Source organism: Xanthomonas sp. AM6 (assembly GCF_025665335.1).
Lineage (GTDB): Bacteria > Pseudomonadota > Gammaproteobacteria > Xanthomonadales > Xanthomonadaceae > Xanthomonas_A.
On record NZ_CP106869.1, the window covers coordinates 3,701,015 to 3,812,686 of the forward strand.

Consider the following 111,672-nt stretch of genomic DNA (forward strand, 5'->3'; position numbering starts at 1 on the left):
GTCCGGCCAGTCCTTGATCTTCTTCGGATTGCCCTTGCGCACCAGGAACACGATGGTGGAGGTGTACGGCGCGCTGTTGTCGGGCAGGCGCTTGGCCCAGCCCGGATCGATCAGCTTGCCCTTCTCGGCGATCGCGTCCACGTCGTAGGCCAGCGCCAGCGTCACCACGTCGGCCTCGACCCCGTCGATGACCGAGCGCGCCTGCTTGCCGGAGCCGCCGTGGGAGGTCTCCACGGTGACCTTGTCGCCGCCGTGGGTCTGCTCCCAGTGCTTGGCGAAGGCCGCGTTGTAGTCGCGGTACAGCTCGCGCGTGGGATCGTAGGACACGTTGAGCAACTGCACGTCGCGCGCGGCAGCGCTGCCGGCGAACGCGCACAGCGCGAGCGCGAGCAGCGGGCTGAATCGGCGCGGCAGGAGGCTGGGCATGGGCGGATCTCCGGAGTGAGGGGCGGGCGACGCAGGCGGTCCGGCCGCGCGCGTCGCGGCCAGTGCGCCATGCTGCGCAGCCGCATTGGCGCGGTGAAATGACTTCGCCGCCGATGCTTATGCCATTTGTGCATGACGCCCGCCGACCTTCGCACACGCCGCGTTAAAATCTTCGCTTCTTTCCCCTGCGCGTGCCCGTCATGACCGATTCCAGCCTTACCCAGCACTACGCCGACGAACTGGACGCGATCCGCGCGCAGGGCCTGTTCAAGTCCGAACGCATCATCGTCGGCCCGCAATCGGCCGAGATCGCCCTGGCCGGCGGCCGCACGGTGCTGAACTTCTGCGCCAACAACTACTTGGGCCTGGCCGACCACCCGGAGCTGATCCAGGCGGCCAAGGACGCGCTGGACAGCCACGGCTTCGGCATGGCCTCGGTGCGCTTCATCTGCGGCACCCAGGACCTGCACAAGCAGCTGGAAGCGCAGATCGCCGCGTTCTTCGGCACCGAGGACACCATCCTCTACGCCGCCTGCTTCGACGCCAACGGCGGGCTGTTCGAACCGCTGCTCGGCGAGGCCGACGCGATCATCTCCGACGCGCTCAACCACGCCTCGATCATCGACGGCGTGCGCCTGTGCAAGGCCAAGCGCTTCCGCTACGCCAACTGCGACATGGCCGACCTGGAGGCGCAGCTGCAGGCCGCCGACGCGGCCGGCTGCAAGACCAAGCTGATCACCAGCGACGGCGTGTTCTCGATGGACGGCTTCATCGCCCCGCTGGACCAGATCACCGCGCTGGCGAAGAAGTACAACGCGCTGGTGCACATCGACGAATGCCACGCCACCGGCTTCCTCGGCGCGACCGGCCGCGGCTCGGCCGAGGTCAAGGGAGTGATGGACCGGATCGACATCTTCACCGGCACCCTGGGCAAGGCCATGGGCGGCGCGCTGGGCGGCTTCACCACCGGCCGCCGCGAGGTGATCGAACTGCTGCGCCAGCGCTCGCGCCCGTACCTGTTCTCCAACTCGCTGCCGCCGCACGTGGTCGCCGCCGGGATCAAGGCGTTCGCGATGCTGGACGCGGCCGGCGAGCTGCGCGCGCAGCTGGCTGAGAACACCGCCTACTTCCGCGAGCGCATGGCCGCGGCCGGCTTCGACATCAAGCCCGGCACCCACCCGATCTGCCCGGTGATGCTGTACGACGCGCCGCTGGCGCAGCGCTTCGCCGAGCGGCTGCTGGAGGAAGGCATCTACGCGATCGGCTTCTTCTTCCCGGTGGTGCCCAAGGGGCAGGCGCGGATCCGCACCCAGATCAGCGCCGCGCACACCCGCGCGCAGCTGGACCGGGCGATCGACGCGTTCGTGCGCATCGGCCGCGAGTTGAACGTCATCCCCGCCTGAGCATGCGCGCGGCGCTGCGCCAACGGCTGTTGCTGGCGGCGCAGACCGACGCGCAGGCGCAGGCGGTGGACGGCGCCTGGGAGACGCGCTGCCTGCATTGCCGCCGGCGCCTGCGCCTGCGCGCCGACGGCGAACCGCTGGGCCACAGCACGCTGGAACACGTGGTGCCGCAGGCCTGGTTCGGCCGCCGCGCCGCGGCCGCGCTGTGCGAGCTGACCGGCGGCGAACCGAACGCGGCGCGCAACCTCGCCCTGGCCTGCGCCGGCTGCAACCACGCCAAGGGCCGCCGCCACGACGCGCGCGGCCCGCAGGATGCGCGCGCTGAGCGAGGTGGTCGCCACCCTGCTCAGCGCGCGGCTGGCGCGCTGGCGTCCGCCGCCGGCGCCAGCGCCCTGACTTCGTCGGCACTGAGTTCGCGCCAGCCGCCCTTGCCCAGTTCGCCCAATACCAGTGGACCGATCGCCACGCGCACCAGGCGCAGCACACCCAGGCCCAGCGCCTCGAGCAGGCGCCGGATCTGCCGGTTGCGGCCCTCGTCCAGTACCACTTCCAGCCAGGCGTGCCTGTCGCCCTGGCGCAGCAGCCGCGCCTGCCTGGCGCGCAGCGGCTCGCCGTCGACCACCACGCCGGCGCACATGCGCGCGAGCAGCGCCGCGTCCGGCACGGCATCGACCTGCACGTGGTAGGTCTTGTCCGGGCCGCTGGCCGGGTCGGTGACCCGCGCCGCCCACTGCGGATCGTTGCAGAACAGCAGCAGCCCTTCGCTGGCCTTGTCCAGGCGCCCGACCGGGGCCAGCCAGGGCAGCCCGGCGCCATCGAAACAGCGGTAGACGGTGTCGCGGCCGCGCTCGTCCTGCGCGGTGGTGACCAGGCCGCGCGGCTTGTTGAGCATCAGGTAGATGCGCCGGCTCGCGGCCAGCGGCACGCCGTCCAGCGCCAGCCGGTGGCGGCCGCGCAGGATCGGGAATTCGGGATCGGTGACGGTGCGCCCGTCGACCGCGACGCGGCCGGCGGCGATCCAGCGCGCGGCCTCGGTGCGCGAGCACAGGCCGAGCTTGGACAAGGTGCGCGCCAGGCCGTGGCGGGCCTCGCCGGCAGCGGCGCCGCGCGGTCTCGGCGCGGCACTGACCGCAGACGCCGCGGGACGCGGCGCCGGGCGGCGGGAACGCGGAGGCTTCACCGCTCGCGCTTCGTGCGCAGGCGCGGCCGGCGACCGCGCGCCGCGCTTACTGCTTGTCGGCCGGCTTGGCCGCGTCGGGCGCCGCCACGGCAGGCACCGCCGCTGCGGCCGGACGCGCCTTGACCACGCGCACGCCGCGCGCCTTCATCCAGGCGTCGAATTCCTCGGCGGTCATGCGCTTGCCGTTCTGGCTCATGTCGAACCGCCAGGGCGTGTTGTCGAACGCGGTGGTCGGCTTGTAGGCGGCCGGGTCGTTCGGCTTCACCGCGCCGCCGGCGGGGATCGCGTTGGCCAGGCTCTGGCAGCCCTCGGCACGCAGGCGCAGCAGCACGCGGTCCAGCGACTGGTCGCTGCTGTAGCCCTGCGCCAGCACGCCGCTGGGCATGCCCAGCTGCAGGTTGCGCGTGGACAGCTCGGAGGCGACCGGCGCACCGACCGTGGCGGGCAACGGCAGCGGCTTGGGCAGAACGTCGCCGGAACAATCCGGTGCGGCATGGGCGGCAGGAATCAGCGCCAGGCCAAGCAGGCCGGCCGTAACGATACGCAGCATCGGTTTTTTTCCATTCAGGCGAGACGACGCCGCGAGTGTAGGCAGGGCCCGGCGCAGTTTCAACCAATACCGGCACTGCATACGCTAAATAACTGGGGAGGCTGAAAAAGTTCAGCTTGGTGGGCGCTGTTCGGTGTTTCAGCCATGCGACCCTGCAGGAGCGGCTTCAGCCGCGACCGGGCTTTTCCCGGTCGCGGCTGAAGCCGCTCCTGCAGAGGCAGCGCGGCGTTCCCGCACCCCACAAAGGCAAAGCCCGGCGCGAGGCCGGGCTTTGCTTGAGACATGAAGCGTCCGATCAGTTCTGGACGTTCAGCTCGGTACGACGGTTCTTCGCACGGCCTTCCGGATTGTCCGAACCATCCGGGTTGGTGTTCGGCGCGATCGGGCGGCTCTCGCCGTAGCCGATCGGACCGACCAGACGCGAAGCGTCCACGCCGTTCTTGGTCAGGTAGTCGTACACCGCAGTCGCGCGACGCTCCGACAGCTTCTGGTTGTAGGCGTCGGTACCCTTCGAGTCGGTGTGACCGGCGACCTCGACCTTCAGGTCGGGGTAACGCTTCAGGATCTCGGTGGCCTCGCTCAGGATCGCGATCGCGTCCGGACGCAGGGTCGACTTGTTGAAGTCGAAGTTCACGCCCTTCAGGTCGATCGACACCGGCACCGGGCAACCGTCCGGACCGATGGTCTGGCCAGGCTGCGAAGCCGGGCACTTGTCGTCGCAGTTGTTGACGCCGTCGCCGTCGTCATCCATGTCCGCGCAGCTCGGGGCAGCGGTCGGAGCCGGAGCGGCAACCGGAGCCGACGGCGGCGGGCCGAGCGGGATCACGACGCCGACCGAGGCCAGCACGTCGCCGAACCAGTCCTTGTCTTCGCCGGCCAGGGCCGGGTTGATGCTCTGGTCGTCGAAGTCAGCGCGGTAGGCCACTTCGGCACGCACGGCAACGCGCTTGTCGAAGGTGGTCTGCAGGCCGACGCCGGCCTTGGCGGCGAAGTTGCCGTCCTTGCGCTGGCCCGGGGACACGGCGGCGCCGGTGTCGAACTCTTCTTCCGAGCGCTGGTAGCCCAGGCCGAACAGCAGGTACGGGTTCCAGCCGCGGCCTTCCTGGATGAAGTGGCGACGCAGGTCGAACGAGATGCCGTACTGGCTCCAGTTCAGGTCCTGGTTGTCGTCGAAGTTCGGGTTCTGATAGTTCAGCTCACCGTCGATCGACCAGTTGGGGCTGACGAACTTGCCCAGGCCCAGGGTGACGAACGGGGCATCGTTGGTGCCGCGATCATTGTTCTGGAAGTTGAAACCAGCCGAACCGGTCAGGTACCAGCGGTCGTCGAATTCCTGTGCGGACGCTGCCTGGGCGACGGCCAGACCGCCCAGCAACGCGGCGGTGAGAATTTTCTTGTTCATTAATACAGCTCCTTGTTTCGGGGATATAGAAACCGATAGGGCATGGTTCAGTTACAGATGTCTCGTCACATCCAGACGGCCGTTTCCGCACGCCATCGCCGCGCACATTATGCTCGGCATGGTGAAGACGGCGTTAACAGGCGCGTAACATGTGAAACCCATGACCAGACCCTCAGCGGCCGTGGATACACCGTATACAGCTTCATGAAATGATGCAATGCGGTGCTTCGGCGGCTGTCTGCGCCTGTAGACAGTACGCCGGCGTGTCGTTCCGGTATCTCAGCCCGGGCGCTCCCAGGGCGGCGGGTCGGCCAGCTGAACCTGCATGAACTCGACGAAGGCGCGCACCCGCGGCGGCACCAGCCGGCGCTGCGGCATCACCGCGTAGATGCCGGTCTCGGCGATCGCGTACTGCGGCAGCACCTGGCGCAGGCGCCCGCGGCGCAGGTCCTCGGCCACGTGCCACACCGAGTGCAGGGCGATGCCCTGGCCGTTCAGCGCCGCATCGCGCAGCACCTCGCCGAAGTTGGACTCCAGCGGACCGCGCACCCGGACCGCCACCTCGCCCTCGGCGCCGTGCAGGCGCCAGGTGTCCTGGCGGCCCTCGGCGCCGGTCAGCAGCAGGCAGGCGTGCGTGGCCAGGTCCGCCGCGGTCGCCGGTTCGCCGTGGCGGCGCAGGTAGTCGGGAGACGCGCACAGCAGGCGGCGGTTGCCGGCCAGGCGCCGCGCCACCAGGCTGGAATCGCGCAGCGCGCCGATCCGGATCGCCAGGTCGAAGCCTTCGCTGACTAGGTCGACCACGTTGTCGCTCAGGTGCACGCTCAGCCGCACCTGCGGGTGCAGGGCCATGAACTGCGGCAGCAGCGGCGACACGTACTGGCGCCCGAACGAGGCCGACATCGTCACCCGCAAGGTGCCGGCGGCGGCGTGGCCGGCGGCGCGCAGGCCGCCGGCCAGCGACTCCAGGTCCTCGACCAGCGCGCGCCCCTGCTCGGCCAGCTGCAGTCCTTCGGGCGTGGGATGCAGGCGCCGCGTGGTCCGGTGCAGCAGGCGCACGCCGAGGTCGCGCTCCAGCCGCTTCAGGCGCTGGCTGGCGACCGCCACCGACAGGTCCAGGCTGCGCGCGGCGGCGCTGATCGAGCCCAGGTCGAGCACGCGCAGGAACAGGGCGATGTCGCCGATCCGGTCCACTTTATCGATTCCGTTGAAAGTCACTCAACATATTGCCAGTTTCTGCTGATAAAGCGCGGACCTAGGCTGTGCTCCTCCCGCCTTCCGGTCTCCGCCATGTCCCCCTCCCCCGCGCTTTCGCCCGCCGCCGCGCCGCCGCCGCGGCGGCCGCTGGCCCTGTTCGCGCTGACCGCCGGCGCGTTCGGCATCGGCACCACCGAGTTCGTGATCATGGGCCTGCTGCTGCAGGTCGCGGCCGACCTGCAGGTCAGCGTGCCGGCCGCCGGGCTGCTGATTTCCGGCTACGCGCTGGGCGTGTTCGTCGGCGCGCCGCTGCTGACCGTGGCCAGCCGGCGCTGGCCGCGCAAGCGGGTGCTGGTGGCGCTGATGCTGGTGTTCACCGCCGGCAACCTGGCCTGCGCGCTGGCGCCGGACTACGCCACGCTGATGGCGGCGCGGGTGGTCACTTCGCTGGCGCACGGCACCTTCTTCGGCGTCGGCGCGGTGGTCGCCACCGGCCTGGTGGCACCGCAGCGCAAGGCCTCGGCGATCGCGACCATGTTCACCGGGCTGACCGTCGCCACCCTGCTCGGGGTGCCGGCCGGCGCCTGGCTGGGCCTGCAGTTCGGCTGGCGCGCGACGTTCTGGGCGGTGGCCGCGATCGGCCTGCTGGCCACCGTGGTGATCGCCGCGCTGGTGCCGGCCAGCGGCGACGCCGCGCCCGCCACGCCGCTGCGCGCGGAACTGCGCGCGGTCGGCCGCGCGCCGGTGCTGCTCGGGCTGGCGACGACGGTGCTCGGCTATGCCGGCGTGTTCACCGTCTACACCTACATCCAACCGATCCTGACCCGGGTCACCGGCCTGGGCGAGGGCGCGGTCTCGCCGCTGCTGCTGGTGTTCGGGGTCGGCATGATCGCCGGCAACCTGCTCGGCGGGCGCCTGGCCGACCGCCATCCGCGGCAGGCGCTGCCGCTGACCCTCGGGCTGCTGGCGATGGTGCTGGCGGCATTGGCCTTCGCGCTGCGCTCGGCGCCGGCGATGGTGCTGCTGGTCGGCCTGCTCGGGGTGGCCGCGTTCGCCACGGTGGCGCCGCTGCAGCTGTGGGTGCTGGGCAAGGCCGGCGATGCCGGCCGGCACCTGGCGTCGAGCCTGAACATCGGCGCGTTCAACCTGGGCAATGCGCTGGGCGCCGGCCTCGGCGGGCTGGTGATTGGCCACGGCGGCACCCTGGCGCAATTGCCGTGGGCGGCGGCGCTGGTCACCGCGGCCGGCCTGGCGGTGGCCTTGCTGGCGCTGCGCCTGTCGCCCGCGCCTGCGCCGGAACCTGCAGCGGTGGCGGCATGCGCCGCGGGCGGTGCGGCATGAACGGCCAGCTGCGCCGGGCCGCGCTGGCCACGACCCTGCTGGGCGCGCTCGCGTTGCCGGCGGGCGCCGCCGAGCGCGACTGGATCGCGACCTGGCAGGCCAGCCCGCAGCCGCTGTGGGCGGCGGACTTCCCGTTTCCGACCCAGACCCCGTTCAACCTGTGGCGGCAGACCGTGCGCCAGGTGGCGCGGATCAGCCTGGGCGGCGACGAAGTGCGCGTGGAGCTGTCCAACGCCTATGGACGCGAACCGCTGCACATCGGCGCCGCACGCCTGGCGCTGGCCGGCGACGGCGCGGCGACCGTGCCCGGCTCGGACCGCGAGCTGCGGTTCGGCGGGCAGCGCGCGGTGACCATTCCGGCCGGCGCGCCGGTGCTCAGCGATCCGGTCGCGCTGCGCGTGCCGGACCTGGCCCGGCTCAGCGTCAGCCTGTACCTGCCGCAGCCGACCGCACCGTCCACCTTCCATTGGGAAGGCCTGCAAAGCGCCTGGCTGGCGCCGGGCGAGCGCACCGCGGACGCCGCCCTGGGCGACGCCGCCGCGCTGCCGGTACGCCTGTTCGTCAGCGGCATCCAGGTGCGCCGCGCCGATGCCGCCGGCGCGGTGGTGGCGCTGGGCGATTCGATCACCGATGGCGCCGCCTCCACCGCGGGCCGCGACCAGCGCTGGCCGGACCACCTCGCCACGCGGCTGGCAGGCCAGCGCGTGGCGGTGCTCAACGCCGGCATCTCCGGCGGCCGCGTGCTGCGCGACCGCATGGGCAGCAACGCGCTGGCGCGGCTGGACCGCGACGTGCTGGCGCAACCGGGCGTACGCACATTGGTGCTGCTGATCGGCATCAACGACATCAGCTGGTACGCCACGCCGTTCGCGCCGGACGATGCGCCCGTCTCCGCGCAGGAGCTGATCGCCGGCTACCGCCAGTTGCTGCAGCGCGCGCAGGCGCGCGGCCTGCGCGTGATCGGCGCCACGCTGACCCCGTTCGAGGGCGCGTTGCCGGACACGCCGATCGCCGGCTACTACAGCGCCGACAAGGAACGCGTGCGCCAGCAGGTCAATGCGTGGATACGAAATGGCAACGGTTTCGATGCGATCATCGATTTCGACGCCCTGCTCCGCGACCCCGCACACCCCACCCGCATGCTGCCCGCGTTCGATTCCGGCGATCACCTGCACCCCGGCGACGCCGGCTACGCCGCCATGGCCGAAGCCGCCGCGCGCGTGCTCGGCGATCCGGCCGCCACGCCCGCCGCGTCCGCTTCGCCACGCTGATTCCGCATCCCCACCGTTTCCCCGCATCAAGGAGTCTCACCATGGAATACCGTCATCTCGGCGCCTCCGGCTTCAAGGTCCCCGTGCTCAGCTTCGGCACCGGCACCTTCGCCGGCTCGGACGATTTCTTCGCCTCCTGGGGCAACTCGGACGTGGACCAGGCGCGGCGCCTGATCGACATCTGTCTGGAAGCCGGCGTCAACCTGTTCGACAGCGCCGACATCTATTCCGGCGGCGCCGCCGAGTCGGTGCTGGGCGCGGCGATCAAGGGCCGCCGCGACCAGGTGCTGATCTCGACCAAGGCCACGTTCCGCTTCGACCGCGACGACCCGAACAGCGTCGGTTCCTCGCGCTTCCATCTGGTGCGCGCGGTCGAGGCGGCGCTCAAGCGCCTGGGCACCGACTACATCGACCTGTTCCAGCTGCACGGCTTCGACGCCAAGACGCCGGTGGAGGAAACCCTGTCCACGCTCGACGACCTGGTCCGCGCCGGCAAGCTCCGCTACCTGGGCGTATCCAACTTCTCCGGCTGGCACCTGATGAAGTCGCTGGCGGTGTCCGACCGCTATGGCTGGTCGCGCTACGTCGCCAATCAGGCCTACTACTCGCTGATCGGCCGCGACTACGAAGAGGAGCTGATGCCGCTGGGCCTGGACCAGGGCGTCGGCGCGGTGGTGTGGAGCCCGCTGGGCTGGGGCCGGCTGACCGGCAAGATCCGCCGCGGCCAGCCGCTGCCGGACAGCAGCCGCCTGCACAACAGCAAGGTCACCGAGGCCGGCCCGCCGGTCGAGGACGAGCGCCTGTACCGGGTGGTCGACGCGCTGGACGCGATCGCCGCCGAGACCGGCAAGAGCGTGCCGCAGATCGCGCTGAACTGGCTGCTGCAGCGGCCCACGGTGAGCAGCGTCATCATCGGCGCGCGCAACGAGGAGCAGCTGCGGCAGAACCTGGGCGCGGTCGGCTGGAACCTCGACGCCGCGCAGATGCAGCGGCTGGACGCGGCCAGCGCGGCGGTGCCGGCGTACCCGTACTGGCACCAGCGCGGCTTCGCCGAACGCAATCCGCGGCCGGTGTGAGCCGGCCGCGCAGCGCATGCCCATCACCGACTTCCCCACGCCTGGAGACACCATGAAAGCCGTCGCCCTCACCCGTTACCTGCCGATCGACGATCCGCAGTCGCTGTTCGATGCGGACCTGCCCAGGCCGCCCGCGCCCACCGGTTTCGACCTGCTGGTGCGGGTCGAGGCGGTGTCGGTCAATCCGGTCGACACCAAGGTGCGCGCGCCCAAGCCGCAGGTGGAAGCGCAGCCCAAGGTGCTGGGCTACGACGCCGCCGGCGTGGTCGAGGCGGTCGGCGCCGACGTCGAGGGCTTCGCGCCGGGCGACGAGGTGTACTACGCCGGCGACATCACCCGTGCCGGCAGCAACGCGCAATACCAGCTGGTGGATGCGCGCATCGTCGCGCGCAAGCCGGCGACGCTGGATTTCGCCCAGGCCGCGGCGCTGCCGCTGACCACGCTGACCGCATGGGAGCTGCTGTTCCAGCGCATGCCGTTCGACTTCGACGACGAGCGCAACCGCGGCCGCCGCCTGCTGGTGATCGGCGGCGCCGGCGGGGTCGGCTCGATCGCGATCCAGCTGGCGCGGCACGCCGGCTTCGAGGTCATCGCCACCGCCTCGCGCCAGCAGACCCGCGACTGGTGCCTGCAGCTGGGCGCGCGGCACGTGATCGACCACCGCCAGCCGCTGGCGCCGCAGCTGCAGGCATTGGGCATCGACCAGGTGGACGCGGCGTTGAACCTGGCCGACACCGACCGCTACTGGGAGGCGCTCGGCGAACTGGTGGCGCCGCAAGGCCATGTCGGGCTGATCGTGGAACCGGCCGGCGCGCTGCACATCGGCGATCCGTACAAGGCCAAGTGCATCGGCATCCACTGGGAAATGATGTTCGCGCGGGCGCGCTTCAAGACCGCCGACATGATCGAGCAGCACCGGATCCTGGCGCGCACCGCCAGCCTGGTCGATGCCGGCGAACTGCGCACCACGCTGACCGAGACGCTGGCGCCGATCGACGCGGCAAACCTGCGCGACGCGCACCGGCGGCTGGAATCGGGCAGCACCATCGGCAAGCTGGCACTGGTCGGCTGGGGCTGAGCGTCGCGGCGACGGCCGGCGGCGGCATGACTGCCACGCCGGCCGTACGGCAAGAAAATCGCGCAGGATCAATACCGGCCTCAGGGCGAAGCCGCAGCGACCGGCATCGCGGCATTGGTCCGCGCGCCGTCGCTGCCCGGAGGCGCGGCCGCGGACAGCGGCCGCGCCGGGTCGGCGCTTATTCGACCGACACGGTGCCCGAGCGCGGATACACGCGGTAGACGCGGTTGTTGGTGTTGGAGCGGATGCGGATTTCATCCCCGGCCACGCCGTCGAGATTGGCGTAGCCGACCAGCGTCCACGTGCTGCCGAAGCTGCCGGCGCCGTTGATGGTCTGCAAGGTGCCGACGGCCGGGCGCAGGATCAGCAGGTTGCCGCTGCCACCGCCCTGCGCCATCGCGACGTCGTTGCCGGCCAAGCCATCGAGGTCGCGTACGCCGTTGTCCAGGGTCGCGTACTGGCTGCCGATCCAGTAGCTGTTCAGCGCGCCCGACTTCAGCGAGTAGACCTTCACTTCGCTGGGTAGCGCGAGCAGCAGCTCGGCGCCGGCAACGCCATTCATGTCGCTGGCGCAGTTGGCGATGTCGGCGCAGATCTTCCAGTTGGTGCCGCTGGTGACCCAGTTCGTGCGCAACCCCGTATTGCGGCCGTAGACCACCAGGTTGCTGCCGGCCTCCAGCGGAATTTCGTTGCCGGGCAGGCCGTCCATGTCGGCGATGGCGCCGGCGGCGACGTGGGAGGCGGTGCCGATGTAGTGATCGGTGATGCTGCCGGTTCTCGGGTAGACGATGCGCAGCAGGGTCGGCGTGGTGATCGCGATCTCGTTGCCGGCAATGGCATCCACGTCGGTGAATGCGCCGATGTCCCAGGCGGTGGTGCCGATGTAGATGGCGGCCGTGGTACGCGCGTAATGCTTGACGAGCGTGAGCTGGTTGCCCTGCTTGAGCACCACCTCCGCCCCGGGCGATCCGTCCACGTCGACGACCGAGGCCAGCGTCCAGGGCGTGTTGCTCAGCGGATAGCGGGTGGCGGCGCTGCCGCTGACGACATTGATTTCGCTGTAGCCGTTGCAGACCGCGTCCAGGGTGCCGTTGCCGTCCAGGTCGGCGGTCTGCAGCAATTCGCCGTAATAGGCGGTCGCCGTGGTACACGACTGTGCGAAGGCCTGGGAAGGCACGACCGCGGCGGCGGCCATGAACAACGCAAAGACCATGTTTCGGATCGGATGGCGCATGGGAAACTCCTTTTAGGGGACGGGTTGGCGACGGTCCGGCCCGATGCGGGATGCCCGGGCCACCGACGATGACGAATGGCGGCGGGTTCCCCCTCCGGCGCGGCCGGGCAAAACCCGCTTTTGGGATCGCCGTCGTGCTGCGTGGCGCCCACCCTGCACGCGGCTGCACCGGCGCGCCGGCGCCGGGCCAGGCGCGCGCCTCTTGCCGTGGCCCGGGTTTCGCGGCACCCTGCGCGCTTCCGTACGCTAGCGTATCCAAGCCATGTCGCCCGCCTCCGGCCAGCCCGACCCGTCCTCCGCCGCCTATCCGCACCTGTTCGCCCCGCTCGACCTGGGCTTCACCCAACTGCGCAACCGGGTGCTGATGGGCTCGATGCATACCGGCCTGGAGGATCGCGCGCGCGACTTCCCCAAGCTGGCCGCGTATTTCGCCGAGCGCGCCGCCGGCGGCGCCGGGCTGATCGTCACCGGCGGCTTCGCGCCGAATGTGGTCGGCTGGCTGAAGCCGTTCGGCGGCAAGCTGTCCTGGCCATGGGAAGTGCGCCCGCACCGGCAGGTGACCCGCGCGGTGCATGCGCACGGCGCCAAGATCTGCCTGCAGCTGCTGCATGCCGGACGCTATGCCTACCACCCGTTGTCGGTGGCGCCGTCGAAGCTGAAGGCGCCGATCAATCCATTCACGCCGCGCGCGCTGTCCGCGCGCGGGGTCGAGCGCCAGATCGGCGCCTACGCGCGGGCCGCGCAGCTGGCGCGCGAGGCCGGCTACGACGGCGTGGAGGTGATGGGCTCGGAAGGCTATCTGATCAACGAGTTCGTGGCCCCGCGCAGCAACCGCCGCGACGACGCCTGGGGCGGCGACGCGCGCAGGCGCATGCGCTTCGCGGTGGAGATCGTGCGCCGCATCCGCGAGGCGTGCGGACCGGACTTCATCATCGTCTACCGGCTGTCGCTGGTGGACCTGGTCGAGGACGGCAGCGACTGGCAGGAGATCGTGGCGCAGGCGCAGGCGATCGAGGCCGCCGGCGCGACGCTGATCAACTCCGGCATCGGCTGGCACGAGGCGCGCGTGCCGACCATCGCCACCTCGGTGCCGCGCGCCGCCTTCGCCGGCGTCACCGCCAAGCTCAAGCCGCACGTGCGGGTGCCGCTGATCGCCACCAACCGCATCAACATGCCCGACGTGGCCGAACGCATCCTCGCCGATGGCGGCGCCGACATGGTGTCGCTGGCGCGGCCGCTGCTGGCCGATCCGCAATGGCCGAACAAGGCGCGGCGCGGCCAGGCGCAGGCGATCAACACCTGCATCGCCTGCAACCAGGCGTGCCTGGACCACGTGTTCGAGAACAAGACCGCAAGTTGCCTGGTCAATCCGCGCGCGGCGGCCGAGACCGAACTGAACTACCTGCCCACCGCCGCGCCCAAGCGCATCGCCGTGGTCGGCGCCGGCCCGGCCGGACTGGCCTGCGCGACGGTGGCCGCCGAGCGCGGCCACCGCGTGACCCTGTTCGACAGCGCCGCGGAGATCGGCGGCCAGTTCAACGTGGCCAAGCGCATTCCCGGCAAGGAGGAATTCCACGAGACGCTGCGCTATTTCCGTCACCAGCTCGACGCCACCGGCGTGGACGTACGCCTGCACACCACCGCCGACGCGGCGCTGCTGGCCGGCTTCGACGAGGTGGTGCTGGCCACCGGCATCGTGCCGCGCGCGGTCGATTTCCCGGGCGCCGACCATCCCAACGTGGTCAGCTATCTCGACGTGCTGCAGGGCCGGGTGCAGGCCGCGGACAAGGTCGCGATCATCGGCGCCGGCGGCATCGGTTTCGACGTGGGCGAATTCCTGGTGCATGCCGGCGCGTCCACCGCCCTGGACCCGGCGCGCTGGATGGCCGAATGGGGCGTGGATCCGCAGTTCGAGGCACGCGGCGCGCTACGCAAGCCGCGGCCGGAGCCGCCGGCGCGCACGGTGTGGCTGCTGCAGCGCAGCGCCGGCCGTCCCGGTGCACGCCTGGGCAAGACCACCGGCTGGATCCATCGCGCCACGCTCAAGGCCAAGGGCGTGACCATGCTCGGCGGGGTCGAGTACCTGGGCATGGACGATGCCGGCCTGCGCATTCGCGTGGACGGCGCCGAACAACTGTTGCCGGTCGGCACAGTGGTGGTCTGCGCCGGCCAGGAACCGCGCCGCGATCTGCACGATGCGTTGCAGGCGGCCGGCCGCACGGTGCACCTGATCGGCGGTGCCGACGTCGCCGCGGAACTGGACGCCAAGCGCGCGATTGCCCAGGGCAGCCGCCTGGCGGCGCAGCTCTAGGCGCGCGCGCCGCGCTACCGCGGCACGCGCTTACCTGGCGCAGGGGAAGGACGCGCGCAACGCCTGGATCACCAGCAGCGAAGCGCGCTGTTGCAGCTGTGCCGGCGGCAATGCGTCGAGCGCGGTGCACACGCGATCGGCCAGTTCGTGCCGCAACACGCGCGTGCCGCCGGCGCACCATTGCGTGCCCTCGGCGCCATCGGCGACGCCTGCGATGTAATGCTGCGCCGCTGCGCTGGCCTGCTGGCGACGGCGTTCGGCGCGCTGCGGTTCCAACCCGGCAACGGCCTGCGGATCTCCCTTCAGCAGTTGCAGCAGGCGCTCCCCGGAGAGGTCATAGACCGCGGCGTTCGGACTTTGCGCTGGCGCCGCCGTGACAGGCATGGCGTTCCCCGCCGCCAGCGGACAAAGCGCGATCAGTGCTGCAACGGCACGTGCACGCGCAGTGCGGCTTCGACACGCGACACCGCACACGACGCGATGCGCGCGCCGTGCAGCTTGGCGATACGGCTTGGATTCCTCCACGCGCAGTCGCTGCGCGCCGACGCAACGCCTTGTAGGAGCCGGACCATTCGCGTTCGCGCATCCGCATGCGGCGTTCGCCACGACAATGCGAGTACAACGCGGTCGCGATGGTCGATCCGCGCATCGCTGCCGCCTGCGCGATTCTTCGGTGCCGTCGTCATCGCGTACGCGTGGAAACCAATCGCGCGCGAGCGTATGCGGCGTGGCGCGATGCGGATGTGATGCGCGCCGTTCGCGCATCGACGAAGCAGATGCGCCCTCGGCGCGCGCTGCACCGCACCACGGCAAGCGTGAACGCTGTCAATGCCAGGGGTTCAGTTGCGATTGGGGAAGCGGCGCCTATTGTGCGCGCCACTTCCGATCTGCCCATCTTGGCGGATCCGCCGGCCTCCACATTGCGCCGGCACCCGGGCGGCCCGTGACAGGCCGCCTCCCCATGACGCCAAGCCGCATCGCCTTGCCGCGCCACCCGGCGCAGCCCCGATGACGGCCCATACGGAGCAAGGAGTTATATGAAACTGGCCTGGATTCTCTGGCTGTCGCAACTGTTGCCGCAACCTGCCGCCGATTCGCTGTGCTTGAGCACCACCGTGTACCTGGAAGCGCGCGACCAGACGTTGCGCGGCCAGCAGGCGGTCGCCGAAGTGGCGCTGCGGCGCCTGGACAGCGGCCTGTGGGGCAACTCGATGTGCCAGGTGGTCACCGCGCGCAAGCAGTTCGCGCCCGGGCTGGTGAAACCGGGCACCGAACTGAAGAACGACGACGCCTGGGCCGATGCGGTCAACGTCGCCTTCGCCGCCGAGCGCAACTGGGCGCTGCCGCAGGGCCAGCGCAAGGAGATCGTGCCCGGCGCCAGCCACTTCGCCGCGCATGCCATCGCCAGTCCGAGCTGGCGCAACGCCTACCAGGTGGCGACGATCGGCGACCACACGTTCTACCGCGTGCAGAAGCTGCGGCCGCGCAACGCGTCCTGAGCGGTCCGCCACCGCATCGCCAAAGCATGGCGCTGCGGGTACGCTCTTGCACCTCTCACGTGCGGAGCCTGCATGAAACTCTATTCCAAGCCCGGCGCCTGTTCGCTGGCCGACCACATCGCGTTGCGCTGGGCGGGATTGCCGTTCGAACTGGAACTGCTCGACGCCGCCGCGATGAAGGCGCCCGAGTATCTGGCCCTCAACCCGGCCGGCGCGGTGCCGGCGCTGCAGATGGACGACTGGGTACTGACCCAGAACTCGGCGATCCTCAACTACATCGCCGATCTCGCCCCCGACGCGCAGTTGGCCGGCGATGGCAGCGCGCGCGGCCGCGCCGAAGTGCAGCGCTGGCTGGCCTTCCTCAACGCCGACCTGCATCCCGCCTTCCATCCCTTGTTCGGCAGCACCCGCTACCTGGACGACGCGGTGGTGATCGCGCGCACCCAGGAGCATGCGCGCGAGCGCCTGCGCACGCTGTATGCGCGCGTGGACGCGCAGCTGGCAACGCAGCCGTGGCTCGCCGGCGCGCAGCGTTCGATCGCCGATGCCTATCTGTTCGTCACGCTGCGCTGGGCGCGCGCGCTGAAGATCGAACTCGGCGCTAACCTGCAGCGTTTCTTCGAACGCATGATGGCCGATCCGCAGGTGCAGGCGGCGCTGCATGCCGAAGGCCTGGGCTGAGCCCGGACAACGGCAGCATGCAGCGTCATGCGCTGCGTGCAAGAGCGGTTGCCAGAGAGTTTCCGCATCGGATGATGGCAAGGTGTGGGAGCGACTCCAGTCGCGACGGCGTTATCGGTAATGCCCGTCGCGACTGAAGTCGCTCCCACAAACATCCCGGCTGCCACGGCCTGGACTCCGCACTGCTTCCACGTGGCGTGATATCCGCGGGTACAGGCAGCGCCGCATGCCAAATGCCTGGCCGGGTCCGCGCAACCAGAACGATTTCTCTTGGCCGTCTGCATGCAGCGAAACCTGCAGGAGCGGCTTCAGCCGCGACAGGATGTTTCCGGCAGCGCCTGTCGCGGCTGAAGCCGCTCCTGCAACGGCAGCATGGCGACCGCGGCACGCTGACATCTGCCTGCGCGGCATTGGCGCTCGATCGCGGCTACTGCGGATCGTCGCCGAGCGTGTCCTGCAACCAGCGCGCAGCCAACGCCGGGCTCTTGGCCTTGCCGAGTGCGGCGGTCAGTTCCGGCAGCAGCGCCTCGAGCGCGGCGGCATCGCTGCAGCGCTCGATCTTCAGCTGCATGAAATAGCCCTTCAAGCCCAGGTACTGGCGCACCGCTTCGCTCATCGCGTCGTAGAGGCGCGAATAGCGCTGCGCCGCTTCGCGCGACACCGGTGCAGCGCTGGGATCGGCCAGTGCGTGGAGGGCACCGGCCACCGCCGCCGCCGATGCCGGTGGCGGCGCGTTCGATGCGGACGCGGATGCAGATGGCGCGACAGGTGCAGTTACGGGCGGCAACGGCGCATCGCCGCCACGGCGGATCAGGCCCATCTGCTGCAACTGCGCCAATGCATCGGCGGGCGCATGCACGCCGGCGACGATCTGCTGCAGCGTGTCGTCGTCCTTTTGCCCGTCCACCACCAGCAGGATCGAGCGCAGTTGCGCCGGCAGGCGGCGCGCGCGATCCGCGATCTCCTGCCGTCCCGCCTCGGTCTTGGCATACCATCCGCTCTCGCTCATCCCCCGCCTCCCCTGGTTGCGCGTCAGCGACAGCCGGCGCGGTTGCTGCGCGATGCAGGCGCGCAGCGCTGCCTCAATGCCCCAACACCCGGCGAATCTCGTCGAGCGCGCCCGGATCGTCCAGCGTCGACAGGTCGCCCGGATCGCGCTGCTCGGCCAGCGCCTGCAGCGAGCGCCGCAGCAGCTTGCCCGAGCGCGTCTTCGGCAGCGCCTGCACCAGGTACACCTGTGCCGGCCGCGCCACCGCGCCGAGCCGCTCGACCACGCAGTGCCGCAACTGCTCGGCGATGTCGTCGCTTGCGGAGGCTGCCTGCTTGAGCGTGGCGAACACCACCGGCACCTGCCCCTTCAGTTCGTCGTGCATGCCGATCACCGCGACCTCGGCCACGTCCGGATGCCCGGCGATGGCTTCTTCGATCTCGCGCGTGCCCAGGCGATGGCCGGCGACGTTGATCACGTCGTCGGTGCGGCCGAGGATGAAGGTGTAGCCGTCGTCGTCGCGGATCGCCCAGTCCAGCGAGCTGTACAGCAGTTCCTCGAAATGGCTGAAGTAGCTGCGCAGAAAGCGCGCGTCGTCGTTCCATACCGTGGTCATGCAGCCCGGCGGCAACGGCGGCTCGATCACCAGCACGCCCTTGCGCCCGGCCGGCACCTCGGCGCCCTGCGGATCGACGATCTTCATCCTGTAGCCGAGGTTGGGAAAGCCCGGCGACCCCGGTTTGACCGGCCGCATCTCCACGCCCGGCAGCAAGGTCAGCGCCGGCCAGCCGGTCTCGGTCTGCCAGTAGTTGTCGATGACCGGCTTGCCCAGCGCCTCGCCGATCCACAGCGCGGTCGGTTCGTCCAGCGGCTCGCCGGCCAGGAACAGGTACTGCAGCGCGCGCAGGTCGCGGTCGCGGATGTGGTGCAGCGGATGCTTCTTCAGCACGCGGATCGCGGTCGGCGAGGAGAACATCGTGCGCACCCGGTATTTCTCGCACAGCGCCCACCACACGCCCGGATCCGGATGCACCGGCAACCCTTCGTACAGCAGCGAAGTGCAGCCGGCGATCAGCGGGCCGTACACGTTGTACGAATGGCCGACCGCCCAGCCGACGTCGGAGGTGGAGAACATCGCCTGCCCGGGCGCGCAATCGAACACCGTGCGCATCGACAGCGCCAGCGCCACCGCGTAGCCGCCGACGTCGCGCTGCACGCCCTTGGGCTTGCCGGTGGTGCCGGAGGTGTACAGCAGGTAGCTGGGTTCGTTGGATTCCAGCCAGGCCACCGGCACCTGCGCGTCGCCGACCTGCGCACGCAGATCGGCGTAGTCGACGTCGCGCCCGGCGACGCGCGGCTGCGCCGGATCCAGCCCGCGCGAGACGATCAGCACCTTCGGCGGCGGCGCGCTGGCTTCCGCGCACGCGGCATCGACCAGCGGCTTGTAGGGAATGATCTTGCCGCCGCGGCTGCCGGCATCGGCGGCGATCAGCAGCTTCGGCGCCGCGTCGTCGATGCGCAGCGCCAGGTTGTGCGCGGCGAAGCCGCCGAACACGACCGAGTGCACCGCGCCGATGCGCGCGCAGGCCAGCATCGCGAACACCGCCTCGGCCATGTTCGGCATGTAGATGACCACGCGGTCGCCGCGCTGCACGTCCAGGCGCAGCAGCACCGCGGCGAAGGCGACGACCTCGGCGTGCAACTGCGCATAGGTGAATTCGCGGGTCTGCCCGGTCTCGCTGGACACCGCCACCAGCGCCAGTTGCGCGGCGCGCTCGGGCAGGTGCCGGTCGACCGCGTTGTGGCACAGGTTGGTCAGCCCGCCGCCGAACCAGCGCCGGAACGGCGGGCGGTCGTATTCCAGGATGGTCTGCGGCGGCCGCTGCCAGTGGATGGCCTTGGCCTGCTCCGCCCAGAACTCCTCCGGCTGCTCGATCGAGCGCCGGTACAGCGTCGCGTAGTCCATGCAGCCCCTCCCAAGGCGTGATGCACCCGCACCGAGCATAGTCCCTGCGCCGCGCAGGCGTGCTTCGACCTTGGTCGAAGTGGCGCTGGCCGGGGTTGCCGGCCCGCGCCCCTGTCGCGCGCTACCGCTGCTGCGGGCTCGCCGCCGCCGCGGCCGGCGCGGCGTTCTTCACGTAGCGGTCGAACCACTCCAGCATTTCCGCCACCACGTCCTCGTTGGACTCGCGCGCGCTGTACCAGTGCGGTTCGAACGGCAGCAGCACCAGCCGCGCGGTGCCGCCGTTGCCGCGGATCGCCTGGAACAGGCGCGGCGCCTGGGTGGTCTCGGTGCCGGGATTGGCGTCGTCCATGCCGTGCACGATCAGCAGCGGCTCGTTGATCTTGTCGGCATGGAAGAACGTCGAGGCCTGCGCGTAGACCTCCGGCGCGGCCCAGAACGAACGCCGCTCGTTCTGGAAGCCGAACGGGGTCAGGGTCTTGTTGTAGCTGCCGCTGGTGGCCACGCCGGCGCGGAACAGGTCGGTATGCGCCAGCAGGTTGGCCGCCATCAGCGCGCCGTGGCTGTGGCCGGTGACGCCGATCCGCTGGCGGTCGACCACGCCCAGCTCCACCGCCTTGTCCACCGCCGCGGTGGCGTTGTCCACCAGCTGCTGCAGGTAGGTGTCGTAGGCGGTCTTGGGATCGCCCACGATCGGGAACGCGGTGTCGTCGATGATCGCGTAGCCGGCCAGCAGCAGCAGCTGGTAGGAACTCAGGCGGGTGAAGTCGCGCTCGTTGGCGCCGCTGACCTGGCCGGCCTTGGACGGGTCGGCGTAGTCGAGCGGATACGCGTACAGGATCGCCGGCACCCGCGTGCCGTCCTTGTAGCCGGGCGGCGTGTACAGGGTGAACGACAGTTCCACCCCGTCCTTGCGCTTGTAGGTCACCAGCCGCTTCTTGATCTGCCGCACCAGCGGCGTCGGATCGGGGAAACGGGTGACCGGCGCGAGGCTGGACGCGTAGCCCGCCTCGCCCGCGGCCGCGCCGGGCTGCGCCTGGCCCAGCGTGCGCAGGTACACGTTCGGCGGGTCGACCGGCGACTGCCGCCAGGTCAGCAGCCGGGTCGTGTCGTCGCCGGCGAACCCGGCGAATACCTCGTCGACGCTGGCCTCGCTGCGGAACAGGCGTTCGCTCTTGCCGCTGGCCAGGTCGTAACGGTCGAGGAAGGCGCGGTCGCCGGCGGGCGTGGCGCCCTGCCCGCTCAGGAACAGCGCGCCGCGGTCCTCGTGCAGCACCGCTTCGCCGTTGGCCAGCACGCGCAGTTCCGGCGTGCCGGGATCGGCGTACAGGTCGTCGGTGGACAGGTCGAACAGCACCCGGGCCGTGCCGGGGCGGTCGGCGTCCAGCAACGAGGTGCGGCGCCAGTGGCGGTTCTCGTCGTATTCGTCCAGCAGCGTCCGGCCGCCCTCGGCGAACCAGGACAGCCCGGCGTAGCGCTGGGTCACCCGCGCCAGTTCGCGCGGCTTGGCGGTGAACGGCGCCGCCAGGGTCAGCAGCTTGTCACGCGCCGGCACGTTGGCCTTCCAGTCGCCGCCGTCCAGCGCCTCGGCCCAGACCAGCGTGGCCGGCTGGTTGGCGCGCCAGGAATAGGCGCGCGGGCCGGTCGGCACGCCGTGCACCGGCACCCGGTCGGCGACCGGCAGGTCGGCGAGCACGCGCTCGCGGCCGCTGGCCAGGTCCAGCACCGCGACGTCGTGGGCGAACCGCGCGTAGGTGGTGATGTAGGAATACGGCCGCTTGAGCCGCTCCACGCGCACGTGGCGGCCGTCGGGCGCGCCATCGACCGCGCTGTAGACCGCCGGCGCGCCGACCTTGCCCTGCGTGCCGGTGGCGGCATCGACCTTGAGCAGCTGCGAGGTGGCGTAGTACGTGAACAGGGCCTCGTCCTCGGGGCTTGAGAGCGTGTCGCGCGCCTCGTAGGTGCTGCTTTCGCCCTTGCCCTGGACGGTCTCCTTGACCTCCGGCCCCGGCGGCACCGCCGCCTTGCGCGGCGCGGCGCCCAGGTCCTGCGGCACGGCCTTGAGCAGCAGCGTGTCGCTGCCGCCCAGCCACTGGATCTCGCCGCCCAGCACCGGGTTGAGCTGCACACCGTCGATCCGGCGCACGCTGCCGGTGGCGACATCGCCCAGCCACAGCTCGACGCGGTCGGCGGCGGTGTTGTTGAAGGCGAAGCGGCGCCCGTCCGGCGACCACACCGGCAGCGCCGGGCAGGCGCCGGCCGGCAGGGTCACCGCGGTCTGCTTGCCGCTGGCCACGTCGACCAGGGCGAAGCCGTCCAGGCAGGTACGGATGCCGTAGCCGTTGGACATGTCGTGGCGGCTGTGGCTGCGCGGCTCCACCCGCACCCCGGCCAGCTTCAGATATGGCTCGGCCACCCGCGCGATCGGCGGGTACTGGTTGCGTTGCACCAGCAACAGCGTCTTGCCGGTGGGGTCCAGCCGCGGCGACGGATTGAGCGGCGCGCGCATCACCCCCAGCAACGGCTCCGGCGGCTGCCGGTAGCCGCCTTCGGCGGCCGTGGCGGCGAGCGGCGACAGGCTGGCGAGCGCCAGCATCCCGATCCATCGGTACGATTTGTCCACAGATGTTCCCCTGGCGAATGGCTGCAAAAACGTAGCACACCGCACCAGCCGCAGAAGCCGCAGAAGCCGCAGAAGCCGATCCTTCTTTTTCCGATTGGAACCCTGGCTTCCGGTCGGGGAGTCCAGCAGGGGCGGATGCGGGTACGGCGCGAAGCCCCTGCGCCCTGAATCCGCGAGACGCTTCGCGCCGGACCCTCACCCCAACCCCTCTCCCGGGGGCAGAGGGGCTAGAGCGCGCCGCGGCTGCCTTTCCTTCTCCCGTCGGAACATGGTCCCCTTGTCGGGGAAGGTGGCCCGCAGGTTCGGATCCCCGAAACGCAGAACGCCGGGCAGAGCCCGGCGTTCGGTGAAGCGACCGCGAGAACGATCAACCCAGCAGGTGCGCCACGCCGCTGCGCTCTTCTTCCAGCTCGGCCAGGGTCTTGTCGATGTACTTGCGGCTGAAGTCGTCGATCGGCAGGTCCTTGACCAGGGTGTACTCGCCGTTGGCGGTGGTCACCGGGAAGCCGAACATCACCCCTTCCGGGATGCCGTAGGAACCGTCGGACGGCACGCCCATGGTCACCCACTTGCCGTTGCTGCCCAGCACCCAGTCGCGCACGTGGTCGATCGCGGCATTGGCGGCCGAGGCGGCGGAGGACAGGCCGCGCGCTTCGATGATCGCCGCGCCGCGCTTGCCCACGGTCGGGATGAAACTGCCGGCGTTCCATTCCTGGTCGTTGATCGCATCGGCGACGGAGGCGCCGTCGGCGGTGGCGAAGCGGTAGTCCGGGTACATGGTCGGGCTGTGGTTGCCCCACACCACCAGCTTCTCGATGCCGCCGACCGGCTTGCCGAGCTTGAGCGCCAGCTGGCTCAGCGCGCGGTTGTGGTCCAGGCGCAGCATCGCGGTGAAGTTCTTCGGGTTCAGGTCCGGCGCCGACTTCATCGCGATGTAGGCGTTGGTGTTGGCCGGGTTGCCGACCACCAGCACCTTGACGTTGCGGCTGGCCACCTTGTTCAGCGCCGCGCCCTGCGCGGTGAAGATCTTGGCGTTCTCCAGCAGCAGGTCCTTGCGCTCCATGCCCGGGCCGCGCGGACGCGCGCCGACCAGCAGGGCGATGTCGGCGTCCTTGAACGCCACTTCGGCGTCGTCGGTGCCGACCATGCCGGCCAGCAGCGGGAACGCGCAGTCTTCCAGCTCCATCATCACGCCCTTCAGCGCGGCCTGGGCCTTCTCCATCGGCAGCTCGAGCAGCTGCAGGATCACCGGCTGGTCCTTGCCCAGCATCTCGCCGGAGGCGATACGGAACAGCAGGGCATAGCCGATCTGGCCGGCGGCGCCGGTCACAGCAACACGTACGGGTGTCTTCATGGGGGGTTCCTCTGCTAAAAAAGGGATAAAGGGGTCAGTAGACGCGGTAGCCGAGCGGCTGCAGGTGCGCGTCCAGGGCGGCGGTGTCGTAGCCGTCGATCACGTGCTGGCCGATCACGGTGACCGGCACGCCTTCGCGGCCCAGCGCGGCGGCGGCCAGGCGGCCGTCCTCCTGCTCCACGTCGAGCACGCGGTAGCGGACCTGGGCACGTTCGAAATCGGCCTGTTGCCGGCGGCAGTAGCCGCACCAGTCGGCGGCCAGCATGACGATGCCGTCCTCGCCGGTGAGCCGGCGCGGATCGCCGGCCGCCAGCGCGGGCGGTGCCGACGCCTGGCTGCTGCGCCACAACGCATGCACGCCGCCGCCGATCCCGAGCAGCAGCATGCACAACAGAAGGGAACGCATCGTCATCGAAATGGGCGCGCGGCAGTCAACCGGGAAATGTTAGCACGCAGGCCAGCGGCGACCGGCCTGCGCGGCCGGTCGCGGCGGCACTCAGGCGCTGAGCAGGCGGTTCCACTCGGCGACGCGGTCGGCCTTGGCGGCCAGCACCGCATCGGCGTCGCCTTCGATGGTGATCTTGTTGATCGCATCGCCCTGAGCGACGCTGTCGACCACGTCCAGGCCCTCGATCACCTTGCCGAACACGGTGTGCTTGCCGTCCAGCCACGGGGTGGCGGTGTGGGTGATGAAGAACTGGCTGCCGTTGGTGCTGGGGCCGGCGTTGGCCATCGACAGCACGCCGCGCTCGTGGCGCACGCCGTTGTCGGTCTCGTCCTCGAAACGGTAGCCCGGGCCGCCGCGGCCGGAGCCTTCCGGGCAGCCGCCCTGGATCATGAAGTCGGCGATCACGCGGTGGAAGTTCAGCCCGTCGTAGAAGCCGCGCTTGGCCAGGTTCACGAAGTTGGCCACGGTCAGCGGCGCCTTGTCGGGGTACAGCTCGATCTTGATCGGGCCGCGGGCGGTGTCGAAATGGGCGATCAGGGACATGGGATTCCTTGGAAACGGGGGCGTCATTTGGGGCGCATAGGATACACGGCGGCCTGTTTCGCCCGCTCCCGGCCCCGCGTACGGGACTGAACGGCCGCCGCCAGCGGCCGCGGAATCCTGAACCGGCAGCCGCCCCGGGATACAGGTATAATAGGGGGCTTACTCTCCTTCCTTTCTGGCGCCGGTTGGCCCCCTTTCGCATGTCCATCGAAAATCTTCGCAATATCGCCATCGTCGCCCACGTCGACCATGGCAAGACCACCCTCGTCGACTGCCTGCTGAAGCAGTCCGGCACCCTCTCCGAGCGCACGGTGCTGGCCGAGCGCGTGATGGACAGCAACGATCAGGAAAAGGAACGTGGCATCACGATCCTGGCCAAGAACACGGCCATCACCTGGCAGGGCAACCGCATCAACATCGTCGACACCCCCGGACACGCCGACTTCGGCGGCGAAGTGGAGCGCGTGCTGTCGATGGTGGACTCGGTGCTGATCCTGGTCGACGCGATGGACGGGCCGATGCCGCAGACCCGCTTCGTGACCCAGAAGGCCTTCGCGATGGGCTTCAAGCCGATCGTGGTGGTCAACAAGATCGACCGCCCCGGCGCGCGTCCTGACTGGGTGATCGACCAGGTGTTCGACCTGTTCGACAAGCTCGGCGCGACCAACGAGCAGCTCGACTTCCCGATCGTCTACGCCTCGGCGCTGCACGGCTACGCGAGCCTGGACGACAGCGCCCGGGAAGGCGACATGACCCCGCTGTACGAAGCGATCATGAAGCACGTGGCGCCGCCGCAGGTGGACCCGGACGGTCCGTTCCAGATGCGCATCAGCCAGCTGGACTACAACAACTTCGTCGGCCTGATCGGCATCGGCCGCATCCAGCGCGGCAAGATCCGCAAGAACATGCCGGTCAGCATCGTCGACCGCGAAGGCAAGAAGCGCCAGGGCAAGGTGCTGCAGGTGCTGGGCTTCATGGGCCTGGAGCGCGTGGAAGTCGAAGAGGCCGAGGCCGGCGACATCATCGCCATCTCCGGCGTCGCCGAGCTGAGCATCTCCGACACCGTCTGCGCGCTGGACGCCCCGGAAGCGCTGCCGGCGCTGACCGTGGACGAGCCGACCATCTCGATGACCTTCCAGGTCAACAACTCGCCGTTCGCCGGCCACAAGGAACACAGCGGCGGAAAGTTCATCACCAGCCGCCAGATCCGCGAGCGCCTGGAGCGCGAGACGTTGCACAACGTCGCGCTGAAGGTCGAGGAAGGCTCGGACCCGGACAAGTTCCTGGTCTCCGGCCGCGGCGAGCTGCACCTGTCGGTGCTGATCGAGAACATGCGCCGCGAAGGCTTCGAGCTGGCGGTGTCGCGCCCGGAAGTGATCATCAAGGAGATCGACGGGCAGCTGATGGAGCCGGTCGAGCAGCTGGTGGTGGACATCGAGGAACAGCACCAGGGCGGCGTGATGGAGAAGCTGGGCGTGCGCAAGGGCCAGCTGAAGAACATGGAGCCGGACGGCAAGGGCCGAGTGCGCCTGGACTACCTGATCCCGGCGCGTGGCCTGATCGGCTTCCAGAACGAGTTCCGCACCCTGACCCAGGGCTCGGGCCTGCTGTTCCACGTGTTCGACCACTACGGTCCGCGCGAGCAGGGCGCCATCGCCAAGCGCCAGAACGGCGTGATGATCGCCAACGCGCCGGGCGCCACCCCCGCCTACGCGCTGGGGCCGCTGGAAGAGCGCGGCCGCCTGTTCGCCGCCGAAGGCGACAACGTGTACGAAGGCCAGCTGATCGGCATCCACTCCAAGGACAACGATCTGACCGTCAACGCGATCAAGACCAAGCCGCTGACCAACATGCGCGCCTCGGGCAAGGACGATGCGATCAAGCTGACCCCGGCGATCAAGTACACGCTGGAGCAGGCGCTGGACTTCATCGAGGACGACGAGCTGGTCGAAGTCACCCCGAAGGAAATCCGCCTGCGCAAGAAGTTCCTGACCGAAAGCGATCGCAAGCGCGCCGGTCGCGGCGGCTGATCGCAGCCCTCCCGTGGCCCGCAAGAAGGCGTACAACCCGGATCCGCATGCGCATCCGGGCCTGCACCTGATCGCACTGCTGGAGGCCGGCAAGGGCCTGCTGGCGGTGCTGGCGGCCACGGGGCTGGAACTGATGGGCCCGCTGCCGCTGCGCGCGGCGGTGGGCCGGCTGATCGTCCGCTTCAGCCTGGACCCGGAGCACGGCGCGCTGCCGTCGCTGCTCACCATGATCAATCCCGGCGCGGTGCACCTGGCCGCCGCCGGCATGCTCGCCTACGGCGTGCTGCATATCGTCGAAGCCTGGGGCCTGTGGCGCGCCAAGGCCTGGGCGTCCATGCTGGGCTGCGTCTCGGCGGCCATCTACCTGCCGTTCGACATCTACGCGATCGTGCGCCATCCCGGCTGGGCCGCGTGGGCGGTGCTGGCGATCAACCTCGCCGTGGTTGGCATCCTGGCCCGCGACCTGATCCGGCGCCGGCGCCGTCCTGCCGCCTGAGCATCGCGCAGGCCGTGCATCCGCAGCGGTTTGCCAATCCCCGTAGCGCTGCGTAGCCTCCTGGAGAACATCTCTCCGGGACCGTGCCGATGCGTCTGCTGCCCGCCCTGCTGTTGTGCGGTGCCCTCGCCGGCTGCCGGCATGGCGCCCTGCCCGACCCTGCCGCGACCGCGCCAACGTCTGCGCCGGCCGCATTCGCCCACGCCGAAGCCGACATCGCCACGCTGCAGGCGCAGATGGCGCGCGGCACGCTCGACAGCGCCGGCCTGACCGCCGCCTACCTGCGGCGCATCGACGCGCTGGACCGGCGCGGACCGGCGCTGCACGCGATCATCGAGCGCAACCCGCAGGCCCTGGACGACGCGCGCCGGCTGGACGCCGAACGCAGCGCCGGCCACCTGCGCGGCCCGCTGCACGGCATCCCGATCGTGCTGAAGGACAACATCGATGCGCGGCCGATGGCCAACTCGGCCGGCTCGCTGGCGCTGGCCGGATTCCACCCGCAGCACGACGCGTTCCTGGTGCAGCGCCTGCGCCAGGCCGGCGCGGTGATCCTGGGCAAGAGCAACCTCAGCGAATGGGCCAACTTCCGCTCCAGCGCATCCAGCTCCGGCTGGAGCGCGCGCGGCGGGCAGACCCGCAACCCGTACGTGCTCGACCGCAATCCCTGCGGCTCCAGCGCCGGCACCGGCGTGGCGGTGTCGGCGAACCTGGCCGCGGCCGGCATCGGCACCGAGACCGACGGCAGCATCGTCTGCCCGGCCGCGGTGAACGGCCTGGTCGGGCTGAAGCCGACCGTGGGCCTGGTCAGCCGCGACGGCATCATCCCGATCTCCGCCAGCCAGGACACCGCCGGGCCGATGACCCGCAGCGTCGCCGACGCCGCGGCGCTGTTGACCGTGCTGGCCGCGGCCGACGCGGCCGATCCGGCCACCGCCGCGGCGCCACGCGCGCCCGGCTACGACTACAGCGCGCACCTGCGCCGCGACGCGCTGCGCGGCGCGCGCATCGGCCTGTTGCCCTCGCCACTGACCCAGACAGCGGACATCGCCGCGGCGCAGGCGCGCGCGGTGGCCACGCTGCGCGCGGCCGGTGCCGTCGTGGTCGACGCGCGCATCCCCAGCGCCGGGCAATGGGACGACGCCGAACTGACGGTGCTGCTGACCGAATTCAAGGCCGGGCTGGAGCGCTACCTCGACACGCGCCAGGCGCCGCTGCGCACCCTGGCGCAGCTGATCGCGTTCAACCGCGCGCATGCCGGGCGCGAACTGGCGCATTTCGACCAGGCCCTGTTCGAACGGGCGCAGGCCACCGGCGGACTCGACGACCCGGCCTACCTGGCGGCACGGGCCAAGGCCAGGCGCCTGGCCGGCCCGGACGGCATCGACGCGGCGCTGCGCGCGCAGCGGCTGGACGCGCTGATCGCGCCGACCACCGGCCGCGCCTGGAAAACCGATCCGCTCCATGGCGACGACTTCCCCGGCGCCAGCTACGGCGCGGCGGCAGTGGCCGGTTATCCGAGCCTGACCGTGCCGATGGGCGCCAGCGACGGCTTGCCGCTGGGATTGATCTTCATCGGCGGCGCCTGGAGCGAACCGCGCCTGATCGAGCTGGGCTACGCCTACGAGCAGCGCAGCCGCGCACGCACGCCGCCGACGTTCCTGCCGACGCTGCCATCCGCGCAGGCAACGGATGCGCCATGAGGCGGATGTTGCCGCCAGCGTGCCAAGGCGGCAACGCAGCAGCAGACAGCAGGCGAAGAACGTCTTTGCAGGAGCGGCTTCAGCCGCGACCAGGCGTTACCGGGAAAGCCACGGTCGCGGCTGAAGCCGCTCCTACAGGGTTGGTGGCCTGTTTCATTGCCTGCGGGCAGACGCGAGAAACATGCCTTTGGGGCCATCCGCTAGCGCATCGACCCAGGCCAACACGGCAACGCGAAGACAGCGCAGCACGACACCAGGCTACGCCGCCGGCTTCGGTTCGCCCACACCAGGCGCCGCTGTCGCCGCCGGTGCCCCATCCTCGGCGCCGGGCGAGCGCATCGCCGCCGAATCGCTGGTCGTGGACGGCGGGCGCGGCGCGCGCGCGCTGTCGGAGGAGATCTCGGCACGCAGCTTCGGCAAGGCATAGGGATGCTCGCGGGTCAGGAAGTCGATCATCCGCTCGCGCACGATGCAGCGCAGGTCGAACGCATCGCCGGAGTTGCGCGCGCTGACCAGCAGGCGCACCTGGATCGTGCTCTCGCTGGTCTCGGTGACCTGGGTCACGCAGACCTGCCCGTCCCACAGCGGTTCGCTCCTGCAGATCCGCTCCAGTTCGGCGCGCACCTGCGCCATCGGCGTGCGGTAGTCCAGCCACAGGAACGCGGTGCCGAGCAGATCGGCGCTGCTGCGCGTCCAGTTCTGGAAGGGGTTCTCGATGAACCAGGTCAACGGCACCACCATGCGCCGCTTGTCCCAGATGCGCACCACCACATAGGAACTGCCGATCTCCTCGATGCGGCCCCACTCGCCTTCGACGATGACCACGTCGTCGAGCCGGATCGGCTGGGTCAAGGCGATCTGCAGGCCGGCGATCAGGTTGCCGAACACCGGCTTGGCGGCGATGCCGGCAACCAGGCCGATGATGCCGGCCGAGGCCAGCAGCGTGGTGCCGATCTGCCGCACCGCCGGGAAGGTCAGCAGCACCACCGAGGTGCCGAGCAGGACGATCGTGCCCATCGCCACGCGCGCCAGCACCCGGGTCTGGGTCTGGACCCGGCGCGCGGTCAGGTTGTCGGCCACCTCGATCGGATAGCTGCGCAGGATCGCCCGCTCCAGCGCGGCGACGCCGCGTACCAGCAGCCAGGTCACGCAGCCGATCATGCCGATGTGCAGCAGGTGCTGCAGGTCGGTCAGCGCGCGCTCGTCCAGCGGCGTGGATTCCAGCGCGAAGCTGAGCATCAGCATCGGCAGCAGGAACGCCATCGGCACGCTGACCACGCCGATGATGCGCGCGCGCCGGTAGTCGCGCCCACGCATGCGCTGGGCAATGCGCAGCAACAGCCACCAGGCGAGGAAGCCGAGCACCAGCGCGGCGCCGATCGGCAGCGTGTAGTCACGCCACGGGATCCAGTCAAGGTCCAGGTTCAAGATGCGCTCCTTTGAAGGGGGGAGGAGTCGCGACAGTGTGGCAAAGCAAGCATAAGCGCGATGTCGAGCGGCACCGCGTGGCGCCGTCGAAGCGACGGCGACATGCGCGTGCAGCGGCGCGCGGCCGCCCTAGGCCGATGAGATCCCGCTGCGACAGCCCGGATAGAGGAAGGGCTTGGCCAGACGCGCATCCACTTCACGCATGACGCCACGCGACGCGAATGCAATCGCCATAAGGCACCACGAGCTGCGACGCGGCGCCCGGCAAAGCCCGCCGCGAAAGCTGCAGGTCAGCGCGATCGGCGCGCGGCGCAGCGGCAAGCGGGCGCTGCCGGTACGGGACCGCATCGCATGGTCTTGCTGGCAACGGGCAGCCCACCGAGCCCGCCAAAAATGCTGCGAAGGTTTCGCCAGTCGACCCGCGCCCCGACTAGGCAGGCTGTACGCGCATTGCGCGCCCTCGCTTGCCACGCACCTGGGAACTGGGACAAACGCCGCCGACTGGCATCCCTGCCCGTGCACGGGCTTTGCGACGCGCGCCAGCCCGCGCGCGCATGCTCGGCCGCGCGCGTCAGTCCGTCGTCAGCGGCACGCTGCGGCCGTTCTGCTTGCGCACGATCGCCAGCGCGATCTCCAGCGACTGCTCGTAGTTCAGGCGCGGGTCCACGCTGGAACGGTACGCCCGCTCCAGGTCGCGCTCGGTCAGCTCGCGCGCGCCGCCGGTGCATTCGGTGACGTCCTCGCCGGTCAACTCCAGGTGCACGCCGCCCAGGCGCGTGCCGGCCGCGGCGTGGATGTCGAACGACTGCTCCACCTCGCCCAGCACGTTGTCGTAGCGCCGCGTCTTGTAGCCGTTGCTGGTGCTCTCGGTGTTGCCGTGCATCGCATCGCACACCCACAGCACGCGGCGGCCGTCGCGCTTGACCGCGTCCAGCAGCGGCGGCAGCTTCTGCGCGATCTGCGCCGCGCCCATGCGGTGGATGAAGGTCAGCCGGCCCGGCTCGTCCTCGGGATTGAGCACGTCGATCAGGCGCAGCAACTGGTCCGGCTGCGCCGACGGCCCGACCTTGATCGCGATCGGGTTGCGGATGCCGCGGAAATATTCCACGTGCGCGCCGTCCAGCGCGGCGGTGCGCATGCCGATCCACGGATAGTGCGTGCTGAGGTTGAACCAGCCCCACTGCCGCGGCACCTCGCGGGTCAGCGCTTCCTCGTACGGCAGCAGCAGCGCTTCGTGCGAGGTATAGAAGTCGACCCGGTTGAGGTTGTACAGCTGCGCGCCGGACAGGGTCTCCATGAAGCGTACCGCGTCGCCGATCGAGGACACCATCTTCTGGTAGTCCTCGGCCAGCGGCGAATAGCCGACCCAGCTCAGGTTCCAGTACTCGGGATGGTGCAGGTCGGCGAAGCCGCCGTCGATCAGCGCGCGCACGAAGTTCATCGTCATCGCCGAACGCGAGTGCGCGGTGATCATCCGCTGCGGGTCGGGCACGCGCGCCTGCGCGGTGAATTCCGGGCCGTTGACCACGTCGCCGCGGTAGCTGGGCAGGGTCACGCCGTCGCGGGTCTCGGTATCGGCCGAGCGCGGCTTGGCGTACTGCCCGGCGTAGCGGCCGACCCGCACCACCGGCAGGCGCAGCCCGTGCACCAGCACCAGGCTCATCTGCAGCAGCACCTTGAGCCGGTTGGAGATGGTGCCCGATTCGCAGTCGCTGAAGTTCTCCGCGCAGTCGCCACCCTGCAGCAGGAAGCGCTTGCCTTCCTGCGCCTCGGCCAGCTGCTTCTTCAGGGCGAAGATCTCCCACGAGGTGACCAGCGGCGGCAGGTGGCGCAATTCGCCCAGCGTCGCCTCCAGGGCCTGCGCGTCCGGATACACCGGCATCTGCAGCGCGGGTTTGCCGCGCCAGCTGGCGGGCGTCCAGGACGGCTGGACGGATTCGGGCGCGATCGGGGGGACGGACAGGTTCATGAAAGGACTCCTCGGCAACCTGCGATGTTCGCAGAGCCTGGCCGCGACGCAAAGCACTTGCGTGTCGCGGACGCTGCCATCGCAGCGGCGACAGCCAAGTCATGAACGGCAAGCAACCCCGCCATGCCGGACGTGACTTCCGGCCTACGCCGGTGCCGCTGCGGAAGCAGAATGTTAGTCAATAACAAAACCCTCCTCCCCCTTTCTTCCCGGTCGCACTGCCATGACTCCTCGCCCCCTCTCCACCGCCATCGCCCTCGTCCTGCTCGCCGCGCCCGGCCTGGTCCTCGCCGCAGACGCGGCCACCGCCGACACCGGCCCCGAACGCACCACCGACCTGGACGCGGTCACCGTCACCGCCAAGCTCGAAGCGGCGCGCAACGCGCTGTCGCCGGACATCGGCAGCAGCCAGTACACCATCACCGCCGAGGACATCGCGCGGCTGCCGCTGGGCGCCTCCACCCCGCTCAACCAGGTGCTGCTGCAGGCGCCGGGCGTGGTCCAGGATTCGTACGGCGGCATCCACGTGCGCGGCGACCATGCCAACCTGCAGTACCGCATCAACGGCGTGCTGATCCCCGAGTCGATCTCCGGCTTCGGCCAGAGCCTGGACCCGCGCACCATCAAGAGCATCAAGTTGCTCGATGGCGCGTTGCCGGCGCAGTTCGGCGACCGCACCGCGGCGGTGGTCGACATCACCACCAAGAACGGCGTGGAACTGGGCGACGGCGGCAGCATCGGCCTCACCGGCGGCTCCTACGGCACGCTCAATCCGAACGCCTCCTGGTGGGGCAGCAGCGGCCGCTGGAGCTGGTTCGTCACCGGCGACTACGCGCAGAACAAGAACGGCCTGGAGAATCCGGTCGACAGCCGCCGTCCCACGCACGACACCTCGCACCAGGGCAAGGGCTTCGCCGACCTCAGCTATCTGATCGACGAGAACACCCGGCTCAGCCTGCTGGTCGGCTACGCCAACAACCGCTTCCAGATCCCGAACAATCCCGGGCAGACGCCCGCGTTCGACTACCTGGGCAGCACCGGCTTCGATTCGTCCAGGCTCGACGAGGACCAGCGCGAGAACACCCGCTTCGGCACCCTGGTGCTGCAGGGCGCGCTCGGCGCCACCAGCTACCAGCTGTCGGCCGGGCAGCGCTACAGCAGCGTCGCGTTCTCGCCCGACGTCGCCGGCGACCTGATCTTCAACGGCGTCGCCTCGCAGGTGGACCGCAGCAACCGCGCCAACACCGTGCAGGCCGACTTCTCCACCCCGCTCGGCGACGCGCACACCCTGCGCTACGGCCTGTACGGCAATTTCGAGCACGCCATCGCCAGCAACGATTCCTACGTGTTCCCCGCCGATGCCGACGGCAACCAGACCGGCAACGTGCCGCTGTTCATCGCCGACGCCAGCCGCTTCCACGCCAGCACCTACGCGCTGTACCTGCAGGACGAGTGGAAGCTCGGCGACGACTGGACCGTGAACTACGGCGTGCGCGGCGACCGCTACAAGGCCTTCGGCAGCACCGAAGGCCAGCTCAGCCCGCGCCTGGGCGTGGTCTGGCAAGCCGGCGCCGACACCACCGTGCACGCCGGCTACGCGCGCTACTTCACCCCGCCGGCCAGCGAACTGATCTCCACCAGCGACATCGCCCTGTACGACGGCACCACCAACCAACAGTCCACTGCCGGCGGCGCGACCACGCCGCTGAGCGAGCGCAGCGACTACTACGACCTGGGTATCTCGCAGGTGGTCAACGAGCACCTGACCCTGGGCCTGGACACCTACTACCGCAAGGCCGACCGCCTGCAGGACGAAGGCCAGTTCGGCGCCGCCTACGTCTACTCCACCTTCAACTACCGCAACGGCCGCATCCGCGGCGCGGAGTTCAGCGCCGACTACAGCAACGGGCCGGTCACCGCCTACTTCAACGCCGCCTACAGCAAGGCGATGGGCAAGCGGGTCATGACCAGCCTGTACAACTTCGACCCCGACGCGCTGGCCTACGCCTACGACAACTGGATCCACCTGGACCACGACCAGAAGTTCACCTCCTCCGGCGGCATCGACTACGCGCTTGCCGGCGACAGCCGGATCGGCGCCAACTACCTGTTCGGCAGCGGCCTGCGCACCGATACCGACACCGTGCCCAACGGCGCCGAGCTGCCGGCGTATTTCCAGTTGAACCTCAGCGCCGGCCACGACTTCGCGCTCGGCGCGCATCCGCTGCACACGCAACTGGCGGTGCTCAACGTGCTCGATCGCAGCTACCAGCTGCGCGACGGCGGCGGCATCGGCGTGTTCGCCCCGCAATGGGCGCCGCGCCGCGGCGTGTACCTGAGCCTGCAGCAGGATTTCTGAGGCGGGCCGCACCAGGCCGCTCCCGCGACGCGGGCCGGCCTGGATGCGCTGGCACGCACAGCGGCGCGGCGCCCAGCGCAATCCCTGTAGGAGCGACTTCAGTCGCGACGGGCCTTCCCGGTAACGCCTGTCGCGACTGAAGCCGCTCCTACAGGAAGGCGATACCGCAGGGCCCTAGCCAGGCACCTGGGGCACGGTACGCCGCGCAACCCTCAATGCAGCGACCGCCGCCTGGTCTTGAACCCGGCATACAGCGCGAACACCGCCAGCAGCACGAAGCAGATCAGGCACCACATCGGCATCGACAGGCCGAGGAAGCGCCAATCGATGTTGCCGCAGTCGCCGGTCCCGGTCAGCACCCGGCGCATCACCTCGAACGGCCCCAGCGTCTCGCGCAGGAAGCTCAGCGGCGGCCCGCAGGACGCCATCGGGTCGGGAAACAGCTGCACCGACACGTGCTTGGCGGAGATGCCGGCGCCGATGGCCGCGGCCAGGAACGCCAGCACGCCATAGACCTTGCGCCCGCCGCTGCGCGCCGGGCCGTGCAAGGCGCCGAGCAGGAACAGCAGCCCCAGCGCGGCGAACGCGATGCGCTGGAAGATGCACAGCGGACAGGGCTCGATGCCCAGCTGCAGCTGCACGTAGATCGCATAGCCCAGCAGCGCGGCGCAACTCAGGAAGCCGAGCAGGAACTGCGCGCGGAAACTCCAGCGGAACGGGTTCATCGGGTCGGGCTCACATGAACGATTCGGGCATTATCCGCCATCGCCCGCCTCGCCACCATGTGCCGCCCGTCGGCGGTCGGCCTGCGGCGGCGCCCGCCTGCATGCAGCGTATCCGCCGCACGGGCACAAAAAAGCCCGGACATGCCGGGCTTCTTGCTGACGCGGTGCGGGCCGGAATTACTCGGCCACTTCCTCGGCGATCGCGGTCGGGCGATCGACCAGCTCGACGTACGCCATCGGCGCGTTGTCGCCGGCGCGGAAGCCGCACTTGAGGATGCGCAGGTAGCCGCCCGGACGCGACTGGTAACGCGGGCCCAGCTCGACGAACAGCTTGCCCACCGCTTCCTTGTCGCGCAGGCGCGAGAAGGCCAGACGGCGATTGGCGACGCCATCGACCTTGGCGATGGTGATCAGCGGCTCGGCGACGCGACGCAGTTCCTTGGCCTTCGGCAAGGTGGTCTTGATCAGCTCGTGCTTGAACAGCGAGGCCGCCATGTTGGAGAACATCGCCTGGCGATGGGCGCTGGTGCGGTTGAACTTGCGGCCGGATTTCTGGTGACGCATGGTCTTGGTTCCTATGGAAGGTTGAAACTGCTGGAGATCGCTGTCGCCGTCCTGGCGTTGAACAATGGACTGCGGATGGTCCGAGCCGGCCGTCCCTGACCGGACAACGCCGCGGGCTTGAAGACCCGTCGACGTAGGTGTGCAACTGATGCTGCGCGAGCGTCGCTAGGAGCGACTGCGCGTCCATCCCTGGGGACTACCGGGCTCCGCAGAGCCCTGCCCGGCCATCCGTGGCCAGACATGCATCCCCGGCGGCCGATGCCGGTGCGGCATCGGCCAGGGGCGGATGCTCAGCCGAGCATGCCGTGCTGGGCGACGCCGGCCGGCGGCCAGTTCTCCAGCTTCATACCGAGCGACAGGCCACGCTGGGCCAGCACTTCCTTGATCTCGGTCAGCGACTTCTTGCCGAGGTTCGGGGTCTTGAGCAGCTCCACTTCGGTCTTCTGGATCAGATCGCCGATGTAGTAGATGCTCTCGGCCTTCAGGCAGTTGGCCGAACGCACGGTCAGTTCCAGGTCGTCGATCGGACGCAGCAGCACCGGATCCACGCCATTGCTGGCCGGCTTGGCCGCGCCACGGTCGCGATGGGTGAAGTCGCCGAACACCGACAGCTGGTCGCTGAGGATGTCGGCGGCGGTGCGCACGGCTTCCTCGGCGTCGATGGTGCCGTTGGTCTCGATGTCCAGGACCAGCTTGTCCAGGTCGGTGCGCTGCTCGACGCGGGCGGACTCGACCGCGTAGGCGACGCGGCGTACCGGCGAGAACGACGCATCCAGGACCAGGCGGCCGATGGTGCGGGTTTCCTCGTCCGGACGGCGGCGCGCGGCGGCCGGCTGGTAGCCGAAGCCACGCTCGATCTTCAGACGCATGTTGATCGCCGTGTCCTTGGTCAGGTGGCAGATCACGTGGTCGTTGTTGAGGATCTCGACGTTGTGGTCGGTCTTGATGTCGGCGGCAGTGACCACACCCGGGCCCTGCTTGGACAGCGACAGCGTGGCGCTGTCGCCGGTGTGCATGCGGATGGCCACGTCCTTGAGGTTGAGCAGGACTTCCAGCACATCTTCCTGCAGCCCTTCGACCGTGGTGTACTCGTGCAGCACGCCGTCGATCTCGACTTCCGTGATCGCGAAGCCGGGAATCGAGGACAGCAGCACGCGACGCAGGGCATTGCCCAGCGTATGCCCATAACCACGCTCCAAGGGCTCGATTACGACCTTGGCGCGGTTGTCGGTAAGGCGTTCGATCTGCGGCCCACGGGGGCGCAGAACCTGGTTGGCGGTAACCGTCATGTTGCGGGTTCTCCTGACGAGCCTCCGTTGCCGGAGGCTCTCCAATGTGATTACTTCGAATACAACTCGACGATCAGCGCTTCGTTGATGTCGGCAGGCAGGTCCGCACGATCCGGCACGGCCTTGAAGATGCCGCTGAACTTCTTCGAATCGACCTCGACCCAGGACGGGTTCAGGTCGTGCGTTTCGGCAACGGTCAGCGCTTCCTGCACGCGAAGCTGCTTCTGGGCCTTTTCCGACAGGGCGATCGCGTCGCCGGCCTTGACCTGGTACGAGGCCAGGTTCACCGACTTGCCGTTGACCAGCACGCCACGGTGCGACACCAGCTGGCGCGCGGCCGGGCGGGTGACGGCGAAGCCCATGCGGTAGACGACGTTGTCCAGGCGGGTTTCCAGCAGCTGCAGCAGGTTCTCGCCGGTGTTGCCCTTCTTGGTCGAGGCCTTCTTGTAGTAGTTGCGGAACTGACGCTCCAGCAGGCCGTAGATACGCTTGACCTTCTGCTTCTCGCGCAGCTGGGTGGCGTAGTCGGACAGCTTGCCCTTGCGGGCGGTCGCGCCGTGCTGGCCGGGCTTCTGCTCCAGCTTGCACTTGGAGTCCAGCGCACGCGCCGGGCTCTTGAGGGAAAGATCGGCGCCTTCGCGGCGCGCGAGCTTACAGGTAGGACCGATATAACGAGCCATTTCTTATCGCTCCTTTAGACGCGACGCTTCTTCGGCGGACGGCACCCGTTGTGCGGGATAGGCGTCACGTCGATGATGTTGGTGATCTTGTATCCGACGTTGTTCAACGAACGGACGGCGGACTCGCGACCCGGACCCGGGCCCTTGATGCGCACTTCCAGCGACTTCACGCCGTAGTCGAGCGCAGCGCGCCCGGCCTTCTCGGCGGCAACCTGCGCCGCGAACGGCGTGGACTTGCGCGAACCGCGGAAACCGGCGCCACCGGAGGTCGCCCAGGACAACGCATTGCCCTGACGGTCGGTGATGGTCACGATGGTGTTGTTGAACGAAGCGTGGACGTGGGCGACGCCGTCGGTGACGACGCGCTTGATCTTCTTCTTGGTCTTTGCTGCTGCGGGCTTAGCCATGTCTGTCCCTTACTTCCTGATCGCCTTGCGCGGGCCCTTGCGGGTGCGGGCGTTGGTGCGGGTGCGCTGACCACGCAGCGGCAGGCCACGACGATGACGCAGGCCGCGGTAGCAGCCCAGGTCCATCAGCCGCTTGATGGCGATGCCCACTTCGCGACGCAGGTCGCCTTCGACGATGTACTTGCCGACTTCGAGGCGCAGGCGCTCGATTTCCGGTTCGGACAGGTCACGGATCTTGGTGGTCGAGGTCACGCCTGCGGCTTCGCAGACCTTCTTCGAACGGGTACGGCCGATGCCGAAAATGCTTTGCAACCCGACCCAGACGTGCTTCTGGGCTGGCAGGTTGACGCCTGCAATACGCGCCATGACGCGGTTCTCCAACTGAGTGATGGCCCGACGGCGCACTGCGGCGCCATCCGGCAGGATGGATCAAAAAGTGAACTTGTAAGTCTAGCAAGGTCTCGGGTTACATGGAAGCCCGTGGAACCTTTCGGTTCCGCAGGCCCGGCATGGGGAGTGTGCCCATGCTCCGGCGCCGGACGTCGTTGGCCAGGGTGAGGATCCACCTCGGCCGCCCGCGCTACTCCAGCGCAGGACCACCACGTCTCACCCGCGCACGAGACCGCTGCACGGGCCGCCCTTCAAGTCGGAAGACTGCGCCCGGGAACCGGGGCGTCTTCGCGGAAGGAAGTCAAATTATAGCAATCAACCGCGGGCGAAACCGCCGCCGCGCGAGCCACCCTTGAGGTTGGCCTTCTTCAACAGGCTTTCGTACTGGTGCGACATCAGGTGCGCCTGGATCTGCGCGATGAAGTCCATCACCACCACGACCGCGATCAGCAGCGAGGTGCCGCCGAAATGGAACGAGGTGCCGAGCTGCGCGCGCATGATTTCCGGCAGCAGGCACACGATCACCAGGTACAGCGAGCCGGCCGCGGTCAGGCGGGTCAGCACGCCGTCGACGTAGTCGGCGGTGGCCTTGCCGGGGCGGATGCCCGGGATCAGCGCGCCGGACTTCTTCAGGTTGTCCGCGGTTTCCTGCGAGTTGAACACCAGCGCGGTATAGAAGAACGCGAAGCCGATGATCAGCGCGGCGAACACGATCATGTGCACCGGCTCGCCCGGGCCCAGCGCGTTGGCGATGCGCTGCAGCCAGCTGCCGAAGGTGCTGTTGGAGGCGGCCTGGCCCGACCACATCGACAGCGTCGCCGGGAAGGCGAGGATGCTCGAGGCGAAGATCGGCGGGATCACGCCGGCCATGTTCAGCTTCAGCGGCAGGAACGAGGTCTGGTTCATGTACGCGTTGCGGCCGCCCTGGCGGCGCGCGTAGTTCACCGTGATCCGCCGCTGCCCGCGCTCGACGAACACCACGAACAGGGTGAAGGCGAGGATGGTCAGCACGATCAGCAGCAGCGAGATGAAGCTCATGTTGCCGTCGCGGTAGGCTTCCACGGTCTGGATCGCCGCCGCCGGCAGGCCGGCGACGATGCCGGCGAAGATGATCAGCGACACGCCGTTGCCGATGCCGCGCTCGGTGACCTGCTCGCCGACCCACATCAGGAAGATGGTGCCGGCGGTCAGCGCGATCACGGCGGTGAGCACGAAGCCCATGCCCGGCGCGTACACGACCGGCGCGCCGCCCGGTGCGGTCTGGTTCTGCAGCGCCAGGGCGATACTGCCGCCCTGCACCACCGCCAGCAACACCGCGCCGATGCGCGAATACTGGGTGATCTTGCGTCGGCCGGACTCGCCTTCCTTCTGCATCGCCTTCAGCGACGGGAAGATGTGCGTGGCCAACTGGATCACGATCGATGCCGAGATGTACGGCATCACGTTCAGCGCGAAGATGCTGAAACGGTGCAGGGCGCCGCCCGAGAACATGTTGAACATGTCCACGATGCCGCCGCCCTGCGCCTGCATCAGCGCAAGCATGGCTTCGGGATTGACGCCCGGCACCGGCACGTAGCAGCCGATGCGGTAGACGATCAATGCGCCGAGAACGAACAACAGGCGCTGGCGAAGTTCCGTGAACTTGCCGAGCCCGCCGCCGAGGTTACCCATGCCAGCCTGCGCCATCTGCGTGTTACTCCTGCACGCTGCCGCCGGCAGCTTCGATTGCCGCCTTGGCACCGGCGGTCGCGGCGACGCCCTTGAGCACGAACTTCTTGGTCAGTTCGCCCTTGAGGACCACCTTGGCCTTCTTCGCGGTGCTCGGGACCAGCTTCGCGGCGCGCAGCGCGGCGAAATCGATCTCGCCTTCCGGCAGGTTGTCCAGCTGGTAGGACAGCACTTCGGCGGTGTCCTTGGCCATCTTGGAACGGAAGCCGATCTTCGGCAGACGACGCTGCATGGGGGTCTGGCCGCCTTCGAAGCCGGCCTTGATCTTGCCGCCGCCCTTGCGCGCGAACGAACCCTTGTGGCCGCGGCCGCAGGTCTTGCCCAGGCCCGAACCGATGCCGCGACCGACGCGGGTGCGCTCGGTGCGCGCGCCGTCGGCGGGCTTCAGATCATTCAGATGCAAAGTCATGGTCGCTTACTCCTCAACCTGGACGAGGTACTGAACCTTGTTGATCAGGCCGCGCACCTGCGGGCTGTCCTTCAGTTCACGCACATCGTTGAGCTTGTTCAGGCCCAGCGCACGCACCGACAGGCGGTGACGCGACTGGGTACCACGAAGGCCGCGCACCAGGCGCACCTTCACCGTCTTGTTGGACTCATTAGCCATGGTTGAGTTCCTCCACCTTCTTGCCGCGCTTGGCCGCGATGCGCGACGGCGACTGCATGTCTTCCAGGCCGCGCAGCGTGGCGCGCACCAGGTTGATCGGGTTGCGCGAACCGACCGCCTTGGCCAGCACGTTCTTGACGCCGACCGCTTCCAGCACGGCGCGCATCGCGCCGCCGGCGATGACGCCGGTACCTTCGGAGGCCGGCATCATGAACACGCGCGCCGCGCCGTGGCCGGACTTCACCGGGTGCCACAGGGTGCCGTTGTTCAGGTCGATGTTGAGCATGCCCTTGCGCGCATACTCCATCGACTTCTGGATCGCGACCGGCACTTCGCGCGCCTTGCCGTAACCGAAACCGATCTTGCCGTTGCCGTCGCCGACCACGGTCAGCGCGGTGAAGGTGAACTGGCGACCGCCCTTGACCGTCTTGCTGACGCGGTTGACCGCGACCAGCTTTTCGATCATGCCGTCGTCGACTTTCTCTTCGCGGTTGCGGTCGCGATCACGACCCCGCGGTGCACGCTGTTCTTCAGCCATTGTGTATTCCTTGGTAGTTGAAAGATTTACGGCTTGTATGCCGCTTGTAGTTGTTGACTGGAACCGTGCTCCCCGGGCGCGCGCAGAAGGCGCGCCAAGGTCCGATGCAGCCCGCATCGGCAGGTCGGGCGCGGCGTGGACGCCGCGCCCGCAAGGATCAGAACTGCAGGCCGCCTTCGCGCGCGGCGTCGGCCAGCGCCTTGATGCGGCCGTGGTAGCGGTAGCCCGAGCGGTCGAAGGCGACCTTCTCGATGCCCGCGGCCTTGGCGCGCTCGGCGATCAGCTTACCGACCTTGGCGGCCGCATCGCTGTTCTTGCCGTTCTTCAGGCCGTCCTTGACGTCGGCCTGCAGGGTGTTCGCCGCGGCGAGCACCTTGGAACCGTCGGCAGTGAAGACCTGCGCGTACAGGTGCTGGCCGGTGCGCAGCACCGACAGGCGGGCGACGCCGAGTTCGCGGATGTGCGCACGGGTCGACTTGGCGCGGCGCAGGCGGGCGATGTTCTTGTTGATGGTCATGTCTATGTCCTACGGAAGCTGAAGGAGAACAGGCCTTTGCATCGAGGGGCCCGGCCATACGGCCGGGCTCCCCGCAAAGGAGCTGCATTACGCCTTCTTGGCTTCCTTGCGAATGATGGCTTCACCGGCGTACTTCACACCCTTGCCCTTGTAGGGCTCCGGCGGACGGAAACCGCGGATCTTGGCGGCGACTTCGCCGACGCGCTGCTTGTCGGCGCCCTGCACCACGATCTCGGTCTGAGTCGGGGCGGCCAGGGTGATGCCTTCCGGCGCCTTGAACACGACCGGGTGCGAGAAACCGAGCGCCAGGCTCAGGTCCTTGCCCTGCATCGTGGCGCGGTAGCCGACGCCGACCAGCTCGAGCTTGCGCTCGAAGCCTTCGGACACGCCGTGCACCATGTTCGCCAGGATCGCGCGAACGGTGCCGGTGATGGCGATCTGCGACGGGTCGTTCGCCGACAGCGTGGCGACACCGTTTTCCTGCTTGATTTCGACGCCGGCCGGCTTCGGCAGCGACAGGGTGCCCTTCGGGCCCTTGACGCTCACCAGCTCGGGCTGGACATTCAGTTCGACGCCCTTCGGGAGGGAAATCGGCTTCTTGGCTACGCGGGACATTTGAGTACTCCTTCCCTTAGGCCACGAAGCACAGGACTTCGCCACCGACGCCGGCCTGACGGGCCTGCGCATCGGTCATGATGCCCTTGGACGTGGAAATGATGGCAACGCCCAGGCCGCCGAGAACCTTCGGCAGCTCGGCCTTGCCGCGATATTGGCGCAGGCCCGAACGCGACACGCGCTTGAGCGTATCGATGACCGGACGGCCCTCGAAATACTTCAGCACGATTTCCAGTTCGGACTTGTTGTTCTCGATCGCGTTGACGCGCAGGTCGCTGATGTAGCCTTCGGCCTTCAGCACTTCCGCGATCGCAACCTTGATCTTGGAGGACGGCATTTTCACCGTCGGCTTGCCAACCGCGGCCGCATTCTTGATGCGGACCAGCAGGTCGGCGATGGGATCAGTCATGCTCATGGTGTCTACCTTTGAGTGCACCGATATCCGCTTTCGCGAAAATCTTGTGATGTGAAGCTGTGGAATGACGCGGTGATGTGGAGCGTGGAACGTTCCTGGAGAAGGCCAGGGCCTGCAGCAACCCGCCCGGCCAGGCGCAGGCAAGGAGCGGGATTATACGACAAAAAGTCCGACTTGCGTCGGACTCGTTGTTTTACGCCACACGAGCGTGCGACCGCCCTGCCCCGGGCTCCGCAAGCGGAGCCGGGAACCGCCGGCTGTTTTACCAGCTGGCCTTGCGCAGGCCGGGCACGTCGCCGTTCATCGTTGCCTTGCGCAGCATGTTGCGGCCGAGGCCGAACTTGCGGTACACGGCGCGCGGACGGCCGGACAGCTCGCAACGGGTGCGCTGGCGGCTCGGCGACGAATCGCGCGGCAGCTTCTGCAGCTTGACCACGGCCTCGGCCTTCTCGTCGTAGGACGAGCTGTCGGCGGCGATGATCTTCTTCAGCGCGTCGCGCTTGTCGGCGAACTTCTTCGCCAGCTTCTTCCGCTTGATGTCGCGGTTGACCATGGAGGTCTTTGCCATCTGTAAATCCTCGGGATTCGGGATTGGGGATTGGAGATTTGCAGAACCCGGGATGTGGCGGGCGCAGCGCCCTTTCATCCCTGATCCCGAATCCCGAATCCCGGCTGTCGGTCAGTTACGGAACGGGAACTTGAACGCTTCGAGCAGCGCCTTGGCTTCGGCGTCGGTCTTGGCGGTGGTGGTGATGGCGATATCCATGCCGCGGATCGCATCGACGGCGTCGAAGTCGATTTCCGGGAAGATGATCTGCTCCTTCACGCCCATGTTGAAGTTGCCGCGGCCGTCGAACGAGCGACCCGAGACACCGCGGAAGTCGCGCACGCGCGGCAGCGAGATGTTGATCAGGCGGTCCAGGAACTCGTACATCTTGGCGCGACGCAGCGTGGTCTTGCAGCCGATCGGCCAGCCATCGCGGATCTTGAACGACGCCACCGAGATACGCGACTTGGTGACGACCGGCTTCTGGCCGGAGACCTTGGCCATGTCGGCCACGGCGTTTTCCAGGATCTTCTTGTTCGTCGCCGCCTCGCCCACGCCCATGTTCAGCGTGACCTTGACCAGCTTCGGCACTTGCATCGGATTGGTGTAACCGAACTTCTTCATCAGAGCCGGTACCACTTCTTCCTTGTAGATCTTTTCGAGACGGGAATTCATTGTGTCATTCCTCAGGCGTCGAGCGCCTCACCGCTGGAGCGGAACACACGCAGTTTGCGTCCATCCTCCAGCACCTTGAAGCCAACGCGCTCGCCCTTGCCCGTTGCCGGGTTGACGATCGCCACGTTGGAGATATGGATCGACGCTTCACGCTCGACCACGCCGCCGGCGACGCCCGCCTGCGGGTTCGGCTTGGTGTGGCGCTTGACGATGTTCGCGTTGGAGACGATCACGCGATCGCCGTCGACGCGGACGATTTCGCCCTGCTTGCCCTTGTCCTTGCCGGTAGTGACGACGACCTGGTCGCCCTTCTTGATACGGTTAGCCATGTGTATGTCCTCCGCTCACAGCACTTCAGGAGCGAGCGAGACGATCTTCATGAACTTCTCGGAACGCAGCTCGCGGGTAACAGGCCCGAAGATACGCGTGCCGATCGGCTCCTGCTTGTTGTTGAGCAACACCGCAGCGTTGCCGTCGAAGCGGATCAGCGAACCGTCGGGACGACGCACACCCTTGCGGGTACGCACCACGACGGCGTCGTAGACTTCGCCCTTCTTGACCTTGCCGCGCGGGATCGCGTCCTTGACGGTGACCTTGATGATGTCGCCAATGTGCGCGTAGCGGCGCTTGGAGCCGCCGAGCACCTTGATGCACATCACTTCCTTGGCACCGGAGTTGTCGGCGACGTCGAGGTAGCTCTGCATCTGGATCATGATTCAGATCTCCCTTATTCGGCCGAACGGGTGACGATTTCGACCACCCGCCAGTTCTTGGTCTTGGACATCGGCGCAATCTCGGTCACCCGCACCACATCGCCTTCGTTGCAGGCGTTGTCGGCGTCGTGGGCGTGGAGCTTGGTCGAGCGCTTGATGTACTTGCCGTACAGCGCATGCTTGACCTGACGCTCCACCAGCACGGTGACGGTCTTGTCCATCTTGTTGCTGACGACGCGGCCTTCGACCGTGCGCAGCGTCTTGCTTTCGTTAGTGTCGCTCATGGCGGCCATCCTTACTTCGTGCTGCCGATCAGGTGCTTCACGCGAGCAATCTCGCGGCGCACCCGGCGGGTTTCGTGGGTCTTCGGCAGCTGCCCGGTGACCTGCTGCATGCGCAGGGCGAACTGCTCCTTGCGCAGATCGGTCAGGTGGGCCTTCAGATCGTCAGCCGACTTCTCGCGGAGTTGTTTGATGTCCATCAGCGTACCGTCCGGGTCACGAAGGTGGTGGTCACCGAAAGCTTGGCAGCGGCCAGGCGGAACGCCTCGCGCGCGACATCTTCGCCGACGCCTTCGATTTCATAGATCATGCGACCGGGCTGGATCTGGGCGACCCAGTACTCGACGTTACCCTTACCGGAGCCCATTCGCACTTCGATCGGCTTCTTGGTGATCGGCTTGTCCGGGAACACGCGGATCCACATCTTGCCGCCGCGCTTGACGTAGCGGCTGATCGAGCGGCGCGCCGCTTCGATCTGGCGCGCGGTCAGCTGACCGTGCGCGGTGGCCTTCAGCCCGTACTCGCCGAAGCTGACGGCGTTGCCGCTCCATGCCAGGCCGTCGTTACGGCCCTTGTGCATCTTGCGGTATTTGGTTCGCTTGGGTTGCAACATTGCCGTTACCTCGCTTCACGAGCCGGACGCGACGGACGGTCACCACGGTCGCCGCGATCGTTACGATCGTTGCGCGGGGAATCGTCCTGCTTTTCCTGGCCAACCTGGGAGAAATCGAAGATCTCGCCCTTGTAGATCCAAACCTTGATGCCGATGATGCCGTAGGTCGTCTTGGCTTCGGCGAAGCCATAGTCGATGTCGGCACGCAGCGTATGCAGCGGCACGCGGCCTTCGCGGTACCACTCGGAACGGGCGATTTCCGCACCGTTCAAGCGGCCGGCGACGTTGACCTTGATGCCCAGGGCACCCAGGCGCATCGCGTTGCCGACCGAACGCTTCATCGCGCGGCGGAACATGATGCGACGCTCCAGCTGCTGCGCGATCGACTCGGCGACCAGCTGCGCATCCAGCTCCGGCTTGCGCACTTCGGTGACGTTGATGTGGGCGGGGACGCCCATCATCTCGCTCACTTCCTTGCGCAGCTTCTCGATGTCCTCACCGCGCTTGCCGATCACCACGCCCGGACGGGCGGTGTGGATCGTCACGCGCGCGGTCTTGGCCGGACGCTCGATCAGGATCTTGCTGATGCCCGCCTGCGCCAGCTTCTTGCGCAGCATTTCGCGAACCTTGAGGTCGGCTGCCAGGTAACCGGCGAACTCGCCCTTGTTGGCGTACCACTTGGAATTCCAGTCCTTGGAGACACCCAGGCGGATTCCAATCGGATGAACTTTATGACCCATCGTCTTTTCCTTTCCGCTTACTTGGCGGCGCCCACAACCACAGTGATGTGGCTGGTGCGCTTGAGGATGCGGGTACCGCGGCCTTTCGCCCGCGCCATGAAACGCTTCAGGGTCGGACCTTCATCAACCATGATGGTCTTGACCTTCAGCTCGTCGACATCCGCGCCCTGGTTGTTCTCGGCATTGGCGATCGCCGACTCCACCACCTTCTTGATCAGGTGGGCAGCCTTCTTGTCCGAGAACTTCAGCAGGTTGACCGCCCGCTCGGCGGAAAGACCGCGCACCTGGTCGGCGACCAGGCGGGCCTTCTGCGGGGAGATGCGCGCAGTGCGCAGGATTGCTTTCGCTTCCATCGTCATCTCTCCTTACCGGCTCGACTTCTTGTCGCCACCGTGACCCTTGAAGGTCCGGGTGACGGCAAATTCGCCGAGCTTGTGGCCGACCATGTTCTCGTTGACCAGCACCGGAACGTGGTTCTTGCCGTTATGCACGGCGATGGTGAAGCCCACCATCTCCGGCAGGATCATCGAACGACGCGACCAGGTCTTGATCGGACGCTTGCTGCCGGCCGCGGCCTCCACCTTCTTGACGAGGTGGTGATCGACGAACGGGCCTTTCTTGAGTGAACGTGCCATGGTCGATTAGCCCCTACGATCGCGGACGATGAATTGTTCGGTGCGCTTGTTATGGCGCGTCTTGTAACCCTTGGTCGGCACGCCCCACGGGGTGACCGGATGCGGATTACCCTGACCGGCCTTCGCCTCACCACCACCGTGCGGGTGGTCGACGGGGTTCATGGCCGCACCGCGAACGGTCGGACGCACGCCGCGCCAGCGCTTGGCGCCCGCCTTGCCCAGCTTCTCGAGGTTGTGCTCGTCGTTGCCGACTTCACCGATGGTGGCGCGGCACTCGGCCGGCACCTTGCGCATTTCGCCGGAGCGAAGACGCAGGGTGGCGTAGATGCCTTCGCGCGCGACCAGCTGCACCGCGGCGCCGGCGGCACGCGCGATCTGCGCGCCCTTGCCCGGCTTCAGCTCGATGCCGTGTACCGTCGTACCGACCGGGATGTTGCGCAGCGGCAGCGTGTTGCCGGTCTTGATCGGCGCATCGGAACCCGCGATCACCTGATCGCCGGCCTTCAGGCCCTTCGGCGCGATGATGTAGCGGCGCTCGCCGTCGGCGTAGCACAGCAGGGCGATATGGGCGGTGCGGTTCGGATCGTATTCGATCCGCTCCACGCGCGCCGGAATGCCTTCCTTGTTGCGCTTGAAGTCGATGACGCGGTAATGCTGCTTGTGGCCACCGCCGACGTGGCGGGTGGTGATGCGGCCGTGGTGGTTACGACCACCGGACTTGCTCTGCTTTTCCACCAGCGCAGCGTGCGGGGCGCCCTTGTGCAGCTCGGGCGTGACCACGCGCACGGCCGAACGACGGCCGGGAGAAGTGGGTTTGAATTTCATCAATGGCATGGGATGGACCTCAGGCCTTGGCCGTTACGTCGATGGACTGGCCTTCGGCCAGACGCACGTACGCCTTGCGCCAATCGCCGCGACGACCGCTGCGCGAACGGAAGGACTTGTTCTTGCCCTTGACGTTCAACACGTTGACCGACTCGACCTTGACGTCGAACAGCTGCTCGACCGCGGCCTTGACATCGGCCTTGGTGGCTTCGCTCGAGATCTCGAAGACGTACTGATTGGAGAGTTCCTGCAGGCGCGCGGTCTTTTCGGAGACACGCGGGGCACGCAGCACGCTGAAGATTTTTTCGTTGCTGCTCATGCCAGCCACTCCTCGACCTTCTTGACCGCATCGGCGGTGATCACGACCGTGTCGGCCCCGACCAGCGACACCGGATCCAGGCCCTGCACGTCACGCACTTCCACGTAGGGAAGGTTGCGCGCCGACAGGTACAGATGCTCGGACGCTTCTTCGGTCACGATCAGCGGACGCTTGCCCACTTCCAGACCCTTCAGCTTCTCGATCAGGCCCTTGGTCTTGCTGGCCTCGACGTCGAACGCGTCGACGACCATCAGGCGACCCTGGCGGTTGAGCTCCGAAAGGATCGCGCAGATCGCGGCGCGATACATCTTGCGGTTCACCTTCTGCTCGAAGCTGCGCGGCTTGGCCGCGAAGGTCACGCCGCCGCCGACGAAGATCGGAGCGGTCAGCGCGCCGTGGCGAGCGCCACCGCCCTTCTGCTTCTTCGACTTCTTGGTGGTGCCGTTGACTTCCGAACGCGTCTTCTGCGCCTTGGTGCCGGCGCGGCCGGCGTTGCGATAGGCGACGACGACCTGGTGGACCAGATCCTCGCTGAAATCGCGACCGAACACGGCGTCGGAGACCGAGACCTTGTTGTTGCTACCCGTGATAACGAGTTCCATCGTCATCTCTCCTTATGCCTTGCTAGCCGGACGCACGATCACGTCGCCACCGGCAGCGCCAGGCACAGCGCCGCGAATGGCGATGAGGCCACGCTCGACGTCGACCTTGACCACTTCCAGATTCTGCGTGCTCTGCTGCACCGCGCCCATGTGGCCGGACATCTTCTTGCCCGGGAAAACGCGACCCGGGGTCTGGCGCTGACCCAGCGAACCCGGCGCGCGATGCGACAGCGAGTTACCGTGGGTGGCATCGCCCATGCGGAAGTTGTACCGCTTGATGGTGCCCTGGAAGCCCTTGCCCTTGGTGACGCCCTGGACGTCGACCTTCTGGCCGACCTCGAAGATGTCCGCCTTGATCTCGCCGCCGATGGCGTAATCGCCCAGCTGCGCGTCTTCAACGCGGAACTCCCACAGGCCGCGGCCGGCTTCGACCTTCGCCTTGGCGAAGTGGCCGGAGGCAGGCTTGTTGACCAGCGCGGCGCGACGGGCGCCCACGGTGATCTGCACGGCGCTGTAGCCATCGCTTTCGACGGTCTTGAGCTGGGTGATGCGGTTCGGGGTCGCTTCGATCAGGGTCACCGGGATGGAGCGGCCGTCTTCGGTGAAGACGCGGCTCATGCCGGCCTTGCGGCCCACGAAGCCCAACGAATATTTCTTCGTCATGGTCGTAGTCCTCAGGTCAACTTGATCTGGACATCGACGCCCGCCGCGAGCTCGAGCTTCATCAGCGCGTCCACGGTCTTGTCGTTAGGGCCGATGATGTCGAGCACGCGCTTGTGCGTGCGGGTCTCGTACTGGTCGCGCGCGTCCTTGTCGACGTGCGGGGAAACCAGGATGGTGTAGCGCTCGATCTTGGTCGGCAGCGGGATCGGGCCGCGCACCTGCGCGCCGGTCCGCTTGGCCGTCTCGACGATCTCGCTGGCCGAACGGTCGATCAGACGATGATCGAACGCCTTGAGCCGAATCCGGATCTTCTGATCCGCTTTCTGAGCGGTCTTTTGCTCCGCCATGGCGGTGGGTTCCTTCGTTAAAAGAGCGACGGGCAAGGCCTCTGGGATACCTGCCCCGATTGTTTCCTGAAGTGTGATGCCGCCGAGCGTCCTGCTGGCGAGGGCCATTCCTCCGCCCAAAAACTGAGGCAGACCAGTCACCCGGCCTGCCCAGACGGAAAAGTATAATGCGCAGCTACAGCACCGTCAACAGCGCGAGGCCGTTGAGTGCTCCATGCAGCGCGACCTTCCCGGTCTGGCGAACACGAGGGGCGTCCTGCCTCTCTTTTCGCGGTATATCCGGCGCCCTACCCAGGAACGCCGAGCCGCGCATTATAGCGGCCGTTTCACCCGCCCGCAACAACTTCCAGCAACAAATTGCATGCGCACCGTCGCTGGAAACGACGAAGGCCGGCAGATGCCGACCCTTCGTCTGGACCAGCGGCCGAGCCGTGGTCACCGCAGGGCGGACGGCCGATAAAGGCCGCCACCCATGGCGGGCATTACTTGATGATCTTGGCCACCACGCCGGCGCCGACGGTACGGCCGCCTTCGCGGATCGCGAAACGCAGGCCTTCGTCCATCGCCACCGGGTTGATCAGCGTGACCACCATCTTCACGTTGTCGCCCGGCATCACCATCTCCACGCCTTCCGGCAGCTGGCACGCGCCAGTGATGTCGGTGGTGCGGAAGTAGAACTGCGGACGGTAGCCCTTGAAGAACGGCGTGTGGCGGCCGCCCTCGTCCTTCGACAGCACGTACACCTCGGCTTCGAACTCGGTGTGCGGCTTGATCGAACCCGGCTTGCACAGCACCTGGCCGCGCTCCACGTCGTCACGCTTGGTGCCGCGCAGCAGCAGACCGGCGTTGTCGCCCGCCTGGCCCTGGTCCAGCAGCTTGCGGAACATTTCCACGCCGGTCACCGTGGTCTTCTGCGTGGCGCGGATGCCGACGATTTCAATTTCGTCGCCCACCTTGATCACGCCGCGCTCGATACGGCCGGTCACCACGGTGCCGCGGCCCGAAATCGAGAACACGTCTTCCACCGGCATCAGGAACGGCTTGTCCACGTCGCGCTGCGGCTCCGGGATGAACGAATCCAGCGCCTCGACCAGCTTCAGGATCGACGGCACGCCGATCTCGCTCTGGTCGCCTTCCAGCGCCAGACGCGCCGAACCGTGGATGATCGGGGTGTCGTCGCCCGGGAAGTCGTACTTGCTCAGCAGCTCGCGCACTTCCATCTCGACCAGCTCGAGCAGCTCGGCGTCGTCGACCATGTCGGCCTTGTTCAGGAACACCACGATGTGCGGCACGCCGACCTGGCGCGACAGCAGGATGTGCTCGCGGGTCTGCGGCATCGGGCCGTCGGCGGCCGAGCACACCAGGATCGCGCCGTCCATCTGCGCCGCACCGGTGATCATGTTCTTCACGTAGTCCGCGTGGCCCGGGCAATCGACGTGCGCGTAGTGGCGCGTCGGCGATTCGTATTCCACGTGCGCGGTCGAGATCGTGATGCCGCGCGCCTTCTCTTCCGGCGCCGCATCGATCGCGTCGTACGCCTTGAACTCGCCGCCGAAGCGCTCTGCGCCGATCTTGGTCAGCGCCGCGGTCAGCGTGGTCTTGCCGTGGTCGACGTGACCGATGGTGCCGACGTTGACGTGCGGCTTGGTGCGCTCGAACTTACCCTTTGCCATGGTGTGTTTACCTTGTAATTCGTAATTGGGGGACAAGGGACCGGGATGCGGGACTGGCCATGCCACGTCCCGAATCCCGTCTCGCTAATCTCAGCTCTTCTTGATGACCGACTCGGCGATGTTGGCCGGCGCTTCCGCGTAGTGGTCGAACTCCATCGAGAACGTGGCGCGACCCTGCGACATCGAGCGCAGCGTGGTGGCGTAGCCGAACATCTCGCCCAGCGGCACCATCGCGTTGATCACCTTGCCGGACGGACTGTCGTCCTGGCCCTGCAGGATGCCGCGACGGCGGCTGACGTCGCCCATCACGTCGCCCAGGTAGTCTTCCGGGGTCACGACCTCGACCTTCATGATCGGCTCCAGCAGCACCGGGTTGGCCTTGTTGAAGCCTTCCTTGAAGCCCATCGAGCCGGCAATCTTGAACGCCATTTCCGAAGAGTCGACGTCGTGGTACGAACCGTCGATCAGGCGCACCTTGACGTCCACGATCGGGTAGCCGGCCATCACGCCGTTGGCTACCGCTTCCTGGATGCCCTTGTCCACCGCCGGGATGTATTCCTTCGGCACCACGCCGCCGACGATCGCGTTCTCGAAGGTGTAGCCCAGGCCGCGTTCCTGCGGCTCGATCTCGAGCACGACATGGCCGTACTGGCCCTTACCGCCGGACTGGCGCACGAACTTGCCTTCCTGCTTGACCGCCTTGCGGATGGTCTCGCGGTAGGCCACCTGCGGCTTGCCGACGTTGGCTTCGACGTTGAACTCGCGCTTCATGCGGTCGACCATGATTTCCAGGTGCAACTCGCCCATGCCGCGGATGATGGTCTGGCCGGATTCTTCGTCGGTGTTGACGCGGAACGAGGGATCTTCCTGGGCCAGACGGCTCAGCGCGATGCCCATCTTTTCCTGGTCCGACTTGGTCTTCGGCTCCACCGCCATCGAGATCACCGGCTCCGGGAACACCATGCGCTCCAGGATGATGATGTGGTCCTGCGCGCACAGCGTGTCGCCGGTGGTGACGTCCTTCAGGCCCACCGCCGCGGCGATGTCGCCCGCGCGCACTTCCTTGATCTCTTCGCGGTTGTTGGAGTGCATCTGCAGGATGCGGCCCACGCGCTCCTTCTTCGACTTGACCGGGTTGTACACCTGGTCGCCGGAGTTCAGCGTGCCGGAGTAGACGCGGAAGAAGGTCAGCGAACCCACGAACGGGTCGGTCATGATCTTGAACGCCAGCGCCGAGAACGGCGCGGTGTCGGTGGCCGGACGGCTGTCTTCCTTGTCGTCCTCGTCGATGCCCTTGACCGGCGGACGGTCGTTGGGCGACGGCAGCAGCTGGATCACGCCGTCGAGCATCGCCTGCACGCCCTTGTTCTTGAACGCGGTACCGCAGTACACCGGCACCACTTCCACCTTCAGGGTGCGCTCGCGCAGGCCGCTCAGGATCTCGGCCTCGGACAGGTCGCCCTCGTTGAGGTACTTGTCCATCAGCTCTTCGTTGGCTTCGGCCGCGGCCTCGACCATGAACGCACGCGCCGCGGTGGCCTTGTCGGCCAGGTTCGCGGGGATGTCGCGGTATTCGAACACGGTGCCCTGCGAGGCGGTATCCCAGTGGATCGCCTTCATCTTGATCAGGTCGACCACGCCCTCGAAGCCGTCCTCGGCGCCGATCGGCACCTGCATCGGCACCTGCATCGGCACCGGGTAGGCACCCAGGCGCGACTTCAGCTGCTCGACGACCTTGTCGAAGTTGGCGCCGGTGCGGTCCATCTTGTTGACGAACGCAAGACGCGGCACCGCGTACTTGTTGGCCTGGCGCCACACGGTCTCGGACTGCGGCTGCACGCCGCCGACCGCGCACAGCACGAACACCGCGCCGTCGAGCACGCGCAGCGAACGCTCGACTTCGATGGTGAAGTCGACGTGCCCGGGGGTGTCGATGATGTTGAAGCGGTGCTGCGGCAGCGACTTGTCCATGCCGCTCCAGAACGCGGTGGTCGCGGCGGAGGTGATGGTGATGCCACGCTCCTGCTCCTGCTCCATCCAGTCCATCGTCGCGGCACCGTCATGCACCTCGCCGATCTTGTGGCTGACGCCGGTGTAGAACAGGATGCGTTCGGAGGTGGTGGTCTTGCCGGCATCGATGTGGGCCATGATGCCGAAGTTGCGGTAACGCTCGATGGGAGTGTTGCGGGCCACAGGGAGCCTCTCAGAATTCTTGGATTGCGGATGGCCGAACGCCGCCTTGCGGCGGCCTTCGGATTTGTGCGGCGCTCGACGGCGCAGCTAGCAGCACGTATAGATAGTGCTGACGGGCCCTGTTTCCAAGGCCCGGAAGGTCACCAGCGGTAATGCGCGAACGCCTTGTTCGCTTCCGCCATGCGGTGGGTTTCTTCACGCTTCTTGATGGCGCCACCACGGTTTTCCGAGGCGTCGACCAGCTCGGCCGCGAGCTTGCGCGGCATCGAGTTCTCGCCGCGCTTGCGCGCCGAGTCGATCAGCCAGCGCATGGCCAGCGCCATGCGACGGGAGGAACGCACCTCGACCGGCACCTGGTACGTGGCACCGCCGACGCGGCGCGACTTGACCTCGACCGCCGGAGCGACGTTGTCCAGCGCCTTCTGCACCAGCTCGACCGCATTCGGGTTTTTCTCGCCGATGACGTCCATCGCGCCGTAGACGATCTTTTCGGCGACCGACTTCTTGCCGCTCAGCATCACCATGTTGATGAAACGGGCGATGGTTTCGCTGCCGTGCTTGGGATCCGGCAGGACGGTGCGCTGCGGAGTAGAACCTTTACGAGACATTGTGCTTTCCCTTAGCTCTTCGGACGCTTGGCGCCGTACTTGGAACGACCCTGGCGACGCTTGGCGACGCCGGCGGCATCGAGCGAACCGCGCACGGTGTGGTAGCGCACGCCCGGCAGATCCTTGACGCGGCCGCCGCGGATCAGGACCACGGAGTGCTCCTGCAGGTTGTGGCCTTCGCCGCCGATGTAGCTGATGACCTCTTCCTGGTTGGTCAGGCGCACCTTGGCGACCTTACGCAGGGCCGAGTTCGGCTTCTTCGGGGTGGTGGTGTACACGCGCGTGCAGACGCCACGGCGCTGCGGGCACTTGTCAAGCGCCGGGGAGGCGCTCTTGTAGGTGGTCGCCTGCCGCGGCTTGCGGACCAGCTGGTTGATCGTCGCCATCAGTGGATTCTTCTGATTGAGGCCGTGGGGCCTGGATGCGTGAAAACGAAGGCAGGCCGAAGGACGGCCTGCCGAGACAGGAAAGTATAGCGGGCAAGTAAAAGCTCCGTCAACTCAACGGAAACTTAACTTGCTGGCCCCTCCTGGGCCCGGAACACGGGGCGCTTCCGCTGCGCCCCCTTTCACCTGGAAGACCGGCCCCGCGCGCGGGGCCGATCCGGCTCACTCTTCGCTGCTGGCCGCCGCCGGCGCCGGGGTTTCGACCGCCGGCTCGGCGCTGCCGCCGGACAGGGTCTGCATTTCCGACTCGGTCAGGCCGCTGGCGTTGCGACGGCGCAGGCTGTGGTAGGCCAGGCCCGTGCCGGCCGGGATCAGGCGGCCGACGATCACGTTCTCCTTCAGGCCGCGCAGCGTGTCGCTGGTGCCGCGGACCGCCGCCTCGGTGAGGACGCGGGTGGTCTCCTGGAACGAGGCCGCCGAGATGAACGACTCGGTGGCCAGCGAGGCCTTGGTGATGCCCAGCAGCACCGGGTCGTACTTGGCCGGCAGCTCGTTGCGCGTGAGCAGGCGGGCATTCTCCTCGATGACGCGCTGGCGCTCGGCCTGCTCGCCGTTGAGGAACTTGCTGTTGCCCTGGTCGGTGATCTCGACCTTGCGCAGCATCTGCCGGGTGATGACCTCGATGTGCTTGTCGTTGATCTTCACGCCCTGCAGCCGGTACACGTCCTGGATTTCCTTGACCAGGTACGCGGCCAGCGGCTCCACGCCGAGCAGGCGCAGGATGTCCTGCGGGCTCGGCTCGCCGTCGACCACGGTCTCGCCCTTGGCCACGTGCTCGCCTTCGAACACGATGATCTGGCGGTACTTCGGGATCAGCTCTTCGTGTTCCGAACCATCGGTGTCCTTGATGATCAGGCGCTGCTTGCCCTTGGTGTCCTTGCCGAAGCTGATGATGCCCGAGCGCTCGGCCAGGATCGCCGGATCCTTCGGCTTGCGCGCCTCGAACAGGTCGGCCACGCGCGGCAGACCACCGGTGATGTCGCGGGTCTTGGACGCTTCCTGCGGGATCTTGGCGACCACGTCGCCCACGCCCACCGCCGCGCCGTCCTGCAGGTTGACGATCGAGCGCGGCGGCAGCAGGTACTGCGCCGGCAGATCGGTGCCCGGGATGGTCAGGTCGTTGCCCTTGGCGTCGACGATGCGCACGATCGGGCGCAGGTCCTTGGCCTGGGTGCCGCGGCGCTTCGGATCGGTGATCTCGCGCGAGGCCAGGCCGGTCAGGTCGTCGGTCTTCTCGATGACGGTGACGCCGTCGATGAAGTCGATGAAGCGGATGAAACCGGCCACTTCCGACACGATCGGGTGGTTATGCGGATCCCAGTTGGCGACCGACTGGCCGGCCTTGACCGCGTCACCGTCCTTGGCGGTGATCGTGGCGCCGTAGGCCAGCTTGTAGCGCTCGCGCTCGCGGCCATGGCCGTCGAGCACCGACAGCTCGCCCGAACGCGACACCGCCACCAGCGAACCGTTGGCGTGCTCGACCGACTTGAGGTTGTTGAACTTGATCGAACCGGTGGTCTTGACCGTGATGTTGTCCACCGCCGCCGCACGCGACGCCGCGCCGCCGATGTGGAACGTACGCATGGTCAGCTGGGTACCCGGCTCGCCGATCGACTGCGCGGCGATGACGCCGACCGCTTCGCCGATGTTGACCAGGTGGCCGCGCGCCAGGTCGCGGCCGTAGCAGCGCGCGCACACGCCGAACGAGGATTCGCAGGTGATCGTGGAGCGCACCTTCAGCGTCTGCACGCCGGCCTCTTCCAGCTTGGCCACCCACTGCTCGTCGAGCAGCGTGTTGCGGGTGACGATCGGATCCTCGTCGTTGCCCGGCAGGAACACGTCCTCGGCCACCACGCGGCCGAGCACGCGGTCGCGCAACGGCTCGACCACGTCGCCGCCTTCCACGATCGGGGTCATGGTCAGGCCTTCGGTGGTGCCGCAATCGGGTTCGGTGATCACCACGTCCTGCGCCACGTCGACCAGGCGCCGGGTCAGGTAACCCGAGTTCGCGGTCTTCAGCGCGGTATCGGCCAGGCCCTTGCGCGCGCCGTGGGTGGAGTTGAAGTACTCCTGCACGTTCAGGCCTTCGCGGAAGTTCGCCTTGATCGGGGTCTCGATGATCGAGCCGTCCGGACGCGCCATCAGGCCGCGCATGCCGGCCAGCTGACGGATCTGCGCCTGGCTACCACGCGCGCCGGAGTCGGCCATGATGTACAGCGAGTTCATCGACTTCTGGTCGATGGTCTCGCCCTTGGCGTTGACCACCTTCTCGGTGCCGATGGTGTCCATCATCGCCTTGGCGATGCGCTCGTTGGTGCGCGACCAGATGTCCACGACCTTGTTGTAGCGCTCGCCGGCGGTGACCAGGCCCGACTGGTACTGCTCCTGGATCTCCAGCACTTCCTGCTCGGCTTCGCCGAGGATGCCCTTCTTCTCCGACGGGATCAGCATGTCGTCGATGCCGATCGACACGCCGGCGCGCGTGGCGTACGCGAAGCCGGTGTACATCAGCTTGTCGGCGAACACGACGCTGTCCTTCAGGCCCAGCTGGCGGTAGCTGGAGTTGATCAGGCGGCTGATGTTCTTCTTGGTCAGCTCGGTGTTGGCCAGCGCGAACGGCAGGCCTTCCGGCAGGATTTCGGCCAGCAGCGCGCGCCCGATCGTGGTGTCCACGATCGAGGTCTTCTTGCTGCGGTTGCCGTCCTCGTCGATCACCGTCTCGGTGATGCGGACCTTGACCTTGGCGTGCAGTTCGACCGCACGGTTGTCGTAGGCGCGCTTCACTTCGGCGATGTTGGCGAACACCATGCCCTCGCCCTTCTTGTTCTCCAGGGCGCGGCTCATGTAGTACAGGCCCAGCACCACGTCCTGCGACGGCACGATGATCGGCTCGCCGTTGGCCGGCGACAGGATGTTGTTGGTGGACATCATCAGCGCGCGCGCTTCCAGCTGCGCTTCCAGCGACAGCGGCACGTGCACGGCCATCTGGTCGCCGTCGAAGTCGGCGTTGAACGCGGTGCAGACCAGCGGATGCAGCTGGATCGCCTTGCCTTCGATCAGCACCGGCTCGAACGCCTGGATGCCCAGGCGGTGCAGGGTCGGCGCGCGGTTCAGCAGCACCGGGTGCTCGCGGATCACCTCTTCCAGGATGTCCCAGACTTCGGCTTCTTCGCGCTCGACCAGCTTCTTGGCGGCCTTGATGGTGGTGGCCAGGCCGCGACGCTGCAGCTTGGCGAACACGAACGGCTTGAACAGCTCCAGCGCCATCTTCTTCGGCAGGCCGCACTCGTGCAGGCGCAGGGTCGGACCGACCACGATGACCGAACGGCCGGAGTAGTCCACGCGCTTGCCGAGCAGGTTCTGGCGGAACCGGCCCTGCTTGCCCTTGATCATGTCGGCCAGCGACTTCAGCGGACGCTTGTTGGTGCCGGTGATGGCACGGCCGCGGCGGCCGTTGTCCAGCAGCGCATCCACCGACTCCTGCAGCATGCGCTTCTCGTTGCGCACGATGATGTCAGGCGCATTGAGCTCGAGCAGGCGGCGCAGGCGGTTGTTGCGGTTGATGACGCGGCGGTACAGGTCGTTCAGGTCGGAGGTCGCGAAGCGGCCGCCGTCCAGCGGCACCAGCGGACGCAGGTCCGGCGGCAGCACCGGCAGCACGGTCATCACCATCCACTCCGGGCGGTTGCCCGACTCGAGGAAGGCTTCGACCAGCTTGATGCGCTTGGTCAGGCGCTTGAGCTTGGTTTCCGAGCCGGTGCCGGCGATCTCCTCGCGCAGGCGGGTCATTTCCGACTGCAGGTCGATCGTGCGCAGCAGCTCGTACACGGCCTCGGCGCCCATCGCGGCGTCGAAGTCGTCGCCGTGCTCCTGGCGCGCGGTCAGGAACTGCTCTTCGGTCAGCAGCTGGCGGCGCTCCAGGGCGGTCAGGCCCGGCTCGGTCACCACGTAGGCTTCGAAGTACAGCACGCGCTCGATGTCGCGCAGGGTCATGTCCAGCATCAGGCCGATGCGCGACGGCAGCGACTTCAGGAACCAGATGTGCGCGACCGGCGAGGCCAGGTCGATGTGGCCCATGCGCTCGCGGCGCACCTTGGCCAGGGTCACCTCGGTGCCGCACTTCTCGCAGACCACGCCGCGGTGCTTCATGCGCTTGTACTTGCCGCACAGGCACTCGTAGTCCTTGATCGGGCCGAAGATGGCGGCGCAGAACAGGCCGTCGCGCTCGGGCTTGAAGGTACGGTAGTTGATGGTTTCCGGCTTCTTCACTTCGCCGAAGGACCACGAGCGGATCAGGTCCGGCGAGGCCAACGCGATCTTGATCGCGTCGAAGTCCAGCGTCTGGCGCTGCTGGTTGAAGAGGTTGAGCAGGTCTTTCATGGTGTTTCTCCGAAAGGAGGAATACGTGTCGATGGGCTGTCAGAGCGCTGCGGCGGCGCGGATGCCATGCGGCATCCGCGCCTGCGCGATCAGTCTTCCAGTTCCATGTTGATGGCCAGCGAGCGGATTTCCTTCACCAGGACGTTGAAGGATTCCGGCATGCCCGCGACCATCTCGTGCTCGCCGTCGACGATGTTCTTGTACATCTGGTTGCGGCCCTGCACGTCGTCGGACTTCACCGTCAGCATTTCCTGCAGGGTGTAGGCCGCGCCATAGGCTTCCAGCGCCCAGACTTCCATTTCGCCGAAGCGCTGGCCGCCGAACTGCGCCTTGCCGCCCAGCGGCTGCTGGGTGACGAGCGAGTACGGACCGGTGGAGCGCGCGTGCATCTTGTCGTCGACCAAGTGGTTCAGCTTCAGCATGTGCATGTAGCCGACCGTGGTGTGGCGGTCGAACGCCTCGCCGGTGCGGCCGTCGTACAGCTGGGTCTGGCCGCTGATCGGCAGGTCGGCGAGTTCGAGCATGTGCTTGATCTCCGCTTCGGTCGCACCGTCGAACACCGGGGTGGCCATCGGCACGCCGTCGGTCAGGTTCTTCGACAGCGCCAGCAGCTCGGCGTCGCTGAACTGATCCAGGTCCACGCGGTCCTCGCCCAGCTTCTGGTCGTGGTTGTAGATCTGGGTCAGGAACTTGCGCAGGTCGGCGACCTTGGCCTGGGCCTCGAGCATGTTCTGGATCTTGCGACCCAGGCCCTTGGCCGCCCAGCCCAGATGCACTTCCAGCACCTGGCCGATGTTCATGCGCGACGGCACGCCCAGCGGGTTCAGCACGATGTCCACGGTCTCGCCGTTGGCCATGTACGGCATGTCCTCGATCGGCTGGATCATCGACACGACACCCTTGTTGCCGTGGCGACCGGCCATCTTGTCGCCGGGCTGGATGCGGCGCTTCACCGCCAGGAACACCTTGACCATCTTCAGCACGCCCGGGGCGAGGTCGTCGCCGGCGGTGATCTTGCCGCGCTTGTCGGCGAAGCGGCGCTCGAATTCCTTCTCGTGCGCCTGGATCTGCTTCTGCGCGCGCTCGATCGCGTCCGACGGCTCCTCGTCCTTCATCCGCAGCGCAAACCAGTCGGACTTCTTCAGCCCGTCCAGGTACGCGTCGGTGATGGTGTCGCCCTTCTTCAGGTTCGGACCGCCGTTGGCGACCTTGCCGATCAGCTGGGTGCGCAGGCGCGCGTAGATCGCGCTTTCCAGGATGCGGAACTGGTCGTCGAAGTCCTTCTTGACCCGCTTGATCTCGTTTTCCTCGATCTGGCGGGCGCGCTTGTCCTTCTCGATGCCGTCGCGGGTGAACACCTGCACGTCGATGACGGTGCCGTCCATGCCCGGCGGCACGCGCAGCGAGCTGTCCTTCACGTCCGAGGCCTTCTCGCCGAAGATCGCGCGCAGCAGCTTCTCTTCCGGGGTCAGCTGGCTCTCGCCCTTCGGCGTGACCTTGCCGACCATGATGTCGCCGGCGCGCACTTCGGCGCCGATGTACACCACGCCCGACTCGTCCAGGCGGTTCAGCGCCTGCTCGGACACGTTCGGGATGTCGGCGGAGATTTCCTCCGGCCCCAGCTTGGTGTCGCGCGCCACGCAGGTCAGCTCTTCGATGTGGATCGTGGTGTAGCGATCCTCCTCCACCACGCGCTCGGAGAGCAGGATGGAGTCTTCGAAGTTGTAGCCGTTCCACGGCATGAACGCGATCAGCATGTTCTGGCCCAGGGCCAGCTCGCCGATGTCGGTCGAGGGACCGTCGGCCAGCACGTCGCCGCGCGCGATCACGTCGCCCACGTTGACCAGCGGACGCTGGTTGATGCAGGTGTTCTGGTTGGAGCGCGTGTACTTGATCAGGTTGTAGATGTCCACGCCGGCATCGGTGCCGCCGCCGATCTCTTCCTCGTTGACCTTGACCACGATGCGGCCGGCGTCGATCTGCTCGATCACGCCGCCACGCCGCGCGTTCACGGTCACGCCCGAGTCGCGCGCCACGGCGCGCTCGATGCCGGTGCCGACCAGCGGCTTCTGCGCACGCAGCGTCGGCACGGCCTGACGCTGCATGTTGGCGCCCATCAGCGCGCGGTTGGCGTCGTCGTGCTCCAGGAACGGCACCAGCGCCGCCGCGATGGACACGGTCTGCATCGGCGACACGTCCATGAAGTGCACTTCGGCCGGCGGCTTGAGCAGCGACTCACCCTGGTAGCGGCACGGCACGAACTGCTCGGTCAGGCGGCTCTTGGAATCGTGCAGCGCGTTGGCCTGCGCGATCACGTACTCGTTTTCCTCGATCGCCGACAGGTATTCGACGTCGTCGGTGATCTGGCCGTCCACGACCTTGCGGTACGGCGTCTCCAGGAAGCCGTACTGGTTGGTGCGGGCATACACCGCCAGCGAGTTGATCAGGCCGATGTTCGGGCCTTCCGGCGTCTCGATGGTGCAGACGCGGCCGTAGTGGGTCGGATGCACGTCGCGCACTTCGAAGCCGGCGCGCTCGCGGGTCAGGCCGCCCGGGCCCAGCGCGGAGACGCGGCGCTTGTGCGTCACTTCCGACAGCGGGTTGTTCTGGTCCATGAACTGCGACAGCTGCGAGGAGCCGAAGAACTCCTTGATCGCCGCGGCCACCGGCTTGGCGTTGATCAGCTCCTGCGGGGTCAGGCCTTCGGACTCGGCCATCGACAGGCGCTCCTTGACCGCGCGCTCGACGCGGACCAGGCCCACGCGGAACACGTTCTCGGCCATTTCGCCGACCGAACGCACGCGACGGTTGCCCAGGTGGTCGATGTCGTCGACCACGCCGCGGCCGTTGCGGATCTCGGTCAGGACCTTGATCACTTCCAGGATGTCGGAGCTGTCGCCGTGCTCGGCGACCAGGCGCTTGGACTCTTCGTCGTTGCGCTCGCCGAAGTACTTCTTGTCGTACAGCACCGACTCGCCGGTGACTTCCTTGCGGCCGACGCGGCGGTTGAACTTCATGCGGCCGACCGTGGACAGGTCGTAGCGCTCGAAGGTGAAGAACAGGTTGTGGAACAGGTTCTGCGCGGCATCCTTGGTCGGCGGCTCGCCGGGACGCATCATGCGGTAGATCTCGACCAGCGCCTCGAGCTGGGTCTTGGTCGGATCGATGCGCAGGGTGTTGGACAGGTACGGGCCGCGATCCAGGTCGTTGACCCACAGCGTGCCCACGGCGTCGACGCCGGCCTTGCGGAACGCGGTCAGCTGGTCTTCGCTGATCTCGTCGTTGGCGCTGGCCAGCAGTTCGCCGGTGGAGGCATCGACCACGTCGTGCGACAGGATGCGGCCGACCAGGTACTCGTCGGGCACGGCCAGCGCGGCGACGCCGGCGGCTTCCAGCTGCTTGACGTGGCGCGCGGTGATGCGCTTGCCGGCCTCGACGATGACCTTGTCGCCATCGGCCAGGTCGAAGTTCAGCGTCTCGCCGCGCAGGCGCTCGGGCACCAGCTCCAGCTGCACGCCTTCCTTGGGGTCGATGTGGAAGGTGTTGATCTCGAAGAACTCGGCCAGCATCTCTTCGTTCGAGTAGCCGAGCGCGCGCAGCAGGATCGACACCGGCAACTTGCGGCGGCGGTCGATACGGGTGAACAGCGCGTCCTTCGGGTCGAACTCGAAGTCCAGCCAGGAACCGCGGTACGGGATGATGCGGGCGCTGTACAGCAGCTTGCCCGAGCTGTGGGTCTTGCCGCGGTCGTGGTCGAAGAACACGCCCGGCGAACGGTGCAGCTGCGAGACGATGACGCGCTCGGTGCCGTTGACGATGAAGGTGCCGTTGTCGGTCATCAGCGGGATCTCGCCGAGATAGACCTCCTGCTCTTTCACGTACTTGATGGCCTTGGTCGACGACTCGCGGTCGTAGATCACCAGGCGCACGGTCACGCGCAGCGGGGCGCCGTAGCTCATGCCGCGCTGGCGGCATTCACGCTCGTCGAACACCGGGTCGCCCAACTTGTAGCCGACGTACTCCAGGGCCGCGTTGCCGCTGTAGCTGGAGATCGGGAACACCGATTTCAGGGCCGCGTGCAGGCCGTGGTCCGAACGCTTGTTCGGGTCGGTGTTCTCCTGCAGGAACTCGCGGTAGGAATCCACCTGGATCGCCAGCAGGAACGGCACTTCGAGGATCGAGCGCTGCTTGCCGAAATCCTTGCGGATACGCTTCTTTTCGGTGAACGAATAAGACGTCATGAGGTATCACCTTGGCTGTGCGGGCCGCGCGTCCGCGGCCCTGAGTGAACATAAATTGTCAGTTGGAAGTCGCTGGTATTGCCGGCACCAGCACGCCTTCTCCCGCTACTTCCAACTACCAACTCGGTGAGGCCGAGATTGGGGATTACGGGATTCGGGATGGGTCCGACGACCGCCACCGAATCTCCAATGCCGAATCCAATTCCGGCCCTTGCAGCGTTGCAACAACGGCCAAAGGCCGGGGACTTGCGTCCCCAGCCTTCGATGCATCACCTGACACGCTGGCGATGCAAGATGCCGATTACTTGACTTCGACGGTCGCGCCGGCGGCCTCGAGGTCCTTCTTGAACTTCTCGGAATCTTCCTTCGACACGGCTTCCTTGACGGTCTGCGGAGCACCTTCGACCAGGTCCTTCGCTTCCTTCAGGCCCAGGCCGGTGATGGCGCGGACGGCCTTGATGACCTCGACCTTCTTCTCGCCGGCGGCCTTCAGGATGACGTTGAACTCGGTCTGCTCTTCGACCGGGGCGGCGGCAGCGGCCGGGCCGGCAGCGGCGACCGGGGCGGCGGCGGAGACGCCAAACTTCTCTTCGATGGCCTTGACCAGCTCCATCACTTCCATGAGGGTCTTTTCGGCGATTGCGTCGACGATCTGTTCGTTAGACAGGGACATTGTGATTACCTTTGGAATTTTTTTCTGGATGAGGTTCTAGTGAACCGTTTCAGGTGTCGCGAACTTAAGCCGTTTCGGCCGGGGCTTCCGCTTCGGCGGGGGCAACATCGCCACCACCCTGCTTGTCGCCCACTGCCTTGACCGCGCGGGCGAACATGCTCGCCGGCTCGGCGAGGACACGTGCCAGCATGGCCAGCGCCTGCTCGCGGGTCGGCAGCGACGCCAACACCTCGAGGTGAGCGGCCGGATACAGCTGGCCACCCATCGACACGACCTTGGCCTGCAGCTTGTCGTTACCCTTGGCGAATTCCTTGATCAGACGACCGGCAGCGCCGGGTTCTTCCGTCGAGAACGCATACAGCAGCGGACCGACCAGCGCGTCCTGGACGCACTCGTATTCGGTACCGGCAACGGCACGCGAGGCCAGGGTGTTCTTGACAACACGCAAGTACACACCGGTTTCGCGCGCCTTCTTGCGCATCGCGGTCAGCTGGGCGACCGTGATGCCGGCGTACTCGGCAGCAACCAAGGAGTGGGCCTTCGCGGCAACGTCTGCCAGTTCGGCGACGACTTCTTGCTTCTGGGACAGATTGAGAGCCATTGCACTCCTCCGTTAAAGCAGGGAGTCGGATTGGTGATTCGGGATTCGTCAGGAGCGATACCGCCGCCCTTGCCGATCCCCCATCTCAAATCGCGAATCCTCGCTTCAAACATACTCCGCTTGCGGCTCCTGCCGCGTGCGGTCCTGGGCGGCCTCCATCCTGGATGCCGGGGACGCCGAGTGGCATCCCAGTTGGTGGCCGTTCCAGACCTGGAGTGAGCGCGCCCGGGAAACCCGGACCGGCTTGAACCAGAAAAACTCCAGAAAGGCGGCACCATCTACGCCGGCGCGCCCCCGAGGGGACGGATTAAGCGATCCCGCTGTACCGACGGCGACTCCTTGCCATATCGAGCTTCCGTGCCCGTCGTCGGTATGCGCCGACCGCGCCTGCGGTCTTTGACGGCTTCGCCTCGGGTTGCCCCTCGGCGACGCCTTCAAAAGGGTGGAACCGGCGGCGCCCTCGCGGAGCGCCGCCGTGTTGCGGATTACTTCAGGGACAGCGAAGCCTGATCGACGGTGACGCCCGGACCCATGGTCGAGCTCACCGAGATCTTCTGCAGGTAGGTGCCCTTCGAGGTCGCCGGCTTGGCCTTGACCAGGTCCAGCAGCAGCGCCTGCAGGTTGTTCTTCAGCGCGTCGTCTTCGAAGCTGGCCTTGCCGATGGTGCAGTGGATGATGCCGGCCTTGTCGGTGCGGTAGCGCACCTGGCCCGACTTGGCGTTCTTCACCGCTTCGGCCGGGTTGGCCGAGACGGTGCCGACCTTCGGGTTCGGCATCAGGCCGCGCGGGCCCAGCAGCGTACCCAGCTTGCCGACGACGCGCATCGCGTCCGGGGTGGCGATGACCACGTCGTAGTTCAGGTCGCCGGCCTGCATCTTCTCGGCCAGGTCGTCCATGCCGACGGCTTCGGCGCCAGCGGCCAGGGCCTCGTCAGCCTTGGCGCCGGCCGGGGCGAACACCGCCACGCGCACGCTCTTGCCGGTACCGGCCGGCAGCACGGTGGAACCGCGCACCTGCTGGTCGGACTTCTTGGCATCCACGCCCAGGCGCACGGCCACGTCGACGGCTTCGACGAACTTGGCCTTGCTGGTGGACTTGATGATCTTCAGCGCTTCGTCGATCGAATACGCCTTGCCCGGCTGCACGGCAGCACGGATCGCTTTCTGTCGCTTGGTCTGTGCCATCGCTTAACCCTCCACCGTCAGGCCCATGCTGCGGGCGGAACCCGCAATCGTACGTACCGCCGCTTCCAGCTCGGCTGCAGTCAGGTCGGCTTCCTTCGCCTTGGCGATCTCTTCGAGCTGCTTGCGGGTGACCTTGCCCACCTTTTCGGTGTTCGGGCGCTTGGAGCCGGAGGTGACGCCGGCGGCCTTCTTCAGCAGCACGCTGGCGGGGGTGCTCTTGGTGATGAAGGTGAAGGTACGGTCCGAATAGGCCGTGATGATGACCGGAGTGGGCAGGCCCGGCTCCAGCTTCTGCGTGGCGGCGTTGAACGCCTTGCAGAATTCCATGATGTTCAGGCCGCGCTGACCCAGCGCAGGACCGACCGGCGGCGAGGGGTTGGCCTGACCGGCCTTCACCTGCAGCTTGATGTAACCGACTACTTTCTTTGCCATTTTAGTGTCTCCGGGTGCTAGCGCCCAAACCGCAGGCTCCCCATCGCGACGGGAAAATCACGTGTCCCGCCATCACGTTTGAAGTGCGCAGAAAGCCGCCTTGCGGCGGCTTCCGGTCCTGCCAGGCGACCAGCCTGGACAGCGAGCCGCGCAGTATAGCAGAGATTTTGGCGCCCGGCGCAGCCGCGCCGGGGCGGGCTCAGGCCTTCTCGACCTGGCCGAATTCCAGCTCCACCGGGGTGGAACGGCCAAAGATCAGCACCGCCACGCGCAGGCGGCTCTTCTCGTAGTTGACTTCCTCGACCACGCCGTTGAAGTCGTTGAACGGGCCGTCGGTGACGCGGACCATCTGGCCCGGCTCGAACAGCACCTTCGGACGCGGCTTCTCCACGCCATCCTGAACGCGCTGCAGGATCGCATCGGCCTCTTCGTCGCGGATCGGCAGCGGACGGTCGGCGGTGCCGCCGATGAAGCCCATCACCTTCGGGGTTTCCTTGACCAGGTGCCAGCTTTCGTTGTCGATGCGCGGGATGCCGCCTTCCTCGTGGGTCTCGATCTGCACCAGCACGTAGCCCGGGAAGAACTTGCGCTCGGAACGGCGCTTCTGGCCGGAGCGCATCTCGATCACTTCCTCGGTCGGCACCAGCACGTCGCCGAAGCGCTCCTGCATCTCGTCACGCACAATGCGGTCGCGCAGCGCTTGGGCCACGGACTTCTCGAAGCCTGAATAGGCGTGAACGACATACCAACGCTTCACTGCTGCACTCTCCTCAACGACTCACGAACCACTGCATCAGCTTCTGGATCAGGAAATCGAACCCGCCCAGCAGCAGACTCAGAATGATCACCACCACGATCACGACCCAGGTGGTGCGGATCGCTTCCTGACGGGTCGGCCAGACCACCTTGCGCAGTTCGAACCGGGACTCGGAAATGAACTCGCGGGATTCGCGGCCCTTGGCGGTCAGCAGGAACACCGCCGCCGCCGCGACCAGGCCAACGATGACCGCCAGGCCACGCAGCGGACCGGACCAGGCGCCCAGTTGCGTCGCACGACTCGGCTCGCCGAACCAGAACCAGACAAACAGGCCGGCGACCACCAACAAGGCAGCGATGACGTACTTGACGATATCGCCACCGGAGGAAGCGGTGGTGCCCTTGGAATGTTCGATCTTGCTGTTCATCCGACTCTTGCGGCTATGCGACCAAGGTCACTGGATAGGGAGCGACAGAATGGCACGCCAGGAGGGACTCGAACCCCCAACCTGCGGTTTTGGAGACCGCTGCTCTGCCAATTGAGCTACTGGCGTGTAGTAAGAACGACTGCACTTCCCTTAGACGGCGAAGGCGGACCGAAGGTTCCGGCCCGCCCTTCGCTGAACCCGGCGGCCGCAGCCGCCTGCACATCGTCAAACTCCGGCGACCGAAGTCGCCGGAGCGGGCATTACTTGATGATCTTGGCCACCACGCCGGCGCCGACGGTGCGGCCGCCTTCGCGGATCGCGAAACGCAGGCCTTCGTCCATCGCCACCGGGTTGATCAGCGTGACCACCATCTTCACGTTGTCGCCCGGCATCACCATCTCCACGCCTTCCGGCAGCTGGCACGCGCCAGTGATGTCGGTGGTGCGGAAGTAGAACTGCGGACGGTAGCCCTTGAAGAACGGCGTGTGACGGCCGCCCTCGTCCTTCGACAGCACGTACACCTCGGCTTCGAACTCGGTGTGCGGCTTGATCGAACCCGGCTTGCACAGCACCTGGCCGCGCTCCACGTCGTCACGCTTGGTGCCGCGCAGCAGCAGACCGGCATTGTCGCCCGCCTGGCCCTGGTCCAGCAGCTTGCGGAACATTTCCACGCCGGTCACCGTGGTCTTCTGCGTGGCGCGGATGCCGACGATTTCGATTTCGTCGCCCACCTTGATCACGCCGCGCTCGATACGGCCGGTCACCACGGTGCCGCGGCCCGAAATCGAGAACACGTCTTCCACCGGCATCAGGAACGGCTTGTCCACGTCGCGCTGCGGCTCCGGGATGAACGAATCCAGCGCCTCGACCAGCTTCAGGATCGACGGCACGCCGATCTCGCTCTGGTCGCCTTCCAGCGCCAGACGCGCCGAACCGTGGATGATCGGGGTGTCGTCGCCCGGGAAGTCGTACTTGCTCAGCAGCTCGCGCACTTCCATCTCGACCAGCTCGAGCAGCTCGGCGTCGTCGACCATGTCGGCCTTGTTCAGGAACACCACGATGTGCGGCACGCCGACCTGGCGCGACAGCAGGATGTGCTCGCGGGTCTGCGGCATCGGGCCGTCGGCGGCCGAGCACACCAGGATCGCGCCGTCCATCTGCGCCGCACCGGTGATCATGTTCTTCACGTAGTCCGCGTGACCCGGGCAATCGACGTGCGCGTAGTGGCGCGTCGGCGATTCGTATTCCACGTGCGCGGTCGAGATCGTGATGCCGCGCGCCTTCTCTTCCGGCGCCGCGTCGATCGCGTCGTACGCCTTGAACTCGCCGCCGAAGCGCTCTGCGCCGATCTTGGTCAGCGCCGCGGTCAGCGTGGTCTTGCCGTGGTCGACGTGACCGATGGTGCCGACGTTGACGTGCGGCTTGGTGCGCTCGAACTTACCCTTGGCCATGGCTGCTTCTTCTCGGTGATCGTAGAAAGATTTGAGGCTGAATATGGTGCTCACGAAAGGAATCGAACCTTCGACCTCCTCCTTACCAAGGAGGTGCTCTACCGACTGAGCTACGTGAGCGTTGTTCTATTGTGACACAAGCGCGTTCAATGGAGCGGGAGACGGGAATCGAACCCGCACCATCAGCTTGGAAGGCTGAGGTTCTACCGTTGAACTACTCCCGCTACGGGATGCCGCACTGCCACAACAAAAAAACTGGTGGAGGGAGGTGGATTCGAACCACCGAAGGCGTAAGCCAGCAGATTTACAGTCTGCCCCCGTTGGCCGCTTGGGTATCCCTCCAACTACCCGTCCCGACCAGGCCGCTAGGCCGAAATCAGACCGGGGTGAAACAGCCCGCTATTCTTCCCTGACATCCCTGCCTTGTCAACAGTATTTTGACGCGGATGTCGCAGGAAAACGCCGATGCCCCGCACAGCGCCCGTCGCCGGGCGCAAGCGCGCGAGGCTCAGACGTTGAAGCGGAAATGCAGCACGTCGCCTTCCTGCACGCGGTATTCCTTGCCTTCCAGGCGCAGCCGCCCGGCCTCGCGCGCGCCGGCCTCGCCCTTGTACTTGATGAAGTCGTCGTAAGCGATGGTTTCGGCGCGGATGAAGCCCTTCTCGAAGTCGGTGTGGATCACCGCGGCGGCCTGCGGCGCGGTCGAGCCGGCCTTCACCGTCCATGCGCGCACTTCCTTCACCCCGGCGGTGAAGTAGGTCTGCAGCCCGAGCAGCGAATACGCGGCGCGGATCACCCGGTTCAGGCCCGGCTCGGCCAGACCCAGGTCGGCCAGGAAGGTGTCGCGATCGGCGTCGTCCAGCTGCGAGAGCTCTTCCTCAATCGCCGCCGACACCGGCACCACTTCGGCGCCTTCGCTGGCGGCGCGCGCGCGCACCGCGTCCAGGTGCGGGTTGTTCTCGAACCCGTCCTCGAGCACGTTGGCGATGTACATCACCGGCTTGAGCGTGAGCAGGAACAGGTCGCGCACCAGCGCCTTCTCCTCCTCGTCCAGGCCCGCCGCGCGCCCGGCCTTGCCGTCGGCCAGCGCGGCCTGCAGCTTGGCCAGCACCGGCTTGCGCGCGGCCGCGTCCTTGTCGCCGCCCTTGGCGCTGCGCTCGGCGCGGTTCAGCGCCTTCTCCACGCTGTCCAGGTCGGCCAGGGCCAGTTCGGTGTCGATGGTCTCGATATCCGAGATCGGGTCGACCTTGTTGTTGACGTGGATGATGTCGCCATGCTCGAAGCAGCGCACCACGTGGGTGATCGCGTCGACCTCGCGGATGTGCGCCAGGAACTTGTTGCCCAGACCTTCGCCGCTGGCCGCGCCGGCGACCAGGCCGGCGATGTCGACGAACTCCACCGCGGTCGGCACGACCTTCTGCGGATTGATGATCGCCGCCAGCTCGCCCAGCCGCGGATCCGGCACCGGCACCACGCCGACGTTCGGCTCGATGGTGCAGAACGGGAAATTGGCCGCAGCGATACCCGCCTTGGTCAGCGCATTGAACAGGGTCGACTTGCCGACGTTGGGCAGGCCGACGATGCCGCATTTGATGCCCATGGTTCACATCCGGGATTTGGGATTCGGGATTGGAGATTCGCGGTGCCGTGCGGCTGCGAATCCCCAATCCCCAATCACGAATCCCTGCTCGTATGCAGCCGCTTCATCGCCTCGTTGAAATCGCCCTGCACCGCCAGCGGCAGCACCGCGATGGCCTCGTCGATGGCGCGGTCGATCAGGATCTGGTCGTCCTTGCCGGCACGGCCCAGCACCCAGGGGACGACCTTGTCCTTGTGGCCGGGATGGCCGATGCCGATGCGCAGCCGGTGGAAGCCGGCATGCCCGAGCAGGCGAATGGTGTCGCGCAAGCCGTTCTGCCCGCCGTGGCCGCCGTCGAACTTGAGCCGCGCCGTGCCCGGCGCCAGGTCCAGCTCGTCGTGCGCCAGCAGCGCCTGCGCCGGTTCGATCTTCCAGTAGCGCAACGCGGCGGTGACCGACTTGCCGCTGAGATTCATGAAGGTGGCCGGCTTCAGCAGCCACACCGCCTGCCCGGCCACGTCGACCTTGGCGGTCTCGCCGAACAGCTTGGCGTCCACGCTCCAGCGCGCGCCGGCCCGCTCGGCCAGGTGTTCGACAAAACGAAACCCGGCGTTGTGCCGGGTGTTCGCGTGTTCGGCTCCGGGATTGCCCAGACCGACGATCAGACGCAGACCAGTCATGCCGCAGCATCGCCGCAGCGCCCGGACCGGACGGCCCGGGCGCTGCGCAGGCGATTACTTGCCGTCCTTCTTCGCCGGCTCGGCGGCGGCCGGGGCGTCGGTCGCTTCCGGCTCGGCCTCGACGCGGCCGTGCTTGGCGATGACCACCGCCACGTCGTGCTCCTTGCCCAGCTTCAGTTCCGGCAGCTCGACGCCGGCCGGCAGCTTCAGGTCGGACAGATGGATCACGTCGCCGACCGACAGCGCGGACAGGTCGACTTCGACGAACTCCGGCAGGTCCTTCGGCAGGCACACGACCTGGATCTCGTTCAGCTCGTGGGTGACGACCACTTCGGCCGACTTGCCGGCCGGCGAGGTGTCCTCGTTGAGGAAGTGCAGCGGCACCGAGGCGTGCAGCGCCTCGTTGTCGTTCACGCGCTGGAAGTCGATGTGCATGATCAGCTGCTTGAACGGGTGACGCTGCATATCGCGCAGCAGCACCTTCTGCACGTCGCCGTTCAGGCTCAGGCTCAGGATCGACGAATAGAACCAGTCGTTCTGGCTGGCGAGCCAGACTTCGTTGTGGTTCAACTCGATGTTGACCGGCTTCAGGTCGCCACCGTAGACGATGGCGGGGATCAGGCCGTCGCGACGGAGGCGGCGGCTCGCACCCTTACCCTCGACCTCGCGGCGCTGAACCTTGATTTCATGTGTGGTTGCCATTTGCGTTTACTACCTTGGTTGAATGAACCGCCTCGCGGCGGTTTTGAGGACTCTTCCGCGACCAGAAGAGTCGTTGGAAAGCCGGGATTCGGCATTCGGGATTGGGGATTCGCAACAGCGCTGGCTCTGCGAATCCCCAATCCCGAATCCCCAATCCCGGCCTTTAATCAATCGACGTACAACGAACTCACCGACTCGCCGAAGGCGATGCGGCGGATGGTTTCGGCCAGCAGCTCGGCGACGCTGAGCTGGCGGATCTTGTTGCAGCCGCGGGCGGCGTCCGACAGCGGGATGGTGTCGGTGACGACCAGCTCGTCGAGCTGCGAATTGCTGATGTTGCTGACCGCCGGGCCGGACAGCACCGGGTGGGTGCAGTACGCGGCCACCTTCAGCGCGCCCTGCGCCTTCAGCGCGGCCGCGGCGGCGCACAGGGTGCCGGCGGTATCGACGATGTCGTCGACCAGCACGCAGGTCTTGCCTTCGACGTCGCCGATGATGTTCATCACCGTGGACACGTTGGCGCGCGGGCGGCGCTTGTCGATGATCGCAAGGTCGGCGTCGTCCAGGCGCTTGGCCACCGCGCGGGCGCGGACCACGCCGCCCACGTCCGGCGACACCACGATCAGGTTGTCGGTGCCGTAGGCGCGCCAGATGTCGGCCAGCAGCAGCGGCGAGGCGTAGACGTTGTCGACCGGGATGTCGAAGAAGCCCTGGATCTGGTCGGCGTGCAGGTCCACGGTCAGCACGCGGTCGGCGTTGACCGCCGAGAACATCTTGGCCGCGACCTTGGCGGTGATCGGCACGCGCGAGGAGCGCATGCGCCGGTCCTGCCGCGAGTAGCCGAAGTACGGCACCACCGCAGTGACGCTGGCGGCGCTGGCGCGCTTGAGCGCGTCGATCAGCACCAGCAGCTCCATCAGGTTCTCCGCGCTGGGCGCGCAGGTCGGCTGGATCACGAACACTTCCTGCCGGCGCACGTTCTCCTCGATCTCCACCTGCACTTCGCCATCGGAGAAGCGCGACACCATCGCTTTGCCCGGGCGCACGCCCAGCTCCCGGCAGATGCTCTTGGACAGCGGCTTGTTGGCATTGCCGGAGAACACCAGCAGGTTGCGTTGATCTTGCATGAGTGCGTCTCGGGCGGCGGCGGCAAAGAACGTGAAACGAAGAAACAGCGTGAAAGCGAAAAGCCCAGGCGAAGCGACGCTCCTACCTGTTGAATCCCCGCACATGGATGTGCGGGCTCTTGCAGAGGGATCTGCATACACATTGGCAGGGGCGGTAGGATTCGAACCTACGAATGCCAGGATCAAAACCTGGTGCCTTGGGCCTCTTGGCGACGCCCCTGCATGGAACTGTTGCTATGCCTCCAGCGCGTCGAGCAGCGGCGAGCGGGTCACGCCGCCAGCCACCCAGGCGCGCAACCCGTCCGGCAAGGCCGCCAGCGCGCGCACGGCGGCAGCGCGATCGGCGAACTCGACGAAACAACCGCTCCCCGACCCGGTAAGGCGCGGCGTGCCGATCTGCGCGAGCGCCTGGAACGCGGCCTGGATGGCCGGTTCGCGGCGGAGCAGCACCGGCTCGAACGCATTGCCGAGCAGGAAACCTGAAACGAAGTCCGCCATTTTCGCGGGCGCGGCATCCCGCGTCAAATCCGGGGCCTGGAACAGCGCCGCGGTGGGCACGTGGACCGCCGGATCGGCCAGCACGTACCACGCCGGCGGCAGGTCCAACGGGGTCAGCCGCTCGCCCACCCCTTCGGCCCAGGCGTTGCGGCCACGCACGAACACCGGCACGTCCGCGCCCAGGGTCAGGCCCAGGCCGGCGAGCGCATCTTCATCCAGCCCGGCGCCCCACAGGGCGTTCAATGCGACCAGCGCAGTCGCCGCATCGGACGAGCCGCCGCCGAAGCCACCGCCGGCCGGAATGCGTTTTTCGACGCGGATGTCGACACCTTGCGCGATCTTGGCTTCTTTTTGCAGCAGAAGCGCGGCGCGCACCAGCAGGTCGTCGGCCTCGGCGACGCCGGGGACCGAGTCGCCGCGCCGCGCCACCACGCCATCGCCGCGCACCCGCAGATGCACCGTGTCGCCCCAGTCGAGCAGCCGGAACACGGTCTGCAGGTCGTGGTACCTGTCGGCGCGGCGGCCGGTGATCCGCAGGAACAGGTTCAGCTTGGCCGGGGCCGGCCAGGCCGACCAGCCGTCCGTGTCCAGCGCGCTCATGGCGTGGCGAAGTCCCACTGGTCGAGCAGCAGCCGCACCTTGGCGTCGCCGTTGCGCGCCTCGATGCGCCGCGGCAGCGCCGGGCGCCCGTCGCTGGGCGGATACCATTCCTGGAAGTCGATCTCCCAACCCATCTGCCGCAGCGTCCGCGGACGCCCTTCCGCGTCGTAGTCGACCCGCTCGGGCGCCTCCGTGTCGACGGCGACCTGGCCGCGCACCCAGTCCGGCAGCAAATTGACCGGAATCTCCCAACCGGTGGCGTCGAGCAGCAACTGCTGCGCGTCCTCGCCTTCGCGCGGGCCGCCCTCCAGCCCTTCCAGGCGGCCGGCTTCGGAGTGGCTGTCGCCGATCAGGCGCCAGCTCTGCCGGGTCACCGGGGCGCTGAGTTCGACCTGGTATTGCCGCTGCTCCTGCTTCCAGTCGATGCGGCCGCTGCCGCCGTTGCGGCCCTTGGTGATCGCCACCCGGCCCTGGAACGCCCACTGCGGATGCGCCCTCAGCCATTGCCCGCGTGCCGCCTCGGCCTTCAGCGCCGCCGCGTCGGGCGCGGCGACCGCGGCCGGCGCCGCGGGCCGCGGCGCCATCGCGGTACATCCGCTCAGCGCCAGCAGCGCCGCCAGCGCCCAGCCGGTGCGCAGCGACGGCCTCACGGCGCCACCTTTTCCATCGCGCGCTGCAGCGCGCGATTCTTCGGGTCGAGCTTGCGCGCCTCGTCGAAATACCTGTTGGCCTCGTCCTTCTTGCCCTGCTCCCACAGCACCTGGCCGATGTGCGCGGCGATCTCCGGATCCTTGAACAGGGTCCAGGCGCGACGCAGCTGCACCAGCGCTTCCTGGGTCTTGCCCAGCCGGTACAGCACCCAGCCGTAGCTGTCGATGATCGCGGCGTTGTCCGGATCGGCGGTACGCGCGCGGTCGATCAGCTGCAGCGCCTCGCGGTAGCGATGGGTGCGATCGGCCAGGGTGTAGCCGAGCGCGTTGAGCGCGGCCACGTTCTCCGGCTCGGTGACCAGGATCTTGCGCAGGTCGGCCTCGGCGCGGTCGATGCGGTCGCGCCGTTCCCAGGCCAGGCCGCGCGCGTACAGCAGGGCGTTGTCGTCCGGATAGGCGGCCAGGCCGCGCTCGAACACCTGCAGCTCGCCGGCATCGTCGCCGTTGCGCTGGCGCAATTCGGCTTCCAGCACGTAGGCGTCGCGGCGCGCGGCGTCGTCGGCCTCGGCGTCGTCCTGCAGCGCGCGCGCCTCGGCGAAGGCGGCGTCCTTCTGCCCCAGTTCGTACAGCGCCCCGGCGGTGCGCAAGCGCGCCTCGCTGCGCTGCGGGCCGCCCGGCACGCCGCGATACCAGTCGACCGCTTCCTGGTAGCGCTTCAGGAACTCGGCGATCTTGCCGAGCAGCAGGCGCCGCTCCGGATCGGGCTTGCTCGCGCCCTTGCGCAGTTCCTCGTACAGCGCGCCCAGCGCGGTGTTGTCCTGCAATTTGGCCAGCATCGAGGCGCGCAGGCCGTAGTTCTGGGTGTCCTGCGGGCCCAGCGCCAGCACCCGCGCCGCCGCGGCGGTGTCGCCGATCGCGTCGTAGGCGTAGGCCAGCGCGCCGCGCAGTTCCGGGTCGCGCGGCGCCTTGGGCTCCACGCCCTGCAGCAGGGCGCGGGCCTGTTCGGTCTTGCCCGCCTGCTGCAGCTGGGTGGCGTGCAGCAGGGCGACCCGCGGTTCCTCGGGGAAGCGCTTGACCAGTTGGTCGACGATGCGCTCGGCCAGCTTGGGCTGATCCAGGCGCAGCGCCAGGCGCCCGAATTCCTGCCAGGCCTCGAGCTGGTCGGGAATGGCATTGGCGTCGAGCAGCTGGTCCAGCACCTTGGCCGCCACGTCCGGATCGCGGTTGCCGCTCACCAGCGCCACCAGCGCGTAGCGCCAGCCGCGCGCATCCTTGTCGCGCAGCAGCGCCACCAGCAGGCCGCGCGCCTGGCGCAGGTTGCCGTTGCGCAGCGCCAGCGAGGTCTCGGCGCCGCGCATCGCCAGCGATTCGGGCGCGCGCTGGCGCCACAGCGCCAGGGCCTTGGCCGCGGCCTCGGTATCGTTGGCCAGCATCGCGATCCGGGTCGCGCGCTCGGCCAGGCCGGCATCGCCGGGGACCTCGGTGGCGGCCTCCAGGTACCAGTGCGAGGCATCGGCCAGCTGCCCGGCCTGCAGGGCGAATTCGCCGGCCAGCACCGGCGTCAGCGAGGACGACGCGGCGCTCGGCGGCAGCTTGGCGGTGGCGGTCGGCGCGGCCGCCGCGGCGCTGGCGACCGGCGCCGCGGCGATCGCCGACAGCAATAGAAAGGTACGGATGCGAATCAATGCGGGCATCGGGGGCGACCGGGCCGTAAAATGGGGCCCTGAATGGCCAGCAGCTTATCGCAAGCAACTGAACAGATGACGTTGTGGGTGCTCGGATTGAACCACCAGACCGCGCCGGTCGACCTGCGCGAACGGGTGGCGTTCGCCGGCGATGCGCTGCCGCGCGCGCTGCAGTCGCTGCGCGCGTTGCCCGAGGTCGCCGAGGCCGCGCTGCTGTCCACCTGCAACCGCACCGAGCTGTATGCGATCACCGACGACGCGCAGCGCCTGGCCGACTGGCTGGATGCGCACGCGGCCGGCCTGCACGGCTACCTGTACCAGCACCAGGACGCCGAAGCGGTGCGGCATCTGTTCCGCGTCGCCACCGGGCTGGACTCGATGGTGCTGGGCGAGCCGCAGATCCTCGGCCAGGTCAAGGACGCCTGGGCGCTGGCGCGCGAACACGGGGCGCTGGGCAATCGCCTGGACCGGCTGTTCCAGCAGACCTTCTCGGTGGCCAAGCGCGCGCGCACCGACACCCGGGTCGGCGCCAATCCGGTGTCGGTGGCCTCCACCGCGGTGCGCCTGGCGCAGAACTCCTTCGCCCGGCTCAGCGAATCGACGGTGCTGCTGGTCGGCGCCGGCGAGACCATCGAGCTGGCCGCCAAGCACCTGAGCGAAGGCCGCGTGCGGCGCCTGCTGATCGCCAACCGCACCCTCGCCCATGCCCAGGAACTGGCCAGCCGCCATGGCGGCGTGGCGCTGCCGCTGAGCGAGCTGGAGCGGCACCTGCAGGAGGCCGACGTGGTGTTCTCGGCCACCGCCGCGCGCGAGCCGGTGGTGACCCGGGCGCAGGTCGAACAGGCGCTGCGCGCGCGCAAGCACAAGCCGATGCTGCTGTTCGACCTGGCGGTGCCGCGCGACATCGAGGCCGGCGTGGCCGAGCTGGCCGACGCGTATCTGTACACCGTCGACGACCTGGAACGCGCGGTCGAGGACAACCGCCGCGGCCGCCGCGAAGCGGCCGAGGCCGCCGAGGCGATCATCGACCTGCAGGTGCTGCGCTACCTGGAGACGCTGCAGGCCAGCGGCCGCCAGGCGCCGCTCAAGCGCCTGCGCGCGCATGGCGACAGCACCCGCGACGACGTGCTGGCCAAGGCGCGGCAGCAGCTGGCCAACGGCAAGCCGGCCGACGAGGTGCTGGAATTCCTCGCCAACACCCTGACCAACCGCCTGCTGCATCCGCCCACCGCGGCGCTGCGCGAGGCGGCGCTGCGCGGCGACGCCGAGCTGGCCCGCGCCGCCGAGCGCCTGTTCCCGGAAAAACCGGGCTACCACCACCCTATCCTGAAGACCGATGACACCGACCCTGCGCCGTAAGCTGGAGGCGCTGGCCGAGCGTCGCGAAGAACTCGAACGCCTGCTGTCCGATCCCGACGTGGTCGGCGACAACGCGCGCTTCCGCGACTACTCGCGCGAATTCGCGCAGCTGGAGCCGGTCGCCGCCGCGCTGGCCGACGAGGCCGCGGCCAAGGCCGACCTGGCCGCCGCCGAGGCGATGCGCGGCGATCCGGAACTGCGCGAACTGGCCGAGGAGGAGATCGCCGCCGCACAGGCGCGCCTGCTCGCGCTCGACGAACAGCTGGCGCTGCTGCTGGTGCCGCGCGATCCGCGCGACGACGGCAACCTGTTCCTGGAAGTGCGCGCCGGCACCGGCGGCGACGAGGCGGCGCTGTTCGCCGGCGACCTGTTCCGCATGTACGCGCGCTACGCCGAGCGCCAGGGCTGGAAGGTGGAAGTGGAATCGGACAGCCCCGGCGAGCACGGCGGCTACAAGGAGATCGTGGCGCGCATCGTCGGCCGCGGCGCGTATTCCAAGCTCAAGTTCGAATCCGGCACGCACCGCGTGCAGCGGGTGCCGGCGACCGAGTCGCAGGGCCGCATCCACACCTCGGCGGCGACGGTGGCGATCATCCCCGAGGCCGACGACGTGGAGGAGATCGCGCTCAACCCCGCCGACCTGAAGGTGGACACGTTCCGTTCCTCCGGCGCCGGCGGCCAGCACGTCAACAAGACCGAATCGGCGATCCGCATCACCCACGTGCCGACCGGAGTGGTGGTCGAATGCCAGACCGAGCGCAGCCAGCACGCCAACCGCGACAAGGCGATGAAGCGGCTGAAGGCGCAGCTGCTCGACGCCGAGCGCAGCAAGCAGGCCGCGGCCGAGGCGCAGGACCGCAAGCTGCAGGTCGGCAGCGGCGACCGCAGCCAGCGCATCCGCACCTACAGCTTCCCGCAGGGCCGCATCACCGACCACCGGGTCGAAGGCCTGACCCTGTACGACCTGCCCAACGTGATCGAGGGCGACCTCGACGCGCTGATCGAGCGCCTGAGCCACGAGCACCAGGTCGACGAACTGGCCCGGCTGAGCGACAGCCCGTGAGCGCGCGCATGCGTGGTGCCGGCGCGCGCGCATTGGCCGCCGCGCGCACGTGAGCGGCGCCGCGGCGGACGAACTGCGCCGGCTGCAGGACGCGGTGCGCCGAGATCCGCAGGACTTCATCGCCTGGGTGATGCTGGCCGACGCCGAGCTCGGCGCCGGCGCGGTCGCCGCCGGCGAGCAGGCCGCCGCGCGCGCGCTGCAGTTGCGCCCGGCGCATCCGGAGGCGCTGGCGCGGCTGGGCCGGGTGCGCTGGACCCAGGGCCGCCACGCCGAGGCCGCCGCCGCGTTGCGCCAGGCGCTGCAGGGCGCGCCGCAGCATCCGGGCATCGCCCTGTGGCTGGGCCACGCGCTGGAGGACAACGGCGAGGCCGAAGCCGCCGCGCATGCCTATGCGCACGCGCATGCGCTGCTGCCGCAGGAGCCGTCGATCGCCGCGCACCTGTTGAACTGGCGGCGCAAGCTGTGCGACTGGCGCGAACTGGACGCCTTGTCGCAGCAGGTCCGCGCCGCCGTGCGCCAGGGCCATCCGGCGATCGAACCGTTCGCGTTCCTCAACGAGGACGCGAGCGCCGCCGAACAGTTGCACTGCGCGCGCAACCGCGCCCTGGCCTTGGCGCGGACGCTGGCGCCGCTGCCGGCGACGGCGCTGCGCCGCCATGGCCCGCTGCGGGTCGGCTTCCTGTCCAACGGCTTCGGCGCGCATCCCACCGGGCTGCTGACCGTGGCCCTGTTCGAGCGGCTGCGCGCGCACGCCGATCTGCAGGTGCAGCTGTTCGCCTTGAACCGCGACGACGGCAGCGCGATCCGCACGCGCCTGCAGGCCGCGGCGCACGCCTGGCACGACGTGGCCGGACAGCCGCACCGGGCGATCGCGCAGCGCATCCGCGAGGCCGGCATCGACCTGCTGTTCGACCTGCGCGGCTGGGGCGGCGGCGGCGCGCCGGAAGTGCTGGCGCTGCGTCCGGCGCCGCTGCAGTTCAACTGGCTGGCCTATCCGGGCACCTCCGGCGCGCCGTGGATCGACTACGCGGTCGGCGATGCGTTCGCGCTGCCCGACGTGGTGGCCGCGCACTACAGCGAGCGGGTGCTGCGCCTGCCGCGCGCGTTCCAGCCGTCGGACGACAGCCGCCGCGTTGAGGCGCCGCCATCGCGCCGTGAGTGCGGCCTGCCCGAGCACGGCACCGTGTTCTGCTGCTTCAACAACAGCTACAAGCTGACCCCGCACAGCGTGACGCGGATGCTGGCGGTGCTGCGCCAGGTGCCGGACAGCGTGCTGTGGCTGCTGTCGGGCCCCGGTCAGGCCGACGCGCGGCTGCGCGAGGCCGCGCATCGCGCCGAGGTGGATCCGGCGCGACTGCGCTTCATGCCCAAGCTCGCGCACGCCGACTACCTGGCCCGCTACCGGCATGCCGACCTGTTCCTGGACACGCATCCGTACAACGCGCACACCACCGCCTCCGATGCGCTGTGGGCCGGCTGCCCGTTGCTGACCTGCCCCGGCGCCACCTTCGCCGCGCGCGTGGCCGGCAGCCTCAACCACCACCTGGGCATGGACGCGATGAACGTGGCCGACGACGCCGCGTTCGTGGCCAAGGCGGTGCAGCTGGGCCGCGACCCGGCCGCCTTGCGCGCATTGCGCGACACCCTGCAGCAGCGCCGTGCTGGTGCAGGGCTGTTCGACATGCAGGGCTTCGCCGCGGACTTCGCCGACCTGTTGCGCGAGACGGCGCGCCGGCATGGCTGGAGCGGACCGCAGTAGGTCGCCGATCGCGCGGCGCCCGCTGCTGGGTACTCGGTGCCCGATGCCCGATGCCCGATGCCCGATGCCGCAGTATCGTGCAGCAGTGCGTGCGTGACTGCCTCAACGACTCGCCGTTCGAACTGCACGACCACCCGCGCGGCGCGGCCCGCGGATCGCTCTTGCCTGCATCTGCATCCGCGCCTGCGTCCACGCCCCGGCATGCTGCAACAGCCGCGCCCGCGCTTCCCAGCCGCGCAAAGCGCACGTCGGTCGCCCTGCAACACTGCATCGTCACGACCGGGCACCGGAACTCATGCGGACGCGCGCTTGACCTCAAGCATGGTCGAGGTTCGACACTGCGCACCTTCCGCCCGCGCCCGCTCCCCGATGCCCTCACGCCCGTCGCCCGACCTCATCTCCTCGCATGCGCACCGCGTGCTGATCGTCCATGCTCCGGCCCCGATCTGCGCTGCGTTGCTCGCGCATCCGCGCGAGATCGACGGCGGCAACCTGCATGCCCTGGCCTGGCTGGAAGCGCTGGGCGCGGCGCCGGACCTGCTGTACGCGCAATGCGGCAGCGGCGACGCCACGCCGTTCGGCCGCCGCCTGCAGCCGCCCGCGCCGGCGCCGCGGCTGACCCTGCACCGCTACCGCCGCATCCGCAGCGGCGTGTCCGATCCGCAGCGCCCGCCCGGCTGCGTCGTGGTGACCAGGCTGCCGACCCGCGACGCGGCGCAGGCGCAGCACCACGCCGACGCCGCGTTCGCCGCGTTGCAGGACGGCGCGCATGCGCTGCGCGGCCTGATCGCCTCGCACCTGCACCTGTCCGAGGACGGCCGCGGCCTGCTCGAATACGCCGAATGGAGCAGCGCGGACGCACAGCGCCGCGCGCTGCGGCGCGAACCCGAGCGCCTGCCGCTGGCTGCCCTTCCCGCCGCGCGCGTGACCCGCTACCGGCCGCGCGCGCTGGTCCGGCCCGGCGACCTGGCGCAGCCTGTGCCCTGACAGGCCCGACGCGGCATCGCGACCGCGGCCCGGCGCGCGCCAGCCCGGCACGACGCACACGCCATCGCCGATCGTTGCGGACAGCCCCATCGCGCCGGCGAGGCGAAGCAAGACATCGACCTGCAGGCACCAGCCGACAGGCCAGCCGCGAGCTCGGCACCGGCACCGACCGGCAGCTGGCTCCATGCCCGGCACGGCGAACCAGCACCCCGACCTGCGAACGTCCCCGGAAAAGAATCCGTAACCCACCGCACACATGCGCCTGCTGCGGCATGCGCCCTGGCACCGACATGGCTGACCCGTGCCGAACGCAAGCCGTTGCCGCCCACCGCTTCCCCAACCGGCGCTGCACGGGCCGCGCCGATCCGCCGCGGCAGGCTGTACGCCGGCCAGGCGAGCCGCTAGGCTGCCGGCATGAGCGCCAAAGCCGATTTCATTGCGTTGAACCTGTGCGTGCTGACCGTCTCGGACACGCGCAGCCTGGCCGAGGACAGCTCGGGCGACTACCTGGTGTCGGTGCTCGGCGAGGCCGGCCACCGCCTGTACGCGCGCGAGCTGCTGCCCGACGACCGCTACCGGATGCGCGCGGTGGTGTCGGCGTGGATCGCCGACCCGCAGGTGGACGGCATCCTGGTCACCGGCGGCACCGGCTTCACCGGCCGCGATTCCACCCCCGAGGCGCTGCTGCCGCTGCTGGACAAGCAGATGCCCGGCTTCGGCGAACTGTTCCGCGCGATCAGCTTCGAGGAGATCGGCACCTCCTCGCTGCAGTCGCGCGCCTTCGCCGGCCTGGCCAACGCCACCTTCGTGTTCTGCCTGCCCGGCTCGACCTCGGCCTGCCGCACCGCCTGGGAAAGGATCGTCGCCGCGCAGCTCGACGCGCGCACCAAGCCGTGCAACCTGGCCACGCTGCGCCCCCGCCTGAAGGAATGACCTGGAACCGCGCATGCCCCTGGACACCACCCTGCGCCTGCTGGCCAAGGCCAGCGGCATGACCGCGGCGGACATCGCCGCCGCGATCCCGCGCGCCGGCGCGGCCACGGTCAAGGCCTGGATGGCCGGCGAGAAGATGCCCGGCCGCGACCAGCTCAACGCATTGGCGCGCGCCTTCGGCGTCCCCGCCGGCGCCCTGCTCGGCGAACTGGCCAGCCAGCTCGACCCGGCCCGCACCCGCGGCGAACACGACCTGTTGCAGGCCTACCGCGCCCTCGACAGCCGCCAACAGGGCGCGCTGCTGGAAGTGGCACGGAGCATGGCCGGCACCCGTACCAGGCGCAGCAAGTGAGCAAACTCAAACGCAAGCACTACCAGGCGCTGATGCAGCCGCTGCAACTGGAGCTGGCGGCGCTGGCGCAGGCGCTGCAGCACAGCGGCGAGCGCGTGCTGGTGCTGTTCGAAGGCCGCGACACCGCCGGCAAGGGCGGCGCGATCCAGGCCATCGCCCAGCACCTGAATCCGCGCCAGTGCCGGGTGGTGGCGCTGCCCAAGCCGACCGACCGCGAAAGCACGCAGTGGTATTTCCAGCGCCATGTCGGGCACCTGCCGGCCGCCGGCGAGATCGTGCTGATGGACCGCAGCTGGTACAACCGCGCCGGCGTGGAGCGGGTCATGGGCTACTGCACCGACGCGCAGTACCACGCCTTCCTGCGCCAGGCGCCGCTGTTCGAGCGGCTGCTGGTGGACGACGGCATCCGCCTGTTCAAGTACTGGCTGTGCGTGGACCAGGACCAGCAGGAGAAGCGCTTCGCCGAACGCCTGCACGACCCGCTGAAGGGCTGGAAGCTGTCGCCGGTGGACCTGCAGTCGCGCGCCCAGTACGCCCACTACACCCGCGCCCGCGAAGCGATGCTGGAAGCCACCCACAGCGAGCACGCGCCGTGGACGCTGGTCGACTTCAACGACCAGAAGCGCGGCCGCCTGACCCTGATCCGGCACCTGCTGGACCAGCTGCCCGACGCGCCGCTGCAGGAGCCGGACCTGGAACTGCCGCCGCTGGCGCACAAGCCGCGCAAGGAGAAGTTCGGCGTGTTGCGGCCGTTGGCTCCGTATCCTGGGTGAGGCCGGGATTCGGGATTCGGGATTCGGGATTGGGGATTGGGGATTGGGGATTGGGGACTCGATGATGCAGCCCGCAACTGACGAGGCAATGGCTTTCTGTAGGAGCGGCTTCAGCCGCGACCGGACGTTTTCCGCAAACACGCAGCTGGATTGAAATTCCTTCTGCAGCAGGCGACTGTGGGCAGGGCTTCAGGTCCGGGACGCTAGCGGTAACGCCCGGTCCAGGATCGAAGCCCCTCCTGCACTGCCCCGAAAAATCCGATGCCTCAGCCGATGGCGAAGCCCGCCGCCACCGGCGCCGGCCAGGGTTCGCGCAGCACCTGGTCGACCCGCGCCGCCGGCGGGCCGTGCTGCAGCCATTGGGCCAGTGCCTCCAGCGCCGCGTCCGCGCCGGCGGCGATTACCTCCACGCGGCCATCGGCCAGGTTCCGCGCGTGCCCATCCAGTCCCAGCGCGATTGCGCGCTCGCGGGTGGAGGCGCGGAAATACACGCCCTGCACCCGGCCGGCCACCAGGAAACGCGCCGCCGCCATCAGCCTGCGGCTTTGGCCTGGCCCGGCGCCGGGCCGCCGGCCGCGGCGATCGCCGCCTCGATGTCGTGCGCGTTGACCGGGCCCAGGAACTGCTTGGCCAGCTTGCCGTCCGGGGCGATCAGATAGGTCATCGGCAACCCGCGCGGGGTGGCGAAGTCGGCCGGCGGCGCGTAGGTGTCGACGATGACCACCGGATAGGCCACCGGGTGCTCCTTCAGGAACGCCTGCATCTCCGCCGGCTCGATGTCCTCGTAGGCCAGGCCCACCACTTCGATGTTGTCGCGCATCACGTGCAGCGCCGACAGCTCCGGCATCTCCTTCAGGCACGGCGCGCACCAGGTGGCCCAGAAGTTCACCACCACCCATTTGCCGCGGTGCGCGGCCAGGTCGTAGTCGCTGCCGTCCACCGCCTTCATCTTCAGCGTCGGCTGCGCGCGGGTTTCCTGCACCACCTGTGGTCCGGCGCCGGCGGCGGGCGCCGCCGCTGCCGGTGGCGCGGCCGGCGGTGCCGGGGCGGCGGGGGCGGAGGCGGCCGGCGCGGCGCCATCGGCGGGCGCCGGATGCCGGTCGCAGCCGGCCAGCAACGCGGCGGCGGCGAACAACGGGAACAGGATGCGCGGGGTCATGCGAGGTCTCCGATATCGGTGTAAAGGTCGCCGACGCGCCGTTTCAGCACGTCGCGCAGCGGCATGCGCAGTTCGTCCAGCGCGCGCCATGCCGCCTGGCCCAGCGCGTCGTCGCGGCATGGCAGGTAGGCTTCGGCGATGGGGATGCGCAGCTGGCAGTTTTCGTAGAGTTCGGTCAGCGGCACGTCGGACAGGTCGCGCGCCAGCAGCCATTCGCCGTGCTCGACCCGGCTCAGCAGGCGGATGCGCTCCAGCTCGCACAGCAGTTCCTGCACCAGCGAATCGGTCAGCATCGGCTCCAGTTGCAGGATCTGGTCTTCCTGCAGGCCGTGGCCGTCCTTGCGCGCCTGCGCGAAGCGCCCGAGCAGGCGCAGCAGGGCGTAGATCTCGTAGCCGGACGGCAGCCGCATCGACGCCGGCTGGTAGCGGAACGCGGCGATCGAGGACGCCAGCGAGGCGCCAAGCAGGATCGCGATCCAGCTCAGGTAGGTCCACAGCAGGAAGATCGGCACGAACGCGACCGTGCCGTAGATGCGCTGGTAGGACTGGAAGCTGCCCAGGTAAAGGCTCAAGCCCCACTTCACCAGCTCCAGCAGCGCCACCGCCAGCAGCGCCCCCGGCACCGCGTGGCGCAGCCTGACCGTGTGGTGCGGCACCACCCGGTACACCAGAGTGATGCAGGCGAACTCGATCAGCACCGGCGCCAGGCCCAGCGCCATCTGCGCCAGCAGCCGGCCTTCGCTGGTGCGGAACAGCGGCAGCGCGAAGAACCGCGCCGACGCCGCCAGCGACGCGGCGGCCAGCAGCGCGCCCAGGGTCAGCACCGTCCAGTACACCAGGAAGCGGGTCAGCCGCGGCCGCGCCGAGACCACCCGCCAGATCCGGTTGAAGGTCTGCTCGACGCTGTTCAAGGTGATCAGCAGCGACACCATCAGCGCGATGGTGCCGGCGCTGGTCAGCTGCCCGGCGCTGGCCGAGAACTGGCGCAGGTAGGCTTCCACCGAACGCGCCGCGGCCGGCACGAAGTTGGAGAAGATGTAGTCGCTGAGCTGGTCGCTCCACTCGTCGAACACCGGGAACGCCGACAGCACGCCGAACACCACCATCGCCAGCGGCACCAGCGCGAAGATCGTGGTGTAGGCCAGCGAGGCCGCGGCCTGGAACAGGCGGTCGTCGAGGAAGCGGTGCCACAGGAAACTGGCGAAGCTGCGCATCCGCGCGCGGTCGCGTACCCGCTCCGTCCAGAGATTGACCGTGTCCAAAGGCTGCATCGGGCAAGGGTACCCGATGCGCGCAGGCGCCGGCATCGCCGATACTGGCGGCCGTTCTGGTGCAAGCAAGCGAGGGCCGCATGGCCGAGATCCTGGTCCTGTACTACAGCCGCGGCGGTTCGGTGGCGCGCCTGGCGCGGCAGATCGCGCGCGGCGTCGGCGAGGTGCCCGGCATGGCCGCGCGCCTGCGCACCGTGCCGCCGGTGGCCGCGGTCACCCAGGCCAGCGCGCCGCCGGTGCCCGACAGCGGCGCGCCGTACGTGGACGCCAGCGACCTGCGCGACTGCGTCGGCCTGGCGCTGGGCAGCCCGACCCGCTTCGGCAACATGGCCGCGCCGGTCAAGCACTTCATCGACGGCCTCGGCGCCGAATGGGCCAGCGCCACCCTGGCCGGCAAGCCGGCGGCGGTGTTCACCTCCACCGCGTCGCTGCACGGCGGCCAGGAAGCGACCCTGTTGTCGATGCACCTGCCGCTGCTGCACCACGGCTGCGTGATCGTCGGCATTCCCTATACCGAGCCGCTGCTCAGCAGCACCCGCAGCGGCGGCACGCCGTACGGCGCCAGCCACGTCGCCGGTGCCGACGACGACCCGCAGCCCAGCGAGGAAGAAGCGCAGCTGGCGCGCGCGCTGGGGCGGCGCCTGGCCGGCATCGCGCAACGCCTGGCGGCGCCGTGAGCGCGGCACGCCTGCGTCATGCGCTGGGCGCCACGCTGCTGGTCCTGGCGCTGTTGTACGCGGCCTGGTTCCACGCCGACCGCCATCGCCTCGCCGCGCTGCTGGTGTTCGCGCTGCCGCCGCTGCTGCTGGCGGTCGGCGTATTGCGCGGCTCGGCGGTGGCGCGCTTCTGGGCCGGGGTGTTCGGGCTGTTCTGGTTCAGCCACGGGGTGATGGCCGCCTGGAGCCATCCGCCGCAGCGCGCCTACGCCTGGGCCGAACTGCTGCTGGCGTTGCTGGCGATCGGCCTGTCCAGCGCGCCCGGGATTCGCGCGCGCTTCGCGCGCAAGCGCGGTGCGGCTCCCGGGCGCGGCGACACCCCTTGAACGACCGCCGCCGGCGCGGCCGGTATCATGGCCGCCCTGCGCGGCCACGGCGGCGCCCCGTCATGCTCTAGGAACCGGCAATGGAAGAACTCCTGATCGTCACCACCGGCGGCACGATCGACAAGATCTACTTCGACGACAAGTCCGACTACCAGATCGGCGATCCGCAGATCGGCCAGATCCTCAAGGAACTGGGCGTGACCTTCCGCTTCAGCGTGATCCCGATCATCCGCAAGGATTCGCTGCACATCACCGACGCCGACCGCGAACTGATCCGCGCCACCGTCGCCGCGCAGTCCGCGCGCCACGTGCTGATCACCCACGGCACCGACTCGATGGTGCAGACCGGCAAGGTGCTGCAGACCATCGCCGACAAGACCATCGTGATGACCGGCGCGCTGAACCCGGCGCGCTTCCGCGGCTCGGACGCGGAATTCAACATCGGCTGCGCGGTCGGCGCGGTGCAGTCGCTGCCGGCCGGGGTCTACATCGCCATGAACGGGCAGATCTGGGACCCGCAGAAGGTGCGCAAGAACGTGGCCGCGAACCGCTTCGAACCCGCCTGAGCCGCCATGTCCAAGGCCACCCGCGCGACCCGGGCACTGGATGCGGCCGGCGTCGCCTACCGGCTGCATCCCTACGACTACGAAGCCGAGGCCGGCGCCAAGGGCCTGCAGGCGGCGCAAGCGCTCGGGCTGCCGCCGGCGCGGGTGCTCAAGAGCCTGATGGCATGGGTCGACAGCCGCGCGGTATGCGTCGTGGTGCCCTCCGATCGCCGCGTGCAGCTGAAGAAGCTCGCCGCCGCCGGCGCCGGCAAGTCGGCACGGATGATGGAAGTGGCCGAGGCCGAGCGCCGCACCGGCTACAAGGTCGGCGGCATCAGCCCGCTGGGCCAGCAGCGGCCGGCGCCGGTGCTGATCGAGCAATCGGCGCTGACGCCGGGCAGCCTCTGGTTCAATGCCGGGCAGCGCGGCCTGCTGCTGGAAATCGACGCCGGCCAGATGCTGGATGTGCTGCAGGCGCGCGCCTGCGACCTGTGCGAGTGACCCGCGGGCGGGGCCGCATCGCCCGGGTCGCACACTGACGTGCGCGACGCCGGCCAAGGCCCGCGACACCGCTGCCCTCCTGCACGCCGCTGCATGCCGATGCGCCCGGCTCGGGCGCAGGCACCGGCCGCCTCGGCTGGCGCAACGCAAAAAAAACCCGCGCCGAGGCGCGGGCAATTGCATCGTCATCTCCGTCTCGAACGCTTCAGGCCGCCGATTCCGTTCGGGGGAAGTGCGGCGCTTGCGCGGCGACCTCGACGGCCGCCGCGCAGCGGGCGGATCAGTAGTTCGCGGTCAGGGTCACGCCCGAGAACGTGCTGTACGCCTTGACCCGCACGTAGTACGTGCCGGCGCTGGGCGCGTTGAAGGTGCAGGTCTCGTTGTTGCCGTTGAGGTAGGGACGGCAGCCGTAGGTCGTGTCGGTCGGCGCGCTGCCCAGGCGCACGTACAGGTCGGCATCGCCGCTTCCGCCGGCGATGGTGACGCTGAGCGAACTGGCCCCGCTCGGCACCGCCACGGTGTAGTTCAGCTCGGCGCCGGTGCTGGCGCCCAGCCCGGTGACCGGCACGCCGTCCTGCAACTGGTTGCCGGGGCCGGGGCCGGGACCGCCGCCGCCCAGCGCGGCGGTCACCGCGGCGTTGGCGTCGAGCAGACCGGCGCCGCAGCCCTGCGAGCACGAGAAGCTGGCGGCGGTGTTCTTGATCGTCGTCTCGACCTGCGCCGGGGTCAGCGGCGACGGCGCGACCGACTGCATCAGCGCGACCACGCCGGCCACGTGCGGGGCCGCCATCGAGGTGCCGTTGTAGGACGCGTAGCTGGCGCTGCCCGGCGTGGTGGTGCCGGAATTGAGCGTGGACAGGATGCTCGAACCCGGTGCGGAGATGTCGATGCCGGTGCCGTAGTTCGAATAGCTCGCCTTGGCGCGCGAGGAGGTGGTGGCCGCCACCGCGATCACGTTGGCGCAGTTCGCCGGCACCGAGCCGGACACGTTCGCGGCGCTGTTGCCGGCCGCCACCACCACCGTGGTGCCGCGGCCCACCGCGCCGTTGATCGCGTTCTGGTAGGTGGTCGAGCAGGTGCCGCCGCCGCCCAGCGACATGTTGATCACCTCGGCCGGGGTGGTGTTGGCGGGGACCCCGCTGACCGTGCCGCCGGAGGCCCAGACGATCGCATCGGCGATGTCGGAGGTGTAGCCGCCGCAGCGTCCCAGCACGCGCACCGGCAGCACCTTGGCGCCGAACGCGGTGCCGGCCACGCCGACCGAATTGTTGGTCTGCGCGGCGACGGTGCCGGCCACGTGGGTGCCGTGCCAGCTGGAATTGGTCACCGGCGAGCCGCTGTAGCACTCGTTGGCCACCGGGTTCCAGTCGCCCTCGTCGGCCGGGTTGGCGTCGCGGCCGTCGCCGTCGCGCGAGACGAAGGTGTCGCTGATGAAGTCGTAGCCGGGCAGGATGTTGGCGTTGAGATCGGCATGGTTGGTGATGCCGGTGTCGATCACCGCCACCACCACGCCGGTGCCGGTGGCCTGGTCCCAGGCCGGACGCACGTTGATGCCGGCGGTACTGGTGCCGAATGCCCACTGCGAGGACAGGCTGGGGTCGTTCGGGGTCAGCGTGGCGGTCATGCGCTGGTCGACCTCGACGTATTCCACGTTCGGGTCGGCGGCCAGCCGGCGCATCAGCGTCTCGGCTTCGGCACGGTCCAGCGCGCGGTCGGCCTTGACCACTTCCGGGCCGATCGCCAGGCGCCGCAGCGAGGTCAGGCCGAGCGCGCGACCGCTCCTGGCCGGGACCGCGGCCGCGGCGGACGCGAGCGCGCGCTGCAGCGACGCCGGCGCCGCCCGTTCGGCGCTGCCATCACGGTACTTGACGATGAAACGCTGCACGGTGGGTTCGGAGGACAGCCCGGACAGGTTGACCTCGCCGGCGAACGCCGGGGTCGCCAACAGCAGCGAACTCAGCGCCGACGCGCCCACCACCACCAGCCAAGTGCGCTGACGCGAACGACGTTGCGAAATATCGGTCATCGGAACTTCCTTATCGTTGAATGGCCGCGAAGCGGCGATAGTTCGACGACGATGCGTTCGACACGTGGCTGAACGCAGCATCAGCCGAGAGGCCGGACCAGCCCCCTGTTGCCGTCCGTTCATCGAACCTAGTCAATTGCGCCGATCAATACAATGGCGTATGGAAGCCTGCCGCCCGGAAATCCGTCGTCCAAAATGCCGTTCCGTGACGCTCATCAATGGCGTTCAGGCGGTCGTTTCGCATCTGGCGCTGCACTGCGCCACGTCCACGACATGCCAGAGACATGGATTGACGCTCCGCGGCCGGGGCAGGACATCGGCTGGCGGGACGCTGAAGTGGGCTGCCACGGCCAGGCCCGATCAGCGCACAGCGGCACGGACGCGTAGCTGCACCTCTTTAGGCGTAGACGGTCGCCGCACCGCGGTTCCGATCGATCCGATGAGCGGCGCGAGGTGGGGCGGCGCAGCGGCGCCCGCAATGCATGATGGGGGGCCAACGCATGGCAAGCGAGGCCGCCGCGCAGCGGGCGGCGGCGTCACCGGCGCCAAGGGCGGTGCCGTGGCGGCGGAATCCGCCGCGGCATCGCCGTGCGCCGCTCAGGCGTCCAGCCGCACCAGCCAGCCGTGGCGGTCGGCCGCGCGGCCGTACTGGATGTCGGTCAGTTCCTGGCGCAGCGACAGGGTCACCGGGCCGGCCGGCGCGGTCAGGTCGCCGACCGCGAAATCCTTGCCCTTCAGCTGCCCGATCGGGGTCACCACCGCCGCGGTGCCGCAGGCGAAGATCTCGGCGATCGCGCCGGAGGCCACGCCGTCGCGCCATTCGTCGATGGTCACCTGGCGCTCGACCACCTGCATGCCGCGGTCGCGCGCCAGCTGCAGGATGCTGTCGCGGGTGATGCCCTCGAGGATGCTGCCCGACAGCGCCGGGGTCACCAGGCTGCCGTCGCGCATCACCAGGAACACGTTCATGCCGCCCAGCTCTTCCAGGTACTTGCCCTCGACCGGGTCCAGGAACAGCACCTGCGAACAGCCCTGCGCCTGCGCCTGCTGCTGCGGCAGCAGCGAGGCGGCGTAGTTGCCGCCGCACTTGGCCGCGCCGGTGCCGCCCTTGGCCGCGCGCGCGTAGTCGGTGGACAGCCAGATCGCCACCGGCGCCACGCCCTTGGCGAAGTAGGCGCCGGCCGGGCTGGCGATGACGTAGTAGCCGGCCTTCTGCGCCGCGCGCACGCCCAGGAACGCCTCGTTGGCGATCATGAAGGGGCGGAAATACAGGCTGGTCTCCGGCGCCGACGGCACCCACGCGGCATCGGCCGCGATCAGCTGGCGCAGCGATTCGACGAACAGCTCCACCGGCAGCTCCGGCAGCGCCAGGCGCTGCGCCGAGCGCTGCAGGCGCTTGCCGTTGGCTTCCGGGCGGAAGGTCCAGATCGAGCCGTCGGCATGGCGGTAGGCCTTGATGCCCTCGAAGATCTCCTGGCCGTAGTGCAGCACCGAGGCGGCCGGGTCCAGCGCCAGCGGCCCGTAGGCGCGCACCTGCGCGTCGTGCCAGCCCTGCTCGCGGTCCCATTCGATGGCGACCATGTGGTCGGTGAAGTAGTTGCCAAAGCCCGGCGCGGCGAGGATCTGCGCGCGCTGCTCGGCGCTGCGCGCGGTGGTGGACGGGATCAGGCGGAACTGCGAAGACGGCTCGGTAGCGGACACCGGGGTTTCCTGTGGTAGTCGAGGGACGGCCGTGCCGCTGCGTCGTCCGGACGCGGCGGCGGCGCCTGCTCCCGGCCCCGGCTCGGCGCGTTGCGCGCAGGTCAGAGCATGCCGGTTTCCAGGCGGGCGGCCTCGGACATCATATGCCGGCCCCACGGCGGATCGAACACCAGTTCGACATCGGCCTCGGCGATGGTCGGGATCAGCTCCAGCTTGCTGCGCACGTCGTCGACCAGGATCTCGCCCATGCCGCAGCCGGGCGCGGTCAGCGTCATCTTCACCTCGACCATGCGCTGGCCGTCCTCGCGCGGCTGCATGCCGACCTCGTAGACCAGGCCCAGGTCGACGATGTTGAACGGGATCTCCGGATCGAAGCAGGTGCGCAACTGCTGCCAGATCAGCGCCTCGACCTGCTCGTCGCTGGCGTCTTCGGGCAGGTCCAGGCCCGGCGGCGGTTCCTTGCCGATCGCGTCGCCGTCCTTGCCGGCGATGCGGAACAGGTTGCCCTCCACGAACACCGTGTAGCTGCCGCCCAGCGCCTGGGTGATGTAGCCGTAGCTGCCGGCAGGCAGGGTCACCGCGTCGCCCTGCGGCACCATCACCGCCGCGCAATCGCGTTCGAATTGGACAGGTTCGCTGCTGCGTGAGTACATGGGGGCGATATGGGGGCAGGCCCCGCCGGTGCAAGTCGTCCAGTTTATCCGAGTGCGCGCGGCGCGTGCCGGAGGGTATCCTGTGCGGATTCTTCGGGAACCCCGCATGCCGCCCTCCTCCACGCCGGCCAGGACCGCGCACTGGCTTTGGCCCTTGCTGCTGTGCCTGGGCTGTTTCACCGCCCTGATCGCCTGGATGCTGGTCGCCCTGAGCCTGGGCCACCAGGCCGGCTGGATGGCGGTGCCGGTGGCGCTGGAGATCGCGTGGATGCTGCGCCTGGGCACGCTGCCGCGCGGCAGGCTGCGCATCGCCGTGGCGGTGCTCGCCACCGCGCTGGTCATCGCCGCCGCCAACTGGGGCATCGCCGCCGCGCACGTGGGCGCGGGGCTGGGCCTGGATCCGTGGGACTCGGCGCTGAAGCTGGGCGCGCGCTACGCGTGGACGCTGACCGTGCTGGCCAACCGCCCCGGCGACGTGCTGTGGCTGGGCATCGGCCTGGTGGTGGCCTACTTCAGCGCGCGCTGAGGGTAGTGGGTCGCGGCTGAACCGCTCCTACAGGGCATGGGAGCGCTGCAGGAGCGGCTTCAGCCGCGACCGATACTGGGCCGGCACCGACGGCCGGCGCCGGCTCAATGCCCGCCGTCGAGCGCCTTCAGTTCGCTGACCAGCGCGCCGGCCGCCTCGGCGCCGTCGCCGTACAGCATGCGCGTGTTGTCGGCATAGAACAGCGCGTTCTCGATGCCGGCAAAGCCGGTGCCCTTGCCGCGTTTGATCACGATGACGTTCTTCGAATTGACCACGTCCAGGATCGGCATGCCGTAGATCGGGCTGGCCGGATCGGTCTTGGCCACCGGGTTGACCACGTCGTTGGCGCCGATCACCAGCGACACGTCGGTGCTGGGGAACTCGGGATTGATGTCGTCCATGTCGGCGATCAGGTCGTAGGGCACGCCGGCCTCGGCCAGCAGCACGTTCATGTGCCCGGGCATGCGCCCGGCCACCGGGTGGATCGCGAACTTGACCTTGACCCCGCGCTCGATCAGCCGCTGCGCCAGCTCCCAGATCTTGTGCTGCGCCTGCGCCACCGCCATGCCGTAGCCGGGCACGATCACCACGCGCTCGGCGTAGGCCATCATCGCCGCCACGTCGCCGGCCTCGATCGGCTTCTGCGCGCCGCTGATCTCCTGCGCCTGGCCGCCGCCGCCGAAGTTGGAGAACAGCACGCCGCTGATCGGCCGGTTCATCGCCTTGGCCATCAGCCGGGTCAGCAGGATGCCGGCCGCGCCGACCATCATGCCGGCGATGATCAGCGCCTCGTTGCCGAGCACATAGCCCTCGAACGCCACCGCCAGGCCGGTGAAGGCGTTGTACAGCGAGATCACCACCGGCATGTCGGCGCCGCCGATCGGCAGCGTCATCAGCACGCCCAGCGCCAGCGCCACCGCGAAGAAGGCCACGATCGCCACCGGGCTGAGCCCGATCGCCGCCCACGTGCCCAGGCCCAGCATCGCCACGAACACCAGCAGGTTGAACGCCTGCTGGCCGGGGAAGGTGACGCGCTTGTCCAGCCGTCCGTCGAGCTTGGCCCAGGCGATGACCGAGCCGGACAGCGAGATCGCGCCGATCGCCGAGCCAACGATGGCCAGCGCCAGCGTGGTCGCGTCGGGCTGGCGCGCGGCCAGCGCGGCGATCGCGCTCTCGCTCCAGTGCGAGGTGTCGCGGTGCGCCAGGAACGAAAAGCGCAGCAGTTCCACCGCGCCGATCGCCGCGGCCGAGCCGCCGCCCATGCCGTTGTACAGCGCGACCATCTGCGGCATGTCGGTGATGGCGACCTTCTTGGCCGAGATCCAGGCCGCGCCGGTGCCGATCACGATCGCCAGCAGGATCAGGGTCAGGTTGTGCAGGCCGGGCAGCAGGAAGGTCGCCGCGGTCGCCAGCAGCATGCCGAACCCGGCCCAGTGGATGCCGCTGCGCGCGGTCTTGGGCGAGGCCATGCGCTGCAGGCCGAGCAGGAACAGGGTGGCGGCCACCAGGTAGCTGGCCTTCACCAGCCAGGACAGGGCTTCGGCGGTGCTCATGCGTGCTCTCCGGCCAGCGGCGCAGCGTCCGGCCGGCGGTCCAGGCGATGGTGCTCGAACATCTCGATCGCGGTCTTCAGCAGCCCCACCATGCCCAGGCCGAACGCGACCAGGCCCAGCGACAGCTGGTTCAGCGCGGTGGTGCCGGCCAGGTAGGCGCCGACCAGGCCGATCACGATCGGCAGCAGCGCCTCGGCCGAGAGCAGCCACAGCATCAGGCGCCCCTTGCGCGGGTCCTGCCAGACCCTGTGCGAGATCTTGTTCTGGGTGCGGGTCGGGTCCTGCAGCGAGGACAGCCCCACGCCCACGCCGGCGTACAGCAGCGCGTAGTTCCAGTCGTCGAACATGCCGGCCATGCCGTTGAACAGCGGCCTGGCGGCGTAGACCGCGGCCACGACCATCGCCGGATACTGCAGGTAGCTGAGCAGCTGAAACCATCCCCTGGCGCCCTGCGGGCGCGCCGCGACCAGCGCCGGCTGCACGGAGCTCATGGCGTGTCTCCGGGCTTCTTGGAGCTCTTGAACATCTCCAGCATGCGCTCGGTGACCACGTAGCCGCCGGCGGCGTTGCCGGCGCCGAGCAGCACGGCGAGGAAGCCCACCGCCTTCTCCAGCGTGGTGTCGGCGTGGCCGAGCACCACCATCGCGCCGATCAGCACGATGCCGTGGATGAAGTTGGAACCGGACATCAGCGGGGTGTGCAGGATCACCGGCACCCGCGAGATGATCACGTGCCCGGCGATCGCCGCCAGCATGAAGATGTACAACGCCACGAAACCGTCGCTCATTGCGTTTCTCCCGGGCGCCGCGCCCGACCGTCGCAATCATAACCGCGTGCTGAATCCGTGGGCGACCGGCGTGCCTGCCCCTCGCCCGGCATGGCGCATGCCCCGGTCAACCGCGGCGGCGGCAACGCGTTATCCACGGTATCCCCGCGCCAGGAAGCTAAGCTGTGCTGGTGAGCACGCCCGCCCTCGACCCTTCATCGACCGATCCCGAGACCGCCGACGCCGCACGTCCGCTGCCGGTGTCGCTGGACGCGTTCCTGGCCGAGATCGGCCCGCGCGCGTTCCGCTTCGCCGAGGCCGGGCTGCGCCAGCGCGAGGATGCGCTGGATGCGGTGCAGGACGCGATGATCAAGCTGCTCGCCTACCGCGAGCGGCCGGCGCAGGAATGGACGCCGCTGTTCTGGAGCATCCTGCGCCGGCGCATCATCGACCTGCAGCGCCGCCGCGGCTTCCGCCTGCGCTTCTGGGCGCCGGCCAGCGAGCGCGGCGAGGACAGCCAGCCGGACTGGGCCGACGAAGGGCCGAGCCCGGCGCAGCACCACGAGCAGCGGCAGACCCATGCGCGGCTGGTGGCGGCGTTGCGCGCGCTGCCGGCGCGGCAGCGCGAAGCCTTCACCCTGCGCGTGCTCGAGGAGCTGGACGTGGCCACCACCGCACGCGCGATGGGCTGCTCCGAAGGCTCGGTCAAGACCCACCTGTCACGCGCCCGCGAGGCGCTGCAGAAACACCTGGAGGACGTCCGGTGAAACCCGACACCACACATGCGGCCGCGTTCGACGCGCAGATGCGCCGCGCGCACCAGGCCTCGCTGCAGGCCCTGCCGGCGCCGACCCTGGCGCGACTGCGCACGGCCCGCCACCAGGCCGGCCGCGCCCAGGCCGCGCCGGCGCGGCGCTGGGGCTGGCTGCTGGCGGCGGCGCCGGCCGTGCTCGGCGCCGCGTTCGGCATGCACCTGCTGCTGCGCCCGGCGCTGCCGCCGTCGCTGCCGGCGACGAGCGTCGCCAGCGCTCCCGCCGCTGCGGTGCCGGCCAGCGCCGCCGCGCGCAGCGACGGCGACGACGCGGTGGCCGGCCTGCTCGAAGAAAATCCCGACCTGTACCTGTGGCTGGGTTCCGATACCTCGCTGGCGATGGAATGAACACGATGAACCGCCTGATCCGCACGACCCTGGCGCTGGCCCTGCTGGCCGGCGCGCCGCTGGCGAGCGTCGCCGCGCCGCCACCGCCGCCACCGCCACCGGAGGCAGAAGCCGATGCGGGACCGCCGTTGCCGGACTGGGAACACCTGAGCGCGCAGCAGCGCGAGCTGCTGATCGCGCCGCTGCGCCAGCGCTGGAACGACGTGCCGCAGCAGCGGCGCAGGATGTTCGAGCACGCGCAGCGCTGGCAGGCGATGACGCCCGAGCAGCGCGAGCGCGCGCGCAAGGGCGCGCGCCGCTACGAGGACATGAGCCCGCAGCAGCGCGAAGAGGCCCGCGTGCTGTTCGAACGCATGCGCGCGCTGCCGCCGGAGCAGCGCCGCGCGCTGCGCGACCGCTGGGAAGCGATGACCCCGCAGCAGCGCGATGCCTGGATCAAGGCCAATGCCGGCCCAGACGCCAGGCCTGTGCCGGGTTCCAGGTGACGGTCCTGCAGCCGCGTTACGTCCGCGGCCATGGCGTTTTCCGGAGCCGCTTACCGGCTGTCGCTGCGACCGAGGAGTAAATTCCGGTCCGCAATCGCGACAAGCGCGGCCGATCGAACAAGGGCGGCCGCCGATCGAATCCGCCGCAACGGAAACCAGCGCCGCATCCTGCAATCGTCCGGCTCGAAATGCGAAAGCGCGTCGACCCCGATGCTTCGCTGGGAGATTTGCAGCCGGCAGCCCGTTGTGGGAGCGACTTCAGTCGCGACGGGCGTTACCGGTAAAGCCCGTCGCGACTGAAGTCGCTCCTACAGGTCGTCTGCCGCCTGCAACGTTGCTGGACGGCACACGCTCCCGGCAGCGCCTGCAACGCCGGGCGTGCGGCCGACGGTGCCGCGCTCAACCGGTCCAGCGCGTCTTGGCCAGCAGCTCGTCGTCCCAGTCGTAGGCGATCGCGCCGTCCTTCAGGAACAGCGCGACGAAGTTGTAGACGTTGCGCGCATACATCTCGCTGGCGTGCACCGCGCCCATGCTGGCCAGGTCGAGCGGGCCGGCCACGACCACGCCGCCGTGCTCGATGGTCTCGCCGGGGCGGGTCAGTTCGCAGTTGCCGCCGGTCTCGGCGGCCAGGTCCACCACCACGCTGCCCGGCTTCATGCCTTCGACCATTGCCGCGCTGAGGATCTTCGGCGCCGGCCGGCCGGGCACCGCGGCGGTGCACACCACCACGTCGATGCCCTTGAGGTGATCGGCCAGGCGCCGCTGCTGCTCGGCGCGCTCCTCGTCGGTCAGTTGCCGCGCGTAGCCGCCCTCGCCCGCCGCGCTGACGCCCAGGTCGAGGAACTTGCCGCCCAGCGACTCGATCTGCTCGCGCGTCTCCGGGCGCACGTCGAAGCCCTCGACCTGCGCGCCCAGGCGCTTGGCGGTGGCGATGGCCTGCAGCCCGGCGACGCCGGCGCCGACGATCAGCACCTTGGACGGGCGGATGGTGCCGGCGGCGGTGGTCAGCATGGGGAAGAAGCGCGGCGCCAGCTGCGCGGCGATCAGCGTGGCCTTGTAGCCGGCCATGCCGGCCTGCGAACTGAGCACGTCCATCGCCTGCGCGCGGGTGGTGCGCGGCAGCCGTTCCAGCGGGAACGCGACCAGCTCGCGCGCCTGCATCGCCTCGGCGCGCGCCGGATCGGCCTGCGGCTGCAGGATGCCGACCACGCCGGCAGCGGGCTTGAGCTGGTGCAGCGCCGCCACCGGCAACGGCTGCACGCACAGCACCAGGTCGGCCTGCGCCGGGGTCGCGGCATCGGCGAGCTGCGCGCCGGCCGCCAGATAGGCCGCATCGACGAACCCGGCCGACGCGCCGGCGCCGGGCTCGACGTGCACCTGCGCGCCGAGCGCGCCGAGCTTCTTCACCGTCTCCGGCGTCGCCGCCACGCGGCGTTCGCCGTGCGCCGATTCCTTCACCACCAGCACCTGCACTGCCATGCGATTCCCCGTGCGTTGCCCGCCTAGTCGGCGCCGATGCTACAGGGTCCGCGCGGCGATGGCAGCGCCGGGCTGGCAGCTGCGCGTCCTGGGGGGCGCAGCGCGGCGCGCAGGCCTGCGCGAATGCCGTGCGGGAGCGGCTTCAGTCGCTTCCGCAATGTGTGTGGATCGCCGCGGACCCTCAGTGCAAGGTCGCGTTCTGCGGGTCGAGGCGGTCGATGACGCCCTGCATCGCGCTGTCGAAGGCGCCGTCGTTGACGTGGCTGCGCAGCCGGCCCAGCCGCACCATCACCGCCAGTTCCTCCGGCGAAGCCACGCAGAAGCGCACGCCGCGGCGGTTGACGAACAGCAGCCGCGCCGAGATCGGGCTCACCCACGACAGCTTGCCGGTCTGCACCTTGCCGTCGCGGTCGATGAAATCCAGCCAGGTGCCGATCGGCATCGAGCGGAAGCGGTCGGCGTCGGCGTTGTCGTAGTCCTCGATCTTCTCCGCGGCGGCGACCTCCACCGACTGCGCCTCCTGCACCGGCGGTTGCGGCAAGGCCACCTGCGGCAGTTCCGGCAGCGGGCGCTCCAGTTCCGGGCGCAGTTCGGCCACGCCTTGCAGCGTGTCGTGCAGCACGTTGATCGCCGCGGCGGCGGCCTCGGCATGCAGGCCGACGCTGGCGAACACCTTGTGCAGCGGCCCCTGCCAGGCCTGCAGCCAGGGCTTGCCGACGATGTGCCGCCGCGCCTCGGCGGCTTCCTCCAGCACGCCGTCGGCCAGCGCCAGCGCATCGCGCACGCCGGCGCCTTCCTCGCCCTCGCGCAGCATCGCCATGGTCAGGTGGTGCTGCCACGGCTGGCGCAGGAAATCCTCCAGCGCCTGCGGCAGTTGCAGGCCCTGCAGCCGCGCCTGCAGTTCGGCCTCGGCGCGCTGCCGCGCCAGTTCCAGCTTCTCCTGCCCGCGCTGGGTCTCGGCGGCGCGGCGCTCGGCGATCTCGATGCGGCGCCGGTGCTGGCCGAGGAACTCGCGGAACTCCTCTTCCAGGGTCAGGAAGATCGCCAGGTTCTCGTTGAACTCGGCGACCAGCCGCTCGACGATCTCCTCGACCTTGCCCATCAGCACGCGCTCGGCCGGGCTCTCGCCGGTATTGCCTTCGCAGGCCTCGGCCAGCGAATTGAGCAGGCGCCGCGCCGGGTGGGTCTTCTGCACGAACATGCGCCGGTCCAGCAGCGCGACCTTGACGAACGGCACCACCAGGCGCCCGATCAGCTCGCGCGAGCGGCCTTCCAGGTCGCGTTCGTCGAGCATCACGTCGAACAGCATGCCGACCAGGTCGATCGCATCCTCGTCCACCGGGTCCAGCCGCGCGTGCGCCGGATCCACGCCGAACTGGGTGGCATTGGAAAGCACTTCGCTCTTGAGCCGCTGCGCCAGCGATTCGCCGTCGTCGCCGATCGCCGCGCGCAGCGTGGCGCTGGGCGTGGCCTGCAGCAGCGACAGCACCGAGATCATCTCGCGCTGGCTCAGCGGCCGCTGCTGGCCGACCGCCGCGCTCGCCGCCGAGGTGGCGCTCTCGCGCACGCTGCGGGTCTGCTGCAGCAGTTCGTGCAGCGCCTCCAGCAACACGCCCTGGCTGCCGCCGGGCAGGTTGGCGCCGGCCTCGGCATAGCCTTCGCCGGCCTGCAGGCGGCCGCGGCGCTCGGCCCAGCGATCGACGAAGCGGCTAGCCCAAGCCGGCGCGTAGTGTTCGTCGTACTCTCCCGGCTCGCCGCCGGCAGCGCCGTCCTCGCCGAACCCGGCCGTGTCGCCGCCGCGCGCCTGGCGTTCCTCCGGCGCCGGCGCCGGGGCGCGCCGCGGCGGCGGTGGCGGCCGTGGCCGCGAGATCTCCGGCATGACCCCGGCCTGCGCCAGGCTGTCGTCCAGCTGTTGGTAGAGCTTGCCGATGCCGGCGGTGAGGTCGCGCTCGCACAGCTTGATCAGCACCAGCCGCACTTCCGGGGCCAGGTCGCTGGTGGAGAACGCGGCATGCACCGCGACGCCGATGTGTTCGGGGCCGACCGGGTTGGTGTCGGCGTCCAGTTCCAGGCCGCCGGCGATCCAGCCCAGGCGGCGGTCGATGCGGCTGAGCACCGGCTTCCATTCGCGCAGCAGCACGGTGGCCAGGTTGCGCACCGCCAGCCGCGATTCCAATTCGTGTTCGGACACCAGGCTCAGGCCCTGGCCATAGCCGGCCAGCGCCACTTCGGCCGACAGCGGGGCGCCGGCTTCCAGCGCCTGCCAGGCCTGCTCCAGCTGCGCCCGGAAACGCGCGGCGATCTCCTCGCGGCGGCGGCGCAGTTCGCGCATGCCGTCCAGGAACAGCAGCTGCGAGGCGCCGGCGCTCTCGGCGCGGTCGAACAGCACGTCGTCGAAATGCGCCAGCGCGGCGGCGAACGCCTGCCCCAGGACCGGCAGCATGCCGTCGTGCGCCTGCATCAACAGATGCGGCGCGCGCGCGGGATGTGCGTGCGGCGGGCTGGGGCTGAAACTCATGCGCGATGGCTCCGCGCCGCGGGCGGCGCCAGGGAAGTAGAAGGAAGTCGAACGGACACGGCCCCTGTTTCCGCCTCTGCATGGTAGGCAAGGTACCTGAACGACAACCGTGATGCACTGCGCATTTCATGCTCCGAAACGTGGCCCGCCCTGCATCCTAGGCCGTCCATGCGTAACTCTGCCTGCAGCGCCGTGCGAAATCGCGGTGCCGGCGCGGGGTCAGGCCGCGGCGGCGACCCGCTCCAGCCGGTCCACCGCGCCCTGCATCGCGCTGTAGAACGCATCGTCGTCGCGGTGCAGGCGCAACCGGTCCAGCCGCACCATCAGCGCCAGCGCCTCCGGCGAGGCGACGCACAGGCGCCCGCCGCGGCGGTTCACGAACATCAGCCGCGCCGAGATCGGGCTCACCCAGGACAGCTTGCCCGGCTGCACGCGGCCCTCGCGGTCGACGAAGTCCAGCCAGGTGCCCAGCGCCAGGGTGCGGAAATACTCGGCGGTGACGTGGTCGAAATCGGTCGCCTGCGCCGGTTCCGGCAGCGCCGGCACCGGCTCGGCCGGCGGCGCCTCGGGCGCGACCGCGGGTGCGGGCGCCGGCGCCTGCAGCGGGCGCGCGTGCGCCAGGTCGTCCAGCGTCGCCTGCAGGGCCAGCCACGCCGCCTCGGCGGCGGCCGCATCCAGGCCGACGCTGGTCCACAGCCGCAACAGTTCGGCGCGCTGCGGCTGCAGCCAGCCGTCCGCCGGCACGCCGCCGCCGGCCTGCGCCTGGCGACATTGCGCCAGCACCGCGTCGCCCAGCGCCAGCGCCGCGGTCACCGCCGCGCCGTGGCCGTCGTCGCGCAGCGCCGACTGCTGCACGTACTGGCACCATTGCTGGCGCAGGAAGGCCTCGATCGGCGCCGGCAGCGCGGTGCCGTGCGCGTCGCGCTGCAGGCGTTCGTCCACGGCCTGCGCGGCCAGGCGCCGCGCGCGGTCGCGGCGCTCCTCGGCGCGCTGCAGTTCGGCCGCGCGGCGCTCGGCGATCTCCACCCGGCGCCGGTACTGCTCGTAGGCACTGCCGAATTCCGCTTCCAGGGTCAGGAACACCGCCAGGTGCTCGTCGAAATCGCGCACCACCCGTTCCACCACCGCCTGCGCCTGCGCCAGCAGCGCCTGTTCGGCGGCGGTCTCGCCGGCGTTGCCGTCGCAGGCGTCGGCGAGCAGGTTGAGCAGGCGCCGCGCCGGATGCCCGTCGCGCACGAACAGGCGGCCGTCGATCAGCGCCACCTTGGCCAGCGGCACCAGCATCTGCCCGAGCAATTCGCGTTGCGCCGGCTGCAGCACGCATTCGTCGAGCATCACCTCGAACAGCAGCCCGACCAGCTCCAGCGTGTCCGCGTCGGCCGGCTCCAGCCGGGTGCCGGCCGGGTCCAGGCCCAGCGACGCGCCGATCGCCACCACCTGCCGGCGCAGCCCCTGCGCGAGCGGCCCGCCGTGTTCGCCGATCGCGGCGAAGCCGGCCAGCGGCGTGGTCTGCAGCAGCGACAGGATCGACAGCAGCTCGCGCGGCGACAGGCTGCGGCGCGCGTCGTCGGCGCTGCTGCCCACGGCGGCCGGCTGCGCCTCGTGCAGCAGGCTGCGCAGCGCCGGCGGCAATACTTCGTGGTCGTCGCGCGCATGCGCGTCCAGCGCGCGCGCGGCGCGGCGCTGTGCGGCCGACAGCGGCGCGGCGGCATTCCAGGTCTCGAAGAACCGGCTGATCCAGTCCGGCGCCGCATCGTCGCCGCCGGCGCCGTTGCGCGGGATCGCGCGGCGGCGCGCGCGTCCGGTCGGCAGCGAGCGCGCCCGCGCGACCTGGTCCAGGCGCTGCTCCAGCCGCGCGTACAGCTCGCCGACCCGCTCCTGCAGTTCCTGCTCGCAGATCTTGACGATCGCCAGCTGCACCTGCGGCGCCAGCACCAGCCCGTGCAGCGCGGCGTAGACCGCGGCGCCGACGTGTTCGGGCCCGAACGGATTGTTGTCGGCGTCGATGCGCTGGCCGCCCGCGATGAAGCCGAGGAAGCGGTTGAGCCGCATCAGTTCCGGGCGCCAGCGGTGCTGGATCGCGCCGGCCAGGTTGCGCACCGCCAGGCGCACGTCCAGTTCCTGTTCGGAGACCAGGCTCAGGTCGCCGCGCTCGCGCGCCAGGCTGCGCTCCACCGACAGCGGGCGGCCGGCCTCCAGCGCCTGCCAGGCCTGCGCCAGGTGCCCGCGGAAGCGGGCGGCGATCGGCTCGCGCTGCTGCCGCAGCAGCTGGATCGCCTCGAAATAGTCGTTCTGCGTCGGCCCGGCGCGCTCGGCCATGCGGAACAACGCATCGGCGAGCACGTCCAGCACTTCGCCGAACGCGCCTGCCAGCGGCACCGAGACCACGTCCCGGACCTGGTCGAGCAGGTCCGAATTGCGGCTGGGCAGCAATTCCTCGGCATATTCGGCGATTGTCATGGCAGTGTGATACGCAAGCGCAAGTGAGACCGACGTCAATTCGGAAGTTAGCGGTGGATCGAGGATGAAGCTTGACTCGCCGTGTAACCGCGGCATCCGCTGCCGCTTTTGGGCGCACGACTATAATTCGGCGCCCGCCCCACGGAATCGAGACTATGCGCACACTTCACTCGCTGCAAGCGCTGGATGAGCGCCGCTCGGTGCCGTCCAAGCAATTGGGCGAGCCCGGACCGGACGAGGCGACCCTGCTGGCGATGCTGCGCTCGGCGGTGCGCGTGCCCGATCACGGCAAGCTGGTGCCGTTCCGGTTCCTACGCATCGCCGGCCCGGCGCGGCTGGCGCTGGGCGACTTCCTCGCCGAACGCACGCTGCAGCGCGACCCGGGCGCGCCGCGCGCGGCGGTGGAAAAGGACCGCGAACGTTTCGCGCACGCGCCGCTGGCGATCGCGGTGATCGCGCGGCTGCAGCGCGAGGACAAAGTGCCGGAGATCGAGCAGTGGCTGACCGCCGGCTCGGTCTGCTTCGCGCTGCTGCAGGCGGCGCAGGCCTACGGCTTCGGCGCGCAGTGGCTGACCGCCTGGATGGCCTACGACGACGCGGTGGCGGCGCGGCTGGGCCTGGCCGGCAACGAGCGCATCGCCGGCTTCATCCACATCGGCACCCCGCGCATGCAGGTGCCCGAGCGCGAGCGCCCCGACCCGCAGCAGCTGCTCAGCGACTGGACCCCGTGAACGCCGCGGCGTTGCCACCGCGGCCGCTGTATCTGGTCGACGCCAGCCTGTACGTGTTCCGCGCCTGGCATTCGATCCCGGACGAATTCCAGGACGCGCAGGGCTGGCCGACCAACGCGGTGCACGGCTTCGCCCGCTTCCTGCTCGACCTGCTCGAACGCGAGCGCCCGCAGCACATCGCCATCGCCTTCGACGAAGCGCTGGACAGCTGTTTCCGCAATCGCCTGTACCCGGCCTACAAGGCCAACCGCGCGCCGGCGCCGGATGCGTTGCGACGCCAGTTCGCGCACTGCAAGGCGCTGTGCGCGGCGCTCGGCCTGGGCGTGCTGGCGCACCACGACTACGAGGCCGACGACCTGATCGGCAGCGCCCTGCACAGCGTGCGCGGCGCCGGCTTCCACGGCGTGATCGTGTCCGCCGACAAGGACCTGTCGCAATTGCTGCTGGAGTTCGACGAGCAGTGGGACTACGCCCGCGGCCAGCGCTGGGGCGCGGCCGGGGTGAAGGCGCGGCACGGCGTGCACGCGCACCAGATCGCCGACTACCTGGCGCTGACCGGCGACGCGATCGACAACATTCCCGGGGTCACCGGCATCGGCGCCAAGTCGGCGGCGATCCTGCTGGCGCATTTCGGCGACCTGGACACGCTGCTGGCGCGGCTCGACGAGGTCGCGTTCCTGCGCCTGCGCGGCGCCGCGCAGATGGCCGTGCGCCTGCGCGAACAGCGCGAGCACGCGCTGCTGTGGCGGGAACTGGCCACCATCGCGCTGGACGCGCCGCTGCACTCGGCCGCGCCCGGCTTCGCCCGCGGCCAGGCCGACGCCGACATGCTGCACGGCCTGTGCGAGGCGCTGCGCTTCGGTCCGCTGACCCGGCGCCGGCTGCTGCAGGCGGCCGGGCTGGACGCTGCGGGTCATTAGATGCCAGCGCGGCACTGCGCGATGCGGATGCCGGGCGCATCGCGCGACTCCAGGCAGTCCCGCGCCACCATGCCGCGGCAAGCGCGCCGGCGCCGGCACGGCGCGCAGCCCAACCCCGCGCGTCCTGTAGGGCGGCTTCAGCCGCGACGAACGGGAGCGATGCACGTTGCGGCGTCGAAGCTGCCGGAACCGATGCAGCCGAGGCTGAGCGGGCGCTGCATACATCCGTAAACAGCACAGGTACGCAACCCTCATCGCAATGCCAATGGCTCTACACTTCGGTACAGCCAAGCCGCGCGCCGACGCGCCCAGCGCCTCCTTATCCTCCGAACCGAGCGAACGCCACCCATGACCCGCCCCGACTCCCCGCCCCGCGTCGTCTACGAAGGCAAGTACCAGCGCATGGTGGTGCGCGGCACCTGGGAGTATTCCGAACGCGTGCACGCCGGCGGCCTGGCCGCGATCATCGTCGCGGTGACCCCGGACGACGACGTGCTGTTCGTCGAGCAGTTCCGCGTGCCGCTGCAGGCGCGCACCATCGAGATGCCGGCCGGCCTGGTCGGCGACATCGACGCCGGCGAATCGATCGAGGTGTCGGCGGTGCGCGAGCTGGAGGAAGAGACCGGCTGGACCGCCGACCACGCCGAAGTGCTGATGATCGGCCCGACCTCCTCCGGCGCCAGCAGCGAGAAGATCGCCTTCGTCCGCGCCAGCGGCCTGCGCAAGGTCGGCGACGGCGGCGGCGACGCCAGCGAGGACATCATCGTGCACGCCGTGCCGCGCACGCGCGCGGCGGCCTGGCTGGTGCAGAAGATGGGCGAAGGCTACGAACTGGACGCCAAGCTGTGGGCCGGGCTGTGGATGATCGAGCACGAACTGGACGGCACCCCGCGTGGCTGACCCGGCAACGCATGCGGGCAGCGCGGCGGCGCTGCTCGGCGCCGGCGATCCGCCGCCGTACCGTCTCTATCAGGAGCACGGCCGTTCGCCCTACCTGCTGATCGCCGACCACGCCGGGCAGCAGGTGCCGCAGGCGCTGGCCGGCCTCGGCCTGCCGCAGCACGAACTGGACCGGCACATCGGCTGGGACATCGGCATCGACGGCGTCACCCGCGAGCTGGCGCAGGCGCTGGACGCGTTCGCGATCGTGCAGACCTATTCGCGGCTGGTGATCGACTGCAACCGGCCGCTGTCGGCGCCGGGCTCGATCGCCGAGGTCAGCGACGGCACCGTGGTGCCGGGCAACCAGGGCCTGGACGCCACCGCGCGCGCGGCGCGCGCCAGCGCGATCTTCGCGCCCTACCACGCGCGCATCGCCGCGGAACTGGACCGGCGCCGCGACGCCGGCCTGGCCACCATCCTGATCGCGATGCACAGCTTCACCCCGGTCATGGGCGGCGTGGCCCGGCCCTGGCACGCCGGCGTGCTGTACCAGCGCGATGCCCGCTTCGCACACGCGCTGCTGGCCGAACTGCGCGCCGAACCGGGCCTGGTGGTCGGCGACAACCAGCCGTATTCGGTCAGCGACGCCACCGACTACGCGATCCCGGTGCACGCCGAGGCGCGCGGCCTGGCGCACGTGGAACTGGAGATCCGCCAGGACCTGATCGCCGACCCCGCCGGGCAGCGGCAATGGGCGCAGCGCTTGCTCAGCATGCTGAATCGGTTGCAAGCTGCCTTCACATCGGACTGAGTGCGGGCTGCGCACTCTCGGTGCATCGCCGTCCGTCCGGACGCCCTTCGCTGCACGCACCGGATCCTGCCCCCATGCTCATCCGCCTCGGCTACGAGATCCGCTACCGCTTCCTGCAACCGACCCCGGTGCTGGCCATGCTCGACATCCACGACAGCCGCCGCACCGACATCGTCGTCGCCACCGCGCTGCAGACCGAGCCGGCAGTGCCGCTGCGCGGCTACCGCGACCAGTTCGGCAACAGCTGCACGCGCATGCTGGCCCCGGCCGGGCTGCTGACCCTGCGCGCCGACGCGGTGGTGCGCGACAGCGGCCTGCCCGACCAGTTCCGCTACGACGCGCCGCAGACGCCGGTGGAGCACCTGCCCGACGACACCCTGCTGTACCTGCTCGGCAGCCGCTACTGCGAGACCGACCTGCTCAGCGGCATGGCCTGGGACCTGTTCGGCAGCGCGCCGACCGGTTGGGCGCGGGTGCAGGCGATCTGCGACTACGTGCATGCGCAGATCGAATTCGGCTACGAACACGCGCGGCCGACCAAGAGCGCGGCGCAGGCGCTGCAGGAAGGGCGCGGCGTGTGCCGCGACTTCGCCCACGCGGCGATCGCGCTGTGCCGCTGCATGAACATCCCGGCGCGCTACTGCACCGGCTACCTGGGCGACATCGGCGTGCCCGCCTCGGCCGCGCCGATGGACTTCTCCGGCTGGTTCGAGGCGTTCCTGGACGGGCAGTGGTACACCTTCGACGCGCGCCACAACCTGCCGCGCATCGGCCGGGTGCTGATCGCGCGCGGCCGCGACGCCGCCGACGTGGCGATCAGCAACACCTTCGGCTACAACACGCTGGAAGCGTTCGTGGTGTGGACCGAGGAGACCGACCAGGCGCGACTGGATCCGCGACCGGCCCCCGCCGGCACCGGCGCCGCTGCGCTGCGCACCGAAGGGCTCTATCTCTAGGGTTGGCAGGCGTCGCGGGAGGGACTGCGGTCCCGACTGCAGCGCACTGGCCCCGCAACGCCGCGCCGCAGACGGAAAACGCGTCCGGCTTGGGCCGGCGCGTCCCGTACCGCGTGCCGCACGGGCGGCACGCGGCGCGCTGCATCAGGCAAAGGCGTCGGTGGCGCGGACCAGGGCGTCGACGTTTTCCGCCTCGAACGCGGAATGGCCGGCGCTCGGCGTGATCTCCAGCTTGGCCTTCGGCCAGGCCTTGTGCAGGTCCCAGGCGCTCTGCACCGGGCAGACCACGTCGTAGCGGCCCTGCACGATCACCCCGGGGATGTCGGCGATCCTGCCGGCGTCGCGCAGCAACTGGTCTTCCACCTCGAAGAAGCCGCCGTTGACGAAGTAGTGGTTCTCGATGCGCGCGAACGCCAGCGCGAACTGCGCGTCCTCGTGGCCGCTGACGAAGTCCGCGTCCACGTGCAGGAAGCTGGTGGCGCCTTCCCACACGCTCCAGGCGCGGGCGGCGGCCAGGCGCGTGGCCTCGTCGTCGCTGGTGAGGCGGCGATGGAACGCGGAGATCAGGTCGGCGCGTTCCTCCGGCGGGATCGCGGCGACGTAGTGCTCCCACGCATCCGGGAACAGCCGGCTGGCGCCTTCCTGGTAGAACCATTCCAGTTCCCAGCGGCGCAGCAGGAAGATGCCGCGCAGCACCAGCTCGGTCACGCGCTGCGGATGCGTCTGCGCATACGCCAGCGCCAGGGTCGAGCCCCAGCTGCCGCCGAACACCTGCCAGCGCTCGATGCCCAGTTTCTCGCGCAGCTTCTCGATATCGGCCACCAGGTCCCAGGTGGTGTTGTCGACCAGGTCCGCATGCGGCGTGGAGCGGCCCGAGCCGCGCTGGTCGAACAGCACGATGCGGTACTTGGCCGGATCGTGGAAGCGCCGCATCTTGGCGTTGTAGCCGCCACCCGGCCCGCCGTGCAGCAGCACCACCGGCTTGCCCTGCGGGTTGCCGCACTGCTCGTAGTGCAGCGTATGGCGCGCGTCCACCGGCAACGTGCCGCTGTCGAACGGTTCGATCTCGGGATATAGCGTGCGCATGGCGGCTCCTGCGGAAAAACGCGATTTTAGCGGGGAAGGCCCGGCCCTGCCGCGTTGACCGCGGCCGCCGGCGAATGCCACCGCGGATACGAACGCGTGCGTTCGCTTCAACCGGCCGGCCGGCGCCCCAGCGTGACCCGGTCGCGCGCTTCCAGGTCCTGGTGGGTCGCCACGTCGCCGAAGCCCGCCGCCGCCAGCAGCGCGCGCACGGCGGCGCCCTGGTCCCAGCCGTGCTCCAGCAGCAGCCAGCCGCCCGGCAGCAGGTGCGCCGGGGCGGCGGCGGCGATCCGGCGGATGTCGTCCAGCCCGTCGGCGCCGGAAGCCAGGGCGCTGGCCGGTTCGTAGCGCAGGTCGCCCTGGGCCAGGTGCGGGTCGCCGGCGGCGATGTAGGGCGGGTTGCTGGCGATCAGGTCGAAGCGTTGCCCGGCCAGCGGCGCCAGCCAGGAGCCATGGGCGAAGGCGACGTTGTCCAGGCCATGCGCGCGCGCGTTGGCCTGCGCCACCGCCAGTGCGGCCTCGCTCAGGTCGGTGGCCAGCACCTGCGCCTGCGGCCGTTCGCTGGCCAGCGCCAGGGCGATCGCGCCGCTGCCGGTGCCCAGGTCGGCGATGCGCCGGCCCGGGGCCGGGTCCAGCCGCTCCAGCGCCAGTTCCACCAGGCGCTCGGTGTCCGCGCGCGGGATCAGCGTGGCCGGGCCGACCGCCAGGTCCAGGGTCCAGAAGCCGCGGCGACCGGTCAGGTAGGCCACCGGCTCGCCCTGCGCGCGCCGCGCCAGCAGTTCGCCGAAGCCTTGCGCGGCGGCGGCCGGCAGCGGGTCGCGGGCATGCGCGAACAGCCAGGCGCGGTCGCGCTGCAGGGCGTGGAGCAACAGGGCTTCGGCGTCGGCGCGCTCGATCTGCGCGCAGGCGTCGCGCAGCAGGGACTCGGGGGTGGGGGCGTTCATCGACGTCACGATGCCGCAGCGGTCCGGAAAAGCCAACGTGGTAGAACCTTGGGACTGCGCGCTTCCCCCGCAGCAGCAAAGAGCCAGGCTTGAATACCGATAGGCACAACCTATCTATTCAATTCCATCAATCGATTTGAGATATCTATCGGCTCCTCCTATGATGAGCCTCGTTCTAACCACCCGCTCCCTTCGCAACCACGAGGAAACTCCATGTCTTTGATCAACACCCAGGTCCAGCCGTTCAAGGCCAACGCTTACAAGAACGGCGAATTCATCGAAGTCACCGACGCGGACCTGAAGGGCAAGTGGTCGGTGCTGATCTTCATGCCGGCCGCCTTCACCTTCAACTGCCCCACCGAAGTGGAAGACGCCGCCGACAACTACGCCGAGTTCCAGAAGATCGGCGCCGAGGTCTACATCGTCACCACCGACACCCACTTCTCGCACAAGGTGTGGCACGAGACCTCGCCGGCCGTGGGCAAGGCGCAGTTCGCGCTGGTCGGCGATCCGACCCACCAGCTGACCCGCGCGTTCGGCGTGCACATCGAGGAAGAAGGCCTGGCCCTGCGCGGCACCTTCGTGATCAACCCGGAAGGCGTGATCAAGACCCTGGAGATCCACGACAACGCGATCGCCCGCGACGTCACCGAGACCCTGCGCAAGCTCAAGGCCGCGCAGTTCGTCGCCGCGCATCCGGGCGAAGTGTGCCCGGCCAAGTGGAAGGAAGGCGAAAAGACCCTGAAGCCGTCGCTGGACCTGGTCGGCAAGATCTAAGCCGCGCCCGCACTCCCATCTCCGCCGCTCGGCGGGGGTGGGGGTGAACCGCAGCCCGCGTCGCGGTCGCCCGCGTCACGTCAGCCACCGGCCACGCCGGCTGCGGTTCACCCCTCCTCCCAATTCTTCACGGCGGCCTGCCCCTGCGGCAGTCACGCCTCCCCTTCGCTTTGCCCATCGCCAGGAGTCCGCCATGTTGGATGCCGATCTGAAAACCCAGTTGAAGGCTTACCTGGAGCGGGTCGTCCGGCCCATCCACATCACCGCGTCGGTGGACGACGGCGCCAAGTCGCGCGAGATGCTCGACCTGCTCGAGGACCTGGTGCTGCTGTCGGACAAGATCAGCCTGGACGTGCACCGCGACAGCGGCGAGCGCACCCCGTCGTTCGCGCTGGGCAGCCCCGGCCACGACATCCACCTGCGCTTCGCCGGGCTGCCGCTGGGCCACGAGTTCACCTCGCTGGTGCTGGCGCTGCTGCAGGTCGGCGGGCATCCGTCCAAGGCCACCGCCGAGGTCATCGAGCAGGTGCGCAACCTGCCCGGCGAGTACGTGTTCGAAACCTATTTCTCGCTGTCCTGCCAGAACTGCCCGGACGTGGTGCAGGCGCTGAACCTGGCCGCGGTGCTGAACCCCAACATCAAGCACGTGGCGATCGACGGCGCGCTGTTCCAGGACGAGGTGGAAGCGCGGCAGATCATGTCGGTGCCCACCGTCTACCTCAACGGCGAAGTGTTCGACCAGGGCCGCATGAGCCTGGAGCAGATCGTGGCCAAGCTCGACACCGGCGCGGCCAAGCGCGACGCGGCGGCCATCGCGGCCAAGGCGCCGTTCGACGTGCTGGTGGTGGGCGGCGGCCCGGCCGGCGCGGCGGCGGCGATCTATGCGGCGCGCAAGGGCATCCGCACCGGCGTGGCGGCCGAGCGTT

The 111,672-nt window shown here is 68.9% G+C and carries 111 protein-coding genes, 5 tRNA genes and 1 pseudogene (2 of these 117 only partly in view); 35 read left to right on the plus strand and 82 right to left on the minus strand.

Translation table 11 applies throughout. From position 1 onward, the window contains the following. A protein-coding gene (locus OCJ37_RS15745) for a sulfate ABC transporter substrate-binding protein (protein WP_263110665.1) crosses the window boundary here: on the minus strand, positions 1-426 show its 5' end (the start). It extends 597 nt beyond the left edge of the window; only the first 426 of its 1,023 coding nucleotides appear in the window; the start codon lies at positions 424-426; its stop codon lies off the left edge, out of view. A 200-nt stretch (positions 427-626) separates the two neighbouring features. Here OCJ37_RS15745 and kbl point away from each other — a divergent pair, with 200 nt between their 5' ends. Next, a complete protein-coding gene (kbl, locus tag OCJ37_RS15750; protein ID WP_263110666.1) occupies positions 627-1,829 on the plus strand; it encodes a glycine C-acetyltransferase in 1,203 nt (400 codons plus the stop codon). A gap of 2 nt (positions 1,830-1,831) precedes the next feature. Then, positions 1,832-2,225, plus strand: a pseudogene (locus OCJ37_RS15755) (HNH endonuclease). Here the strand turns inward: OCJ37_RS15755 and OCJ37_RS15760 are convergent. The 4 genes from OCJ37_RS15760 to OCJ37_RS15775 form a co-directional block, all read right to left on the minus strand. Further along, on the minus strand, positions 2,176-2,904 hold the full coding sequence (locus OCJ37_RS15760; RefSeq protein ID WP_263113706.1) for a pseudouridine synthase: 729 nt from the start codon (positions 2,902-2,904) through the stop codon (positions 2,176-2,178). The pseudogene OCJ37_RS15755 and the gene OCJ37_RS15760 sit on opposite strands and share 50 nt — an antisense overlap. Positions 2,905-3,055: 151 nt before the next feature. Then, the gene (locus tag OCJ37_RS15765; RefSeq protein ID WP_263110667.1) at positions 3,056-3,559 is read right to left on the minus strand and encodes a hypothetical protein; all 504 of its coding nucleotides are present in this window, start codon (positions 3,557-3,559) and stop codon (positions 3,056-3,058) included. Between the two features lie 295 nt (positions 3,560-3,854). Then, on the minus strand, positions 3,855-4,961 hold the full coding sequence (locus OCJ37_RS15770) for an OmpA family protein (RefSeq protein WP_263110668.1): 1,107 nt from the start codon (positions 4,959-4,961) through the stop codon (positions 3,855-3,857). 279 nt (positions 4,962-5,240) lie between these two features. Next, a complete protein-coding gene (locus OCJ37_RS15775) occupies positions 5,241-6,152 on the minus strand; it encodes a LysR family transcriptional regulator (RefSeq protein ID WP_263113707.1) in 912 nt (303 codons plus the stop codon). 96 nt (positions 6,153-6,248) lie between these two features. Between OCJ37_RS15775 and OCJ37_RS15780 the strand changes: the two genes are divergently transcribed. From OCJ37_RS15780 to OCJ37_RS15795, 4 genes are read left to right on the plus strand one after another with little or no spacing between them, the layout of a single operon-like run. Continuing rightward, the gene (locus OCJ37_RS15780) at positions 6,249-7,496 is read left to right on the plus strand and encodes an MFS transporter (RefSeq protein ID WP_263110669.1); all 1,248 of its coding nucleotides are present in this window, start codon (positions 6,249-6,251) and stop codon (positions 7,494-7,496) included. Further along, complete coding sequence (locus OCJ37_RS15785; RefSeq protein WP_263110670.1) at positions 7,493-8,767, plus strand: SGNH/GDSL hydrolase family protein; 1,275 nt, start codon at positions 7,493-7,495, stop codon at positions 8,765-8,767. Before OCJ37_RS15780 ends, OCJ37_RS15785 begins: the two co-directional genes overlap by 4 nt. A gap of 41 nt (positions 8,768-8,808) precedes the next feature. Then, positions 8,809-9,843, plus strand: a complete 1,035-nt coding sequence (locus OCJ37_RS15790; protein WP_263110671.1) for an aldo/keto reductase — start codon at positions 8,809-8,811, stop codon at positions 9,841-9,843. 52 nt (positions 9,844-9,895) lie between these two features. Next, a complete protein-coding gene (locus OCJ37_RS15795) occupies positions 9,896-10,921 on the plus strand; it encodes a zinc-binding alcohol dehydrogenase family protein (RefSeq protein WP_263110672.1) in 1,026 nt (341 codons plus the stop codon). 178 nt (positions 10,922-11,099) lie between these two features. On the opposite strand, the gene OCJ37_RS15800 is transcribed toward OCJ37_RS15795, so the two are convergent. Continuing rightward, on the minus strand, positions 11,100-12,134 hold the full coding sequence (locus OCJ37_RS15800) for a PA5033 family protein (protein ID WP_263110673.1): 1,035 nt from the start codon (positions 12,132-12,134) through the stop codon (positions 11,100-11,102). A gap of 283 nt (positions 12,135-12,417) precedes the next feature. Between OCJ37_RS15800 and OCJ37_RS15805 the strand changes: the two genes are divergently transcribed. Beyond that, positions 12,418-14,466, plus strand: a complete 2,049-nt coding sequence (locus OCJ37_RS15805; RefSeq protein WP_263110674.1) for an NADPH-dependent 2,4-dienoyl-CoA reductase — start codon at positions 12,418-12,420, stop codon at positions 14,464-14,466. A gap of 30 nt (positions 14,467-14,496) precedes the next feature. Here OCJ37_RS15805 and OCJ37_RS15810 read toward each other — a convergent pair whose 3' ends face one another. Then, complete coding sequence (locus tag OCJ37_RS15810) at positions 14,497-14,991, minus strand: Rap1a/Tai family immunity protein (protein ID WP_263110675.1); 495 nt, start codon at positions 14,989-14,991, stop codon at positions 14,497-14,499. Between the two features lie 512 nt (positions 14,992-15,503). On the opposite strand from OCJ37_RS15810, the gene OCJ37_RS15815 reads away from it, so the two are divergent. Beyond that, positions 15,504-15,965, plus strand: a complete 462-nt coding sequence (locus OCJ37_RS15815) for a cell wall hydrolase (protein WP_145701667.1) — start codon at positions 15,504-15,506, stop codon at positions 15,963-15,965. Between the two features lie 72 nt (positions 15,966-16,037). Then, complete coding sequence (locus OCJ37_RS15820) at positions 16,038-16,646, plus strand: glutathione binding-like protein (protein WP_263110677.1); 609 nt, start codon at positions 16,038-16,040, stop codon at positions 16,644-16,646. Positions 16,647-17,073: 427 nt separating this feature from the next. On the opposite strand, the gene OCJ37_RS15825 is transcribed toward OCJ37_RS15820, so the two are convergent. The 6 genes from OCJ37_RS15825 to OCJ37_RS15850 form a co-directional block, all read right to left on the minus strand. Continuing rightward, entirely contained in the window at positions 17,074-17,655 is a 582-nt protein-coding gene (locus OCJ37_RS15825) for a hypothetical protein (RefSeq protein ID WP_263110678.1), read from the minus strand. 73 nt (positions 17,656-17,728) lie between these two features. Then, positions 17,729-19,600: a propionate--CoA ligase gene (prpE, locus tag OCJ37_RS15830; protein WP_263110679.1), complete on the minus strand. Its 1,872-nt coding sequence runs from the start codon at positions 19,598-19,600 to the stop codon at positions 17,729-17,731. 121 nt (positions 19,601-19,721) lie between these two features. Then, positions 19,722-22,220, minus strand: a complete 2,499-nt coding sequence (locus OCJ37_RS15835) for a S9 family peptidase (protein WP_263110680.1) — start codon at positions 22,218-22,220, stop codon at positions 19,722-19,724. 367 nt (positions 22,221-22,587) lie between these two features. Further along, on the minus strand, positions 22,588-23,574 hold the full coding sequence (locus tag OCJ37_RS15840; RefSeq protein ID WP_263110681.1) for a malate dehydrogenase: 987 nt from the start codon (positions 23,572-23,574) through the stop codon (positions 22,588-22,590). A 34-nt stretch (positions 23,575-23,608) separates the two neighbouring features. Beyond that, positions 23,609-23,980 (minus strand): glutaredoxin family protein, encoded by a 372-nt coding sequence (locus OCJ37_RS15845; protein WP_263110682.1) that lies wholly within the window; start codon positions 23,978-23,980, stop codon positions 23,609-23,611. Between the two features lie 90 nt (positions 23,981-24,070). Further along, positions 24,071-24,565, minus strand: a complete 495-nt coding sequence (locus tag OCJ37_RS15850; RefSeq protein ID WP_263110683.1) for a peptidylprolyl isomerase — start codon at positions 24,563-24,565, stop codon at positions 24,071-24,073. A 200-nt stretch (positions 24,566-24,765) separates the two neighbouring features. Between OCJ37_RS15850 and typA the strand changes: the two genes are divergently transcribed. From typA to OCJ37_RS15865, 3 genes are all read left to right on the plus strand, one after another. Further along, complete coding sequence (gene typA, locus OCJ37_RS15855; protein ID WP_263110684.1) at positions 24,766-26,595, plus strand: translational GTPase TypA; 1,830 nt, start codon at positions 24,766-24,768, stop codon at positions 26,593-26,595. A 13-nt stretch (positions 26,596-26,608) separates the two neighbouring features. After that, positions 26,609-27,091: a DUF2127 domain-containing protein gene (locus tag OCJ37_RS15860; RefSeq protein WP_263110685.1), complete on the plus strand. Its 483-nt coding sequence runs from the start codon at positions 26,609-26,611 to the stop codon at positions 27,089-27,091. Positions 27,092-27,180: 89 nt separating this feature from the next. Then, entirely contained in the window at positions 27,181-28,794 is a 1,614-nt protein-coding gene (locus tag OCJ37_RS15865) for an amidase (RefSeq protein WP_263110686.1), read from the plus strand. Between the two features lie 258 nt (positions 28,795-29,052). Here OCJ37_RS15865 and OCJ37_RS15870 read toward each other — a convergent pair whose 3' ends face one another. Both OCJ37_RS15870 and OCJ37_RS15875 read right to left on the minus strand, forming a co-directional pair. Beyond that, complete coding sequence (locus OCJ37_RS15870; protein WP_263113708.1) at positions 29,053-30,216, minus strand: mechanosensitive ion channel family protein; 1,164 nt, start codon at positions 30,214-30,216, stop codon at positions 29,053-29,055. A 577-nt stretch (positions 30,217-30,793) separates the two neighbouring features. After that, the gene (locus OCJ37_RS15875) at positions 30,794-32,191 is read right to left on the minus strand and encodes a class II 3-deoxy-7-phosphoheptulonate synthase (RefSeq protein WP_263110687.1); all 1,398 of its coding nucleotides are present in this window, start codon (positions 32,189-32,191) and stop codon (positions 30,794-30,796) included. Positions 32,192-32,414: 223 nt separating this feature from the next. On the opposite strand from OCJ37_RS15875, the gene OCJ37_RS15880 reads away from it, so the two are divergent. Beyond that, complete coding sequence (locus OCJ37_RS15880; protein ID WP_263110689.1) at positions 32,415-34,550, plus strand: TonB-dependent receptor; 2,136 nt, start codon at positions 32,415-32,417, stop codon at positions 34,548-34,550. A 212-nt stretch (positions 34,551-34,762) separates the two neighbouring features. Here OCJ37_RS15880 and OCJ37_RS15885 read toward each other — a convergent pair whose 3' ends face one another. The 53 genes from OCJ37_RS15885 to OCJ37_RS16145 form a co-directional block, all read right to left on the minus strand. Next, on the minus strand, positions 34,763-35,275 hold the full coding sequence (locus tag OCJ37_RS15885; RefSeq protein ID WP_263110691.1) for a disulfide bond formation protein B: 513 nt from the start codon (positions 35,273-35,275) through the stop codon (positions 34,763-34,765). Positions 35,276-35,452: 177 nt separating this feature from the next. Continuing rightward, complete coding sequence (gene rplQ, locus OCJ37_RS15890; RefSeq protein ID WP_003470628.1) at positions 35,453-35,839, minus strand: 50S ribosomal protein L17; 387 nt, start codon at positions 35,837-35,839, stop codon at positions 35,453-35,455. Positions 35,840-36,129: 290 nt separating this feature from the next. Next, on the minus strand, positions 36,130-37,128 hold the full coding sequence (gene rpoA, locus OCJ37_RS15895; RefSeq protein WP_263110692.1) for a DNA-directed RNA polymerase subunit alpha: 999 nt from the start codon (positions 37,126-37,128) through the stop codon (positions 36,130-36,132). Between the two features lie 50 nt (positions 37,129-37,178). Next, entirely contained in the window at positions 37,179-37,808 is a 630-nt protein-coding gene (gene rpsD / locus OCJ37_RS15900) for a 30S ribosomal protein S4 (protein ID WP_010340454.1), read from the minus strand. Positions 37,809-37,822: 14 nt separating this feature from the next. Beyond that, a complete protein-coding gene (gene rpsK, locus OCJ37_RS15905; RefSeq protein WP_003470632.1) occupies positions 37,823-38,215 on the minus strand; it encodes a 30S ribosomal protein S11 in 393 nt (130 codons plus the stop codon). 9 nt (positions 38,216-38,224) lie between these two features. Beyond that, on the minus strand, positions 38,225-38,581 hold the full coding sequence (gene rpsM, locus OCJ37_RS15910; protein WP_145701687.1) for a 30S ribosomal protein S13: 357 nt from the start codon (positions 38,579-38,581) through the stop codon (positions 38,225-38,227). A gap of 339 nt (positions 38,582-38,920) precedes the next feature. Next, positions 38,921-40,291 (minus strand): preprotein translocase subunit SecY, encoded by a 1,371-nt coding sequence (gene secY / locus OCJ37_RS15915; protein WP_228319168.1) that lies wholly within the window; start codon positions 40,289-40,291, stop codon positions 38,921-38,923. A 7-nt stretch (positions 40,292-40,298) separates the two neighbouring features. Beyond that, positions 40,299-40,742, minus strand: coding sequence for a 50S ribosomal protein L15 (gene rplO, locus OCJ37_RS15920; protein WP_184411716.1), 444 nt, complete (start codon positions 40,740-40,742; stop codon positions 40,299-40,301). Between the two features lie 6 nt (positions 40,743-40,748). Beyond that, positions 40,749-40,940, minus strand: coding sequence for a 50S ribosomal protein L30 (rpmD, locus tag OCJ37_RS15925; RefSeq protein WP_005408214.1), 192 nt, complete (start codon positions 40,938-40,940; stop codon positions 40,749-40,751). Continuing rightward, a complete protein-coding gene (rpsE, locus tag OCJ37_RS15930; protein ID WP_104557639.1) occupies positions 40,933-41,478 on the minus strand; it encodes a 30S ribosomal protein S5 in 546 nt (181 codons plus the stop codon). The genes rpmD and rpsE overlap by 8 nt, the downstream gene beginning before the upstream one ends. Before the next feature lie 157 nt (positions 41,479-41,635). Continuing rightward, positions 41,636-41,995 carry a 50S ribosomal protein L18 gene (gene rplR / locus OCJ37_RS15935; RefSeq protein WP_263110704.1) on the minus strand — a complete coding sequence of 120 codons (360 nt, stop codon included), beginning with the start codon at positions 41,993-41,995 and terminating at the stop codon, positions 41,636-41,638. Positions 41,996-42,082: 87 nt separating this feature from the next. Further along, positions 42,083-42,610, minus strand: a complete 528-nt coding sequence (rplF, locus tag OCJ37_RS15940) for a 50S ribosomal protein L6 (protein WP_228319171.1) — start codon at positions 42,608-42,610, stop codon at positions 42,083-42,085. Between the two features lie 16 nt (positions 42,611-42,626). Then, positions 42,627-43,025 (minus strand): 30S ribosomal protein S8, encoded by a 399-nt coding sequence (gene rpsH, locus OCJ37_RS15945; RefSeq protein WP_145701691.1) that lies wholly within the window; start codon positions 43,023-43,025, stop codon positions 42,627-42,629. 262 nt (positions 43,026-43,287) lie between these two features. Next, on the minus strand, positions 43,288-43,593 hold the full coding sequence (rpsN, locus tag OCJ37_RS15950) for a 30S ribosomal protein S14 (RefSeq protein ID WP_184411721.1): 306 nt from the start codon (positions 43,591-43,593) through the stop codon (positions 43,288-43,290). A 111-nt stretch (positions 43,594-43,704) separates the two neighbouring features. Continuing rightward, positions 43,705-44,247: a 50S ribosomal protein L5 gene (rplE, locus tag OCJ37_RS15955; protein ID WP_145701692.1), complete on the minus strand. Its 543-nt coding sequence runs from the start codon at positions 44,245-44,247 to the stop codon at positions 43,705-43,707. Between the two features lie 11 nt (positions 44,248-44,258). Further along, on the minus strand, positions 44,259-44,576 hold the full coding sequence (gene rplX, locus OCJ37_RS15960; protein WP_009607346.1) for a 50S ribosomal protein L24: 318 nt from the start codon (positions 44,574-44,576) through the stop codon (positions 44,259-44,261). Positions 44,577-44,591: 15 nt separating this feature from the next. Beyond that, on the minus strand, positions 44,592-44,960 hold the full coding sequence (gene rplN, locus OCJ37_RS15965) for a 50S ribosomal protein L14 (RefSeq protein ID WP_003486699.1): 369 nt from the start codon (positions 44,958-44,960) through the stop codon (positions 44,592-44,594). Positions 44,961-44,974: 14 nt separating this feature from the next. After that, positions 44,975-45,244 (minus strand): 30S ribosomal protein S17, encoded by a 270-nt coding sequence (gene rpsQ, locus OCJ37_RS15970; RefSeq protein WP_179570572.1) that lies wholly within the window; start codon positions 45,242-45,244, stop codon positions 44,975-44,977. Between the two features lie 11 nt (positions 45,245-45,255). Then, positions 45,256-45,441 (minus strand): 50S ribosomal protein L29, encoded by a 186-nt coding sequence (gene rpmC, locus OCJ37_RS15975; protein WP_003470655.1) that lies wholly within the window; start codon positions 45,439-45,441, stop codon positions 45,256-45,258. Then, on the minus strand, positions 45,441-45,854 hold the full coding sequence (gene rplP / locus OCJ37_RS15980; RefSeq protein WP_003470657.1) for a 50S ribosomal protein L16: 414 nt from the start codon (positions 45,852-45,854) through the stop codon (positions 45,441-45,443). The genes rpmC and rplP overlap by 1 nt, the downstream gene beginning before the upstream one ends. 5 nt (positions 45,855-45,859) lie before the next feature. Beyond that, complete coding sequence (rpsC, locus tag OCJ37_RS15985; RefSeq protein ID WP_003470660.1) at positions 45,860-46,594, minus strand: 30S ribosomal protein S3; 735 nt, start codon at positions 46,592-46,594, stop codon at positions 45,860-45,862. 17 nt (positions 46,595-46,611) lie between these two features. Beyond that, positions 46,612-46,947 (minus strand): 50S ribosomal protein L22, encoded by a 336-nt coding sequence (rplV, locus tag OCJ37_RS15990; RefSeq protein WP_003470663.1) that lies wholly within the window; start codon positions 46,945-46,947, stop codon positions 46,612-46,614. Positions 46,948-46,959: 12 nt separating this feature from the next. After that, positions 46,960-47,229, minus strand: a complete 270-nt coding sequence (rpsS, locus tag OCJ37_RS15995) for a 30S ribosomal protein S19 (protein WP_003470666.1) — start codon at positions 47,227-47,229, stop codon at positions 46,960-46,962. A 6-nt stretch (positions 47,230-47,235) separates the two neighbouring features. After that, the gene (gene rplB, locus OCJ37_RS16000; RefSeq protein ID WP_263110705.1) at positions 47,236-48,063 is read right to left on the minus strand and encodes a 50S ribosomal protein L2; all 828 of its coding nucleotides are present in this window, start codon (positions 48,061-48,063) and stop codon (positions 47,236-47,238) included. A 10-nt stretch (positions 48,064-48,073) separates the two neighbouring features. Continuing rightward, positions 48,074-48,373: a 50S ribosomal protein L23 gene (gene rplW, locus OCJ37_RS16005; RefSeq protein WP_003470672.1), complete on the minus strand. Its 300-nt coding sequence runs from the start codon at positions 48,371-48,373 to the stop codon at positions 48,074-48,076. Continuing rightward, positions 48,370-48,975 carry a 50S ribosomal protein L4 gene (gene rplD, locus OCJ37_RS16010; RefSeq protein WP_048490092.1) on the minus strand — a complete coding sequence of 202 codons (606 nt, stop codon included), beginning with the start codon at positions 48,973-48,975 and terminating at the stop codon, positions 48,370-48,372. Before rplD ends, rplW begins: the two co-directional genes overlap by 4 nt. A gap of 12 nt (positions 48,976-48,987) precedes the next feature. Further along, complete coding sequence (gene rplC, locus OCJ37_RS16015) at positions 48,988-49,638, minus strand: 50S ribosomal protein L3 (RefSeq protein WP_184411724.1); 651 nt, start codon at positions 49,636-49,638, stop codon at positions 48,988-48,990. 11 nt (positions 49,639-49,649) lie between these two features. Continuing rightward, positions 49,650-49,985: a 30S ribosomal protein S10 gene (gene rpsJ, locus OCJ37_RS16020; RefSeq protein WP_263113709.1), complete on the minus strand. Its 336-nt coding sequence runs from the start codon at positions 49,983-49,985 to the stop codon at positions 49,650-49,652. A 482-nt stretch (positions 49,986-50,467) separates the two neighbouring features. Further along, a complete protein-coding gene (tuf, locus tag OCJ37_RS16025; protein WP_263110706.1) occupies positions 50,468-51,658 on the minus strand; it encodes an elongation factor Tu in 1,191 nt (396 codons plus the stop codon). Positions 51,659-51,748: 90 nt separating this feature from the next. Continuing rightward, positions 51,749-53,851, minus strand: coding sequence for an elongation factor G (gene fusA, locus OCJ37_RS16030; RefSeq protein WP_263110707.1), 2,103 nt, complete (start codon positions 53,849-53,851; stop codon positions 51,749-51,751). A gap of 140 nt (positions 53,852-53,991) precedes the next feature. Continuing rightward, positions 53,992-54,459 carry a 30S ribosomal protein S7 gene (rpsG, locus tag OCJ37_RS16035; protein WP_003469159.1) on the minus strand — a complete coding sequence of 156 codons (468 nt, stop codon included), beginning with the start codon at positions 54,457-54,459 and terminating at the stop codon, positions 53,992-53,994. A gap of 11 nt (positions 54,460-54,470) precedes the next feature. After that, positions 54,471-54,845, minus strand: coding sequence for a 30S ribosomal protein S12 (rpsL, locus tag OCJ37_RS16040; RefSeq protein ID WP_003469157.1), 375 nt, complete (start codon positions 54,843-54,845; stop codon positions 54,471-54,473). 222 nt (positions 54,846-55,067) lie between these two features. After that, on the minus strand, positions 55,068-59,285 hold the full coding sequence (gene rpoC, locus OCJ37_RS16045; protein ID WP_263110708.1) for a DNA-directed RNA polymerase subunit beta': 4,218 nt from the start codon (positions 59,283-59,285) through the stop codon (positions 55,068-55,070). A gap of 89 nt (positions 59,286-59,374) precedes the next feature. Further along, positions 59,375-63,526, minus strand: coding sequence for a DNA-directed RNA polymerase subunit beta (rpoB, locus tag OCJ37_RS16050; RefSeq protein WP_263110709.1), 4,152 nt, complete (start codon positions 63,524-63,526; stop codon positions 59,375-59,377). Between the two features lie 301 nt (positions 63,527-63,827). Further along, entirely contained in the window at positions 63,828-64,199 is a 372-nt protein-coding gene (gene rplL, locus OCJ37_RS16055) for a 50S ribosomal protein L7/L12 (RefSeq protein WP_263110710.1), read from the minus strand. Positions 64,200-64,263: 64 nt separating this feature from the next. Beyond that, complete coding sequence (gene rplJ, locus OCJ37_RS16060) at positions 64,264-64,800, minus strand: 50S ribosomal protein L10 (RefSeq protein WP_263110711.1); 537 nt, start codon at positions 64,798-64,800, stop codon at positions 64,264-64,266. Positions 64,801-65,285: 485 nt separating this feature from the next. Further along, positions 65,286-65,984 (minus strand): 50S ribosomal protein L1, encoded by a 699-nt coding sequence (gene rplA, locus OCJ37_RS16065; RefSeq protein WP_046979764.1) that lies wholly within the window; start codon positions 65,982-65,984, stop codon positions 65,286-65,288. A 3-nt stretch (positions 65,985-65,987) separates the two neighbouring features. Next, entirely contained in the window at positions 65,988-66,416 is a 429-nt protein-coding gene (rplK, locus tag OCJ37_RS16070; RefSeq protein WP_145699993.1) for a 50S ribosomal protein L11, read from the minus strand. Positions 66,417-66,615: 199 nt separating this feature from the next. Then, a complete protein-coding gene (nusG, locus tag OCJ37_RS16075) occupies positions 66,616-67,173 on the minus strand; it encodes a transcription termination/antitermination protein NusG (RefSeq protein ID WP_145699991.1) in 558 nt (185 codons plus the stop codon). A 13-nt stretch (positions 67,174-67,186) separates the two neighbouring features. Then, positions 67,187-67,600: a preprotein translocase subunit SecE gene (gene secE, locus OCJ37_RS16080; protein WP_263110712.1), complete on the minus strand. Its 414-nt coding sequence runs from the start codon at positions 67,598-67,600 to the stop codon at positions 67,187-67,189. Positions 67,601-67,650: 50 nt separating this feature from the next. Next, positions 67,651-67,726 (minus strand) — tRNA-Trp (locus tag OCJ37_RS16085). 134 nt (positions 67,727-67,860) lie between these two features. Beyond that, positions 67,861-69,051 carry an elongation factor Tu gene (tuf, locus tag OCJ37_RS16090; RefSeq protein ID WP_263110706.1) on the minus strand — a complete coding sequence of 397 codons (1,191 nt, stop codon included), beginning with the start codon at positions 69,049-69,051 and terminating at the stop codon, positions 67,861-67,863. Positions 69,052-69,095: 44 nt separating this feature from the next. Continuing rightward, positions 69,096-69,171: transfer RNA gene (locus OCJ37_RS16095), tRNA-Thr, on the minus strand. 30 nt (positions 69,172-69,201) lie between these two features. Continuing rightward, positions 69,202-69,275 (minus strand) — tRNA-Gly (locus OCJ37_RS16100). 32 nt (positions 69,276-69,307) lie between these two features. Beyond that, positions 69,308-69,393, minus strand: a tRNA-Tyr gene (locus tag OCJ37_RS16105). Between the two features lie 166 nt (positions 69,394-69,559). After that, the gene (gene ychF / locus OCJ37_RS16110; protein ID WP_263110713.1) at positions 69,560-70,651 is read right to left on the minus strand and encodes a redox-regulated ATPase YchF; all 1,092 of its coding nucleotides are present in this window, start codon (positions 70,649-70,651) and stop codon (positions 69,560-69,562) included. A 74-nt stretch (positions 70,652-70,725) separates the two neighbouring features. After that, a complete protein-coding gene (gene pth / locus OCJ37_RS16115; RefSeq protein ID WP_263110714.1) occupies positions 70,726-71,310 on the minus strand; it encodes an aminoacyl-tRNA hydrolase in 585 nt (194 codons plus the stop codon). A 54-nt stretch (positions 71,311-71,364) separates the two neighbouring features. Further along, complete coding sequence (locus OCJ37_RS16120; RefSeq protein WP_263110715.1) at positions 71,365-72,012, minus strand: 50S ribosomal protein L25/general stress protein Ctc; 648 nt, start codon at positions 72,010-72,012, stop codon at positions 71,365-71,367. Positions 72,013-72,179: 167 nt separating this feature from the next. Continuing rightward, on the minus strand, positions 72,180-73,139 hold the full coding sequence (locus OCJ37_RS16125) for a ribose-phosphate diphosphokinase (RefSeq protein WP_263110716.1): 960 nt from the start codon (positions 73,137-73,139) through the stop codon (positions 72,180-72,182). 143 nt (positions 73,140-73,282) lie between these two features. Then, positions 73,283-73,359, minus strand: a tRNA-Gln gene (locus OCJ37_RS16130). Positions 73,360-73,373: 14 nt separating this feature from the next. Further along, positions 73,374-74,237, minus strand: coding sequence for a 4-(cytidine 5'-diphospho)-2-C-methyl-D-erythritol kinase (gene ispE, locus OCJ37_RS16135; RefSeq protein ID WP_263113710.1), 864 nt, complete (start codon positions 74,235-74,237; stop codon positions 73,374-73,376). Further along, complete coding sequence (gene lolB / locus OCJ37_RS16140; protein ID WP_263110717.1) at positions 74,234-74,887, minus strand: lipoprotein insertase outer membrane protein LolB; 654 nt, start codon at positions 74,885-74,887, stop codon at positions 74,234-74,236. Before lolB ends, ispE begins: the two co-directional genes overlap by 4 nt. Then, entirely contained in the window at positions 74,884-76,581 is a 1,698-nt protein-coding gene (locus OCJ37_RS16145; protein WP_263110718.1) for a tetratricopeptide repeat protein, read from the minus strand. Before OCJ37_RS16145 ends, lolB begins: the two co-directional genes overlap by 4 nt. A gap of 66 nt (positions 76,582-76,647) precedes the next feature. Here OCJ37_RS16145 and hemA point away from each other — a divergent pair, with 66 nt between their 5' ends. The 7 genes from hemA to ppk2 all read left to right on the plus strand — a co-directional run bounded on the left by hemA (position 76,648) and on the right by ppk2 (position 83,798). Next, on the plus strand, positions 76,648-77,931 hold the full coding sequence (gene hemA, locus OCJ37_RS16150; protein ID WP_263110719.1) for a glutamyl-tRNA reductase: 1,284 nt from the start codon (positions 76,648-76,650) through the stop codon (positions 77,929-77,931). After that, a complete protein-coding gene (gene prfA, locus OCJ37_RS16155) occupies positions 77,909-78,994 on the plus strand; it encodes a peptide chain release factor 1 (RefSeq protein WP_263110720.1) in 1,086 nt (361 codons plus the stop codon). The genes hemA and prfA overlap by 23 nt, the downstream gene beginning before the upstream one ends. A 49-nt stretch (positions 78,995-79,043) precedes the next feature. Beyond that, positions 79,044-80,753, plus strand: a complete 1,710-nt coding sequence (locus tag OCJ37_RS16160) for an O-linked N-acetylglucosamine transferase, SPINDLY family protein (protein ID WP_263110721.1) — start codon at positions 79,044-79,046, stop codon at positions 80,751-80,753. A 369-nt stretch (positions 80,754-81,122) separates the two neighbouring features. Continuing rightward, entirely contained in the window at positions 81,123-81,740 is a 618-nt protein-coding gene (locus OCJ37_RS16165; protein ID WP_263110722.1) for an antibiotic biosynthesis monooxygenase, read from the plus strand. A 414-nt stretch (positions 81,741-82,154) separates the two neighbouring features. Further along, entirely contained in the window at positions 82,155-82,673 is a 519-nt protein-coding gene (gene moaB, locus OCJ37_RS16170) for a molybdenum cofactor biosynthesis protein B (protein ID WP_263110723.1), read from the plus strand. 13 nt (positions 82,674-82,686) lie between these two features. Beyond that, complete coding sequence (locus tag OCJ37_RS16175) at positions 82,687-83,025, plus strand: helix-turn-helix domain-containing protein (protein ID WP_184411745.1); 339 nt, start codon at positions 82,687-82,689, stop codon at positions 83,023-83,025. After that, positions 83,022-83,798 (plus strand): polyphosphate kinase 2, encoded by a 777-nt coding sequence (ppk2, locus tag OCJ37_RS16180; RefSeq protein ID WP_263110724.1) that lies wholly within the window; start codon positions 83,022-83,024, stop codon positions 83,796-83,798. The genes OCJ37_RS16175 and ppk2 overlap by 4 nt, the downstream gene beginning before the upstream one ends. A 266-nt stretch (positions 83,799-84,064) precedes the next feature. On the opposite strand, the gene OCJ37_RS16185 is transcribed toward ppk2, so the two are convergent. The 3 genes from OCJ37_RS16185 to OCJ37_RS16195 are packed head-to-tail and all read right to left on the minus strand — an operon-like array spanning position 84,065 to position 86,228. Beyond that, positions 84,065-84,331: an acylphosphatase gene (locus OCJ37_RS16185; protein ID WP_263110725.1), complete on the minus strand. Its 267-nt coding sequence runs from the start codon at positions 84,329-84,331 to the stop codon at positions 84,065-84,067. Beyond that, positions 84,331-84,957 (minus strand): TlpA family protein disulfide reductase, encoded by a 627-nt coding sequence (locus tag OCJ37_RS16190; protein WP_317633195.1) that lies wholly within the window; start codon positions 84,955-84,957, stop codon positions 84,331-84,333. The genes OCJ37_RS16185 and OCJ37_RS16190 overlap by 1 nt, the downstream gene beginning before the upstream one ends. Further along, the gene (locus tag OCJ37_RS16195; protein ID WP_263110726.1) at positions 84,954-86,228 is read right to left on the minus strand and encodes a YihY family inner membrane protein; all 1,275 of its coding nucleotides are present in this window, start codon (positions 86,226-86,228) and stop codon (positions 84,954-84,956) included. The genes OCJ37_RS16190 and OCJ37_RS16195 overlap by 4 nt, the downstream gene beginning before the upstream one ends. An 80-nt stretch (positions 86,229-86,308) precedes the next feature. On the opposite strand from OCJ37_RS16195, the gene wrbA reads away from it, so the two are divergent. The 4 genes from wrbA to ybaK all read left to right on the plus strand — a co-directional run bounded on the left by wrbA (position 86,309) and on the right by ybaK (position 88,316). After that, on the plus strand, positions 86,309-86,905 hold the full coding sequence (gene wrbA, locus OCJ37_RS16200; RefSeq protein WP_003472251.1) for an NAD(P)H:quinone oxidoreductase: 597 nt from the start codon (positions 86,309-86,311) through the stop codon (positions 86,903-86,905). After that, positions 86,902-87,270 carry a DUF2069 domain-containing protein gene (locus OCJ37_RS16205; RefSeq protein ID WP_263110727.1) on the plus strand — a complete coding sequence of 123 codons (369 nt, stop codon included), beginning with the start codon at positions 86,902-86,904 and terminating at the stop codon, positions 87,268-87,270. The genes wrbA and OCJ37_RS16205 overlap by 4 nt, the downstream gene beginning before the upstream one ends. 80 nt (positions 87,271-87,350) lie before the next feature. Next, the gene (locus tag OCJ37_RS16210; RefSeq protein WP_263110728.1) at positions 87,351-87,836 is read left to right on the plus strand and encodes an asparaginase domain-containing protein; all 486 of its coding nucleotides are present in this window, start codon (positions 87,351-87,353) and stop codon (positions 87,834-87,836) included. Positions 87,837-87,842: 6 nt separating this feature from the next. After that, positions 87,843-88,316, plus strand: coding sequence for a Cys-tRNA(Pro) deacylase (ybaK, locus tag OCJ37_RS16215; protein WP_263110729.1), 474 nt, complete (start codon positions 87,843-87,845; stop codon positions 88,314-88,316). A gap of 280 nt (positions 88,317-88,596) precedes the next feature. Here the strand turns inward: ybaK and OCJ37_RS16220 are convergent, their stop codons facing one another. From OCJ37_RS16220 to sufT, 3 genes are all read right to left on the minus strand, one after another. Continuing rightward, entirely contained in the window at positions 88,597-90,342 is a 1,746-nt protein-coding gene (locus OCJ37_RS16220) for a serine protease ExpR (RefSeq protein ID WP_263110730.1), read from the minus strand. Positions 90,343-90,939: 597 nt separating this feature from the next. Beyond that, positions 90,940-92,043: a branched-chain amino acid aminotransferase gene (locus OCJ37_RS16225; RefSeq protein WP_263110731.1), complete on the minus strand. Its 1,104-nt coding sequence runs from the start codon at positions 92,041-92,043 to the stop codon at positions 90,940-90,942. Positions 92,044-92,144: 101 nt separating this feature from the next. Further along, positions 92,145-92,696: a putative Fe-S cluster assembly protein SufT gene (gene sufT, locus OCJ37_RS16230; RefSeq protein ID WP_263110732.1), complete on the minus strand. Its 552-nt coding sequence runs from the start codon at positions 92,694-92,696 to the stop codon at positions 92,145-92,147. Positions 92,697-92,802: 106 nt separating this feature from the next. Between sufT and OCJ37_RS16235 the strand changes: the two genes are divergently transcribed. Continuing rightward, the gene (locus OCJ37_RS16235; protein ID WP_263110733.1) at positions 92,803-93,222 is read left to right on the plus strand and encodes a hypothetical protein; all 420 of its coding nucleotides are present in this window, start codon (positions 92,803-92,805) and stop codon (positions 93,220-93,222) included. 104 nt (positions 93,223-93,326) lie between these two features. On the opposite strand, the gene OCJ37_RS16240 is transcribed toward OCJ37_RS16235, so the two are convergent. From OCJ37_RS16240 to OCJ37_RS16250, 3 genes are read right to left on the minus strand one after another with little or no spacing between them, the layout of a single operon-like run. Next, positions 93,327-94,775, minus strand: a complete 1,449-nt coding sequence (locus OCJ37_RS16240; protein WP_263110734.1) for an NAD(P)(+) transhydrogenase (Re/Si-specific) subunit beta — start codon at positions 94,773-94,775, stop codon at positions 93,327-93,329. Continuing rightward, positions 94,772-95,266, minus strand: coding sequence for a hypothetical protein (locus tag OCJ37_RS16245; protein ID WP_263110735.1), 495 nt, complete (start codon positions 95,264-95,266; stop codon positions 94,772-94,774). Before OCJ37_RS16245 ends, OCJ37_RS16240 begins: the two co-directional genes overlap by 4 nt. Then, positions 95,263-95,562 (minus strand): NAD(P) transhydrogenase subunit alpha part 2, encoded by a 300-nt coding sequence (locus tag OCJ37_RS16250; RefSeq protein WP_263110736.1) that lies wholly within the window; start codon positions 95,560-95,562, stop codon positions 95,263-95,265. Before OCJ37_RS16250 ends, OCJ37_RS16245 begins: the two co-directional genes overlap by 4 nt. A gap of 164 nt (positions 95,563-95,726) precedes the next feature. On the opposite strand from OCJ37_RS16250, the gene OCJ37_RS16255 reads away from it, so the two are divergent. The 3 genes from OCJ37_RS16255 to OCJ37_RS16265 are packed head-to-tail and all read left to right on the plus strand — an operon-like array spanning position 95,727 to position 97,185. Then, positions 95,727-96,308 carry an RNA polymerase sigma factor gene (locus OCJ37_RS16255; RefSeq protein ID WP_263110737.1) on the plus strand — a complete coding sequence of 194 codons (582 nt, stop codon included), beginning with the start codon at positions 95,727-95,729 and terminating at the stop codon, positions 96,306-96,308. Between the two features lie 38 nt (positions 96,309-96,346). Continuing rightward, positions 96,347-96,700, plus strand: a complete 354-nt coding sequence (locus OCJ37_RS16260) for a hypothetical protein (RefSeq protein WP_263113712.1) — start codon at positions 96,347-96,349, stop codon at positions 96,698-96,700. 5 nt (positions 96,701-96,705) lie between these two features. Beyond that, on the plus strand, positions 96,706-97,185 hold the full coding sequence (locus tag OCJ37_RS16265; protein WP_263110738.1) for a DUF3106 domain-containing protein: 480 nt from the start codon (positions 96,706-96,708) through the stop codon (positions 97,183-97,185). A 399-nt stretch (positions 97,186-97,584) separates the two neighbouring features. On the opposite strand, the gene OCJ37_RS16270 is transcribed toward OCJ37_RS16265, so the two are convergent. The 3 genes from OCJ37_RS16270 to OCJ37_RS16280 all read right to left on the minus strand — a co-directional run bounded on the left by OCJ37_RS16270 (position 97,585) and on the right by OCJ37_RS16280 (position 103,642). Continuing rightward, positions 97,585-98,664, minus strand: a complete 1,080-nt coding sequence (locus tag OCJ37_RS16270) for an NAD(P) transhydrogenase subunit alpha (protein ID WP_263110739.1) — start codon at positions 98,662-98,664, stop codon at positions 97,585-97,587. Between the two features lie 181 nt (positions 98,665-98,845). Further along, complete coding sequence (locus tag OCJ37_RS16275) at positions 98,846-101,182, minus strand: PacR family protein (protein WP_263110740.1); 2,337 nt, start codon at positions 101,180-101,182, stop codon at positions 98,846-98,848. Positions 101,183-101,401: 219 nt separating this feature from the next. Then, positions 101,402-103,642 (minus strand): DUF1631 family protein, encoded by a 2,241-nt coding sequence (locus OCJ37_RS16280; RefSeq protein ID WP_263110741.1) that lies wholly within the window; start codon positions 103,640-103,642, stop codon positions 101,402-101,404. Between the two features lie 155 nt (positions 103,643-103,797). Between OCJ37_RS16280 and OCJ37_RS16285 the strand changes: the two genes are divergently transcribed. From OCJ37_RS16285 to OCJ37_RS16305, 5 genes are all read left to right on the plus strand, one after another. Next, entirely contained in the window at positions 103,798-104,373 is a 576-nt protein-coding gene (locus OCJ37_RS16285) for a nitroreductase family protein (RefSeq protein WP_263110742.1), read from the plus strand. Continuing rightward, on the plus strand, positions 104,361-105,293 hold the full coding sequence (locus OCJ37_RS16290) for a 5'-3' exonuclease (RefSeq protein ID WP_263113713.1): 933 nt from the start codon (positions 104,361-104,363) through the stop codon (positions 105,291-105,293). Before OCJ37_RS16285 ends, OCJ37_RS16290 begins: the two co-directional genes overlap by 13 nt. A 348-nt stretch (positions 105,294-105,641) precedes the next feature. Continuing rightward, positions 105,642-106,193 (plus strand): NUDIX hydrolase, encoded by a 552-nt coding sequence (locus tag OCJ37_RS16295; RefSeq protein WP_263110743.1) that lies wholly within the window; start codon positions 105,642-105,644, stop codon positions 106,191-106,193. Then, complete coding sequence (locus tag OCJ37_RS16300; protein ID WP_263110744.1) at positions 106,186-106,986, plus strand: N-formylglutamate amidohydrolase; 801 nt, start codon at positions 106,186-106,188, stop codon at positions 106,984-106,986. Before OCJ37_RS16295 ends, OCJ37_RS16300 begins: the two co-directional genes overlap by 8 nt. A gap of 74 nt (positions 106,987-107,060) precedes the next feature. Next, positions 107,061-107,942, plus strand: coding sequence for a transglutaminase-like domain-containing protein (locus OCJ37_RS16305; protein WP_263110745.1), 882 nt, complete (start codon positions 107,061-107,063; stop codon positions 107,940-107,942). Between the two features lie 144 nt (positions 107,943-108,086). Here OCJ37_RS16305 and pip read toward each other — a convergent pair whose 3' ends face one another. Together pip and prmC are read right to left on the minus strand one after the other, a co-directional pair. Beyond that, positions 108,087-109,028 carry a prolyl aminopeptidase gene (gene pip / locus OCJ37_RS16310; protein WP_263110746.1) on the minus strand — a complete coding sequence of 314 codons (942 nt, stop codon included), beginning with the start codon at positions 109,026-109,028 and terminating at the stop codon, positions 108,087-108,089. A 107-nt stretch (positions 109,029-109,135) separates the two neighbouring features. Beyond that, positions 109,136-109,969 carry a peptide chain release factor N(5)-glutamine methyltransferase gene (gene prmC, locus OCJ37_RS16315; RefSeq protein ID WP_263110747.1) on the minus strand — a complete coding sequence of 278 codons (834 nt, stop codon included), beginning with the start codon at positions 109,967-109,969 and terminating at the stop codon, positions 109,136-109,138. A 213-nt stretch (positions 109,970-110,182) separates the two neighbouring features. Between prmC and ahpC the strand changes: the two genes are divergently transcribed. Together ahpC and ahpF are read left to right on the plus strand one after the other, a co-directional pair. Beyond that, complete coding sequence (ahpC, locus tag OCJ37_RS16320; RefSeq protein WP_263110748.1) at positions 110,183-110,746, plus strand: alkyl hydroperoxide reductase subunit C; 564 nt, start codon at positions 110,183-110,185, stop codon at positions 110,744-110,746. Positions 110,747-110,939: 193 nt separating this feature from the next. Next, positions 110,940-111,672, plus strand: partial view of an alkyl hydroperoxide reductase subunit F gene (ahpF, locus tag OCJ37_RS16325; protein ID WP_263110749.1) — the 5' end (the start) only. Its footprint extends 857 nt past the window's final position; 733 of the gene's 1,590 nt are visible here — the first part of the coding sequence; it begins with the start codon at positions 110,940-110,942; its stop codon lies beyond the right edge, outside the window.

Excerpts from the sequence above, each read along its gene's own strand:
- rpsK (WP_003470632.1), bottom strand. The coding sequence starts at position 38,215 with ATGGCTAAGCCCGCAGCAGCAAAGACCAAGAAGAAGATCAAGCGCGTC.
- rplW (WP_003470672.1), bottom strand. The coding sequence starts at position 48,373 with ATGAGCAGCAACGAAAAAATCTTCAGCGTGCTGCGTGCCCCGCGTGTC.
- ybaK (WP_263110729.1), top strand. The coding sequence starts at position 87,843 with ATGTCCAAGGCCACCCGCGCGACCCGGGCACTGGATGCGGCCGGCGTC.
- rpsG (WP_003469159.1), bottom strand. The coding sequence starts at position 54,459 with ATGTCTCGTAAAGGTTCTACTCCGCAGCGCACCGTCCTGCCGGATCCC.
- OCJ37_RS16280 (WP_263110741.1), bottom strand. The coding sequence starts at position 103,642 with ATGACAATCGCCGAATATGCCGAGGAATTGCTGCCCAGCCGCAATTCG.
- wrbA (WP_003472251.1), top strand. The coding sequence starts at position 86,309 with ATGGCCGAGATCCTGGTCCTGTACTACAGCCGCGGCGGTTCGGTGGCG.
- rplO (WP_184411716.1), bottom strand. The coding sequence starts at position 40,742 with ATGACTTTGCATCTGAATGATCTGAAGCCCGCCGACGGCGCGCGCACC.
- rplP (WP_003470657.1), bottom strand. The coding sequence starts at position 45,854 with ATGTTGCAACCCAAGCGAACCAAATACCGCAAGATGCACAAGGGCCGT.
- rplB (WP_263110705.1), bottom strand. The coding sequence starts at position 48,063 with ATGCCATTGATGAAATTCAAACCCACTTCTCCCGGCCGTCGTTCGGCC.
- OCJ37_RS15805 (WP_263110674.1), top strand. The coding sequence starts at position 12,418 with ATGTCGCCCGCCTCCGGCCAGCCCGACCCGTCCTCCGCCGCCTATCCG.
- OCJ37_RS15840 (WP_263110681.1), bottom strand. The coding sequence starts at position 23,574 with ATGAAGACACCCGTACGTGTTGCTGTGACCGGCGCCGCCGGCCAGATC.
- rplE (WP_145701692.1), bottom strand. The coding sequence starts at position 44,247 with ATGAATTCCCGTCTCGAAAAGATCTACAAGGAAGAAGTGGTACCGGCT.
- OCJ37_RS15875 (WP_263110687.1), bottom strand. The coding sequence starts at position 32,191 with ATGAACCTGTCCGTCCCCCCGATCGCGCCCGAATCCGTCCAGCCGTCC.
- rpsS (WP_003470666.1), bottom strand. The coding sequence starts at position 47,229 with ATGGCACGTTCACTCAAGAAAGGCCCGTTCGTCGATCACCACCTCGTC.
- rplF (WP_228319171.1), bottom strand. The coding sequence starts at position 42,610 with ATGTCCCGCGTAGCCAAGAAGCCGATTTCCCTCCCGAAGGGCGTCGAA.
- tuf (WP_263110706.1), bottom strand. The coding sequence starts at position 51,658 with ATGGCAAAGGGTAAGTTCGAGCGCACCAAGCCGCACGTCAACGTCGGC.
- rplC (WP_184411724.1), bottom strand. The coding sequence starts at position 49,638 with ATGACGAAGAAATATTCGTTGGGCTTCGTGGGCCGCAAGGCCGGCATG.
- rpsL (WP_003469157.1), bottom strand. The coding sequence starts at position 54,845 with ATGGCGACGATCAACCAGCTGGTCCGCAAGCCGCGGCAGGCGACCACC.
- prfA (WP_263110720.1), top strand. The coding sequence starts at position 77,909 with ATGACACCGACCCTGCGCCGTAAGCTGGAGGCGCTGGCCGAGCGTCGC.
- typA (WP_263110684.1), top strand. The coding sequence starts at position 24,766 with ATGTCCATCGAAAATCTTCGCAATATCGCCATCGTCGCCCACGTCGAC.
- OCJ37_RS15800 (WP_263110673.1), bottom strand. The coding sequence starts at position 12,134 with ATGGTCTTTGCGTTGTTCATGGCCGCCGCCGCGGTCGTGCCTTCCCAG.
- rpsN (WP_184411721.1), bottom strand. The coding sequence starts at position 43,593 with ATGGCAAAGACCTCCATGGTCAACCGCGACATCAAGCGGAAGAAGCTG.
- rplN (WP_003486699.1), bottom strand. The coding sequence starts at position 44,960 with ATGATCCAGATGCAGAGCTACCTCGACGTCGCCGACAACTCCGGTGCC.
- rpoA (WP_263110692.1), bottom strand. The coding sequence starts at position 37,128 with ATGACGGTTACCGCCAACCAGGTTCTGCGCCCCCGTGGGCCGCAGATC.
- prpE (WP_263110679.1), bottom strand. The coding sequence starts at position 19,600 with ATGGACTACGCGACGCTGTACCGGCGCTCGATCGAGCAGCCGGAGGAG.
- OCJ37_RS16245 (WP_263110735.1), bottom strand. The coding sequence starts at position 95,266 with ATGAGCTCCGTGCAGCCGGCGCTGGTCGCGGCGCGCCCGCAGGGCGCC.
- OCJ37_RS15865 (WP_263110686.1), top strand. The coding sequence starts at position 27,181 with ATGCGTCTGCTGCCCGCCCTGCTGTTGTGCGGTGCCCTCGCCGGCTGC.
- pip (WP_263110746.1), bottom strand. The coding sequence starts at position 109,028 with ATGCGCACGCTATATCCCGAGATCGAACCGTTCGACAGCGGCACGTTG.
- OCJ37_RS16190 (WP_317633195.1), bottom strand. The coding sequence starts at position 84,957 with ATGACCCCGCGCATCCTGTTCCCGTTGTTCGCCGCCGCCGCGTTGCTG.
- ispE (WP_263113710.1), bottom strand. The coding sequence starts at position 74,237 with ATGAGCGCGCTGGACACGGACGGCTGGTCGGCCTGGCCGGCCCCGGCC.
- rplA (WP_046979764.1), bottom strand. The coding sequence starts at position 65,984 with ATGGCACAGACCAAGCGACAGAAAGCGATCCGTGCTGCCGTGCAGCCG.
- rplJ (WP_263110711.1), bottom strand. The coding sequence starts at position 64,800 with ATGGCTCTCAATCTGTCCCAGAAGCAAGAAGTCGTCGCCGAACTGGCA.
- OCJ37_RS16145 (WP_263110718.1), bottom strand. The coding sequence starts at position 76,581 with ATGCCCGCATTGATTCGCATCCGTACCTTTCTATTGCTGTCGGCGATC.
- rpmC (WP_003470655.1), bottom strand. The coding sequence starts at position 45,441 with ATGGACATCAAACAACTCCGCGAGAAGTCGGCTGACGATCTGAAGGCC.
- hemA (WP_263110719.1), top strand. The coding sequence starts at position 76,648 with ATGACGTTGTGGGTGCTCGGATTGAACCACCAGACCGCGCCGGTCGAC.
- rpoB (WP_263110709.1), bottom strand. The coding sequence starts at position 63,526 with ATGACGTCTTATTCGTTCACCGAAAAGAAGCGTATCCGCAAGGATTTC.
- OCJ37_RS16270 (WP_263110739.1), bottom strand. The coding sequence starts at position 98,664 with ATGGCAGTGCAGGTGCTGGTGGTGAAGGAATCGGCGCACGGCGAACGC.
- OCJ37_RS16175 (WP_184411745.1), top strand. The coding sequence starts at position 82,687 with ATGCCCCTGGACACCACCCTGCGCCTGCTGGCCAAGGCCAGCGGCATG.
- OCJ37_RS15780 (WP_263110669.1), top strand. The coding sequence starts at position 6,249 with ATGTCCCCCTCCCCCGCGCTTTCGCCCGCCGCCGCGCCGCCGCCGCGG.
- moaB (WP_263110723.1), top strand. The coding sequence starts at position 82,155 with ATGAGCGCCAAAGCCGATTTCATTGCGTTGAACCTGTGCGTGCTGACC.
- OCJ37_RS16305 (WP_263110745.1), top strand. The coding sequence starts at position 107,061 with ATGCTCATCCGCCTCGGCTACGAGATCCGCTACCGCTTCCTGCAACCG.
- OCJ37_RS16125 (WP_263110716.1), bottom strand. The coding sequence starts at position 73,139 with ATGCAAGATCAACGCAACCTGCTGGTGTTCTCCGGCAATGCCAACAAG.
- rpsM (WP_145701687.1), bottom strand. The coding sequence starts at position 38,581 with ATGGCGCGTATTGCAGGCGTCAACCTGCCAGCCCAGAAGCACGTCTGG.
- secY (WP_228319168.1), bottom strand. The coding sequence starts at position 40,291 with ATGGCGCAGGCTGGCATGGGTAACCTCGGCGGCGGGCTCGGCAAGTTC.
- rpsC (WP_003470660.1), bottom strand. The coding sequence starts at position 46,594 with ATGGGTCATAAAGTTCATCCGATTGGAATCCGCCTGGGTGTCTCCAAG.
- rplQ (WP_003470628.1), bottom strand. The coding sequence starts at position 35,839 with ATGCGTCACCAGAAATCCGGCCGCAAGTTCAACCGCACCAGCGCCCAT.
- secE (WP_263110712.1), bottom strand. The coding sequence starts at position 67,600 with ATGAACAGCAAGATCGAACATTCCAAGGGCACCACCGCTTCCTCCGGT.
- OCJ37_RS15770 (WP_263110668.1), bottom strand. The coding sequence starts at position 4,961 with ATGAACAAGAAAATTCTCACCGCCGCGTTGCTGGGCGGTCTGGCCGTC.
- ychF (WP_263110713.1), bottom strand. The coding sequence starts at position 70,651 with ATGGGCATCAAATGCGGCATCGTCGGCCTGCCCAACGTCGGCAAGTCG.
- sufT (WP_263110732.1), bottom strand. The coding sequence starts at position 92,696 with ATGTACTCACGCAGCAGCGAACCTGTCCAATTCGAACGCGATTGCGCG.
- OCJ37_RS16260 (WP_263113712.1), top strand. The coding sequence starts at position 96,347 with ATGCGCCGCGCGCACCAGGCCTCGCTGCAGGCCCTGCCGGCGCCGACC.
- OCJ37_RS15845 (WP_263110682.1), bottom strand. The coding sequence starts at position 23,980 with ATGCGTTCCCTTCTGTTGTGCATGCTGCTGCTCGGGATCGGCGGCGGC.
- OCJ37_RS16250 (WP_263110736.1), bottom strand. The coding sequence starts at position 95,562 with ATGAGCGACGGTTTCGTGGCGTTGTACATCTTCATGCTGGCGGCGATC.
- OCJ37_RS16275 (WP_263110740.1), bottom strand. The coding sequence starts at position 101,182 with ATGAGTTTCAGCCCCAGCCCGCCGCACGCACATCCCGCGCGCGCGCCG.
- rplR (WP_263110704.1), bottom strand. The coding sequence starts at position 41,995 with ATGACCATCAACAAGAACATCGCCCGCCTGCGCCGCGCCAAGTCGACC.
- rpsJ (WP_263113709.1), bottom strand. The coding sequence starts at position 49,985 with ATGGCGGAGCAAAAGACCGCTCAGAAAGCGGATCAGAAGATCCGGATT.
- OCJ37_RS16120 (WP_263110715.1), bottom strand. The coding sequence starts at position 72,012 with ATGGCAACCACACATGAAATCAAGGTTCAGCGCCGCGAGGTCGAGGGT.
- OCJ37_RS15815 (WP_145701667.1), top strand. The coding sequence starts at position 15,504 with ATGAAACTGGCCTGGATTCTCTGGCTGTCGCAACTGTTGCCGCAACCT.
- OCJ37_RS15885 (WP_263110691.1), bottom strand. The coding sequence starts at position 35,275 with ATGAACCCGTTCCGCTGGAGTTTCCGCGCGCAGTTCCTGCTCGGCTTC.
- ahpC (WP_263110748.1), top strand. The coding sequence starts at position 110,183 with ATGTCTTTGATCAACACCCAGGTCCAGCCGTTCAAGGCCAACGCTTAC.
- OCJ37_RS16285 (WP_263110742.1), top strand. The coding sequence starts at position 103,798 with ATGCGCACACTTCACTCGCTGCAAGCGCTGGATGAGCGCCGCTCGGTG.
- rplV (WP_003470663.1), bottom strand. The coding sequence starts at position 46,947 with ATGGAAGCGAAAGCAATCCTGCGCACTGCGCGCATCTCCCCGCAGAAG.
- pth (WP_263110714.1), bottom strand. The coding sequence starts at position 71,310 with ATGACTGGTCTGCGTCTGATCGTCGGTCTGGGCAATCCCGGAGCCGAA.
- OCJ37_RS16265 (WP_263110738.1), top strand. The coding sequence starts at position 96,706 with ATGAACCGCCTGATCCGCACGACCCTGGCGCTGGCCCTGCTGGCCGGC.
- OCJ37_RS16195 (WP_263110726.1), bottom strand. The coding sequence starts at position 86,228 with ATGCAGCCTTTGGACACGGTCAATCTCTGGACGGAGCGGGTACGCGAC.
- OCJ37_RS16220 (WP_263110730.1), bottom strand. The coding sequence starts at position 90,342 with ATGACCGATATTTCGCAACGTCGTTCGCGTCAGCGCACTTGGCTGGTG.
- OCJ37_RS15785 (WP_263110670.1), top strand. The coding sequence starts at position 7,493 with ATGAACGGCCAGCTGCGCCGGGCCGCGCTGGCCACGACCCTGCTGGGC.
- rplD (WP_048490092.1), bottom strand. The coding sequence starts at position 48,975 with ATGGAACTCGTTATCACGGGTAGCAACAACAAGGTCTCGGTCTCCGAC.
- OCJ37_RS15880 (WP_263110689.1), top strand. The coding sequence starts at position 32,415 with ATGACTCCTCGCCCCCTCTCCACCGCCATCGCCCTCGTCCTGCTCGCC.
- kbl (WP_263110666.1), top strand. The coding sequence starts at position 627 with ATGACCGATTCCAGCCTTACCCAGCACTACGCCGACGAACTGGACGCG.
- rpmD (WP_005408214.1), bottom strand. The coding sequence starts at position 40,940 with ATGGCTAATGAGTCCAACAAGACGGTGAAGGTGCGCCTGGTGCGCGGC.
- rplX (WP_009607346.1), bottom strand. The coding sequence starts at position 44,576 with ATGGCTAACCGTATCAAGAAGGGCGACCAGGTCGTCGTCACTACCGGC.
- rplK (WP_145699993.1), bottom strand. The coding sequence starts at position 66,416 with ATGGCAAAGAAAGTAGTCGGTTACATCAAGCTGCAGGTGAAGGCCGGT.
- OCJ37_RS16295 (WP_263110743.1), top strand. The coding sequence starts at position 105,642 with ATGACCCGCCCCGACTCCCCGCCCCGCGTCGTCTACGAAGGCAAGTAC.
- rplL (WP_263110710.1), bottom strand. The coding sequence starts at position 64,199 with ATGTCCCTGTCTAACGAACAGATCGTCGACGCAATCGCCGAAAAGACC.
- rpsH (WP_145701691.1), bottom strand. The coding sequence starts at position 43,025 with ATGAGCATGACTGATCCCATCGCCGACCTGCTGGTCCGCATCAAGAAT.
- rpoC (WP_263110708.1), bottom strand. The coding sequence starts at position 59,285 with ATGAAAGACCTGCTCAACCTCTTCAACCAGCAGCGCCAGACGCTGGAC.
- OCJ37_RS16210 (WP_263110728.1), top strand. The coding sequence starts at position 87,351 with ATGGAAGAACTCCTGATCGTCACCACCGGCGGCACGATCGACAAGATC.
- prmC (WP_263110747.1), bottom strand. The coding sequence starts at position 109,969 with ATGAACGCCCCCACCCCCGAGTCCCTGCTGCGCGACGCCTGCGCGCAG.
- OCJ37_RS15820 (WP_263110677.1), top strand. The coding sequence starts at position 16,038 with ATGAAACTCTATTCCAAGCCCGGCGCCTGTTCGCTGGCCGACCACATC.
- OCJ37_RS16185 (WP_263110725.1), bottom strand. The coding sequence starts at position 84,331 with ATGGCGGCGGCGCGTTTCCTGGTGGCCGGCCGGGTGCAGGGCGTGTAT.
- rpsD (WP_010340454.1), bottom strand. The coding sequence starts at position 37,808 with ATGGCTCGTTATATCGGTCCTACCTGTAAGCTCGCGCGCCGCGAAGGC.
- OCJ37_RS16240 (WP_263110734.1), bottom strand. The coding sequence starts at position 94,775 with ATGAGCACCGCCGAAGCCCTGTCCTGGCTGGTGAAGGCCAGCTACCTG.
- tuf (WP_263110706.1), bottom strand. The coding sequence starts at position 69,051 with ATGGCCAAGGGTAAGTTCGAGCGCACCAAGCCGCACGTCAACGTCGGC.
- OCJ37_RS16165 (WP_263110722.1), top strand. The coding sequence starts at position 81,123 with ATGCCCTCACGCCCGTCGCCCGACCTCATCTCCTCGCATGCGCACCGC.
- OCJ37_RS16235 (WP_263110733.1), top strand. The coding sequence starts at position 92,803 with ATGCCGCCCTCCTCCACGCCGGCCAGGACCGCGCACTGGCTTTGGCCC.
- OCJ37_RS15825 (WP_263110678.1), bottom strand. The coding sequence starts at position 17,655 with ATGAGCGAGAGCGGATGGTATGCCAAGACCGAGGCGGGACGGCAGGAG.
- OCJ37_RS15850 (WP_263110683.1), bottom strand. The coding sequence starts at position 24,565 with ATGTCCCTGATCGCCCATTTCGACACCGCCCGCGGCCCGATCAAGATC.
- OCJ37_RS15795 (WP_263110672.1), top strand. The coding sequence starts at position 9,896 with ATGAAAGCCGTCGCCCTCACCCGTTACCTGCCGATCGACGATCCGCAG.
- OCJ37_RS15790 (WP_263110671.1), top strand. The coding sequence starts at position 8,809 with ATGGAATACCGTCATCTCGGCGCCTCCGGCTTCAAGGTCCCCGTGCTC.
- OCJ37_RS15765 (WP_263110667.1), bottom strand. The coding sequence starts at position 3,559 with ATGCTGCGTATCGTTACGGCCGGCCTGCTTGGCCTGGCGCTGATTCCT.
- rpsQ (WP_179570572.1), bottom strand. The coding sequence starts at position 45,244 with ATGAGCGACACTAACGAAAGCAAGACGCTGCGCACGGTCGAAGGCCGC.
- rpsE (WP_104557639.1), bottom strand. The coding sequence starts at position 41,478 with ATGGCTGAAGAACAGCGTGCACCGCGGGGTCGTGATCGCGACCGCAAC.